84 protein-coding genes and 8 pseudogenes are annotated in these 84,197 nt (G+C 69.2%); 56 read left to right on the plus strand and 36 right to left on the minus strand.

What is annotated here, in order from left to right:
* Nucleotides 1–485: 485 nt before the first annotated feature.
* Nucleotides 486–662, plus strand: a pseudogene (locus DMP23_RS48155) (AMP-binding protein); the annotation flags it as partial.
* Between the two features lie 112 nt (nucleotides 663–774).
* Nucleotides 775–1,551 carry an AMP-binding protein gene (locus DMP23_RS42730; RefSeq protein ID WP_337824521.1) on the plus strand — a complete coding sequence of 259 codons (777 nt, stop codon included), beginning with the start codon at nucleotides 775–777 and terminating at the stop codon, nucleotides 1,549–1,551.
* On the opposite strand, the gene DMP23_RS42735 is transcribed toward DMP23_RS42730, so the two are convergent.
* Nucleotides 1,479–1,949, minus strand: a complete 471-nt coding sequence (locus DMP23_RS42735) for a hypothetical protein (protein WP_337824522.1) — start codon at nucleotides 1,947–1,949, stop codon at nucleotides 1,479–1,481. The two genes, DMP23_RS42730 and DMP23_RS42735, sit on opposite strands and share 73 nt — an antisense overlap.
* A gap of 25 nt (nucleotides 1,950–1,974) precedes the next feature.
* Between DMP23_RS42735 and DMP23_RS42740 the strand changes: the two genes are divergently transcribed.
* The 14 genes and pseudogenes from DMP23_RS42740 (at nucleotide 1,975) to DMP23_RS42795 (ending at nucleotide 14,509) form a co-directional block, all read left to right on the plus strand.
* A complete protein-coding gene (locus DMP23_RS42740) occupies nucleotides 1,975–2,160 on the plus strand; it encodes a hypothetical protein (RefSeq protein WP_337824523.1) in 186 nt (61 codons plus the stop codon).
* Between the two features lie 23 nt (nucleotides 2,161–2,183).
* A pseudogene (locus tag DMP23_RS48160) lies at nucleotides 2,184–3,437 on the plus strand (condensation domain-containing protein); the annotation flags it as partial.
* A gap of 148 nt (nucleotides 3,438–3,585) precedes the next feature.
* Nucleotides 3,586–4,182 carry an AMP-binding protein gene (locus tag DMP23_RS48165; RefSeq protein ID WP_443111370.1) on the plus strand — a complete coding sequence of 199 codons (597 nt, stop codon included), beginning with the start codon at nucleotides 3,586–3,588 and terminating at the stop codon, nucleotides 4,180–4,182.
* Nucleotides 4,183–4,315: 133 nt separating this feature from the next.
* Nucleotides 4,316–4,450: pseudogene (locus tag DMP23_RS48170) on the plus strand (hypothetical protein); the annotation flags it as partial.
* A 199-nt stretch (nucleotides 4,451–4,649) separates the two neighbouring features.
* Nucleotides 4,650–4,790, plus strand: coding sequence for a hypothetical protein (locus DMP23_RS42750; RefSeq protein ID WP_337824525.1), 141 nt, complete (start codon nucleotides 4,650–4,652; stop codon nucleotides 4,788–4,790).
* A gap of 16 nt (nucleotides 4,791–4,806) precedes the next feature.
* Nucleotides 4,807–4,962 (plus strand): hypothetical protein, encoded by a 156-nt coding sequence (locus DMP23_RS42755; RefSeq protein ID WP_337824526.1) that lies wholly within the window; start codon nucleotides 4,807–4,809, stop codon nucleotides 4,960–4,962.
* Between the two features lie 92 nt (nucleotides 4,963–5,054).
* Nucleotides 5,055–5,339 carry a phosphopantetheine-binding protein gene (locus tag DMP23_RS42760; RefSeq protein WP_443111369.1) on the plus strand — a complete coding sequence of 95 codons (285 nt, stop codon included), beginning with the start codon at nucleotides 5,055–5,057 and terminating at the stop codon, nucleotides 5,337–5,339.
* A 728-nt stretch (nucleotides 5,340–6,067) separates the two neighbouring features.
* On the plus strand, nucleotides 6,068–6,295 hold the full coding sequence (locus tag DMP23_RS42765) for a hypothetical protein (RefSeq protein ID WP_337824527.1): 228 nt from the start codon (nucleotides 6,068–6,070) through the stop codon (nucleotides 6,293–6,295).
* Nucleotides 6,296–6,332: 37 nt separating this feature from the next.
* Complete coding sequence (locus DMP23_RS42770; protein WP_337824528.1) at nucleotides 6,333–7,247, plus strand: condensation domain-containing protein; 915 nt, start codon at nucleotides 6,333–6,335, stop codon at nucleotides 7,245–7,247.
* A gap of 17 nt (nucleotides 7,248–7,264) precedes the next feature.
* Entirely contained in the window at nucleotides 7,265–10,822 is a 3,558-nt protein-coding gene (locus DMP23_RS42775) for an amino acid adenylation domain-containing protein (protein WP_337824529.1), read from the plus strand.
* A gap of 64 nt (nucleotides 10,823–10,886) precedes the next feature.
* A complete protein-coding gene (locus tag DMP23_RS42780) occupies nucleotides 10,887–11,861 on the plus strand; it encodes an ABC transporter substrate-binding protein (protein ID WP_337822021.1) in 975 nt (324 codons plus the stop codon).
* A 62-nt stretch (nucleotides 11,862–11,923) separates the two neighbouring features.
* Entirely contained in the window at nucleotides 11,924–13,807 is a 1,884-nt protein-coding gene (locus DMP23_RS42785; protein ID WP_337824530.1) for an ArnT family glycosyltransferase, read from the plus strand.
* A gap of 193 nt (nucleotides 13,808–14,000) precedes the next feature.
* On the plus strand, nucleotides 14,001–14,270 hold the full coding sequence (locus tag DMP23_RS42790) for a penicillin acylase family protein (protein WP_337824531.1): 270 nt from the start codon (nucleotides 14,001–14,003) through the stop codon (nucleotides 14,268–14,270).
* A complete protein-coding gene (locus DMP23_RS42795; protein WP_337824532.1) occupies nucleotides 14,171–14,509 on the plus strand; it encodes an FCD domain-containing protein in 339 nt (112 codons plus the stop codon). Before DMP23_RS42790 ends, DMP23_RS42795 begins: the two co-directional genes overlap by 100 nt.
* A 59-nt stretch (nucleotides 14,510–14,568) precedes the next feature.
* Here DMP23_RS42795 and DMP23_RS42800 read toward each other — a convergent pair whose 3' ends face one another.
* The 3 genes and pseudogenes from DMP23_RS42800 to DMP23_RS48175 all read right to left on the minus strand — a co-directional run.
* On the minus strand, nucleotides 14,569–14,916 hold the full coding sequence (locus tag DMP23_RS42800; RefSeq protein ID WP_337824533.1) for an IS110 family transposase: 348 nt from the start codon (nucleotides 14,914–14,916) through the stop codon (nucleotides 14,569–14,571).
* A gap of 305 nt (nucleotides 14,917–15,221) precedes the next feature.
* A pseudogene (locus DMP23_RS42805) lies at nucleotides 15,222–15,638 on the minus strand (IS110 family transposase); the annotation flags it as partial.
* Nucleotides 15,639–15,712: 74 nt separating this feature from the next.
* Nucleotides 15,713–16,249 (minus strand): annotated as a pseudogene (locus DMP23_RS48175) (LysR family transcriptional regulator); the annotation flags it as partial.
* Between the two features lie 291 nt (nucleotides 16,250–16,540).
* On the opposite strand from DMP23_RS48175, the gene DMP23_RS42815 reads away from it, so the two are divergent.
* Entirely contained in the window at nucleotides 16,541–16,828 is a 288-nt protein-coding gene (locus tag DMP23_RS42815; protein WP_337824535.1) for an IS110 family transposase, read from the plus strand.
* Between the two features lie 1,797 nt (nucleotides 16,829–18,625).
* Here DMP23_RS42815 and DMP23_RS42820 read toward each other — a convergent pair.
* The 5 genes from DMP23_RS42820 to DMP23_RS42840 form a co-directional block, all read right to left on the minus strand.
* Nucleotides 18,626–19,258 (minus strand): hypothetical protein, encoded by a 633-nt coding sequence (locus DMP23_RS42820; protein WP_337824536.1) that lies wholly within the window; start codon nucleotides 19,256–19,258, stop codon nucleotides 18,626–18,628.
* Nucleotides 19,259–20,391: 1,133 nt separating this feature from the next.
* Nucleotides 20,392–20,901 carry a hypothetical protein gene (locus tag DMP23_RS42825; protein WP_337824537.1) on the minus strand — a complete coding sequence of 170 codons (510 nt, stop codon included), beginning with the start codon at nucleotides 20,899–20,901 and terminating at the stop codon, nucleotides 20,392–20,394.
* On the minus strand, nucleotides 20,898–21,497 hold the full coding sequence (locus DMP23_RS42830) for a hypothetical protein (RefSeq protein ID WP_337824538.1): 600 nt from the start codon (nucleotides 21,495–21,497) through the stop codon (nucleotides 20,898–20,900). The genes DMP23_RS42825 and DMP23_RS42830 overlap by 4 nt, the downstream gene beginning before the upstream one ends.
* 22 nt (nucleotides 21,498–21,519) lie before the next feature.
* The gene (locus DMP23_RS42835) at nucleotides 21,520–22,470 is read right to left on the minus strand and encodes a recombinase family protein (RefSeq protein WP_337824539.1); all 951 of its coding nucleotides are present in this window, start codon (nucleotides 22,468–22,470) and stop codon (nucleotides 21,520–21,522) included.
* A complete protein-coding gene (locus DMP23_RS42840; protein ID WP_337824540.1) occupies nucleotides 22,467–22,745 on the minus strand; it encodes a hypothetical protein in 279 nt (92 codons plus the stop codon). Before DMP23_RS42840 ends, DMP23_RS42835 begins: the two co-directional genes overlap by 4 nt.
* 229 nt (nucleotides 22,746–22,974) lie before the next feature.
* Here DMP23_RS42840 and DMP23_RS42845 point away from each other — a divergent pair, with 229 nt between their 5' ends.
* A complete protein-coding gene (locus DMP23_RS42845) occupies nucleotides 22,975–23,406 on the plus strand; it encodes a hypothetical protein (protein WP_337824541.1) in 432 nt (143 codons plus the stop codon).
* A gap of 33 nt (nucleotides 23,407–23,439) precedes the next feature.
* A complete protein-coding gene (locus DMP23_RS42850; RefSeq protein WP_337824542.1) occupies nucleotides 23,440–23,907 on the plus strand; it encodes a hypothetical protein in 468 nt (155 codons plus the stop codon).
* Here the strand turns inward: DMP23_RS42850 and DMP23_RS42855 are convergent.
* Entirely contained in the window at nucleotides 23,886–24,365 is a 480-nt protein-coding gene (locus tag DMP23_RS42855; RefSeq protein ID WP_337824543.1) for a hypothetical protein, read from the minus strand. The genes DMP23_RS42850 and DMP23_RS42855 overlap by 22 nt on opposite strands.
* A gap of 194 nt (nucleotides 24,366–24,559) precedes the next feature.
* Between DMP23_RS42855 and DMP23_RS42860 the strand changes: the two genes are divergently transcribed.
* Nucleotides 24,560–25,183, plus strand: a complete 624-nt coding sequence (locus tag DMP23_RS42860) for a hypothetical protein (protein ID WP_337824544.1) — start codon at nucleotides 24,560–24,562, stop codon at nucleotides 25,181–25,183.
* Nucleotides 25,184–25,395: 212 nt separating this feature from the next.
* Nucleotides 25,396–25,758, plus strand: a complete 363-nt coding sequence (locus DMP23_RS42865; protein ID WP_337824545.1) for a hypothetical protein — start codon at nucleotides 25,396–25,398, stop codon at nucleotides 25,756–25,758.
* A 37-nt stretch (nucleotides 25,759–25,795) separates the two neighbouring features.
* On the opposite strand, the gene DMP23_RS42870 is transcribed toward DMP23_RS42865, so the two are convergent.
* Nucleotides 25,796–25,981, minus strand: a complete 186-nt coding sequence (locus DMP23_RS42870; protein ID WP_337824546.1) for a hypothetical protein — start codon at nucleotides 25,979–25,981, stop codon at nucleotides 25,796–25,798.
* Between the two features lie 281 nt (nucleotides 25,982–26,262).
* Here DMP23_RS42870 and DMP23_RS42875 point away from each other — a divergent pair, with 281 nt between their 5' ends.
* Nucleotides 26,263–26,787 carry a hypothetical protein gene (locus tag DMP23_RS42875; protein ID WP_337824547.1) on the plus strand — a complete coding sequence of 175 codons (525 nt, stop codon included), beginning with the start codon at nucleotides 26,263–26,265 and terminating at the stop codon, nucleotides 26,785–26,787.
* Between the two features lie 7 nt (nucleotides 26,788–26,794).
* On the opposite strand, the gene DMP23_RS42880 is transcribed toward DMP23_RS42875, so the two are convergent.
* Both DMP23_RS42880 and DMP23_RS42885 read right to left on the minus strand, forming a co-directional pair.
* Entirely contained in the window at nucleotides 26,795–29,917 is a 3,123-nt protein-coding gene (locus DMP23_RS42880; RefSeq protein ID WP_337824548.1) for a Tn3 family transposase, read from the minus strand.
* A gap of 334 nt (nucleotides 29,918–30,251) precedes the next feature.
* Nucleotides 30,252–31,216 (minus strand): annotated as a pseudogene (locus DMP23_RS42885) (IS5 family transposase).
* A gap of 158 nt (nucleotides 31,217–31,374) precedes the next feature.
* Between DMP23_RS42885 and DMP23_RS42890 the strand changes: the two are divergent.
* A complete protein-coding gene (locus DMP23_RS42890) occupies nucleotides 31,375–31,497 on the plus strand; it encodes a hypothetical protein (RefSeq protein ID WP_337824549.1) in 123 nt (40 codons plus the stop codon).
* 371 nt (nucleotides 31,498–31,868) lie between these two features.
* Here the strand turns inward: DMP23_RS42890 and DMP23_RS42895 are convergent, their stop codons facing one another.
* From DMP23_RS42895 to DMP23_RS42925, 7 genes are all read right to left on the minus strand, one after another.
* Nucleotides 31,869–33,269, minus strand: a complete 1,401-nt coding sequence (locus DMP23_RS42895) for an aldehyde dehydrogenase family protein (RefSeq protein ID WP_337824550.1) — start codon at nucleotides 33,267–33,269, stop codon at nucleotides 31,869–31,871.
* A 52-nt stretch (nucleotides 33,270–33,321) separates the two neighbouring features.
* Complete coding sequence (locus DMP23_RS42900) at nucleotides 33,322–33,939, minus strand: TetR/AcrR family transcriptional regulator (protein WP_337824551.1); 618 nt, start codon at nucleotides 33,937–33,939, stop codon at nucleotides 33,322–33,324.
* Nucleotides 33,940–34,002: 63 nt separating this feature from the next.
* Nucleotides 34,003–34,791: a FadR/GntR family transcriptional regulator gene (locus DMP23_RS42905; RefSeq protein ID WP_337824552.1), complete on the minus strand. Its 789-nt coding sequence runs from the start codon at nucleotides 34,789–34,791 to the stop codon at nucleotides 34,003–34,005.
* 82 nt (nucleotides 34,792–34,873) lie between these two features.
* The gene (locus DMP23_RS42910) at nucleotides 34,874–36,079 is read right to left on the minus strand and encodes an NAD(P)/FAD-dependent oxidoreductase (protein WP_337824553.1); all 1,206 of its coding nucleotides are present in this window, start codon (nucleotides 36,077–36,079) and stop codon (nucleotides 34,874–34,876) included.
* Nucleotides 36,080–36,104: 25 nt separating this feature from the next.
* On the minus strand, nucleotides 36,105–37,229 hold the full coding sequence (locus tag DMP23_RS42915; protein ID WP_337824554.1) for a 2-methylaconitate cis-trans isomerase PrpF family protein: 1,125 nt from the start codon (nucleotides 37,227–37,229) through the stop codon (nucleotides 36,105–36,107).
* 21 nt (nucleotides 37,230–37,250) lie between these two features.
* Entirely contained in the window at nucleotides 37,251–38,129 is an 879-nt protein-coding gene (locus DMP23_RS42920; protein ID WP_337824555.1) for a fumarylacetoacetate hydrolase family protein, read from the minus strand.
* Nucleotides 38,126–39,178, minus strand: coding sequence for a cupin domain-containing protein (locus DMP23_RS42925; RefSeq protein WP_337824556.1), 1,053 nt, complete (start codon nucleotides 39,176–39,178; stop codon nucleotides 38,126–38,128). Before DMP23_RS42925 ends, DMP23_RS42920 begins: the two co-directional genes overlap by 4 nt.
* 168 nt (nucleotides 39,179–39,346) lie before the next feature.
* Here DMP23_RS42925 and DMP23_RS42930 point away from each other — a divergent pair, with 168 nt between their 5' ends.
* The 15 genes from DMP23_RS42930 to DMP23_RS43000 all read left to right on the plus strand — a co-directional run bounded on the left by DMP23_RS42930 (nucleotide 39,347) and on the right by DMP23_RS43000 (nucleotide 54,555).
* Nucleotides 39,347–40,237 carry an isocitrate lyase/PEP mutase family protein gene (locus DMP23_RS42930; protein WP_337824557.1) on the plus strand — a complete coding sequence of 297 codons (891 nt, stop codon included), beginning with the start codon at nucleotides 39,347–39,349 and terminating at the stop codon, nucleotides 40,235–40,237.
* Nucleotides 40,237–41,895: an FAD-dependent oxidoreductase gene (locus DMP23_RS42935; protein ID WP_337824558.1), complete on the plus strand. Its 1,659-nt coding sequence runs from the start codon at nucleotides 40,237–40,239 to the stop codon at nucleotides 41,893–41,895. Before DMP23_RS42930 ends, DMP23_RS42935 begins: the two co-directional genes overlap by 1 nt.
* 165 nt (nucleotides 41,896–42,060) lie before the next feature.
* The gene (locus tag DMP23_RS42940; RefSeq protein WP_337824559.1) at nucleotides 42,061–42,831 is read left to right on the plus strand and encodes an ABC transporter ATP-binding protein; all 771 of its coding nucleotides are present in this window, start codon (nucleotides 42,061–42,063) and stop codon (nucleotides 42,829–42,831) included.
* Entirely contained in the window at nucleotides 42,828–43,658 is an 831-nt protein-coding gene (locus DMP23_RS42945) for an ABC transporter ATP-binding protein (protein WP_337824560.1), read from the plus strand. Before DMP23_RS42940 ends, DMP23_RS42945 begins: the two co-directional genes overlap by 4 nt.
* A gap of 2 nt (nucleotides 43,659–43,660) precedes the next feature.
* Nucleotides 43,661–44,545 carry a branched-chain amino acid ABC transporter permease gene (locus tag DMP23_RS42950; RefSeq protein ID WP_337824561.1) on the plus strand — a complete coding sequence of 295 codons (885 nt, stop codon included), beginning with the start codon at nucleotides 43,661–43,663 and terminating at the stop codon, nucleotides 44,543–44,545.
* A gap of 9 nt (nucleotides 44,546–44,554) precedes the next feature.
* Nucleotides 44,555–45,706: a branched-chain amino acid ABC transporter permease gene (locus tag DMP23_RS42955; RefSeq protein ID WP_337824562.1), complete on the plus strand. Its 1,152-nt coding sequence runs from the start codon at nucleotides 44,555–44,557 to the stop codon at nucleotides 45,704–45,706.
* Nucleotides 45,703–46,860, plus strand: a complete 1,158-nt coding sequence (locus DMP23_RS42960) for an acyl-CoA dehydrogenase family protein (RefSeq protein ID WP_337824563.1) — start codon at nucleotides 45,703–45,705, stop codon at nucleotides 46,858–46,860. The genes DMP23_RS42955 and DMP23_RS42960 overlap by 4 nt, the downstream gene beginning before the upstream one ends.
* Before the next feature lie 149 nt (nucleotides 46,861–47,009).
* Nucleotides 47,010–47,795, plus strand: coding sequence for an SDR family NAD(P)-dependent oxidoreductase (locus tag DMP23_RS42965; RefSeq protein ID WP_337824564.1), 786 nt, complete (start codon nucleotides 47,010–47,012; stop codon nucleotides 47,793–47,795).
* 23 nt (nucleotides 47,796–47,818) lie between these two features.
* A complete protein-coding gene (locus DMP23_RS42970; RefSeq protein WP_337824565.1) occupies nucleotides 47,819–49,015 on the plus strand; it encodes a cytochrome P450 in 1,197 nt (398 codons plus the stop codon).
* Nucleotides 49,016–49,061: 46 nt separating this feature from the next.
* Entirely contained in the window at nucleotides 49,062–49,259 is a 198-nt protein-coding gene (locus DMP23_RS42975) for a ferredoxin (protein WP_337824566.1), read from the plus strand.
* Nucleotides 49,260–50,495: a CaiB/BaiF CoA transferase family protein gene (locus DMP23_RS42980; protein WP_337824567.1), complete on the plus strand. Its 1,236-nt coding sequence runs from the start codon at nucleotides 49,260–49,262 to the stop codon at nucleotides 50,493–50,495. It begins immediately after the preceding gene.
* A gap of 46 nt (nucleotides 50,496–50,541) precedes the next feature.
* Nucleotides 50,542–51,771 (plus strand): ABC transporter substrate-binding protein, encoded by a 1,230-nt coding sequence (locus tag DMP23_RS42985; RefSeq protein ID WP_337824568.1) that lies wholly within the window; start codon nucleotides 50,542–50,544, stop codon nucleotides 51,769–51,771.
* 2 nt (nucleotides 51,772–51,773) lie between these two features.
* Entirely contained in the window at nucleotides 51,774–51,938 is a 165-nt protein-coding gene (locus DMP23_RS42990) for a hypothetical protein (protein ID WP_337824569.1), read from the plus strand.
* Entirely contained in the window at nucleotides 51,935–53,353 is a 1,419-nt protein-coding gene (locus tag DMP23_RS42995; RefSeq protein WP_337824570.1) for an amidase, read from the plus strand. The genes DMP23_RS42990 and DMP23_RS42995 overlap by 4 nt, the downstream gene beginning before the upstream one ends.
* Nucleotides 53,350–54,555 (plus strand): CoA transferase, encoded by a 1,206-nt coding sequence (locus DMP23_RS43000; protein ID WP_337824571.1) that lies wholly within the window; start codon nucleotides 53,350–53,352, stop codon nucleotides 54,553–54,555. The genes DMP23_RS42995 and DMP23_RS43000 overlap by 4 nt, the downstream gene beginning before the upstream one ends.
* A 20-nt stretch (nucleotides 54,556–54,575) precedes the next feature.
* On the opposite strand, the gene pcaD is transcribed toward DMP23_RS43000, so the two are convergent.
* Both pcaD and DMP23_RS43010 read right to left on the minus strand, forming a co-directional pair.
* Nucleotides 54,576–55,349 (minus strand): 3-oxoadipate enol-lactonase, encoded by a 774-nt coding sequence (gene pcaD / locus DMP23_RS43005; RefSeq protein ID WP_337824572.1) that lies wholly within the window; start codon nucleotides 55,347–55,349, stop codon nucleotides 54,576–54,578.
* A 5-nt stretch (nucleotides 55,350–55,354) separates the two neighbouring features.
* A complete protein-coding gene (locus DMP23_RS43010) occupies nucleotides 55,355–56,236 on the minus strand; it encodes an enoyl-CoA hydratase-related protein (RefSeq protein WP_337824573.1) in 882 nt (293 codons plus the stop codon).
* On the opposite strand from DMP23_RS43010, the gene DMP23_RS43015 reads away from it, so the two are divergent.
* Entirely contained in the window at nucleotides 56,216–57,508 is a 1,293-nt protein-coding gene (locus DMP23_RS43015) for an FAD-binding protein (protein ID WP_337824574.1), read from the plus strand. The genes DMP23_RS43010 and DMP23_RS43015 overlap by 21 nt on opposite strands.
* Before the next feature lie 21 nt (nucleotides 57,509–57,529).
* On the opposite strand, the gene DMP23_RS43020 is transcribed toward DMP23_RS43015, so the two are convergent.
* The 3 genes from DMP23_RS43020 to DMP23_RS43030 all read right to left on the minus strand — a co-directional run bounded on the left by DMP23_RS43020 (nucleotide 57,530) and on the right by DMP23_RS43030 (nucleotide 60,230).
* Nucleotides 57,530–58,957, minus strand: a complete 1,428-nt coding sequence (locus DMP23_RS43020) for a PHP domain-containing protein (RefSeq protein WP_337824575.1) — start codon at nucleotides 58,955–58,957, stop codon at nucleotides 57,530–57,532.
* A 416-nt stretch (nucleotides 58,958–59,373) separates the two neighbouring features.
* On the minus strand, nucleotides 59,374–59,880 hold the full coding sequence (locus DMP23_RS43025; RefSeq protein WP_337824576.1) for a hypothetical protein: 507 nt from the start codon (nucleotides 59,878–59,880) through the stop codon (nucleotides 59,374–59,376).
* On the minus strand, nucleotides 59,877–60,230 hold the full coding sequence (locus DMP23_RS43030; protein ID WP_337824577.1) for a DddA-like double-stranded DNA deaminase toxin: 354 nt from the start codon (nucleotides 60,228–60,230) through the stop codon (nucleotides 59,877–59,879). The genes DMP23_RS43025 and DMP23_RS43030 overlap by 4 nt, the downstream gene beginning before the upstream one ends.
* A gap of 330 nt (nucleotides 60,231–60,560) precedes the next feature.
* Between DMP23_RS43030 and DMP23_RS43035 the strand changes: the two genes are divergently transcribed.
* On the plus strand, nucleotides 60,561–61,037 hold the full coding sequence (locus DMP23_RS43035) for a hypothetical protein (protein WP_337824578.1): 477 nt from the start codon (nucleotides 60,561–60,563) through the stop codon (nucleotides 61,035–61,037).
* A 383-nt stretch (nucleotides 61,038–61,420) separates the two neighbouring features.
* Here the strand turns inward: DMP23_RS43035 and DMP23_RS43040 are convergent, their stop codons facing one another.
* On the minus strand, nucleotides 61,421–62,461 hold the full coding sequence (locus DMP23_RS43040) for a hypothetical protein (RefSeq protein ID WP_337824579.1): 1,041 nt from the start codon (nucleotides 62,459–62,461) through the stop codon (nucleotides 61,421–61,423).
* A gap of 33 nt (nucleotides 62,462–62,494) precedes the next feature.
* Nucleotides 62,495–62,956 (minus strand): hypothetical protein, encoded by a 462-nt coding sequence (locus tag DMP23_RS43045; protein ID WP_337824580.1) that lies wholly within the window; start codon nucleotides 62,954–62,956, stop codon nucleotides 62,495–62,497.
* Nucleotides 62,957–63,192: 236 nt separating this feature from the next.
* Between DMP23_RS43045 and DMP23_RS43050 the strand changes: the two genes are divergently transcribed.
* The 3 genes from DMP23_RS43050 (at nucleotide 63,193) to DMP23_RS43060 (ending at nucleotide 65,278) form a co-directional block, all read left to right on the plus strand.
* Nucleotides 63,193–63,468: a hypothetical protein gene (locus DMP23_RS43050; RefSeq protein ID WP_337824581.1), complete on the plus strand. Its 276-nt coding sequence runs from the start codon at nucleotides 63,193–63,195 to the stop codon at nucleotides 63,466–63,468.
* Nucleotides 63,465–64,196 carry a hypothetical protein gene (locus tag DMP23_RS43055; protein WP_337824582.1) on the plus strand — a complete coding sequence of 244 codons (732 nt, stop codon included), beginning with the start codon at nucleotides 63,465–63,467 and terminating at the stop codon, nucleotides 64,194–64,196. The genes DMP23_RS43050 and DMP23_RS43055 overlap by 4 nt, the downstream gene beginning before the upstream one ends.
* A gap of 137 nt (nucleotides 64,197–64,333) precedes the next feature.
* Nucleotides 64,334–65,278 (plus strand): phosphotransferase, encoded by a 945-nt coding sequence (locus tag DMP23_RS43060; RefSeq protein WP_337824583.1) that lies wholly within the window; start codon nucleotides 64,334–64,336, stop codon nucleotides 65,276–65,278.
* Here DMP23_RS43060 and DMP23_RS43065 read toward each other — a convergent pair.
* The 3 genes from DMP23_RS43065 to DMP23_RS43075 are packed head-to-tail and all read right to left on the minus strand — an operon-like array spanning nucleotide 65,271 to nucleotide 69,446.
* Nucleotides 65,271–66,233 carry a phosphotransferase gene (locus tag DMP23_RS43065; protein WP_337824584.1) on the minus strand — a complete coding sequence of 321 codons (963 nt, stop codon included), beginning with the start codon at nucleotides 66,231–66,233 and terminating at the stop codon, nucleotides 65,271–65,273. The genes DMP23_RS43060 and DMP23_RS43065 overlap by 8 nt on opposite strands.
* The gene (locus tag DMP23_RS43070; protein ID WP_337824585.1) at nucleotides 66,230–68,419 is read right to left on the minus strand and encodes an amino acid--tRNA ligase-related protein; all 2,190 of its coding nucleotides are present in this window, start codon (nucleotides 68,417–68,419) and stop codon (nucleotides 66,230–66,232) included. The genes DMP23_RS43065 and DMP23_RS43070 overlap by 4 nt, the downstream gene beginning before the upstream one ends.
* Nucleotides 68,420–68,471: 52 nt before the next feature.
* Nucleotides 68,472–69,446, minus strand: a complete 975-nt coding sequence (locus DMP23_RS43075) for a TauD/TfdA family dioxygenase (RefSeq protein WP_337824586.1) — start codon at nucleotides 69,444–69,446, stop codon at nucleotides 68,472–68,474.
* A gap of 45 nt (nucleotides 69,447–69,491) precedes the next feature.
* On the opposite strand from DMP23_RS43075, the gene DMP23_RS43080 reads away from it, so the two are divergent.
* Complete coding sequence (locus DMP23_RS43080) at nucleotides 69,492–69,797, plus strand: Tn3 family transposase (protein WP_337824587.1); 306 nt, start codon at nucleotides 69,492–69,494, stop codon at nucleotides 69,795–69,797.
* A gap of 7 nt (nucleotides 69,798–69,804) precedes the next feature.
* Here DMP23_RS43080 and DMP23_RS43085 read toward each other — a convergent pair whose 3' ends face one another.
* Nucleotides 69,805–70,329: a hypothetical protein gene (locus DMP23_RS43085; protein WP_337824547.1), complete on the minus strand. Its 525-nt coding sequence runs from the start codon at nucleotides 70,327–70,329 to the stop codon at nucleotides 69,805–69,807.
* Between the two features lie 335 nt (nucleotides 70,330–70,664).
* Here DMP23_RS43085 and DMP23_RS43090 point away from each other — a divergent pair, with 335 nt between their 5' ends.
* Nucleotides 70,665–70,835, plus strand: coding sequence for a hypothetical protein (locus DMP23_RS43090; RefSeq protein WP_337824588.1), 171 nt, complete (start codon nucleotides 70,665–70,667; stop codon nucleotides 70,833–70,835).
* 592 nt (nucleotides 70,836–71,427) lie between these two features.
* On the opposite strand, the gene DMP23_RS43095 is transcribed toward DMP23_RS43090, so the two are convergent.
* The 5 genes from DMP23_RS43095 to DMP23_RS43115 are packed head-to-tail and all read right to left on the minus strand — an operon-like array spanning nucleotide 71,428 to nucleotide 74,138.
* Nucleotides 71,428–71,748: a hypothetical protein gene (locus DMP23_RS43095; RefSeq protein WP_337824589.1), complete on the minus strand. Its 321-nt coding sequence runs from the start codon at nucleotides 71,746–71,748 to the stop codon at nucleotides 71,428–71,430.
* 10 nt (nucleotides 71,749–71,758) lie between these two features.
* Complete coding sequence (locus DMP23_RS43100; protein WP_337824590.1) at nucleotides 71,759–72,724, minus strand: recombinase family protein; 966 nt, start codon at nucleotides 72,722–72,724, stop codon at nucleotides 71,759–71,761.
* Nucleotides 72,721–73,443, minus strand: a complete 723-nt coding sequence (locus DMP23_RS43105) for a hypothetical protein (protein ID WP_337824591.1) — start codon at nucleotides 73,441–73,443, stop codon at nucleotides 72,721–72,723. Before DMP23_RS43105 ends, DMP23_RS43100 begins: the two co-directional genes overlap by 4 nt.
* A 2-nt stretch (nucleotides 73,444–73,445) precedes the next feature.
* Nucleotides 73,446–73,841 carry a hypothetical protein gene (locus DMP23_RS43110; RefSeq protein WP_337824592.1) on the minus strand — a complete coding sequence of 132 codons (396 nt, stop codon included), beginning with the start codon at nucleotides 73,839–73,841 and terminating at the stop codon, nucleotides 73,446–73,448.
* A 3-nt stretch (nucleotides 73,842–73,844) separates the two neighbouring features.
* The gene (locus DMP23_RS43115; RefSeq protein WP_337824593.1) at nucleotides 73,845–74,138 is read right to left on the minus strand and encodes a hypothetical protein; all 294 of its coding nucleotides are present in this window, start codon (nucleotides 74,136–74,138) and stop codon (nucleotides 73,845–73,847) included.
* Nucleotides 74,139–74,370: 232 nt separating this feature from the next.
* Here DMP23_RS43115 and DMP23_RS43120 point away from each other — a divergent pair, with 232 nt between their 5' ends.
* From DMP23_RS43120 to DMP23_RS43170, 11 genes and pseudogenes are all read left to right on the plus strand, one after another.
* Complete coding sequence (locus DMP23_RS43120) at nucleotides 74,371–75,432, plus strand: tyrosine-type recombinase/integrase (RefSeq protein ID WP_337824594.1); 1,062 nt, start codon at nucleotides 74,371–74,373, stop codon at nucleotides 75,430–75,432.
* On the plus strand, nucleotides 75,429–75,752 hold the full coding sequence (locus tag DMP23_RS43125; RefSeq protein WP_337824595.1) for a helix-turn-helix domain-containing protein: 324 nt from the start codon (nucleotides 75,429–75,431) through the stop codon (nucleotides 75,750–75,752). Before DMP23_RS43120 ends, DMP23_RS43125 begins: the two co-directional genes overlap by 4 nt.
* A gap of 251 nt (nucleotides 75,753–76,003) precedes the next feature.
* Entirely contained in the window at nucleotides 76,004–77,017 is a 1,014-nt protein-coding gene (locus DMP23_RS43130; RefSeq protein WP_337824596.1) for a hypothetical protein, read from the plus strand.
* A 201-nt stretch (nucleotides 77,018–77,218) separates the two neighbouring features.
* Complete coding sequence (locus DMP23_RS43135; protein ID WP_337824597.1) at nucleotides 77,219–77,524, plus strand: hypothetical protein; 306 nt, start codon at nucleotides 77,219–77,221, stop codon at nucleotides 77,522–77,524.
* Nucleotides 77,525–77,574: 50 nt separating this feature from the next.
* A pseudogene (locus tag DMP23_RS43140) lies at nucleotides 77,575–77,967 on the plus strand (DUF4158 domain-containing protein); the annotation flags it as partial.
* A 343-nt stretch (nucleotides 77,968–78,310) separates the two neighbouring features.
* On the plus strand, nucleotides 78,311–80,557 hold the full coding sequence (locus DMP23_RS43145) for a Tn3 family transposase (RefSeq protein WP_443111371.1): 2,247 nt from the start codon (nucleotides 78,311–78,313) through the stop codon (nucleotides 80,555–80,557).
* A gap of 388 nt (nucleotides 80,558–80,945) precedes the next feature.
* Nucleotides 80,946–81,878, plus strand: a complete 933-nt coding sequence (locus DMP23_RS43150) for a tyrosine-type recombinase/integrase (protein WP_337824603.1) — start codon at nucleotides 80,946–80,948, stop codon at nucleotides 81,876–81,878.
* Nucleotides 81,875–82,006 (plus strand): hypothetical protein, encoded by a 132-nt coding sequence (locus DMP23_RS43155; RefSeq protein ID WP_337824599.1) that lies wholly within the window; start codon nucleotides 81,875–81,877, stop codon nucleotides 82,004–82,006. Before DMP23_RS43150 ends, DMP23_RS43155 begins: the two co-directional genes overlap by 4 nt.
* Nucleotides 82,007–82,096: 90 nt before the next feature.
* Nucleotides 82,097–83,221, plus strand: a complete 1,125-nt coding sequence (locus DMP23_RS43160) for a hypothetical protein (RefSeq protein WP_337824600.1) — start codon at nucleotides 82,097–82,099, stop codon at nucleotides 83,219–83,221.
* On the plus strand, nucleotides 83,211–83,645 hold the full coding sequence (locus tag DMP23_RS43165) for a hypothetical protein (protein WP_337824601.1): 435 nt from the start codon (nucleotides 83,211–83,213) through the stop codon (nucleotides 83,643–83,645). The genes DMP23_RS43160 and DMP23_RS43165 overlap by 11 nt, the downstream gene beginning before the upstream one ends.
* A gap of 133 nt (nucleotides 83,646–83,778) precedes the next feature.
* Nucleotides 83,779–84,197: pseudogene (locus tag DMP23_RS43170) on the plus strand (tyrosine-type recombinase/integrase); the annotation flags it as partial.

The following is an 84,197-nucleotide window of genomic DNA, read 5'->3' on the forward strand; positions in this document are numbered from 1 at the left end:
GCCGCGGAGCCGTTCGCCGCGCTGGTGCGGCGGGTGGACGAGGAACAGATCCGGCTGCTGGACCACCAGCACGCCGGCCTCGCGGCTGTCCAGCGCTGGGCCGGCACCGGCGAACTGTTCGATACCCTGGTCGTGTTCGAGAGCTACCCGGTGGACGACGAGCGGCTCGCCGGAGCCGAGAAATCGGCCGGGCTGAGCGTCGAGGCCGTCGCGGGAACGGACGCCACCACTACCCGCTGGCCCTGGTCGTCGAACCGGGGGAGGCGCTCGTTCTCGGCCTGGACCACCGGCCCGGCGCGGTCGACGCCGACGCCGTCCTGGCGCGGCTCACCGGCGTCCTCGACGCGATCACGGCCGATCCGGCGGTGCTCGTCGGCCGGATTCCCCTTGCCGCCGAAGCGGAACCGCGAGGCGCGGAGGTCGCCCTGGAACCGGCGACCCTGCCGGAGCTGTTCGCCGCGCGGGCCGCCGCCGCCCCGGACGCGGTGGCCGTCGCCGCGGCCGGGCGGTCGCTGACCTACGCGGAGTTCGACGAGCTGGTCGCCCGGATCGCGGCGAGCCTCGACGCCGGTCCCGGCGACCTCGTCGGGGTGAGCCTGCCCCGGTCGATCGAGCTGGTCGCGGTGCTGCACGCGGTCCACCGGTGCGGTGCCGCGTACGTGCCGATCGACCCCGGCTACCCGCCCGCGCGCCGCGAGTTCCTCGCTGCGGACTCGGTCCCCGGCGTCGCTGATCACGGCTCTGCCCGAACTGGGCGCCGAGCGGCGGCCGCTGGTGAAGGTCCCCGATACCGCGCCCGCGTACGTGATCTACACGTCCGGTTCTACCGGCCGCCCCAAGGGCGTGGTGGTGGACCACCGAGCCGTCGTCAACCGGCTGCGGTGGATGGCCGACGAGTACGGCTTCGGCGCGGAGACCCGGACCCTGCAGAAGACGCCGATCTCCTTCGACGTCTCGGTGTGGGAACTGTTCCTGCCGCTGCTCACCGGGGGCACGCTGGTCATCGCGCCGCCGGACGCGCATCAGGACCCGGCGCGGCTGGCCGCGGTGATCCGGGAGGAACGCGTCGACACCGTCCACTTCGTCCCGTCGATGCTGCGGCCGTTCCTGGCCGAACCGTCGGCGGCGGACCTGCCGCTGCGCCGGATCTTCTGTTCCGGCGAAGCGCTGCCGGGCGACCTGGTGCTCGCCGCCCGGGAAGTGCTGCCCGAGGCGAGGGTGCACAACCTGTACGGGCCGACCGAGGCCGCGGTGGACGTCACCGCCTGGGACACGGCGGGGGGACGGCAGCGGGCCGGTCCCGCTCGGGCATCCGGTGTGGAACACCGGCACCACGTTCTCGACGCGGCGCTGCGGCCGGTGCCGCGCGGCTGCGCCGGCGAGCTGTACCTCTCCGGCGTCCAGTTGGCTCACGGTTACCTGCGGCGGCCCGGCCTCACCGCGACCCGGTTCGTCGCCGGGCCGGACGGCACCCGGCTCTACCGCACCGGAGATCTCGCCCGGCGCCGGCGGGCGTTCTCGAATACCTCGGCCGCGGCGACGACCAGGTGAAGATCCGCGGCGTGCGGATCGAACCCAGCGAGGTGGCGGCGGCGCTCTCGGCACTGCCCGGGATCACCGGGGCCGAGGTCGCGGTGCGAGACACCGGGCTGGTCGGCTACCTCACCGGTGCACCGCGCCCCGGAGCCGAGCTTCGCGCCGAATCGCGCGAGAGCCTGCCGGAACAGCTGGTGCCCTCGGCGTTCGTGTGGCTTGACGCGTTCCCGTTGACCCCCAACGGGAAACTGGACCGTGCCGCGCTGCCGGAACCCGACCGTCAGGCCGAAACCGGTTCCGCCGGACCGCGGACCGAGACCGAGCGCGTGCTCGCCGCGGCCGTGGCGGAAGTACTGGGGCTGGACCGGGTAGGGGTGTTCGACGATTTCTTCGCGCTCGGCGGGGGACAGCATCCGCTCGCTGCACCTGGTCGGCCGGGTGCGGCCGGACGGGTTGAAGATCAACCCGCGGCAGGTGTTCGAGCTGCGCACCGCGGCCGCGCTGGCGGAGGCCGCCGAATCCGTCGACCTCGCGGCGGAGTCGCTGCCGTCCGAGGCGGAACCGTTGATCGAACTGGACGAGGACGAGTTCGCCGAGTTCTCGGGTGATTGGAGCGTTTCGTGAGTGCCGCCCGCGGTGTCCAGGACGTGCTGCCGCTGTCCCCGTTGCAGGAGGGCTTGCTCTTCCTGTCCACTTGGGACAGCGCGGCCACCGACGTCTACACCATCCAGCAGGTGTTCGACCTGCGCGGGGCGCTCGACCTCGAACGGATGCGCGCGGCGGCGGCCGTGGTGCTGGAACGGCATCCGAACCTGCGCGCGGCCTTCCGGGCCCGCAAGAGCGGCGAGACCGTTCAGCTCATCCCCGAAGCTGTGCCGGTGCCGTGGCAGGCAGACGACGTCGCCGAGGCCGGCGTGCCCGCGCTGCTGGACGCCGACCGGGCGAGCCGGTTCGACCTCGCGAAGCCGCCGCTGATCCGGTTCCGGCTGCTGCGGCTGGCTCCCGAGCACCACAAGCTCGTGATCACCGCGCACCACCTGCTGCTCGACGGCTGGTCCGGTCCGCTGCTGGGGGAGGAACTGTTCACCGCCTACGGCCGCGAAGACCTGCCGCCCGCGCCGAAATACCGGGACTATCTGGCCTGGCTCGGCAGGCAAGACCGCGAGGCGGCCCGCACGGCTTGGCGCGAATCGCTGGCCGGGCTCGCCGATCCGACGCTGCTCGCCCCCGGAGCCACTCCCGCCGCGGAGTTCCCGCGCGAGCACGAAGTCCGGCTGTCCTCAACGGACACTGAACGGCTCGCGGCGTGGGCCCGCGAACAGCGCGTCACGCTCAACACCGTCCTGCAAGCGGCGTGGGCGGTCGTGCTCGGCAAGGTCACCGGCCGCCGGGACGTCGTGTTCGGCGCCACCGTGTCCGGCAGGCCCGCCGAACTGCCCGGCGTCGACCGGATGATCGGCCTGTTCATCAACACGCTCCCGGTCCGGGTCCGGCTCGACCCGGCGGAGACGCTCGCCGGTCTCGTCGCCCGGGTGCAAGCGGAGCAGGCCGCGCTGCTGGACCACCAGTACCTCGGGCTCGCCGAAATCCAGCGCGAAGCCGGGCACAGCGAACTGTTCGACGACACGCTCACCGTGTTCCAGAGCGCTCCTGCGGACGCCGAGGCGCTCCGCGCTGCCGACGAAGCTTCCGGGCTCGCGGTGCGAGCCGAGGAAACCCGAAGCGTCACGCACTATCCCTTGACCGCGGTCGCGCTGCCTGGCGACGAATTCGCCGTCGCGCTGGTGTACCGGGAAGATCTCGTCGACGCGACACTGGTCCGGCGAGCGGCCGCTCTGCTGCGGGAGCTGCTCACGGCGCCGCCCGAGCGGCGGATCGGATCGGTCGAGCTGACCACCGCCGACGAGCGGGAACTGGTGCTGCGCAAGTTCAACTCCGCGACGTTGCCGCGGGCGGGCGAGTCGCTGGTGGACCTGTTCGTCCAGCAGGCAAGCGAGACCGGAGGCGATCGCCGTCGAGGACGGCGGGGTCGCGGTCAGCTACGGCGAACTGCACGAGCGGGCCGCCCGGCTCGCCGGGGTCCTGATCGAACGCGGCGCCGGGCCGGAGCAGGTCGTCGGCGTGGCGATCAACCGCGGGCTCGGGTTCCTGACCGCGATGCTGGGCGTCCAGCTGGCCCGGGCGGCGTACCTGCCGCTGGACCCGGAGTATCCGGCCGACCGGATCGCGTACATGCTCTCCGACGCGCACCCGGCGCTGCTCGTCGCCGATCCGTCCACAGCGGACAAGATGGCGGAGCACGGCGTCCCGCTCGTCGTGCTGGACGGCGCCTTGCCCGAACCGCCCGCGCAGCTTCCGCTGCCGCATCCGGACAGCGCGGCGTACCTGATCTACACCTCGGGATCGACCGGGCGACCCAAGGGAGTGCTGGTGCCGCACCGCGGGGTGCCGGACCTGGTGGCGATGTTCGCCGATTCGGTCCGGAGCGGCCCCGGGAGCCGCGTGCTGCTGTTCGCCTCGCCCAGCTTCGACGTCTCGCTCGCCGAGCTGTCCCGCAACTGCTCGCCGGCGCGACCGCCGTGGTCGTCCCGGAGGAAAGCCGCCTGGGCGAACCTCTCGCGGAGTTCGTTGCCGCACAAGGGCTGACCCACATGTTTCGTGCCGCCCTCGGCACTGGCCACCCTCGCCGGGTCCGACCTGCCCGAAGGCGTCACGCTGATCGCGGGCACCGACGCGCTCACCCCGGAACTGGTTCGCCCGCTGGAGCCGCGGCCGCCGGATGTTCAACGCCTACGGCCCCACCGAATGCACGGTCAACTCCACGCTCTGGCGGTGCGAGGCCGGACAGCGCGTGGTGATCGGCCCGCCCGACCCGAACAAACAGGCTTACGTCCTCGACGCCGATCTGCGGCCGGTGCCGCCGGGCACGGCCGGCGAACTGTACGTCGCCGGAGGGCTGGCGCGCGGCTACTTCGGCCTGCCCGGCCTGACCTCCACGCGGTTCGTGGCCTGCCCGTTCGGCGCTCCCGGCGAACGGATGTACCGCACCGGCGACCTCGTCCGCTGGACCGCCGACGGCGCTCTCGACTTCCTCGGCCGAGTCGGACCACCAGGTGAAGATCCGGGGTTTCCGCGTCGAACTCGGCGAAGTCGAGACGGCGCTGTGCGACCGGCCCGGAGTCGCCGAGGCGGTCGCCGTCGTCCGGGAGGACCAGCCCGGCGTCCGCCGCATGATCGCCTACGTGACCGGCTGAGCCCGGAGCCGAGCCGGTGCCCGGGGACCTGCGTGCCGCGCTGGCGGCCCGGATGCCGGACTACTCGGTGCCGTCCGCGATCGTAGTGCTCGACCGGCTGCCGCTGAACGGTGAACGCGAAGGTGGACCGCGGCGCACTGGCCTCCGCCGGCGGGTTCGCGGCCGGACCTGAGCGGGCTGACCGGCGATGCCGCCCCGAGCACGCCCGGGGAAAAGGCGCTGGCCGACGCGTTCGCCGCGGTGCTGGGCCTGCCGTCGATTTCCGTGACGGACGACTTCTTCGGCTTCGGCGGCGACAGCATCCTGTCGCTGCAGGTGGTGAGCCGGGCGCGGCAGGCCGGGCTGCGGATCACCCCGCGGCAGGTGTTCGAGGCGAGGACGGTGGCGGCGCTCGCCGAACTGGCCGAGCCGGTGACCGCCGCCGGTCCGGCTGAAGTGCCCGCCGTCGGCGTCGTCGCGCAGATCCCGATGATCGCCGCCCTGCTCGAACGCGGCGGCGTGCCCCGGCGGTTCAGCCAGTCCGCCGTCGTGCGGACCCGCGCGGGCTGACCGAGCCGGAGCTGAACCGCGTGCTGCGAACGGTGCTGGACCGGCACGGCGCGCTGCGGGCCACCCTCGGCGCACGCTGCGCATCCGCCGCCAGGCGCGGCGATTCACCGTACGGCGCGTGCCAGGCGTGGCCGGACCAGGAACTGCTGCACCGCGAAGCAACGGCTGCCGAAGCCCGCTTTGGATCCCGCCGCCGGGGTCATGGTCCGGGCAGTGTGGTTCGGCCCCGAAGGCGCGCCGGGCCGGTTGCTGCTGGTGATCCACCACGCGGTGATCGACGGCGTGTCCTGGCGGATCCTGTTCGACGACCTCGCCGCCGCCCGCGGCCGGTCGCGAACTGCCCGCGGTGCCCGTTTCGTTGCGTGCTTGGCGGCGAGTCTGGCCCCGCGCATCGAAAAGCTGCGGGCGGGATCTGCCGTACTGGCGCGAAGTGCTGGGAAGCACCACTCCGGTGACCGGAACCGTCGGCGACGTCCGCGAGGTCCGTGTGACGCTTCCCGCGCGACATCACCGACACGCTTCTTTCCGGGTCCCGAAGTCGTTCCGGGCCGGGATCCAAGACGCCTTGCTCAGCACCCTCGCCACTGCCGTGACGCGCGTGCGGGGCACGATTCGGTGCTGATCGAAACCGAAGGGCACGGCCGCGACGAAGACCTCGACCTGTCGCGCACGGTCGGCTGGCTCACCTCGTCGGCGCCGCTGCGGATAAACCGCCGGACCCCGATCCCGTGCGCCAGCTCAAGCAGGCCAAGGACGCCCGGCTGCGGGTTCCCGCCGGGTACGCGTTGCTGCGGTACCTCACCGGAGACATGAAAGGGCATCCCGAGGTGCTGTTCAACTACCTCGGCCGCTTCGACGTCGAGGCGCCCGGTGAGGAAGCCGACTGGCGCCCGGAAGGCGGACTGGGCGGGCGACCTCGATCCCGGAACCCCCGGCGTCGCACGCCCTGGAAGTGAACTGGCTCGGTGACGTCCCGCCGGGCTGGAGGCGAGTTTGGCCGTCCTGCCCGGCACAGTGGACGCCGAGGCCGTCGGCGCCGAGTGGATGGCCGCCGCCCGCGGAACTGGCCAGCGGCTGACCCCGGACGGCATCGGCGGAGTCTCCGCAGCGGATTTCCCGTTGCTGGACTTGACTCTCGACGAAGTCGACGAGATCGGCGACGCCGGCCGACGTCTGGCCGCTCTCGCCGCTGCAGGAAGGAATGCTCTTCCTCGCGTCGTTCGACGAGGACAGCCTCGACGTCTACGTCCCCAGCAGATGCTGGACCTGCGCGACGCGGATCCGGGGAGGCTGCGCACCGCCGCCGCGCGCCTGCTGGAACGGCATCCGAACCTCGGCGCGGGCTTCCGCTACCTCGCCTCCGGCCGGGCCGTGCAGGTCGTTCCGCGCTCGGCCGGCCTCGACTGGCGGGAACTCGCCGGGGCCGACGCGGAGGCCGTCGCCGCAGAGGAACGGTTGCGGCCCTTCGCCTTGGCCGAGCCGCCGCTCATCCGGTTCACGCTCTTCGACACCGGCGACGGAGGCCACCGGCTCCTGATCACCAGCCACCACATCGTCCTCGACGGCTGGTCCGCGCCGCTGCTCGGCCAGGAACTGCTGGAGCTGTACCGCACCGGCGAGCCGCCGAAAGCCCGGCCGTACCGCGACTACCTGGACTGGCTCGGCCGCCAGGACCGCGAAACCGCCCGCGCGGCGTGGCGGAACGCGCTGTCCGGACTCGACGGAACGAGCCTGCTCGCCCCGCCCGGCGGTGAGCTTGTCGGCCGCGGCCAGAGCCCTGCCCGACAAACTCTCGGTCGGCCTGACCGAGGACCACACGACCCGGCTCGCCGCGTGGGCGCGGAAGAACGGCGTCACGCTCAACACTGTCGTGCAGGCGGTGTGGTCGCTGCTGCTGGGCGGGGCTGACCGGCCGCCGGGACGTCGTGTTCGGCGCGACCGTCTCCGGCCGTCCCGCCGACCTGCCCGGCGCCGACCGGATGATCGGGCTGTTCATCAACACCCTGCCGGTCCGCGTCCGCACCGCGGCGGCCGAAACGCTCGGCGCGCTGCTCGCGCGCGTGCAGGGGGAGCAGGCCGCGCTGCTGGACCACCAGTACCTCAGCCTCGCCGAAATCCAGCGCCAAGCCGGGTCCGGCGAACTGTTCGACACGCTGCTGGTCTTCCAGAGCTACCCGGTGGACGCCGAAGCGCTCGCCGAGAGCGAGCGGCAGGCAGGCGTCCAGGTCACCGGCGTCCAAGGCGAGGACGCCACGCACTATCCGCTCACGATCGTCGCCGCGCCCGGCCCGCGGCTCGAACTGATCCTCGAATACCGCACCGACGTTTTCACCGCCGAACGGATCGCCGAACTGGGACAGTCCCTTGCGGACTTGCTGGCCGGAGTACCCGAACAGCAGGACACCCCGGTCGGCCGGCTCGAAGTGCTTTCGCGGCGGCAGCGGGACCTGGTGCTGCGCCAGCGGAACGAGACCGCTCTCCCGGTACCGGAGTCCACTGTGGTCGATCTGTTCGACGACCAGGTCCGCCGCGGCCCGGACGCGGTCGCGCTCGCCTGCGAAGACCGGACGCTGACCTACCGTGAGCTGGACGCGCGAGCCAACCGCCTCGCCCGTGCGCTCATCGCCCGGGGAGCCGGGCCGGAGGAAATCGTCGCGATCCGCCTGCGCCGGACGGAACGGTTCTTCGTCGCGCTGCTGGCGGTCCTCAAGTCCGGGGCCGCGTACCTGCCGATCGACCCCGCCCAGCCGGAAGACCGGACGGCGGACCTCCTCGCCGACGCGAAACCGCTGCTCGTGCTCGCCGACGACTGGCCCGACGACACGGCTTTCGCCGCGGACCCGGTCACCGACGCCGACCGTCGCGTGCCGCTGCGGCCGCAGCACCCCGTCCACCTGATCTACACCTCCGGGTCGACCGGGAAGCCGAAGGGGGTGCTCGTCCCGCACCGCGGCATCGTCAACCTGGCGCACAGCCACGACCGCGACGTTTTCGGGCCCGCCCGGGAACGAACCGGGCGGGAGCGGCTGCGGATCGGGCACAACTGGTCGTTCTCCTTCGACGCCTCCTGGCAGCCCTCGCTCGGCCTGCTGCGCGGCCACGAACTGCACGTCGTCACCGAGGACGTCCGGGTCGACGCCGAGGCGCTGGCCCGGTTCCTGATCGAGCGGCGGATCGATTTCGTCGAGGTCACCCCGTCGCATTTCGTCCAGCTGGCGGCAGCGGGGCTCGTGCGCGACGGACAGTGCCCGCTTGCTGTGGTCGGGGTCGGCGGGGAAGCGGTGCCGCCGGGACTGTGGAACGAACTGCGCAGTCTGCCGGGAACCGAGGCGTACAACTTCTACGGTCCCACTGAGTGCACAGTGGACACTGTCATCGCGCGGTTGCGGGACACCGAAGGCCCGGTGATCGGCCGCGCGGTCGCCAACACCCGACTTCGCGTGCTGGACGACGCGCTTCGTCCGGTCGCGCCCGGCGTTGTCGGCGAGCTCTACCTCAGCGGTGCCCAGCTGGCCCGCGGATACCTCGGCGCGCCCGGTCTTACCGCGACCCGGTTCGTCGCCGACCCGTTCGACAGCGGCCGGATGTACCGCACTGGCGACCTCGCCCGCTGGACCGAGGACGGCCGCCTCGAATTCCGCGGCCGCGCCGACGACCAGGTCAAGGTCCGCGGCCACCGCGTCGAACCGGGCGAGATCGAGGCCCGGCTGTCCGCGCATCCGGCGGTCTCGGACGCGGTCGTCGTCGTCCGCGACGACCGCTTGATCGGCTACGCCGTCGCCGACGAGTCCACAGTGGACGGACCGGCGCTCCGTACCGCGCTCGCCGCTTCGTTGCCGGACTTCCTGGTGCCCTCGGCGGTGGTGCTGCTCGAAGCGCTCCCGGTCACCCCGAACGGCAAGGTCGACCGCGCCGCGCTGGCGACCGCGGACTGGGCCGCGCCCGACCTTTCCGCACTCAGCGGCGGAACCGCTCCGCGCACCCCGCGCGAGCACGTGCTGGCGGAGATCGTCGCCGAGGTGCTCGGCTTGCCGTCAGTAGGCGTCGAGGACGACTTCTTCGCACTGGGCGGCGACAGCATCCTGTCCATGCAGGTCGTCGGCAGGGCTCGCGCGGCCGGGCTGCGGATCACCCCGCGCACCGTCTTCGAGCGCCGCAGCGTGGCCGCGCTCGCCGAAGCCGCGACCGGACTCGGCGGCGCGCAGCGGACCGCGGTCCCGGCGACGGGCAGCTTCCCGGCGACGCCGATCATGCTCGCCCAGCGCGAGCGCGGCGGCCCGATCGGCAGGCTCAGCCAGTATTCGGTGCTGCGCGTCCCGACCGGAGCCGGCCTCGACCGGCTCAGCGAGGTGCTGACCGCCCTGCAGGACCGGCACCCGATCCTGCGGGCACGGCTCGGCGAAGACTGGACCGTGCACGTCGGCGAAGCGAACAAGCCGGTGCTGCGCCGCGTCGACCTCGGCGACCGCCCGGACGACGACCTGTTCACCACGGAGTTCCCGGAGTTCGAACGCACCGTCCGCGAGCTGAACCCGTTCACCGGCGACGTCCTCCGCGCGGTGTGGTTCGACGCGGGCGACCGGCCGGGCCGCCTGCTGCTGATGATCCACCACCTGGTGGTCGACGCGGTGTCGTGGCGCGCGCTGTCGGAAGACCTCGCCGCCCTCGGCCGCGGGCTCGACCTGCCGCCGGTGGAGGTTCCGTTCCGCGAGTGGGCGCTGCGGCTGTCCGAACTGGACCGGAGCGCGGAACTGCCGTACTGGCAAGGGATCTCGGGCACGGTGCCGGTGGCCGCCCGGCCGCTCGGCCCCGGCGACACGATCTCGCGAGGCCGCGACGACGTCGTGCACGTGTCCGCCGAGACGACGAAGGCGCTGCTCGGGCCGGTGCCCGCGGCGCTCGGCTGCGGGGTGCAGGACCTCCTGCTGGCAGCGCTGGCTTCGGCGGTCGCGGAACACCGGGGCGGCGACGCGCTGCTAGTCGACCTCGAAAGCCACGGACGCGCGGAAAACCTGCTCGGCGACGCCGATCTGTCCCGCACAGTGGGGTGGTTCACGTCGCTGTACCCGGTGCGCGTCGCGCTGGACAAGGACTTGGCCGCCGCTGCCCGCCGGTTGTCCGACGAGCAGAAAGCCGTGCCCGACAACGGAATCGGATACGGGGTGTTGCGCTACGGCGCGGGGGAGCACCTCCCCTCGGCCGAGGTGCTGTTCAACTACATCGGACAGAACGACCCCGGCCGGGCGCGGGACGAGGACTGGCTCGTCGCGCCCGGCAAGAACGTCATCGGCGGCGACGTCGACCCGGAAGCCCGCGCCACGCACGCGTTGTCGATCAACGCCTCGGTCGGGCAAGGGGTGCTGACCGCGCACTGGTCGTACCTGCCGGAGGCGGTCCCGGCCGGGCTGGTGGCCAGGATCACGCGGTCCTGGACGGCCAACCTTGACCGGTTGGTGACCTCTCCCGGGCGAAAAGATGATTAGGATAGCCTGCCCTAATTAGACGGACATGACCAAGACCAGCGGGTTTGGCAGAGAGGTAGGCGTCGTGAGGACGCAGTTCCAGAAGTGGCGCACGACAGTGGCCGGGATTTCGGCCGCAGTGCTGGCGTTCGGCGCCGCAGCCTGTGGCTCGACCGACGAGAACGCCGGCGCGGAGGGCGCCACGCGGCCGTTCGACACCCCGAGCGGGCAGGCGCAGATCCCGGTCGCGCCGAAATCGGTGGTGGCGCTCGACCAGTACACCTACTTCGGCCTGCTGGACGTCGGCGTGCACCCCAAGGCCACCGCGTCCGGCTACACCGACAGCTTCGCGGTGTACCCGCCCTACGCCGCCGAGTACGCCAAGGCCCCGAAGGTCGGCGGTTCGATGGAGATCGACATCGAGCAGGTCGGCGCCCAGGCCCCGGATCTCATCCTCGGCAACAAGTTCCTCTCCCTGGAAAAGCACAAGATCGAGGACTACCAGAAGCTCGCCCCGACGGTGATCCTCGGCGGGGCGCCCGGCGAACCCGGCGTCGCCTGGCCGCAGTGGGTCGTCCAGGCCGCCGACGCGGTGGGCAAGAAGCCCGAGGCCGAGGCGCTGAAGAAGCAGTACGAGGACCGCGCGGCGCAGATCAAGTCGACGTACAAGGACAAGCTGTCGAAGCTGAAGTTCGCGCTGATCAACGGCGGCGGCGGGAAGTGGTACCTGAACCTCGACGAATCGTGGGGCGGCACCATCCTCAAAGACCTCGGCGTCCAGTTCGCCCGGGCCGGCGTCACCGACAAGAGCAACAACACGCCGGAGTTCTCCATCGAGAACCTGGACAAGCTCAACGAAGCCGACGTGATCCTGTACCAGGCCGACTACCAGGGCAAGGCCGGGCCGGACACGCAGCAGATCATCGACCTGCCCGCGTACCAGGGGCTGCGGGCGGTCAAGGCGGGCAAGTCGTTCCCGACCGGCAACTTCTACGCCCTGCACTACAAGGCCGCGATGGCGTTCCAGGACGAGATCGAAAAGATCCTCAAGGAGTACTGACCGGATCCGGGGCTCGGCGGTCCGCCGCGGACCGCCGAGCCCCGTCGCGTGAGGGGGAACCATTGGACAGCACCTCGGTCGCGCCCGCCCCGGCCAGGTCCTGGCGGCCGCGCGCCGGGCTCGCCGCGGTCCTGGTCCTCTCGGCCGTCGCGTACGGCTGGGGGAGCTGGGACCTCGGATTCGGGTACCCGTACTACAGCGCCGCCGTCAGCTCGATGTCCCGCGACTGGACGGCTTTCGCGTTCGGCTCGCTCGACCCGCTCGGCGTGGTGACCGTCGACAAGCCGCCGATGGCGCTGTGGGTGCAGGTGCTTTCCGTGCGGCTGCTGGGTTTCCACGGCTGGGCGCTGATCCTGCCCCAGGTGCTGGAAGGCGTCGCGGCAGTCTGGCTGCTGTACCTTGCGGTCCGCCGCTGGCAAGGGGAACGGGTCGCCCTGCTCGCCGCCGCGATTCTCGCCGCGACTCCGGTCGTCGTCGCGCTCGACCGCGACAACCTGCCCGACCCGCTGATGCTCCTGCTGCTCGTCGCCGCCGCGTACGCGCTGACCCGCGCGCTCGACGGCCCGGCGGGGGAGCGGCGGTGGATGGTCTTCGCCGCGGTGCTCCTCGGGTGCGCGTTCACCACGAAAATGGTGCAGGCGTGGCTGGTGTTGCCCGCGATCGGCGCGGCCTACCTGATCGGCTCTTCTTCCCCGGCGCGCGCGAAGACGCGGACCACGGCGCTTTTCGCAGCGGTGCTGGCGGTGGCTTCGTTCTGGTGGGTCGTGCTGGTCGACCTCTGGCCGTCGCCGAAACCCTTCATCGGCAGCAGCGTCGACGGCACCGCACGCGACCTCGTGTTCGGCTACAACGGCTTCGGCCGGATCTTCGGCCAGGATTTCGCCGCGGCCGCCAGCTACGCGGAGAACCACGGGAAATCCTTCTACCAAAGCGATCCCGGTGCCGGACGGCTTTTCGGGACGTCCTTGGGCGGCCAAGCCTCCTGGCTGCTGCCGCTCGCGCTGGCGGCGGTCGCCGCCGTGCTGGCGCTGACCCTCGCCGGACGCCGTCCGCCCCGGAAGACGCTGGCCGGCTGGGTGCTCTGGGGCGGCTGGCTGCTGGTCTGCGCAGCGGTGTTCAGCTTCATGCGCGGAATCTGGCTGCTGTACTACACCGCACAGCTCGCTCCCGCCGTCGCCGCGCTGTCGGCTGCCGCTTTCGCCGCCCTGTGGCGGCTTTACCGGGCCGGCGGGCGCTGGTGGCCGTTGCTGCCGGCGACAGTCGCGGCCCTGAGCGCGTGGGCGTGGGTGCTGGTTCGCCGCGACCCGGACTGGAACGGCTGGGTCGCCTGGGCCGTCGCCGCGGCGGCCCTGCTTTCGGTCGCCCTGCTCGTGTCGGGGCGGATCTCCCCGCGCCTGCGCACGGCCGGGCTCGCGACCGGACTGGCCGCCACGCTGGCGGCCCCGCTGACCTGGTCCGCCGCGACCACGATCGGCTACTCGGCGGGCTTGCCGATGCTGCCCGCGGCGGGTCCGGTGTCCCTGCAGACGGACTACCTGCCCCCGGACGTCCGAGACGACTTCCGGCAGCTGCTCGGCGGATGGGGCGCCCGCGACTTCCGCGCGGCGGCAGGAAAACTCGACGAACCGTCGGCGGCCTTGCTGTCCTATGCGGAACGCCGGGCCGGCTCCGCGAAGGTGACGCTCGCGGTGGAAACAGCCGACGCGGCCGCCCCGTTCCTCCTCGCGACCCGCCGGGGAGTGGTCGGCATGGCCGGATTCACCGGCCGCGACCCGGCCCCGTCCCCGGACCGCCTCCGAGAGTGGATCGACCGCGGCGACGCGGCCTTCGTCCTGCTCCTACCGGAACGCAGCCACTACGAGTTCGTCCGCTCCCGGTGCCGCTCGGTGCCGCCTGCGGAATCCGGTGCGTCTCGAGGCGTCGGCGACCTTTACCGGTGCGGCTAGCCGCGGAAACCCGTCGGAGAGCCCGACAGGGGAGCTAACGAACGCCCGAACGAATCCGCGGCTTCGGCCGGGCGCGGCGGCTAACCAGGATCACATTAGGGAAGCCTGCCTGAGTTGGGTTGCTCTGCAATGGTCTGGCCGGTGACGGCACGTTGCCCAGGCGCGGCATCCGCTCGCCGCGCTGCTGCCCGGCGTGCCCGATGACCAGCTGGTCGCCGGACCGGCTCCGCGCGGCGGCAGCGGCGACACGGTCGGCAACACCGCCTACGGTCCCAATTTTGTGCAGAGCGCCGGGGCGACGTTCCGGCTGGTCGTCGACGTCGGCGACTGGGACGCGTCGCTGGCGATGAATGCGTCCGGCCAGTGCAGGAACTGTTCGCACCCGGCCCGCTCGACGAGGCCGCCGAAACCGGTGACCTCGAAACATTCCTCGCCGCCATCGACTCCTACCGCGACACGGTGATCCGATTGGCGGACCAGGATTTTCTCGCCGAAACGCTGGCCGGCATCCAGGATCAGGCACACCTGCTGCGCCGCCGCATCCTCATGACGCCCGGCCGGATGGCCGAAAGCTTGGCCGAGCACCGTCGGATCATCGCCGCCCTCGCCGAAGGCGATGCCGAGAGTGCCGAAAAACTGGAGCGCCACAACATGAAAACTGCACGCATGCGACTACGTCGCTACCGCGATTTCCTCGTCTGAATCGCTCGTCCGAATCGAAGGAACTGTGCCGGCTGCATCGAATTCGCGCCGGAAAACACTCAAGTCCCTCCTCTCTCAACCGGGGCCGCTGGTGCGAGCGCGTCGATCGGGTCGGACTTGCCCGATGCCCGCAGGCGCTTGCGGAAATCGGAGCTCATCTGGGTCGGCACCCACACCACCTGTTCGCCCGCAGCGAGCAGGAACCGGACGAGCCCGCCGGCGACGTGGCGCACGTCCTCCACCGCCCATGCCCGCTGCTCGAACCGGCCGGCCCACGACAGGAGGGTCTTGAAGCCTCGTGGCCGGGCGGCGGTTTCGCGCACCGCGATCTGGCGTCCGTTGCCGTCGACGGCCACAGCGGCCAGGACGTTCTTGTGCGGGCCGACTCCGATATGACCATGCAGCACTCCACTTCTGTGCTCAGCGGGAATGTGAAGGCCGGGCCGGTGGACATGCCTCAATCAGGGGTAGGACCCACGCTCCAATCAAGCCACACCGGTTGGCCGGACACGGCGGCGGGCGACATGACAGGACCTCGTCAACCTCGCGGCGACAGCATGGATGCGAGTCAACCCACCACCGGCCGATCATCGACCACGGCACTGAACGACCCGCTCCCGGCCGCGCCACTCGGCGACAACACGGGAACGAGCCAGCCCACCGCCGCGCCGTTAGTCACCACGAAGGCGACTCACTGACTCTGACATTGGAGCGACAGGACCCCGGCGAGAGGGTGCGCATCGAGTATCCCCTCGACCTCGGTGGCGAGCTGTTTGCGTTGCTGGAGAACGGTTTTGAGGCTGTCAGCCAGTCGGGGCAGCACGGTGTCTGCTGCGGCGGTGCCCGGGGCGGTGACGGTCTGCTCGTCTAGCGCGGTCATGATCGCGGCGACGAGTTTGTCGCCCATCCTCGGGGCATGGGCAGTCGCGATCGCGGTGAGCTTGCGGCGTCCCGCCTTTCGGATTCCGGCTGGTCCGCCGCAGCGGGAGAGGATCTCCAGCACCGCCGGGTGGCTGATCCGGGTGCCGATCGCGCGTTCCAGGGCCGGGTGGATACCGGTGAGCAGGTCGCGGATGCGGTTGCCGATCCGGGTCGCTTCGCCGGCCAGGTCGTCGTCGAACCCGACCAGGCCTCCTGGAGATAGACGAAGTATCGCGGATTCTGCTCCCGTGGCCACAGCAGCAGGGGCAATTCGTGCAGGTCGGCAAGCCTGATTCGGGGCAGGTGGGCGCACGGGTGATCGCGGCTGAGGGCGGCGAACACCGGCTCGTGCGCGATGATCTGATGGCTGTATCCGTCGAGCGGGTCGAGGAAACGACCGAGCCCGATGTCGCCGCGCTCGGCCCGTAGACGCGCCGGTACAGCGCCGGTGTCGACAGAGATGTCCTCGATGGTGACGTCTGCCAGTTCCTTCTCGGCGCGGTTTATGATCGTCGGTAGCAGTTGGTTGACGACGCTCGGTGAGGCCACCACTTTGATCGTTCTCAACCGGCATTCCTCGAAGAGGCGGACCTCTCGGACTAGCCTGTCGGCGTGTGTGAGTAGGCGCTGGCCTTGTTCGACCATGGCCTCTCCCGCGGGTGTGAGAGACACCGAACGGCCCGTCCTGTCGCAGAGCGCGAGACCCAGAGCGCGTTCCAGTCGGGCGATCTCCTGGCTGACCGTGGGCTGGGAAATGTGCAGTGCCTCGGCAGCTCGTCCGAAGTGCAGGTGCTCGGCAGCGCTGGCGAAGATCTCCACCTGTCGCAACGTGACACTCTGTGAGTGTGTCGGTCAGCGGTTCCGGCCTGGTCCGATGCCAGGATCGGTGACCGGTGACACGGCGTGGGCCCACGCAAACTCTGGCCGCTTCGGCGTGCCCTTCGTTTGACCTGCCCGTCGTGGTCGCCGGCACCGGCCTGGCCCACCGGTTGGCCTGATCAGAAGCCTGTCCGCCATCGGCGTGACCCGTCACAGAGCTGCCGCTTGGTGATCCCGCCCAGGCCGGTGCCGACCCGTCGACCCGATCCTGGGAGGACCTGGCCTATGCCCATGCTCGCAGACACCATCGATGCCGTCATCGGCGTCGACACCCACCGCGACACCCACCAAGTCGAAATCGCCCTGCCTGCCAGCACGCCGATCGCGACCCGGGCGATCCCGAACACCAGCACCGGCTTCGCCCAACTGCTGGCCTGGATCGGTGAACACAGCCCAGGACCTCGAGTCGTAGCTTCTGTCGAAGGCACCCGCAGCTACGGGGCCGGGCTCGCACGAACCCTCAGCAACGCTGGACTGTTGGTTATCGAGTGCGAACAACCCAGCCGGACCACCCGCTGATGGCGCTACGAGCGCGATCGCGATCGTGTCGGCTTGCCGTTAACGATGGTGTCATGAGCCGCCATTCGCGGTTCCTCAAACGCCCTATCGCTCGAAGCCTCCGCTGCACTCGAGACGACCACTCGCAGTCACAACCACCACAAACACGCGCTAGTTGAACACGCGATCTCACCAGTCTCAAACGCCGGTTTGCACTGCCGCGACCGCACAGCGGTTGTCTCGCCACCTTGATCCGGCGGGCACTGGCCGAGGGCACTTTTCTCTTCTCCGAGATGGTTCAGAGCACGTTCCGCGTGTAAGAGTGTGCGCTGCATGCAGCAGACCGACGCCTCGCTGTCGAGGTAGGGCCCGAACCTGGGGACCACGTCGAAGCCGCGCCTGCTCCGCGGCCGCGGAGACCGGGCGCCACGTAGAACCGCTTGAGCCCGGCGAATCCGCCGTCCTGAAGCTCGATGCCGACCCGCCGGTCCCCCAACGCGACCGCCGACTAGGTGCACAGACCCGGCCTCCAACTCGTGCGCCGAGTACCCGAAGCTCTCGCCCTCGGCGTACGCGGATGCGGCCAGGTCATCGTCGAGTGCGTCGACCAGCGCTAGGACCTCCGGATCGCGGACGGTCACCGGACAGGTGTCGGCTGTTGGTTACGGCCTGAAGCATCCGGGCAGCGAGTACCGGACGGATGCGGCGACCGTCGTCCTGTGGTGTCTGCTCGCCGTGGCAGGCGGCACGGTCTTGGGAGCTGCTTTCGCCCGGATCGGCGCAGCAGGCTGGCCCGCGGCGGCCGCGACCGCGCTGGCTGGGGGATTACTGGTCGCGGACACTTTCGCATCCTTTCGAGCAGCTGACGGAGTTGCACTGACCGCAGTCGCCGTGGCGGCTCTGGCAGTCGTGGTGTCCGCAGCTGAGCGCACCGTAACGCAGTGGCGGCGTGTGGGCGCGCTGCTGGTTCCGGCAGCTATCATTGGGTGCCTGGTGATCAGAACCCCCGATCTTCTCGAGGCCGTGATCCACGGCCTCGCGTGACGGACCAGCCCTCCGCAGGCGCACCGGGTTTGCTGTGCCCAGGCCAACGCTTCGGTACGCGGAGGGTGCCGAAGCCCTCCCACACAGCAGATCGCCAGCCTGGCCGCCAGGATGCGGGGTTTTCCCTTCGGCAACTGGACGGGCTTGCCGCGGGTTCGGCGTTTGAGGAACATCGGAACCGAAACCAGCGCTAAGGATGGAAACCGCTGGCCACAGCGTTCTGAGTCCGTGCGTGTCAACGGCCAGCCGGAATTCCCCGTGGACGGCCACTTGCGGACGGCCAGGTCGATTCCCCGCTGGCGGCCAGTTGCACGGCCAGTGAGCGCAGCAGGTTCGTTGGCCGCGGGGCCGTGCTGGTCATGCCGCGAGGTTGATCGCGCCTCGACCGCCAGCACGGCGCGGCGCGGTGGCACGGGGATCGGTCAGCTGCCAAGGTCGTTGCGGCTCGGCGTCGTTGCAAGAACACGTTCTCGAATACGGTGCCTGCGCGTCAGTCTCCTCCTGCTGCGAACGCCCGCTTCTGCCGCTGAGCAAAGCCTGGCATGGGTTGAGAGCCCGCATCGCTACCACCACGCGGCCTCGCGGGGACGATCACGAGCGGGCGACGTCCCAGGGTGTCGATTGTCAGCGGCCAGTGCGGGACGGCTTGTGCCATCGACAGCCGCGATGTTCACCGGTCGGGTGCGCGGAGGTCTGGACTCGCGGGCAGGTCGTGGTGAGGAACTCGCCTCGTCCCGGCGTGGTTCCCGGACGACTCGATCGCACAGCGCTCTCTCACTCGTTTTCGGCGGCGGCCGGCTCGAGTTTGGCGTCGATGTCGGGGATCCAAAAGCAGAGTTCCGTCGTCTTCAAACGGCACCAGTGGCGTGCCCGCCGCCCCTCCCGCACGATGCCCAGCAGCGCCGCGACCAGCCGGGCCGCAGCGCACCCGGCCGCCAACCGATGCGGGCCAACGGCCAGTTCCACCAGCGTGACGACCGCCGCCAACGCGAGCGCGAAGGCGATGTTGCGCAGCATCAGAGACATCGCCTCCAGCCTCGTTATCTCGCCAGACGCCGTTTTGTCGTGCAGTTCGGCCGCCGCCATCAGCAGTTTGTGATCGGCGCACACGAAAGCCCGCTCCTTGGCCTGCGGGACCCGGTCGAGGAAGGCACGCCGAGCGTCGTCCGGCGCCCAATGCCGGCGAGGCGCGATCCTGTCGATCAGCACGCTCAGCGGGGCGGTGAGGTGCCCCAGCACATAGCTGCCGACCACAGCCCCCACCACCAACAGCGCCGACGGCACGCTCTGCAGCCCGGCGAGAGAGAATAAATCCAGGCGGGTGAGCACGTAGATGAGAAGCGCGAGGTGCAGCCCCCCAGGGATCGCGAGGCTGAACAGGTCGAGAACCCCGACGGCGAAGGTCACAGCAATCCTCCCGGACGGTCGCAGAGTTGATCTCCAGCCGACGGAGTCTGCCACGCGAGTGCGAGCCCCAGCGCTCGAACTGGACAAGTCGTCCCGCTCGAGCGCCCGAGGACTCGTCCCTGCCGAGACGACGGACTCGGTGCGTCCGCCAACGCACTGCCCGGCGGACGTGATCAACACCAACGTCCTCTTCTGCCGCTGAGCTGTCGTTCGGGAACGCGGCGGCGGCCCAACCGGCCGCGCAATAACCCGTTCCACTTCTGCACTGGTGTCGGTGGTTCCACGACTGGCGACATGATGGTCCCTCGGCCTTGGCAACGACAGATCGATCTGCTCCAGCCGACGGGCGGGCAGCTCTCGACGGGCTAAGGCCACGGCTGCCGAGAGCTACGCTACGTAACCGGGTGCGCGGCCAGATGGCTCCCCGCTAACTGGCCGCCAGCGGGGAGTTCAAACTGGCCACCAACACGTGCGTAGCCTATCAGTTTGTGATATGCGCCACGTCTGATGGCGGTGAAGCAGGTTCGAGGCGTTCGGGTCCGTCAGCCGCGCCTGAACGCCCTCGGTGTCTGGTCAGGCGCGGTCTCGGGAACACCCTGGCGGGGTCGGGCGTTGAATATGGGCTGGTTTCATTCCCTGGTCGAGGATCCATGGCAAACGGCCAAGCACCGTGGTTCGAACATGGCATCTTGGCGTCGAGTGCCCCGGGGCGACAATGTCGGCGAGAGCAATTTCACGTAACGTGACATGGCGGATGCGCCATGAATATGACCTGCGTCACAAACATGTTAATACTTGGAAGGTGTCGCGGAGGGTCACTCTCCGGGTTCAGTCGGTTACGCAGCCGACTCGCGTCAGGAGGGGTGCGAATGAAGCCGAGGCTTCTGCTTTTGGGGGCCGGAGATCCGGATTATCGAGGATATTCGCTCGAAGCATTGGCTAATAGTTTTCGGGTGGTCCTTTTTGACGCTTCTGCCAATGAATGGCAGGCGTTTGAGGAACATCGGAACGGAAAACGGCGCTAAGCGCCAAAGTTGCTGGTCGGTGGCGTTCGGAGACCCCGCGCAGAAGCAGGTATGTGATCTGGGCCACTAATTCGGCCTGTTCGTCGGACCTGTCGGTCGTTCTGCTTGTCAGCGGGGGTTGTTCAGTGCCCGTTTCAGCTGGGCGTGCAGGTCGGTGAGTTCGGCGGCGGTGGTGTCCATGGCTCCGGTGCGCTCGTTGAAGTCGAGCAGTTCGCCGGCTTCTTCCCATGTCCTTTCAGGACTGGTGTCGTTGAGGGCGACGTGCATCCGCATGATCGGGGGCGGCATGGGCCGCCACATGCTGCCGAGGTGGTAGCTGGTGATGATCGCGTCCGGGACGGCATCGGTGGCGGGGTCGGTGACCTCGAGGTCGCTCACCGCGACTTCGAGCATCGTGTGGTGGCGGTCGACGCCGAGGTACTGCCCGGTTTCGGGGTCGTGGAACAGCTTCCGGGTCGGTGCTTTCCGGGCCAGCTTCCACAGGTCGCGGATCGCGGCTCGCTGCGCGGTCTCCTCGGCGCTGCGGCCTTGCTTCTGCCTCCACGTCGACCACGCGATCCCGGCGGCGAACGCGGCGAGTACCGCTGCGGCGAGCGGCCACCAGCCGGTCGCGTTCACGACTGCGCCGCATGGTCGGCGAGGGCGCGTTCGTGCCGGTTCGCCACGGCCCGGAGCTGGTCGGCGAGCGCTGCGAGCTGTACGGTCGCGTCGGCCGGGTAGCGCAGTTCGGCGGCTGGACGCACGGCCTCGGCGAGCTGCTTCGCGATGCGGGTGAGGTAGTCGGGGCTGGGCAGCAGCCGTTCGGAGCGTTCCCGGATCCGTAGTGGCGTGTTCCAGTCCGGCAGCGCCGCGGCCGCGACAGCTTCCGCGCGTTCGACGGCCCGTTCGGACAGCGCGTCGAGTTCGTCCGGTGCAAGGGGGTTGATCTTGCCGATGCGTGCGAATTCCTCCGGCGGGGCACTGTTTTCGGTGAGGCGGGCGTGTTCCAGCGCGAGGGAGGCTTGGCGGGCGAGCGGCCGGAGCTGGCGGAGGATTTCGGCACAGATGTAGAGGTCGCGATCGCGGCCGTAGTCGAGCAGCGTCGGGTTGGTCTCGACGGCGGCAGACGCGATCGCCGCCGCCCGTGCCGCGCGGGCCCGTGCGCGGTCGAGCACCGGCTCCCCGCCCGGGATCCTGGCGGCCAGCTCGTTCAGGCGCTTCACGTCGTCGTCCATCGGGTCCTCGCTTCGTGCCTGGTCAGGCGTCGGGTGCCAGGGCGGCGAAGTCGGCGCGGGCCTGCTCGACCGCATCGGGGAACTTCTGCCGTTTCTCGTATTCGGCGAGTGCCCGGTAGATGCTGGCGAGGCTGGGGTTTTTCCCCCGGCGTTTGCCGGTGGGTATGTAGAGGTCGGGGCGGATGTCCTCGACGGACTCGCCGTTCGCGCGGCGGCGGAGCACGGTGTGGAGCATGTCGTCGGTGATGACCGGGGGCCTGCCGCCGTGGTTTCCCTTGCGGGCAGCGGCGTTCAGACCCTCCAATGTGGACTCGCGGATGGTCTCGCGGTCGGTCTCGGCCATCGCGGCGAAGAACCCGAACAGCATCCGGCCGGTGCCCGAGGGGTCGTAGATGCCGGGGATCGGCCCGGCGAGCATCTCCAGCAGGATCCCGTGCGCGGTCAGGTGATCCGCGAGCGCGGTGAGTTCCGCGGAGTCGCGGCCGAGGCGTTTCATCTCGTACACGGTGAACAGGACCCGGCAGTGCGGGGCGTGCGCCTTGATCTGCCGAGCCGCCTCCAGCGCGGCCTCGAACTTCGGCCGGACGCGGATGCGGGTGGAGATCTTCTCGGCGAAGATCTTCTCTCGCGGGATGCCGTGCGCGGCCAGCGCGTCGAGCTGGGACTGCAGTTCCTGGGTCAGGTGCGAGCAGCGGACGTAGCCGATCCGGATGTCCGCAGCCGGAGCGTCCGCGGCGATCGGCGCGGGCGGCGGAGTGCCCGGTCGCCACGGCTGTCCCGGGCCGCGGTCGGCGGAGGTGGGGACGCGCAGGTTTTTCGCCAGCCGAGGAACTTTGGCGAACCGGCCGGTGTGGTAGGTCCCGGCGACCGCCCCGGAGCGGGACCTGCACGGAGAGCCCGGTTCGGCCAGGCAGCGCGGGCACGAATGCCGCTCGACCTCGTCGGCGTCCGACAGCTCCGCGGCCGCCGTCATCGCCGCCACCCGGCCCGGAACCGGCGCCGCCAGGCACCGGCGGTGCGCACCAGCGGCCACACCACGCGCCGCGTCGCGCCGGCGGGCAGCCGGATGACCGGCCAGCGCGCCGGAAGCGCCGCCTGGCGGCGCATCCGCTGCTCGAATTCCGGCCACGAGGAGGCCTCGCCCATCCGCAGCGACCGCCGCGGCGCCCACGCCGCGAACCGCCGCGCCGTGGCGCGCTCGCCGTCCCCGACGCTGCGCAACCGCCGACCCGCTCCGTCACTGTCCATGCCCGGAATTTTCTCACAAACATTTCCCAGAACCACCTCGGCGCGCTGTTTGAGTGAGAACGAGTTCTGAGACGGATTCCGCCGGGCCGGGTGTTCGTGCGCCGGGCTTCCGGACCTTCTTTCGGAAACGACCGTTTATGAGAACGCGACGCGATAGCGTTCACCGCATCTAGTTTTACTCAACGCTTCTTGTTGCGATTACTGAAACATGCGGCGTATCGTGAAACACATGGCGAAACGAGACATGATCGACGACCTGGTGGACATCCTGTACCCGTGGCCCGAAGCCGACGACCTCGTCGACGGCGACGAAGATGCCCTCGACGCCTGGCGCGACGACGTCGCCGGCCAGCGCAGGGAATTCGAGCAGACCCTCCGGCTCACCGAAGAGCACGCGGACGGCGACTACGACCCGGTGCTGACCGAGATCAACGCCGCCCAGCGGGAGATCCGCGCCGCCGAGGCCCGCAAGCGGATGCTGGTCGCCTACGGCCGCGAGTTCATCAAGCCCCAGCCCTACCAGCTCAAAGACCTCGCCGCCGCGGCCGGGATGTCGATCTCCGGCACCCGCAGCTCCTACACCGTCGAGGACATCGCCGCCGTCGCCCGCCGCATCGGCCGCCAGCCCCGGTTCCGTGCCGAGGACACCAGCACCGACTGACCCTGTTCCCGCCCCGTGAAAGGACTCCCTGCCATGGCGAAGAAACCCCGCACCACCGCCGGCCGCGCGGACAAGCTGCGCCGACGGGCGGCCCGCGCCGCCAAACAGCATGACCGCGCGCACGGCCGCCGCCCTGGCCACGGCGGCCTGGTGCACTTCGGCCCGGACATCGACCCCGCGCGCCTGGATACCGCCGGGTGGCACGTCATGGGACCCGGCGACGACTTCGACGACCTCGACGAGGCGGCCTTCGCCGGCCCGGACACAGCACTGCTCGACACCGGCGGCTGCCCGGTCGCCGATGCGTGCGCCGGCTGCGGCGGCACCGCCGGTCTGCACGCGGTCACCTCCGCGTTCAGCAAGCCCGGCGGATTCGACGTCGGCTGCGCCACCCTGTGCCACGGTTGCGACGACGGCACCTCGTTCCTGCACCGCTTCGGCCTCGACGGCATCGAGACGGCCTTCGACCGCCACGCCGATCACGCGGCGGTCGGCCGGTGATCGCCGACGACCGCGTGGCGCTGCCGGCCGCCGAACGCGCCCTGGGTATCGCTCCAGAGCACGTCGGCCATGCCCATCATTTTGCGGTCGGGGTCGTCGAAGTCGACGCCGCCGACGACCACCGGCAGGTCGTCGGCGAGGTCGGGGCGGCAGGCCAGAAACGCCCGCATCGCCCCGATCGTCAGCGGGACCGGATCCGGCTGCGGCTCCTCGGATGCGGCCGGCGCGCGATCGGGGATCGAGATCTTGCGGTCGGCCAGGTGGGCGGCCTCCAGCTGCTGTTTCACCGTGTTCGCGTTGTCGGATATGCCCATGAGATAGCCGCCGAGCACCATCTTGTCGTCGCGGGCCTTCTCCAGGTGCTTCCGTTCGACCTCGCTGAACTGCTGGTCCGAACATGCTCCGCTGATCCCGTCGAGCCACTGGGCCAGCGACACCTTCGCCGTCGAGACGACCACGTGAACCTCCTTCTGCCCACAGGCCGGACGGCCCGGGGCGGCGATTGTCGGGACCGCAGGATTGCCGCTTCCGCGCGGCCTCGCCCGTGATTCGGTCGGAGCGTCACCCGAAAGAAAACGCCTGGTCCCTCCGCTACCATCAGGCCCCGCACCGGCGGCTGGCACCGGGGCGGGCGCGAAGGAGACACGGGCACGTGGGACGGCGCGGATCGTTGTGCGAGTGCCACACGCCAGGCGCATCGCTGTTCGGCGAGGGCCTGGGCATCGGCGGGTACCTCGCGGCCGCGGAATGCGCGCAGCTGCCGCCCGCGCGGCACCGCGACGAAAGGGACGTCGTACGCGGCTGGGCCGTCGGCATCGGCCAGTGGTTCTTCTTCTCCGCGCCGGAACCGGCGGCAGCGTTCGGCCGGGCCGCGCGGATGTCGTCCGAGTGCAGCGGCTACGGCGTGTACGAAGCGGCCCGCGAAACCCGGTTCTGCGAGACCCACGGCACCGATGAAGCCGTGCTGCTGGTCAACCCGCAGGCCTCGTTGCTCACCCGCGGCGACGAGCACCAGCTCGCCCTGCTGGCCCGGTTCGTCCAGGGCATCGAGCAGCGCCCCGCCTCGGCCCACTGGCACCACCCCGCCGACCCCAGCGAACCGACGGGAGGCGGGTGCCACGCCACGCTCGACAACGGCCGCCCGTGCCCGAAAAACCCCCGGGCCTCCGGGCTCTGCCACATCCACGACCCCGCCTTTCGATGCGGCGCGCCGACACTCACCGGCGGCCGCTGCACCATGCCCACCGGCGGCGGAGCCTGCTACCACCACGCCTGACCGATCACGCAGTTGTCCACGTCCGCGGCGGGCACGTACGTCACCGGACTGATCACCTGAGCTGCCGGTTTTTCCGTTGCAGCGCAACGCGAAACGGGAAGAACGACACGCCGGACACCGGTTCCGTCGCGGCACGCCGAGCGCGGGTGGCGCCGACCCGCGCGCTGAGGCACAGTGACGGCTCCCGACCCTGGAGAGAGGAGCCACCCGGCATGACCGACTCCGTCGTGGTGCCCGTTCCCGGCCCGCAGCAGTGGACATGGGGACCGTCGCGCACTGGGCTCGGCGGCTACGGCGGGACCTGCGCCGTCGGCCCGCTGGCCTTCGCCGTCAGCGCGACCCGCCGCCACGGCGACAGCTGGGACCTCAAGGCCACCAGCACCGTCGTCGGGGCCGCGATGGCCTCCAGCTCCTGGGAATCCGACGACCTGGCCTGCACTCCCGACGGCATCGTCGCCGAACTCGCCGCCCGCGACGTCCTGCGCCAGCTCGTCGCGACCACGCGCCGGCGCGTCGCCGAGGCAGCCCGGTTCCTCGAGGAATTCGACGCACTCGCGCAGCAGTCCTCGCCGTGACCCGTTCGGCTCCCCGGCCTCGCAGGACCGGGGGCGGTCAGGCGCTGAGCCGACCCGGGCCGCACCGCGCTCCGGACACGTCCCCGTCGCGACGGCCTGACCACCTGAGGCGCATCGACCGCACGTCCAGGCCCGGCGCGAACGGTTCGCTCTCGACGTCGCCGCGCCAGTCCTGCAGCAGCCCGTCGAGGCCAAGGTCGGCGAAGTCGTCGAAAACAGTCACGAATCTTGCATCGGAATCGAACACCAGTTCGTAACGCGCAGGCCGGGTCCGCGACGAAGACGTGACCCGACGACGACGTGAACGGCTCGCCCGGTCCCGAGGGGGAGGGAGATCGGGCGAGCCGCCTCTGACCGCACGGAACGGATATCCCGGCGGGCAGCGTGTCCGCACAACCGTAGCGAAAGCAGACCTCGCGCACACCTGGAGCCAAGGACGGGTCGCGGATTCCCCCGCAACGGCGGATCATCACCGGACATGGACAGCGCGCCGACCGCCCCGCGATGACCGCCGGGATGCTCGACCCGTTCCAGCGGCACCTGCTCGCGTGGCTGGAGGACAACGCCGCCCCGTACCGCGCGGCGGGCGCGCGGCGTGGCTGGCGTTATCCGACTCAGTTCGACCTGCTGCTAGACGAGGGCCGCTGGTTCGCCCCGCCCACACACGGCGACGCCGACCCCAATGCCGCGCAAATCTGCTACGCCGCGTCCACCCGCCTCGCCCGCCGCCGGGGTCTCGCCTACGTCGAGGGCTACGCGCTGGCCGAAGTGGGCGAGAGTCTCCAGGTGATGGAGCACGCGTGGTGCTCCACCACCGAGGGTGTCGCGGTCGACCCGGCCTGGGGAGCCGGTGGCGGGAAGGCCTATCTCGGGATCGCGATCACCGAGGCGTTCCGGGCTTTGGTGACGCGCCGGGCCCGCTGTGCGGCCGCGATCCACGCCTGCGAAGCCGACCGCTTCCGCCTGCTCGAGCATGGCCTGCCGCCGGACGCGGTGCTGGACCTCGGAATCCCCGCCGTGTCGCGGTGACGGCGGGTCAGTCGAGGTCGTCGTCTTCGTCGGCGTCGTCCAGGACGGTGTCGGGGTCGCTCAGCGGGCGCAGGCCGTCGGCGAGGTCGGCGGGCAGCAGGAACGTGTACTTGCCGAGCAGGTTGATGTGGCGGTGGCGGAACGGGGAGAGCCGGGCGGCGTCCTCGTCGCGGACCTCGGCACCGTCGGCGCGCAGCTTCCCGAGCACGGCATCGAGGTAGCGGGTGTTGAACAGCACCACCGCGTTGAGCACCAGGCCCAGGGCGCTGAGCTGGTCCTCCATGCCCTCGTAGTAGCGCTGGCGCAGTTCGCCGCGGCGGCCGTGGAAGATGTCGCGGCCCAGCTCGTGGCGGCCTTCCTGGAGGTTGCCCTGGGCTTTCATGGTGCGCCGGTAGCCGGGTTCGTCGGCCATCCGCAGCACGTGCAGGGACTTGTGGATCCGGCCGTAGTGCGCGATCGCCTCGCCGAGCTGGGTGGGGTTGCCGTCGCGGGAGAGCATCCGGATCACGTCGTGCGCGCGGACCGCGCCGGTGTGGATCGAGGCGATCACCCGCAGGATGTCCTCCCAGTGCCGGGCGATCCGCTCCAGGTCGACCTTGCCGCGCGCGGCCTGGTTGAACGGCCCGTAGTCGGCTTTCGCCTCGACCCGCCACAGCTTCTGATCCGGCAGGTCGGCCAGCTGCGGGGCGTAGGTCCACCCCGCCAAAGAGAGAAGTCCGAACACGATGTCGCTGTAGGAGGCGGTGTCGGTGACGATCGTCTGCGGCCGCACGCCGCCGTCGCGTTCGTAGAGCACGTAGAGCACGTCGAGCACGTAGAGCGAGTCGCGCGGGGTGCCGGCCACGACCTTCGCGCCCAGCCCGGCGGCCTGGTCGTTGACCATGTTCAGCCAGGTTGCGCCCTTTTTCCTGGTGCCGAAATATCGGGGGTTGTAGCCCGCGTGCACCGTCTTGACCGGCACGACGAACCGCATCCCGTCCACCGACGCGACGTGCCCGCCGCCCCACAGCTGCGCCAGCCCGATCCCGGCCTGCGCCTCGATCAGCGCCGCGTTCGCCGCGCGGATGGTGTCCAGCCGCAGGTAGTTCGCGTTCACGTGCGCGAGCCGGTCCCGGGTGAGCGCGGGCATCCCCGGTTTGAGCACCGGCCGCCAGCCGATGTTGCACGCCTCGGCGACCAGCAGCGCGGCGATCGTGACGTTCAGGTCCGCCAGCCGGGCCTCGCCGCCGGTGACCGAGGCGAACGCCTGGTCGACGCCGGTCCAGGAGAACACCTCCAGCAGCACCTCGGGCAGGTCCACGCGCGGCATCATCAGGTGCGTGAGGCCGCGCAGGTTGGCCAGGCTCGGCGGGTCCGCCTCGGCGTGCAGCGCTTTGAGGTGCAGGCGGCCGTCGTCGCCGACGCTCGCCGCGGCGTTCGCGGGCAGCCGCGAGGCGACCTCGCGGTAGGTGTCGTGCAGCAGCCGCGCCCGCTCGGCCAGGTGCTCGCGCGGGTCCTCCGGCAGCCCGAGACTGGCCAGCACCATCGGTTTCGTGGCCGCCCAGGCGCCCCCGGCGAGCAGCTTCGCGCGCGGGTCTCCCCATTTGGAGGAGTTCGCGGCGAAGATGTCGCGGCGTTTGAGGCAGCGGTGGAACTGCTCCAGCACGCAGAACGTCCAGGCCCGCCAGTCGATCGTGCCCGGTTCCAGGTCCGGGGCCGCCAGCACCAGCCGCCGCCACGACCCGGCCAGCAGGCTCTGGTCGATCTCGGCGGCGCCGACCTTGTTGCGGCCCCCGCCCCACAACCCGGGCAGCGCCTTCAGCGCCCGCAGCACCGCCTCGCCGTCCGGGGCCGCGCCGAACCGGATCACTTTGCACAGCAACGGAAGGAACGGCCGCACCGTCGGATACCGCTTCACCCGCTCGCCCCGCCACGCGGCGTCGGCGTCCTCGTCCGCCGGGCCGGCCAGCGCGACGATGTCCTCCAGGGCCTGGGAGATCTGCGCGCGCGGCACCACCGCCTCGATCTGCTCCCACACCTGCGACAGGCTCACCGGCTCGAAGGCGACGTCCACCTCGTAGGCGACGCCCTCGGCGACCTCCTTGGTCGCGGAGGTGGCCTCCAGCAGCACCCCGACCACCGCGGCCAGCCGGATCGAGGCCTTACCGAGCTTGGGCCAGGTCTTGACCTTCTGCTTGGCCGATTCCCGCTCCGCCCGCGCCAGCAGCTTGCTGGTGATCAGCACGTCCAGCAGGTCCAGCGCGTCGTCGACCGCGCGGGTCTGCAAATACACCACCGTGGCCAGCAGCGTCGCCAGCCGCCGGCGGTCAGGGTGCCGGCGCAGCAGCGGAGCCTTGCCCTCCATCCCGTACCGCGACAGCTCCGCCAGCCGCCGCGGCGGCACCAGCGACGCGTCCACCTCCCCGAACCCCAGTCCGAGGATCTCGCCCGCGCGCTCGAGCGCGGCGACCATCGCCGGGCCCGACACCCGCGTCGGCGGCCGCCGCATCGTGTCCAAAGTGGAATGCCGGCCGCCCTCGGCGACCTCCAACAGTCCGTCCAGCAACGCTTTCTGCTCGTCGGTCAGCAGCGTGTGCAGCGTCTCCCACAACCGCTGCGTGGCCGCGTCCCGCCGCGACGCCACCAGCCGCACCAGCGTCGACACCCCCGGCAGCAGCACCCGCCGCTCCCGCAGCCACCCCACCGCCGCGTCGAACAACGCCTTCGGCCCGTCCCCGGTCGTCCACGACCAGCCCTCGACCCACTCGCCCAGCTCCGCCTCGACCTCGGAGAACTCACGCCAGCCGTCGGCCCCGCGGATCTCCCAGACATGCTCCAGGCGGGTCTTGTCCCGCTCGCCGTAGGACTTCACGCACGACGGGTCGGCGATCTCCAGCTGCTCGGCCAGGTACTCCACCAGCCCGGCCGGAACCCCCTCCAGCGGATCGTCCAGGAACCTGCCCGCGTACCGGACCGTGGACAGCTGGACCGCGAACCCCAGCTTGTTGTGATCACGCCGCTTCGGCTCGATCAACCCCCGGTCCACGTCGTCGAGGAAGAAGTACCGCTCCAACTCCGCACGCGAGAACCCCTCGCCCGGGAAACTGCCGTACGCCGACGCCTGATCGTCGGACAGGAACTCAACCGGCAACGCATCTCTCCTGCTGCTGCAACCCGCCCACCGCGGCGGAACCGCGAGCACCCCACCAGCACCACCAGCAACGCGTCAACCCACACAACCCCAGGTCAAACCATGATCAGCGCTTAGCGCCGTTTTCCGTTCCGATGTTCCTCAAACGCCGAACCGCCTTCACCGCAGCTGCGCCAGTTGTGCAACGTCGGCCACGCACCCGTCTGTCAATGGTCAGTTTGTTCTCCCCGTAGGCGGCCAGTTGTTTTCCCCGCTGGCGGCCAGGTGGATGTCCCCGACGGCGGTCAGTTAATTCCCCGCCTTGGTTGGGGTTGATCAGGGCGTGTCCTGTGGATCATGGGACGGGGTCGCGGAGCCAGATTCTGATGGTGGCGACGTCGATGGTGCCGCGGAAGACGTAGTCGCGTTTGTCGGTGCGCATGGCGACCGCCCAGTTGGCCTTGAGTTTGTTGATGGCGCGTTCGACGACGTTGCGGTGCTTGTAAGCCTCGGTGTCGAACGCGGTCGGTCGGCCGCCTTTTACTGCCGCGCTTGAGGCGGTTGGCTTTCTGGTTGGAGGGCTCGGGAATGACCGCCTTGATATCGCGTGTGCGCAGGTGGGAGCGGATCGCGCGGCTGGAATAGGCTTTGTCGCCCAAGACCCGGGCGGGGCGGGTACGGGGCCGTCCACGACCGCGGTGCCGGATCCGGATTCGGGCCATGACCGCGTCGAACGCCTGCGAGTCGTGCCGGTTCCCGCCGGTGGTGACCCGGGAAACCAGCCGGCAACGGCTGTCCGCGGCAAGGTGGATCTTGCTGGTCAGGCCGCCCCGCGAGCGCCCAAGCGCTTCCCGGGGTGGTGGCTTATCCGCCGACTTCTTCGTGGATTTCGCCGGTTTCTTGGGATTCGACCGCGCCCCCTGTGTTCACCGTGATCGTCGCGACCACCTCCGCAGGGATATCAGCCGGCGGCGCATGGCGGGCGCCGGCGGCATGCTGATGCGCCCGCACCATCCCGGCATCCACCCCGACCGTCCATTCGCGACCCTCGCCCACATCGGCGTCGCGGCGCAGCTCATCCAGGATCTTTTCCCACGTGCCGTCACCCGACCAGCGGCGATGCCGGTTGTACACGGTCTTCCAATTCCCGTACTCCCCAGACAGATCCCGCCACGGCGCACCCGTCCGGGTCCGCCAGAACACCGCATTCAGCACCGTCCGGTGATCCATCCACCGGCCACCCCGACGCGGACTCCGATCCGGCAACAACGGCTCCAACCGAGCCCACTGCTCATCCGTCAGATCATGCCGATCAAACACCCACCCGGCTTACCGCATCCCAACATCAAGATCTACGAGACACGCCCCAGTGCAATGGCCTCACCCCTTGACCTGAGGTGGCTTGTGCGAGCCGGAAGCTGTCACCTTGGGTGACAACGACGTGGGCGTGGTGGAGGAGCCGGTCGACTGTGGCGGCGATGCTGGACCGGCTCCTGCACCGCGCGACCGTCGTCGGCGTCGACGGCCCCTCCTACCGACTCCGCTCACATCAGTCCACTTCGGACACGTTGTGGAAGGCGGTGGACGCGCATGTCTCCTGACCCCCGCGACCCGAACTGGAACGCGACCCGCAAAACCTGCCCGATCTGCTGGGAAGCGTTCCTCGCCACCGGCCGGCAAGCCAAGACCCGTCTCTACTGCTCACCCCAATGCAAACGCACCGCGGCCGCCCGCCGGGAGGTCGAGCGCACCACGCCCGCAAGCAGCAATGCCAGTCCCTTCGGGACACCGCCTCAGGCGGCAGCCCCGCCGGCGCCCGCGCCGCCGCTGCCGCACATCGCGGCCCAGCGCGACTGCCCGCACTGCGGCGGCCCCGTCACCATCGTCGCGCTGCTCACGACACCCGAAGCCGCCCGACCACAGATGCCCATCGCAGCACCCGACGGCGCGAAGGCCGGAGCCCCGCGCCGTGCTAGCCGATTCCGTAGGTCTTGGTGTTGGCGAACTGGTCCATCCCGGACCGCCCGAGCTCCCGGCCGATACCCGAGCGTTTGGTGCCACCGAACGGCACTTCGGTGGGCGCGGCGAGCCACTTGTTGATCCCCACCCCACCGGTGTCCAACAGTCCGGCGACGCGCCGGGCCTCGTCCAGATCTTCGCTGAACACCGTCCCACCGAGACCGTAAGGTGTGTCGTTCGCCAGCCGCACGGCCGAGTCGGCGTCCGGAACCCGGTAGATCATCGCGAGTGGGCCGAAAGCTTCCTCTTCGTACACCCGCATTTCCGTGGTGATCCCGGTGATCGCCGCGGGTTTGAAGAACGCGCCAGGACCGCCGACGCGACCCCCGGGAACGAGCACGGTCGCGCCCTTGCCGACGGCGTCCGCGTATTGCTCCTGCAGTAGGTCTGCTGCCGCCTCGCTCGACAGCGGGCCGATAGCCGTGTTCGCGTCGAATGGATCGCCGACCTGTTGTCCCGCAAACGATTCGCTGAACCGCGTGAGGAATTCCTCGGCCACGGCTTCGGTCAGGATGATGCGCTTGGGCGAAACACAGGCCTGCCCGCCCAGGGCGAGGCGGCAGGAAACGGCGGTACTGACGGCTTTTTCCACGTCCGCGGAGTTGAGCACGATGAAGGCATCGGATCCGCCGAGTTCCAGCACCACGGGCTTGATGTGCCTGCCGGCCTGTTCCCCGATGGCCGAGCCGGCGCGGTCGGATCCGGTGAGCGTCACGCCCCGGACGCGGTCATCGGAGAGATAGCGCGAGGCTTGTTCCGGCGCGATCAGCGCGGTCTGGTACGCCCCGGCCGGGAGCCCGGCCGCATCCGCGAGCTCGCCGAGGCGGAGAGTCGAGGCAGCGCACAATTCCGATGGCTTGAGCAACACCGTGTTGCCGAGCACCAGATTGGGGGCGGTCGCGCGCATCGCCTGGGTCAGCGGGGCGTTCCAAGGTTCGATCCCGAGGATCACGCCGACCGGCTCGCGGCGCGTGATGGCCCGGCTGAACCCTGGTACCTCGGTCTCCTCGTCGGCCAGCAAACTCTCGGCGTTCTCCGCGTAGTACCGCAGCATCGCGGCCGCCTTGCCCGCCTCGGACTTCGTCTGGGCAAAGGTCTTGCCCATTTCGACGGTCACGAGCCGGCCGAGCTCGTCCGCATGGGACTCGACGAGCTCCGCGAACCTCAGTACCAGGCGGCACCGTTCCCCGAGTGGAACCGTTCGCCATTGACCGTACGCATCGTGCGCCCTGGCGAGCAGCGACTCGGCTTCTTCATCGCTCAGGGGCGGGAATTCCCGGACGAGTTCACCAGTTGCCGGATTCACCGTCCGGTAAACTCTGGTTGCGGGCATGGTTGTTCCGTTGTTCGCCATGCGCACTCCTTCTTGTCGTGACGTCGACCGCCCGGTGTTTTCCCGCGCCGGGTCATCCTCCGGCCGGCGCTACCAGCCACTCCGGCATGACGGCGAGCACCGTCCGCACGTAGACCTGTGGGTCGCGGGGAACCGGTAGTTCGAGCCAGGTTTCGACCGCGCCCAACAGTCCGTGGCCGATGAACCGCGAATACGTGGTGATCGCGACCGGATCCCGCGGGTATTCGGCCGGGATGACTCCGGGCCTGCTCGTCAGCACGTCCGCCACCGCGGCCGCGAAGTGCTGGGCCACCAAGTGCCGCAAGGCAGGGCTGTGGCCGCCGACGAGTCCGGTGGTGTAGACACCTTCGAACCGCCGGAGGTATTCGGCGAACCCGGCGAGGGACTGTTCCCACACCCGAGCGAGCGAGAGGTTTACATCGCGGGCGGTGTGCACGAGTTCATCGCGGCGTTCGTCGAGGGTGTCGTACAGTGCCTGTTGAAGCGCTTCACCGGGGCTGCTCGCGTGCTTGTAGAACGTGGACCGGTTGATCCGGGCCGTGCGAGTCAGGTCCGCGACCGTGACGGATTCGATCGGCTGCTTCGCCGCCAGCGCGAGGGCCGCCTCGTGGAGCTTCCGCCGAGTGCGTGCGATCCGGGCGTCGTGCACGGGAGGCTCGATCGGTTCCACATGACCAGTTTAGCCGCCATCCGGAGATAAGCAACAGGTGTTGTTTATCTCCGGATGGCGGGACTAGAACGGCTTGCCGGCGATTTGCCGGTCTGCGAGGAGGTTGATGGGCACCGTCTGAATCGCACTGCCGTCGTCGGACTTCAACCACCGTTTGTGCAGTCGCACCAGGTACTTGTCGAGTTCGGCCGCGGCGGCCTCGATCTCGCCCCTGCGCAATAGTGTTAGCAACCGGCGCCGGGCACGGATGACGAACGTGTGATCAGGGGTCTCCAGGCGGGGTACCAGGGCGCGGACCACGGATGTCAGCGACTCGACCAAAACCGTCAGCACCGGGTTGTCGGCCGCCTGTGCGAGCAGGGTGTAGAACTCGGTGAGAATGAGGGCTCGCTCAACGCGATCGTCAGCGTCCTGCATTTCCGCGCCCGCGTCGGTATTGGCGGCCAGGCGGGCGAAGTCCTTCTCGGTCAGGAGCGGCCCTGCGATCCGGATCACCATCCCGCAGAGCCAGCGCATGCAGTCAGTGAGGTCTTTCAGGGAGAAGTCCGTGAGGGACAAGCTATGGCTGATCGTGGAGGCAATCGCCTGTGAGCCGGGTTCGGTGATGAACGCCCCGCCCTGGCGGCCCCTGCGCAGCGTGATCACACCGCTTATCTCGAGCATCCGCAATGCTTCCCGTATCGTGTTGCGGCTGACCATGAACTGCTCCACCAGCACTCGTTCAGGTGGCAGCCGGTCACCCGGTCCGAGTTGCCCGCTGCTGATCAGTTCTTGGATCTGCTCGATGATCTCGTCGAAGACGCGCCGGGGCCGAGCTGGTCGGAACAGCTCGGGCGTTGGTTCGGAGGTCACCTGATGTACCCCGCTTTCTCGGTCCGGGCGACGGGCGCGCCGGTTGGCGTCAGCACTGCGCAATGGTAGCGCCTTTGAACATCTACTTGCGGGTGGCCGCTGTGCACGCGTCGTCGAACGAGGTATCACCCGCTGCGAGCACAGGACGGTAGCGCATGACCCGTGCGGCGGCGCTGCATCCCGCCACGGCGGTGAGGATCCCGCTGCGGCCATACAGGGCGAGCCAAGAACCGCGCTGTGGATCGTGATCGACCACCTTGACGGTGTCAGCGCCTGCCGGGCGGCCCAGCACCTGGATTCGTTTGCCGTATTGATCGGACCAGACGTAGGGGACGGATTTCGGAAGCGCGTCCGTGGCTGTCCCGCTGATCCGCGCGGCGACGAGGTCGGCCTGCTCACGCGCACTGGTCCAGTGCTCGTGGCGGTGCGCGGCTCCGTCTCGGGCGTTCGTCCAGGTCGCGACGTCGCCAATGGCGTATATGCCCTCAGCGGCGGTACGTCCGGCCGAGTCGCAGCGCACTGCACCGTCGACGACGAGCCCGGTCCCCGCCAGCCATCCCACCGCGGGGGCCGCGCCGAGGCCAGCCACCACGACGTCGGCGTCCTCGTAGGTGCCGTCGGCAAGGTGCACGCGCTGGCCGGGCCCGACTTGCGCGACGCGATCCACGGCCGTTCCGCACCGGAGCCGAGTACCCGCGTCGACGTGCAACTCGGCCAGGAGTGAGGCGACGTCGGAGCCGAGTAGAGCCTCGAAAGGCTTTGCCGCGGCTTCGATGACGACGACGGACCGGCCAAGAGTTCGTGCGCTGGAAGCGACCTCGGCACCGATGAACCCGCCACCGATGACCACCACCTGCTCAGCGCGTGACAAGGCGTCGCCGAGTTCGATCGCGTCGGTGAGTTCGCGGATCGTGTGGATCGGGCCGCCGGTCCTGTCGGCGGGGAACCGGCGAGCCTGCGCGCCGGACGCGATGACGATGTTCGAGGCCGTGAGCGCCTGGCCATCGTCGAGTTCGACCCGTTTGCCGAGGGCATCGAGTTTCACCGCACGGGCCGACAGACGAACGTCGATACCGAGCGAGGCGTAGTGCTCCGCGGTGTGGAACGCGATGTCCTCGGCCTTGTCCTTGCCGGTCAGGATGCCCTTGGACAGGGGAGGGCGGTCGTAAGGTAGGGCTGCCTGCGCCTCGAGGACGACGAGCGGATCCTCGTAGCCGAGGCGGCGCAGTTCGGTCGCGGCGCGGACGCCGGCGACCGAGCCGCCGATGATGACGGTTCCGGTGGACACGGGTGACTCCTTGGAAAGGTCGGGATCAGACGAAGACCTGGCCGGTGAACAAGCGACGGCAGGTGCGGAAGGACGTCGCCGACACGGCGTGCCACCCGCTGTCCGACGCTCGGACGTCGGCTTCGACCGGAACCACGCCGGCGGGGGTGCCGACGCGCAACGTGGAGCCGGAAGTGCTGCTCAGTTCGGCCACGAGTGTGCCGGGTATCCGCGCGGCGACGGCGAGGCACAACGCGCCGGTGCCGGGAACAGCACGATGGGGCTGGCCATTCGAGACGAAACGGGCGGAGAGTTCGTAGTCGTGTCGACCGACGCTCTGTCCGTCCGAAGTGGAATAACCGCCCGGTGCCCCGACCACGGCGATGAACGGGGTGAGCGGACGGTCCCGCGCCTCCTCGATCGTCCGCGTCAGGCCCATCGCGACCGAGGCCTGCGCCCTGATGGTGGCGATGGTGGCGAGAGCGTCGGCATCTCCATCGAGCTGTTCCGGCGTTTCAGTCCCGGTGAGACCGAGATCGTGCGCCCGGACGAAGACACACACGTTGCCGGCGTCCATCACCGAGATGCTGAAAGTGCCGGCCGGAGTCGCCAGGTCGAAGGTGGGGGAGCCGGTCGGCAGCAGCGCTCCGGTCGTCGATCCGCCTGGTTCGAGGAAGTCGAGCCGGATCGGCGCGCCTGTACCGCCGACGCCGGGGATCGGGAAAACCCCGTCTTCGACGGCCTCCCCGTCTTTCACCGTGAATCCGGCGCGCATCAGCTTGGCCGTATTCGTGTTGTGCACGACCACGGACGCGTCGCCGTCGGCCCGTTCGAGCAATCCGGAATGCAATGCGAACGGGCCGATCGCCGCGCTCATGTTGCCGCAGTTGCCGGAATAGTCGACCAGGCTACGGCCGATCTGCACCTGCGCGAAGGTGAAGTCCACGTCGGCGTCGGCCCTGTTCGACGGCCCTACCACGCAGACCTTGGACAGGGAGGACAACCCACCTCCCATTCCGTTGAGCTGACGTCCGTACGGGTCCGGACTTCCCATCGCGGTAAGGAAAAGCCGGTCCCAGTCGCCACGGTCGGCGGGGAGGTCGTCCCGGCGGAACATCAGCGCCTTGCTCGTTCCGCCGCGCATGAACGTCGCGGCCAGCCTAGCTGTCACAAAACACCGTCCGTTGCGAGATCAGAAGGTTCGGGGTGAAACGCGTGCTCGTTCGACGACCGGAAGAGTCATGCTCCCGATGCGGTCGATCGCTATCTCGAGCTTGTCGCCGGGGGAGAGGGGGCTCACGCCGGATGGGGTGCCAGCCAAAACGAGGTCGCCCGGCTGCAGGGTCACGACCGAGGAGATGATCTCGATCGCGTGCCAGACATCGACGATCATCTGTCCAGTGTGGACTGATTGGCGCACCTCGCCGTTGACGGACAGGCGGCTGTTGAGGTCGTGGGGGTCGCCGACCTCGTCCGCGGTCACCAGATACGGGCCCACCGGGGTGAACGTCTGGAAGGACTTCCGCATCGAGCGATCTTCCTGCCTGCCCTCCGGGTCGATGCGCATCGTGGCATCCACGGCGCAGGTGTAGCCGAAGACCACGGACTCCGCTTCCTCGGCCGGCACGTCGAACGCTGTCGCACCGATGACGGCGGCCAGTTCGCATTCGTGGTCGAAACGGCGCTGTGAGCCGCGCGGCAGCTCGATCGCGTCCCCCGGGCCGGCGAGGCTCCCGGGTGCCTTCAGGAAGAAGCCCATCTCGTTCGCTGTGCGCTTGCCGCTGATCGTCATTGCACCGATCTCGCCGAGGTGCTCACGGTAGTTGCCAGGCAACGCGAATATGTGGCGTGGCGACGGGGAGCAGGCACGCAACCGGACCGAGGACAGCGGGCGCCAGGGACCATCGGTCGCGCGGAGCCTGTCTACGACTTCGGCCCAGTGCGCGAGCAGCCAGTTGACGCGCTCATAGGGAACGAGGTCCAGTTCCGCGGGGAGAGAATCCGTGACGTCGCGGATCTCGTCGTCTTCGACGATGCCGACGCGGTAGTCGTCGTAGCAGGCGAGTTTCATTTCGTCCCGGTCTCCTCGCGGTAGAGCCCCAGCTTGTCCAGCGCGGGCAGGTCGTCGACGCGGAACAATGACGCTTCGCTCTCGTAGGGGTTTTCGTGGTGGTGTTCGGCCCACGGCGGAATGCTGAAGAAGTCGCCCGCGCTCCACTCGAAACGCTCATCGCCCACGACGGTGACACCGGAGCCTGCGATCACCCAGTACACCTTGCTGCCGGTGTGTCGCTGCGCGGCGCCCCGGAATCCGGGACGGAGGATCTGCCGCTTGGTGCCCAGCGATACCAGCGCCGGGCCACCGGTGGTCGGGTTCACGTACTCGGTGATCACGTCGTCGACCGGGTCGGCGGGCAGGCCCTTGGCGAGTTCGAGCGCCTCGAGCGCCTTTGCCTGCGGGTAGGCAAGCAGCGGGTTCACTGGCTGTGGGGGCTGCCGCCGCCCCGCGCGGAGTAGACCGCTGCCCAGGGTCCGGAACGACGGGTCCGGTACCGGGAGGGTGTCCTGCACGTCGCGGTCGTACTGCTCGAAGAAGATCGCGTGCATCGAGCGGACCAGGGAGATGTCCAGGACGTCGATCCAGACCATCGGCTCGTCGCCGCGGTGCACGTGGTCGTGCCACGTCCAGCTCGGGGTGAGCACGAGGTCGCCCTCGTTCATCTCGTAGGTTTCACCGTCCACTGTGGTCCAGCATCCGTTGCCGCGCATGATGAAACGGAACGCCGTCGGGGTGTGCCGGTGCGCGGTCGCGACCTCGCCCGGCAGGATGTACTGAATCGACACCCAGAACGTGGGCGTGGTCCCGAACTCGAGGCCCGGGTTGGCGAGCTTGAGCGTGCGCCGTCCGCCGCCCTTGGCGAGTGCGAGGTGCTGGTCGAGTTCGCCGACGACCTTCTCCAGTTCACTCCAGCGCCAGTGCACCGGCCGCATGGGGGAGGACGGCGTCGGGGTGAACAGCGGACGATCGCCCGGGGTCTGGACGCGAACGTTGAGCGCTTCCAGGGATGCCAGGTACGCGGGGTCCGGACCGGCCGCGTCCGCGCCGACTGGTTTGGTCATGCCTACTCCTCGCCAATAAATGGTTGAACCTTAGGTAGATCTACGCGGTATTTCGCCCAGTGTCAACACATTGGCCTGTTTGACAGGTCATTGGTTGGACCTTATCGTCTGGCGGTGTCGCGGCCGGGTCCGGCTCGCGTTCGACAACGATCCCGACGAGGTGATGACGTGGGTGCTACGGCGGCAATTCTCCGGCGACGTTTGGAAAGCGGCCCTCAGTTGGTCGTGCCCGGTGCCGCGAACGCCCTTACGGCGCGTGTCATCGAGGAGGCAGGTTTCGACGCCGTCTACGTGACCGGAGCCGGGATCGCGAACACGTTCCTCGGCGCGCCGGACATCGGCCTGGTGACGCTGTCCGAAGTGCGGCAGCACGTCGAGGCGATGGCCGATGCGGTCGGCCTGCCGTTGATCGTGGACGCCGACACTGGATTCGGGAATCCGCTCAACGTCGCGCGCACGGTGCGCACTCTGGAAAAGGCCGGCGCCGCGGCGATTCAGCTCGAGGACCAGGTGAGCCCGAAGAAGTGCGGACACTTCGCGGGCAAGCGGGTCATCCCGGCCGGCGAGATGGTGCAGAAGATCCACGCCGCGGTCGACGCCCGCGTCGACGAGTCGGTCTGCATCATCGCCCGGACAGACGCCCGCGTCGTCGAAGGATTCGACAGTGCGCTGGAACGGGCGGCCGCGTACCGCGAGGCGGGTGCCGACGTGCTGTTCGTCGAGGCCCCGCAGTCCCTGGACGAACTGCGCACTGTGCCTTCGAAGGTTCCCGGACCCCACATCGCCAATCTCGTCGAGGGCGGCAAAACACCGCTCCGCTCGGCCGATGAGCTGTCCGAATTCGCCATCGTGCTCTTCGCGAACATCGCGTTGCAGGCAGCGGTCAAGGGGATGCAGAGCGTGCTCGCCGACGTGCGGCGGACCGGGTCGATCGCGGACCTGGGCGAACGGATCGCGCCGTGGGCCGAACGCCAGCGCATGGTCCGAAAACCGGCCTTCGACGAGGCCGAACAACGCTACAGCGCTGTTTCCGACGAGAACACTGTTGAGGTGAGGTAATGACCGACCAGGTCGTCGAGGTACCTGTTCTGATCGCCGGGGCGGGGCCGGTCGGGCTCGCGTTGGCGGGCGATCTCGGGTGGCGGGGAGTGTCCTCGCTGCTGGTGGAGAAGCGATCGGGCCGGATCAGCCAGCCCAAAATGGACATGGTCGGCGTCCGGACCATGGAGTTCTGCCGTCGGTGGGGGATTGTCGATTGGGTGGAGACGGCCGGGTACAACCGCGCCTATCCGCAGGACTGCGCTTGGGTCACCAATCTCAACGGCTACGAGTTCGGCCGTGAACCGTTCCGGGCACCGCAGGACGAGGCACTGCCCCCGCAGAGTCCCCAGAAGCGTGAGCGCTGCCCTCAGAACTTCTTCGACCCGGTGCTCACCCGCTTCGCTCGTCGCAGCGAGCGCACCGAGATCCAGTACAACACCGAACTCGTGTCCTTCCGGGATGAGGGTGACAAGGTGGTCGCGACCCTGCGATCTGCTGCTACCGGCGAAGAAACGACTGTGCACGCCCAGTACCTCGTGGGATGCGACGGCAGTGAGAGCCAGGTCCGTTCGGAGCTCGGTATCGAGATGTCCGGCAAGGGTGTGCTCAGTTACACCACCAATGCGATCTTCCGGTGCGACGGCTTCGAACAACTGCACCATCTCGAACCGGCGTACCGCTACATCTTCATCGGTCCGGAAGGAACCTGGGCGACTCTTGTCGCGATCAACGGACGGGACCAGTGGCGGTTCTCGCTGATCGGTGACGACACGCAGAAAGAGGCGACCGAAGCCGACCTTCGGGCCGCGATCGTGCGGGCATTGGGGAAGAACTTCGACTTCGAGGTGCTCTCGATCCTGCCCTGGGTGCGCCGCCAGCTGGTGGCTGACCGCTACCGCGACGGCCGGGTGTTCATCGCGGGCGACGCGGCACACCTCACATCGCCCACCGGTGGTTTCGGGATGAACACGGGCGTGCTGGACGCGGTGAACCTGTCGTGGAAGCTCGCCGCGGTCGTGCAGGGCTGGGGTGGCCCCGCGCTGCTCGACAGCTACGAGATCGAACAGCGCCCGGTCGCGATCCGCAACGTGAACGAGGCCGGCGGGAACCTTGAGCGCATGCTCTCCCCTCGCATCGCCACACCGGATCTCTTGATCTTCAACGGCGAGGGTGAGACCGCCGAACGTGCACGGCGCGAGTATGGCGATCACTACACCGAGATGATGAAGCGCGAATGGTTCAGCATCGGTATCCACCTCGGCTACGCCTACGAAGGCTCACCGGTCGTGGTGCCGGACGGGACGCCTGCCCCGGAGATGACCGTATCAAGCTACACACAGACCGCGAGGCCTGGTTCGCGCGCACCGCACGTGTGGTTGGGCGAGGGGTACAGCACCCTCGACGAGTACGGCCGCGAGTTCGTGCTCGTGAGTTTTGCCGGTACGGCGGGTACGGACGGCATCGTGGCGGCTGCGGACCAGCTCGGCGTGCCGTTGCGTGTCCTGGCGGTTGACAGTGCCGAGGCGGCCGCCTTGTACGCCGCGGCTTACGTACTCGTCCGGCCGGACGGCTCGGTCGCCTGGCGTGGCGATGGCCTGCCCGCGGACGCGAGCGAGGTGCTCGACGTGGCACGCGGCGCGCGAGCGCTGGCGACAGCCCTTCCGGTAACCAGGTAATGACACCCTGTTGTCTATTAGTTGGGCCTTAAATCAACGTTTAATCCCAACGATATTGCCATCATGGTCTTGAAAATCTAAAAATAGTTCAATGGCCCAACCATGGGCCTCGTATTGGCCGATGCGCGGCGTGCGCGCATTGCGTAGTGACAAGGGAGTCCTATCGTGCCAATCACTGACGCGCTGCTCGACGTGGCGAACCTCGGTGTCGGCTACGGCCGGGGAACGACCGCTCTGCGCGGCGTGAGCCTCAGCGTCCCCGAAGGCACCGTCGTTTCGTTGCTGGGCAGCAACGGGGCTGGCAAGTCCACTTTGCTGCGAGCGATCTGCGGAACTCTTCCGTTGCACGGAGGGATGGTGCGCAGCGGCCACGTCGCCTTCGACGGTCTGCGGACGGACAGCTGGAGTCCGGCCCGGATCGTCGAAGCCGGTGTGCGTCTCGTCCCGGAGGGACGACGGATCTTCGCGGGCATGACCGTCGAGGAGAACCTGCTGATCGGTGGTCTGCGCGGCGCCGGGCGCAGGTCGCGCCGGAAACGGATCGCCGAGCTCTACAGCACGTTCCCTGTGCTCGAGCGCAAGCGGCAGCAGCGCGCGGTGCTGCTGTCCGGGGGAGAACAGCAGATGCTGGCGATCGGTCGCGGGCTGATGAGCGGGCCCCGGTTGCTGCTGCTCGACGAGCCTTCGCTCGGGCTTGCGCCGACGATGATCGCCCAGGTCGCGGACGTCATCGGCAGGATAGCCGAACAGGGAATGGCTATCCTGCTGGTCGAGCAGAATGCCTCGATGGCGCTCCGTCTCGCGGAACGGGTCATCGTGCTGCGGACCGGGGAAGCTGTTTTCACCGGGACCGCGGACGAACTACGGACCGACGACGCGCTGCACCGTGCCTACTTCGGTGCGGCGCAGGCTGCCGTGAGCGGGGCGAGCGCATGACCGCGGCCGTACCCGCGCAACGACGCGGTGAGCTGCTCGAAGTCCGGGACGCCGTCGTTGGGTTCGCGGGTGTACTGGCAGTCGATCACGTCTCGCTGACGGCGCAGCCCGGCAAGATACACACCGTGCTGGGCCCGAACGGGGCGGGCAAATCGACCTTGTTCAACCTCGTTTCCGGCTTCTACACACCGGCCGAGGGCGAAATTCGCTACGGCGGGCATGTGCTGACCGGCAGGCGACCGCACCAGATCGCCAGGCTTGGCGTCGCACGCACCTTCCAAAACCTCGAACTGTCGGCCGGCGAGTCCGTTTTGGACAACATCCAGCTTGGATGCCACCTGAACGAGTCTCCGGGGGTGCTGCGAGCGTGTGTCGGCTGGGCTGGTGCCGCGCGCAGCGAACGACGGTCCCGCGAACATGCCCGTGCCATGGCCGAACTGGTCGGCCTGGCCGATTTCGTGGCCGAACCGTGCGGGCGTCTTCCTTACGGGGTGCGGAAACGGGTGGAGATCGCCCGCGCACTCGCTTCGTCTCCCGGGTTGCTCCTGCTGGACGAACCGGTGGCGGGCATGACGGCGGACGAGGTCGCGGCCATGCAGGAGGTCCTCGCACAGGTGCACGACGCCACCGGCCTGACCATCCTGCTCATCGAGCATGACGTCGAATTCGCACTGGGCCTGGCCGACGAGGTCACCGTCATCGACTTCGGCAAGGTCATCGCCTGCGGTTCGGCGGAAGAGATCCGTGCACACCCGGCGGTCATCGAGGCCTACCTCGGCACCGGCCCGGCCGACGACGAACTGGCGACCACGACGGGCGGGAACTAGACATGGACTTCCTTGGGAACCTGATCAACGGCGCCTCGCTCGGGCTGATTTTTGGCGTGATCGGGATGGGCTTCGTGGTCATCTACCGCTCCACCAACGTCATCAGCTTCGCGCACGGCTCCTTGCTGGTCTTCGGTGTGTACGTCATGGCGAAGGTGCAGGACGTGACCGGTTTCGGTCTTGCCGTTGTGATTGGCATCGTGTCCGCCGCGGTCTCGGCGGGCCTGCTGCATCTGCTTTTCCTGCATCCCGTCCGGCTTGCGCCACCGGACATCGCGGCCACGATCACGATCGCCGCCAATGTCGCGATGGCCGCCGCGCTCACTCAGCAGATCGGTCCGGACGTGCTTTCCGTGCACGCCCCGTGGGCCAGCGGTGTGGTCGACCTCGGCGGGATCCGGATCGCGGTCTCCCGGCTGTGCGCCCTTGCCGTCGCGGCGATCATCATCGCCGCGGTCACGCTCGCGAACCGCTACACGATGTTCGGCCTGGTTTCGCGGGCCGTGGCGGAAGACAAGAAAACGGCGAGCTTGATGGGCGCGCGGATTCCGCGTGTGGCGTTGAGCGCCTGGCTACTGGGTGGCGCGATGGCGGCCGTCGCCGGCCTGTTCATCACCGCCTATCCCAGCGTCGGACTGGTGGCCGGGACCTCGGACATCGCGTTGCTGGCGTTCCCAGCGGTCGTGATCGGTGGCCTCGACTCGATCGGTGGAGCCGTCGTGGGAGGCCTGCTCGTCGGGATCGCGCAATCACTGGTCGTCGACTACCAGCACGCGCTCACCTTCCTCGCCGGGTTCGACACCGCGGTGCCCTGGCTGGTGATGGTGGTCGTCTTGCTCATCCGTCCGACCGGGCTCTTCGGCAAGAAGCCCCTCTACCGGATCTAGGGGACAACGATGACGAACATCAACGTACGGATTCCCGAATCCACTCCGGTCCAGGTTGCCGCGCCGAAATCGGCACAGCGCGACGGCAAATCGTGGCGTCGGCCACGTGCTCTGCTGCTCGGCGCTCTGCTCGCCGCGCTGGTTGTGGTCGCCCCGTTCCTGCTCGGGTCTTTCTGGCTGCAGCTACTACTGCTCAGCGGTGCTGCCGGCGTGGGAGCGCTCGGTCTGCGTTTCCTCGTCGGCGTCAGTGGTCAACTGTCGCTGGCGCATGCGTTTTTCATCGGTATCGGTGCCTATGGGTACGCGAAGCTCGGCCCGGGAGTTTCCGGGGCGACGGTGAGCAGTGTGGGTCTGCCATCCGCTGTCGCGGCGTTGTGCGCGATCCTGTTGGCGGGGCTCGTCGGTTTGCTGTTTAGTCCGATCGCCGCCCGGCTTCGCGGAATCTATCTCGGCCTTGCCACGTTGTCGCTCGCCGTGTTCGGTACCGACTTGTTGCGCAACGCCAATTCGCTGGGCGGCGCGTACGGTCTCGACACCGCACCGCTGAGCATCGGCGGGCTGCGCTTCTCGGTCGACGATCCGACGGTCGCCGTATTCGGCACCCCGTTCGGCACGGAACAAGCCCTGTGGTTCCTGGTCGCTGTGGTGCTCGGGTTGTGCTTCTGGTTCATGCGGAGGATGGAGCGAACCCGGGCGGGCCGGGCGCTCAAGGCGGTCCGGGACAGCCCGGCCGCGGCCGCGAGCGCCGGGATCCACGTGCAGACCTACCGCAGCCTCGCCTTCGTGGTGTCGTCACTGGCGGCAGGGGTGACCGGGGTTTTGCTGGCGCTGATCTACGAACACATCGTTCCCGAGAATTTCGGGTTCACGTTGTCGGTGCTGTATCTGGCGATGGTGGTGCTCGGCGGAACCGGTTCGGCAGTGGGCTCGCTTTTCGGTGCGCTGGTCGTCACGGGCCTGCCGCTCATTCTCTCCGAGTATTCGTCGGCGATTCCGTTCCTCACTCAGCCAGGACAGTCCGGCGGTCTCGATCCCGGCACGCTGTCGCAGTATGTCTTCGGCATCGTCCTGATCGTCGTATTGCTGGTCCGGTCGACGCCGATCAGTACGAAAATCGCCGGCACACTGCGCCGCCGCAGGGTCGAGGAGGTGAACTCGTGAAACGCCATACGCTGACTGATACCCACGAAGAATTCCGCGCGAGCGTCCGCGATTTCATCAAGCGCGAGGTTGTTCCGGATTTCCACGAGTGGGAGCAGCAGGGACATCCGCCCCGGGATTTCTACCGGAGGCTCGGCGAACTGGGAATCCTGGGGCTCTGGGTCCCGGAGGAGTACGGCGGCGGCGGCGCGACTAGCTACGCGTATGCGGCTGTGCTCATGGAGGAAATCGCCGCCGCCGGCGTCGGTTTCGGTTGCGCGATTCCACATTCGACGCTGATCCTCGCGTATCTGACAGCCTTCGCCTCCCCGGAGCAAAAGGCGCGATGGCTGCCGGGAGTGGCTTCCGGTGAGACGCTCCTCGCCATCGCCATGACCGAACCGGGCACCGGATCCGATCTCGCCAACATCTCTACGACGGCGCGCCTCGCCGGCGATGGGTCGCACTACGTTCTCAATGGCGCCAAGACATTCATCAGCGGCGGTAGCGTCGCCGACCTGGTGCTCGTCGTGTGCCGGACGGCGCCGCGCGATCCGGACAACCGCCGGGCCGGCTTGTCGATCCTTGCCGTCGACACGACCACACCGGGTTTTTCGGTCGGTCGCCGGCTGGAGAAGATCGGCCTGCACGCCAACGATCTCGTGGAGCTCGCCTTCGATGACGTAGTCGTGCCGGTAGACAACCTACTGGGGGACGAAGGGCGCGCGTTCGAGTACCTGAGTCACAATCTCGCGCAGGAAAGACTGTCGATCGCACTGACCGCGAGCGCCGCGGCCCAGGCCGCGGTGAGACAGACGGTCGAGTATGTCTCCGGGCGCACCGTGTTCGGGAAGCACCTGTCAAGCTTCCAGAACACCAAGTTTTCTCTCGCGGCAAGTGCCGCGACCGTCGAGGCCATGGTCACGATGACCGATCGCGCACTCGAACTGTTCGATGCCGGGGACCTGGCGCCCACCGACGCGGCGAAGGCGAAACTGTTCTGCACCGAGCAGGCAGGCGCGGTCATCGACCAATGCCTGCAGCTGCACGGCGGTTATGGCTATATCACCGAATACCCGATCGCCCGGCTTTATGCCGACATCAGGGTCGCGCGCATCTACGGCGGCACGAGTGAGGTCATGAAGCTGATCATCGCCAAGTCGCTGGGACTCTGAGCGGCCGGTCGTCCACGTGTTCCTCTTGGCCGGACGACTCTGTGATTTTAAAGGTCCAACCTTGAGCCACTTTGCTGGACTGTAGGTCTTGACAAGTAATTTTAAAGGTTGAACCATTGATGAAACGGTTCCGCGGGGAAGGAAAGCTCGTGCCTCATTCATTCAGCCCTGCTGACAGCGTGGTCGTGGTGACCGGCGGTGGCAGCGGGATCGGCCGCGCGCTCGCCGTGCACGCTGGTGCCGAGGGCGCCCGTGCCGTGGTCGTCGTCGACCGGGACGAGGGCGAAGCCCGGGCCACGGCCGACCGGTTGACTCGTGCCGCCACGGCGGTCTTCGCCGCGGACGTCACGGACGGGGCGGCCATTGCCGGAATCGTCGAACACGTCGAGGAGGAGATCGGACCCATCGACCTGTGGTGCTCGAACGCCGGGGTGCACCGCGGGGAGGGGTTGGGGCAGCCAGCGGACTGGGAGATTTCGGTAGGCGTGCATGTGCGTGCCCACGTGCACGCGGCGCGATATGTCGTCCCGCGCATGGTGGCGCGCGGCCGGGGCACTTTGCTGGTGACGGCGTCCGCCGCGGGCTTGCTCAGCGACGTCGAATCGGCGCCCTACGCGGTGACGAAGCACGCGGCCGTCGCCCTTGCCGAGTGGTTGTCGATCCGGCACGACGACGATGGCATCGGCGTGTCGTGCCTGGCGCCACAGGGTGTCAAGACCGCGATGAACAGTGCTCGCCGTGACGGCCGGACCGGGTTCGGTACCGACTACCTCGAGCCGGATGCGGTGGCGGCCAAGACTTTCGAAGCGTTGGCTGCGGGCACTTTCCTGATTCTGCCGCACCCGGAAGTCGCTTCGTACGAGCAGCGGCGCGCAGGCAACCGTGAACGGTGGCTGGCCGGCATGCGTCGGCTGGCAGCGCGGGTGTCCGCATGACGAACCACCATGGAGGAGGATCGATGACCGACGTCGAACTGCACTACCCGATGAGCCGGACCTGCCCGTTCGACCCGCCACCGGCCTACGCCGAGTTGCGCAAGTCAGATCCGTTCACGCGTGTCCGGCTTTGGGATGGCACGGCACCGTGGCTGCTCACGCGTTACGACGACATGCGCGTGGTGCTCGGGCATCCGCAGTTCAGCGCGGAGCCGTTGCGCGAGGGCTATCCCCACGTCTTCGAAGGGCGCATGGTCGCCGACAAGGCTGACAAGTCGTTCCTCCGGCTGGACGCGCCCGAACACGACCGGTTGCGCCGGATGGTCACGCGCGAGTTCACCGTCAAGCAAGTCGAGGCTCTCCGGCCCTTCATCCAGGGAATCGTCGACAAGCTGATCGACCAGATGCTCGAAGGTCCGCGGCCGATGGAGTTCGTCGAGCAGTTCGCGCAGCCGTTGCCGACTGAGGTGATCACTCACATGCTCGGCGTGCCGTACGAGGATCACGATGTCTTCCACCGGGCGACGCGGACGCAGTTCGGCTCGAAGTCCACACCGGACGAGGTCCGTGCTTCGCTGAAGGAGCTGATGGCCTACCTCGACGACCTGATCTCCCGCAAGCAGCGCGAGCCGCAGAACGACATTTTGAGCCGCCTGGTCAAGGAACAGCTCGAGCCCGGTCATCTCGATCGTGGCGCGATGCTCAACATCACCCGGCTGCTGCTCAGTGCCGGCCACCAGACGACCCAGAACATGACAGCTCTCGGGGTGCTGACCATGCTTCAGCATCCGGATCAGCTCGCGGCGATCAGCCACGATCCGGGCCTGATCCGCGGCGCGGTGGAGGAGCTGCTGCGCTACTCCAGTGTTCTACACACCGGGGCCCGACGTGTCGCGCTGGAGGACATCGACGTCAACGGGCACCTGGTGGGCAAGGGTGAAGGCGTCATCTGCGCGATCCCGTCGGCCAACCGCGACGAAAACCTCTTCCCGGACCCGGACCGGTTCGACGTCACCCGGGACGCCGGACCGCACGTCGCGTTCGGTTACGGCATTCATCAGTGCCTCGGCCAGGTTCTCGCCCGCGCCGAGCTGCAGATCGTGCTGCGCACGCTGTTCACCAGGATTCCCGGCCTGCGGCTCGCGGTCCCCTTCGAGGAGCTGCGATTCCGGCACGACATGTTCGTGTACGGCGTCTACGAGCTCCCGCTGACCTGGTGAGCCTGCCCGGAATTCCCAACCACTCCAGCAAGTCAGGAGACCACCCATGCACGTGAAGATCGACGACAAGCGGTGCATCGCCGCGGGGCAGTGCGTGCTCAACGCGCCTCAGGTCTTCGACCAGCGCGACGAGGACGGGATCGTCGAGCTGCTCGACGAGAACCCGCCGCCCGACCAGCACAACGCGACCAGGCTGGCAGCACGGCTCTGCCCGGCCGAAGTGATTCTTCTCGGGGAGGAATGAGTGACCACCGAAACCGCCCGCGCCCTCGACGGCGTGCGTGTCCTCGATCTCACGCAGTGGGAGGCCGGGTCGATGTGCGTGCAGTCGCTCGCCTTCCTCGGCGCGGACGTGATCAAGGTCGAACGGCCGGGTGTCGGTGACTCCGCCCGGATCGCTTCGGCCGACAGTGCCGACGTTGACTCGTTGTTCTTCCTGGTGCTCAACTCCAACAAGCGTTCGGTGACGTTGAACCTGCGGACCGAACGCGGCAAGGAGTTGCTGGCCGAGCTGGTCAAGCAGGCCGACGTGTTCGTCGAGAACTTCGCCCCGGGCACGATCGAGCGGCTCGGCTTCGGCTACGACCGCCTTCGTGAGCTCAACCCCAGGATCATTTTCGCTTCTGTCAAAGGATTCTCGAAGTTCAGTCCCTACCGCGACTTCAGGTCCTTCGACGCCATCGCGCAGTCGGTCGGCGGCGCGGTCGCGTTCACGGGTGAGCCGGGCGGCCCGCCGCTCAAGCCCGGTCCGACCTTCGCCGACACCGGGGCCGGCCTGCATCTGGCGGTCGGTGTGTGCGCGGCCCTTTACCAGCGGCAGGTCACCGGGCAGGGGCAGCAGATCGAAGTGGCCATGCAGGACGCGGTCATGAACTTCTGCCGCATGACTTACGGCCGCCACCAGATGACCGGCAAGCCGGCCGAACGAGTCGGCAACGGCTCACCCAGCAGCACCTCGGCGCCGTCCGGGCTCTACCCGTGCCTGGGCGGGGGGCCCAACGACTATCTGTTCATCTACACCGCCCGCGACGAGATCAGCGGCAACCAGCAATGGCGGCGGCTGCTGGACACCATCGAACGGACCGATCTCTACGACGACGCGAGGTTCGCCACCCCGGAGAAGCGCTTCGCGAACCGGGAGGACGTCGACCGAATCCTCGGGGAATGGACGGTTCAGCACGAAAAGCGTGAGGCCATGGAGTTTCTGAACAAGGCGGGCGTTCCGGCCGGCGCGGTTCTGGACAGCGGCGACCTGATCGACGACGCGGCCTTCTACGACAGCGGGATGCTCAACGTCGTCGAACACCCGGTGCGTGGTCCGGTCGTCCTGCCCGGCTGGCCGGTCCGGATGAGTGCGTCGCCGAGCCCGGTGATCACTTCGCCGCCGCTGCTGGGCGAGCACACCGACGACGTCCTGTCCGAAGTGCTGGGCATGACACCCGAATCCGTTGCCCCGCTGCGCGCGGACGGAACGGTCTGACAATTCACCCCGATGTGATTCCACCATCAAAGGAGATGAGGAGCACATGAACAGGACGAGATCCGTCGCGGCCGCCGGTCTGGCGGTTGCCCTGCTGTCTGCCGGTTGCAGCACGATCGACAAGTCGTCGGCGGAGACCGCGGGCCCCGGCGTGACCAAGGACAGCATCACGCTGGGATATCTGACCGACCTCTCCGGTCCGGCCAGCGCTTCCGGGAAGGTCAACTACCACGGTGCCGAGCTGTACATCAACCAGCTCAACAAGAACGGTGGCGTGTGCGGCCGGCAGGTCAAGCTGACCGCGCAGGACCACCAGTACGACCCGCAGAAGGCGCTGAGCCTGTACCGGGAGTCCGAACCGGACGTCCTCGGGTACGTCTCGACCCTGGGGACGCCGGTGCTGTCCTCGCTGTCCTCGAGGTTCAAGAGCGACCAAGTGCTGACCACGACACTGGCGTGGGACTACAGCCTGCTGGCGAACAACTCGTTCATCACGGTGCCGTCTACGTCCGATATGGACATGGTCGCGGGACTGGGATACCTGAACGAGAACGGGTTGCTGCACAAGGGCGACGCGGTCGGCGAGATCTACATCCAGGGCTTGGGCGTGTCCCAGGTGCCGGGTGTCGACTACGCCGCCCAGCAGCTCGGGCTGACCGTGCAGAAGGTCGAAGTCGCGCCGACCAGCAGCGACATGACCAGTCAGATCCAGCGTTTCAAGGACGCCGGGGTCAAGGTGATCGCCGCCGAGGGATTGCCGACCCAGACCGCGGCCATCGCCACCGCCGCCACTTCGGCGGGGCTCAACGTCCCGATCCTGACGGGCACCGCCGGTTTCGTCTCGCAGCTGATGACGACCGGGGCCGCGTCCGCGTTGCAGCAGCATCTGTACGTCCCACTTGGGTGGTCTCCGTATTCCGCGGACAATGCGGCGATCAACGAGCTCCGGGCCGCATACCAGGCGGATCCGGGTGGCGTGGAGGCGGATGCCGGGCTCGTTAACGGCTGGAGCCAGGCCAAGGTGTACACCGATATCATCGCGAAGTCGTGTGATCAGCTCACCCGTGCGGGGCTGGAGAAGGCGTATCGGTCCATCTCGGATCTGAAGGTCACCGGGCTCCTGCCCGACCTCGACTTCTCGCATCCGGGCAAACCCGCGGCGCGGGCCTACAACATCACGAGGCCCGACAGCACGGTGCAGGGCGGGCTGAAGATGGTGTCCCAGCCGTTCATCACCCCGAGCCTGCTGGCGGGCTACCAGCCGCCTGAGGGTTGATGATGGATTCCACTCTGGAGGACCACGTCCGCGAGGCGCTGCTCAGGTACGACATCGCACCACCGGCAGAGGAGCTGGAGCTGGCCGTCGAGTCCTACCGCGACACCCTGGCCGGCATCGGGCACATTCGTGAAGCGCTGCAAGCGAATCCGGATGTGTATCGATGATGGAGTTCAAGTCCATAGTGGATGCTCTTGCCGCGCTGGAATCCGGTCTGGTTTCAAGCGTCGAGCTCGTCGAAGCGGCGCTCGCGACCGCGGACGCCGTTGACGGAAAACTCGGTGCGTTCGTGACCCGCTTCGACGAGAAGGCGCTCCGCGCTGCCAAGAAGGCAGACAGGGCAAGGAGCGCGGGTGTTGCGGTCGGGAGCCTGCACGGGATTCCGGTCGGGGTGAAGGACATCCTCACCACCGAAGACGGACCGACAACGGCCCAGAGCCTTGTCCCTGATCCGAACGGTGCGAGCGGAAGGCTGGCCGACGCTACGGCTGTGCAGCGGCTGCGGTCAGCGGGAGCGATCGTGCTCGGGAAACTGTCCACAATGGAATATGCAGTCGGGATGCCAGATCCCGCGTCGTCCTTCCCGATGCCGCGGAATCCGTGGGAGCCGGCTCGGTGGGCCGGCGGATCCAGTTCGGGGTCGGGTAGTGCCGTGTCCGTCGGGGCCGTGCTGGGTGCGCTCGGTACGGACACCGCGGCCAGCATTCGCATGCCGGCCGCGTTCTGCGGCGTCACCGGGCTGAAACCGACCTTCGGGCTGGTCCCGCGCACCGGATGCATCCCGCTTGCGCGAACTCTGGACCACGTCGGCCCACTTGCCCGGAGCGCGCGAGACTGCGACCTGATGCTGGACGTGCTGGCCGGTCACGACGGGGCGGACGTCGATTCCGTGCGCTCGCCCCGTTGGCACGGCGAGATCTCGCGCACGGGACGGCTGGACGGCGTCCGTATCGGGCTCGACCCATTGGACCGGTACGGAACCGCACGGCGGGACAGCGCGCTCGACGGGGCGGTCGACCAGGCGATGCGCAGTCTCGAAGATCTCGGAGCCGAAATCGTGCCCGTGGAGCTTCCCTGGTATACGGAAGTTTCGGCTGCCGCCAAGGTGATCCTGCTCGCCGAGGCGTTCGGATACCACCAGGACGCTCTCCGGGAACACTGGGATTCCTATTCGCTCAGCACCCGGTTGAGGGTGAGTACCGGCGCGTCGCTGTCCGCCGGGGACTACATCGACGCTCAGCGGGTGCGCCGAATGGCGGGAAGTGCGATGGCGGGAGTCTTCCGTGAGGTCGACCTCATCGTCACCCCGACGGCCGGCCGTGGTGCACCGTTGATCGCCGACATGCACTACGCGAACGGCGCGATGGATCTCGCCTTTCCGCTTTACACGGCCTACTGGAACATGCTGGGCAATCCTGCGGTCTCAGTACCGATCGGGTTGTCCGTATCAGGTGTGCCGCTGGCGATGCAGATCATCGGCGAACCCTTTCGCGACAAGGACGTTCTGACCGCGGCAGACGCGTACCAGTCCGTGACGGACTGGCATCGAACGCTGCCCGCGATGGCCGGAGGAGAACTATGACCGGAGAACAAGCACTGTCCGGAATCAAGGTACTGGACCTGTCCCAGTGGGAGTCCGGTTCGATCGCCGCGCTCTCGCTCGCGTTCATGGGCGCCGACGTGATCAAAATCGAGAGCCCGGCCGGCGACTCGTCGCGGGTCGTCGCCGCGGACACGCCCGACGCGGACTCGATCTACTTCCTCGTTCTCAACACCAACAAGCGGTCGGTCACTCTCGATCTCAAGTCCGCAGACGGACGGCAGGCCCTGGAACGGTTGATCGAGCGCTGCGACGTGCTGATCGAGAACTTCGGTCCGGGCACCATCGAACGGCTGGGGTTCGGCTACGACCGGGTGCACGAGCTCAACCCCAGGATGGTCTACGCGTCGATCAAGGGATTCGGGCCACACAGCCGATACCGCGACTCGCTGTGCTTTGACGCCATCGCGCAGTCGATGGGCGGTTCGGTGTCGTTCACCGGTGACGCCGACGGACCGCCGATGAAGCCCGGCCCGACCTTCGCGGACACGGGCTCTGGACTGCACCTGGCCATCGCGATCTGCGGTGCTCTGCTGCAACGCCACAACACCGGGCGGGGACAGCGCGTGGACGTCGCGATGCAGGAAGCGCTCCTGAACTTCTGCCGGGTGCCGATCGCGCGCCACCAGGTGGAGGGACAGCCGGCACGGCGGGCGGGAAATGGCTCACCGACCGGGTCGGCCGCGCCGGTCGGCATGTACCCGTGCAAGGGCGGCGGTCCGAACGACTACGTAACCTTGTTCACCCCGCGCGATCCGGTGAGCGGGAACCGTCAGTGGGCGGCGGTCCTCGACGCGATGGGCCGCACGGACCTGTTGAACGATCCGCGTTTCGCCACTCCGCTTTCGCGCTATCAGCACCGCGCCGAGGTCGACGAGATCGTCTCCGCCTGGACGATGCGGCACACCAAGCACGATGCTTCCGACAGACTCAACGAGATCGGGGTTCCGGCCGGTCCCGTGCTCGACACCGGGGATCTGCTGGCCGACGAATCGATGTTCGCCAGCGGATTCCTCGCCGAGGTCGAACATCCGACGCGAGGTCAGGTGGTCCTGCTGGCCTGGCCGGTTGCGATGAGTTCTTCACCGCGGCCGGAGGTCACCGCACCACCGCTGCTGGGCCAGCATACCCAGGAGGTCCTGGATGAGTTGTCCGGCGGCGACGAGGGCGCGCTCGCACGGTGACGGCACCCTCGTCGCCATGGTCAGGGGGCGATCCGGGTCAGCAAACCCAGGATCGCCCCGCTGACCGGCTCCGGCTGTTCGACGTTGACGAGGTGCGCCCCCGGATCGACGAGCGAAAGCGTCGCGCCGGGGATCGTCGCGGCGATGAGCTCCGAATGCTCGGGCGGCGTTCCTGGGTCCTGCTTGCCGACGACCACCGCTGTCGGCACGTCGATCCGGTCCAGCCCCGAAAGCAGATCCATGCCGGCGATCGCTTCGCACCCACCTGCGAAACCTTCCGGTGACGTCTCGAGAATCTGGTCGCGCACCCATTTCACGGTATCGGGATGGGCCACGGAGAATTCCGCCCCGAGCCAGCGGGGGAGAAACGCATCGGCGATTTCCGTCGTGGACCCGGCCGCGCGCACCTTCGCCGCGCGTTCACTCCACGCCGAGGCCGGCGCCAATGCCGCTGAGGTCGCACACAGAACGAGTCCGGTCACCCGCGCGTGCGTGCGCTCCGCCAGCCACATCGCGACCATGCCGCCCAGGGAAAGGCCTACGTGCGCTGCTTCGGCGATGCCCAGGGAATCCATCAGTTCGAGCACATCCGTGCCGAGATCGTCCAATGTGTACGGTCCGGGAGCCGGAAGGGAGCTGCCATGTCCCCGGTAGTCGTAGCGGACGACCCGAAACCCCGCCGCGGTGAGGGCCCGGATCTGCGGGTCCCACATCCTGAGGGCGCACCCCAATGAGGTGTGCAGGACGACGGCAGGGCCGTCCTTGGCTCCTTCAACCCTGTGGTTCACCTGCATGGCGGTTATCGGCCGCTCCACTTGGGGGCACGGCGTTCCTTGAACGCGAGTGCGCCTTCGGCGGCATCCTCGGTCGTCAGGAGGCGGGCCTGGATCGCGTCGGCGAGCGCGTAGTAACCCGCGGGCGGGGGAGTGACGAGGTTACGCAGGAGGGAAAGCGTCGCCGCGACTGCCTGCGGGGCACCGTCGCAGATCCGGGTCGCGTACTCGTGCGCCAGCGACAGCACGTCCGCCCCGACGGCGTTGACCAAACCGAGCTGAACCGCTTCCTCGGCGCCGATTTGCCGCCCGGTGAGCGCCAGGTCCGCGGCGATGGCCGGCGGCAACGCCCGTGCGGCGAAGGGAAGACAGTCCCCGCCGCCAATGAGCCCGCGCTTGACTTCCGGGAGCGAGAACGTGGCGTTCGGCGCGGCGACGACGAGCTCGCAGGACAACGCGATCTCCAGCCCGCCACCGACGGCATAGCCGTTGACCGCGGCGATGAAGGGCTTCGTCCGTGGCTTGCGCACGAAACCGCCGAAGCCGAAGGGCTCGATGACCGCTCGCGGTTCCCCACGCTGGCGGGCACCGAGGTCCGCACCGGCACTGAACGCGACGGAACCGCCGCCCGTGACGATTCCGACCCAGATCTCCGGGTCGTTCTCGATCTGGTCGACGGCGGCGGTCAGCTGCCTGGCGGAGTCGAGGTCAAGCGCGTTCCGGACTTTCGGCCGGTCGATCGTGATCGTCGCGACGTGACCGTCGCGATCGACCCGGACGGGGTTCTCCGCGGGGGCGTCGGTCTTGGTCAAGGGCTTCTCCTCACCAGCGCTGTTCTTGTTCGGATACACCCATCGTATAAATGGTTGGTCCTTAAAATCAACCTCATGACAACGGAAAGTGGGCATAGGTCAATGGTTGGTCCTAAAAATTCGAGTCGCTTCGATGTTGTTGTGCTGGGCGGTGGCATGGCCGGCCTGTGCGCGGCGGCTGCTGCGACCAGTTCGGGCGCTGTGACAGCTGTGCTGGAACATGCTCCGGTGATCGGCGGTTCCGCGGCGCTGTCCCACGGCACCGTCTGGACCGTGCGAGACAACGAGGTGCTCCGAGCCGAGGACCCCGGTCCGCTCCAGTCGCACGGTGGGACCGTCGTGGCAGGCTTCGTCGCGGCCGTCGGCTGCCTCGCCCGGTTCGGGACGGCGCTGGGCGACCCTGTGGAGACCCGGAGCCGGCGTGCGCGGCGGTTCGACCTGCCGCTGACGTTTCTGCGTATGGCGCAGGAGGTGCAGCGCGCGGGTGGCGCGGTATACACGTCCGCCTCGGTCGACGAGATCACCCGGGACGGTGCAGGATTCCGGATCAGGATGAACGGGGGAGCCGATCTGCTCGAAGGGCAGGCGATCGTGTTCGCCACTGGTGGCCGGCAAGCCGATCCCGCCGTACGCGCCGACCTGGCCGGCGCTGCCGCTGTTCTCCGCGCCAACCAATACTCCGATGGAGGTGGCATCACACTGGCCCGGTCGCTCGGCGCCGAGGTCAACTTCGCGAACCGGGGGTTCTACGGGCACCTCTTCCCCCATGGGATCGCCCCGCTGTCAGGCTATGACTACCGGGCTCTCGCGCTGTACCACAGCACGCACAGCGTGCTGCTGGATCGCGCTGGCCACAGGTTCACCGACGAGACCGCCGGAGATCCACGCAATACGATCGCACTCGCCGGCCGAGGCGGCGACGGGGTGCTGTTGTGGTCGGCAAAGGTTCAGGCGCGCGCCGAGTCCGAACCCGCGCCCGTGGACCTCGCCATCGACAGGTGGGCCTACGCGCGTGACCGTGGGGGTCAAGTCGCGCGCGCGGAGTCCGCCGAGGATGCGGGGCGGGTGCTGCGTTCCTGGGGGTTCGCCGAGTTCGCGGACAGCCGGTCCGCCAGGGATCTTGGCGACGGAGCCGTTTTCCTCACCCGCGTGGCCCCCGCGGTCACCTACACCTACGGCGGGATACGCGCCACATCCCGGGGTGAGGTGCTCGATTCCAGCGGGGACGTCGTGCCCGGCCTGTTCGCAGCAGGCGCAGATATGTCCGATATCTACCACGAAGGCTATTGCGGTGGCCTCAGCGCGGCGACGGTCACCGGCATGACAGCCGGAATGGCCGCGGCCGCCCTGGTGTCGCGACCCAGGTAACGGATGGAGCCGGATCGCCTATCAGCCGCGGCTGCCGGGTTCGAGTTCGAGGACTGGGCGGATGCGACTGAGGTCAAGTTCGGTAAAGACGTCGATGTCGGGGGGTTCGCGGCGTTCGGTGTTGAGGAACCGCTCGAACAGCAGCTGGTGTTTCACGGCGTCCACGTTGGAGATCCGCAGGGCGTAGCAGACGGCGGAGGTGGCGGCGGATCCCCGGCCCTGGGCGAGGATCCCGGATTCGCGGGCGAAGCGCACGATGTCCCAGACGGTCAGGAAATAGCCGGGAAAGCCCAGCTCTTCGATGACGGCGAGTTCGCGGTCGATGACCGCGTAGGCGTCGGGGTTGTGGTCGCGGGGGCCGTAGCGGTCGGCGGCTCCGGCGTAGGCGAGGTGGCGCAGGTAGTCGGCTTCGTCCGGGAATCCGTCGGGGACGGGGAACGGGGGCAGCGCGGGAGCGAGCAGCCGCAGGTCGAACGCGACCTCGCGGCCGAGGCGGGCGGACGTGGCGACCGCGCCGGGGTAGCGGGCGAACATGTCGTGCATCTCGGCTCCGGAGCGCAGGAACGCGGTGCCGGGGCCGAGCCAGGGCTGCATGTCGTCGAGGGTGCGGTGCGCGCGGATCGCGTCGACCAGGTTCGCGTGCGGGGCTTGGTCCGGGGCGGCGTAGCGGGCGTTGGTCGTGGCCGCGACCGGCAGGCCGTGCTCGGCGGCGAGTCCGGCGAGGACGTCGTTGTGCTCGGAGTCGAGCGGGTGCTGGTGGTCGGTGAGCTCGACGACGACGTGGTCGGCCCCGAACCAGTCGACCAGGTCGCGCAGCGCGTCGGCGGCGGCCGCGGTGCCGCGCTCGACCAGTGCCCGGCGGACGTGGCCGCGGCGGCCGCCGGTCGGGACGAGCACGTGCCCGCGCAGGTCCTCGACGGTCGCGTCCAGGTCGTAGACGGGAGCGTTCTTGCCGCCGGCGAGCGCGGCGCGCGAGATCGCCCCGCACAGCCGCCGGTAGCCGGTGAGGTCGCGGGCGATCGCGAGCAGGCTGGTTCCGGCGGGGTCGGGCACGCCGGCCTGCTCGCCGGGCAGGTCCAGCGACAGCTCGGCGCCGTGGCCGACGGGCAGGCCGTGCGCGCGGGCGGCCTGGGCCAGGCGGACCGCGCCGTGCATGCCGTCGCGGTCGGCGAGCACGAGCGCGTCCAGGCCGAGCCGGACGGCTTCGCCGACGAGTTCCTCGGGGTGGCTGACGCCGTCGAGGAAGCTGAAGTTGGACCGGCAGTGCAGTTCGGCGTAGGGCACGCGGCGCCCGTCCGGGCCGAGCGCGGGATCGGCGCCATCGGCGGGGCCCCGGGGTTCGCGGCTCCAGGGCGAGGCGTCCCCGTCGTGGCGGCGGGGCGGGGGCTGCTTGGCCGCCAGGCGGCGCAGCTGTTCCGCGAACGTCGACCGACCGGACAACCCGGGCACGCACGGCTCTCCATCTCGCCGCACGCCGAGGGGAAGTCAGCGCGACACGCATCAGAAATCGAACACTTGTACCCATGCGGGCACGACAGGGATCGTGTGCGTGACATGCGCTGATCGCAACATGGCAGGTCTGACAGTAGCCCGTATGGAGTATCCGGTGGGGTGGCTGGGGTTGGGCGGCGGTGCGCGCTGACGGCACATCCGGCTCGGCGAGGTTGACACCCACGCAGTGCGCAGCGCTTCCCCGGGAGCTGGTCGGCCTGTTGTGAGCGATGCAGGCTGCATCGCTCCCCACCCGGCGTGTGTGCGTTCTGCACGAGGGCAGACTTCGTCCTCGTTCTGGGCTGCCTGGTCGGCCTGGTCCTTCTTCCGCGGCCGGCCACTTCGAGGTCTGCAGGTGCCGGTGCTGCGGCCAGCTACCCGGCGGCTTGCCGCCAGGCCAGGAACGCCGCGTCTTGCTCGATCGGCTCGGGCTGGCGGTGATCGGGCATCGCGGAGGCGGGTTGCCAGCGGACGACGGTGGGGCGGTCGCCGGTGCCGATGAACTCGCCGAGGGCGAGGCTCGCGTAGATGACTGCGAGTTCCTCGCCTTCGGTGCACCCGACTGGCTGGCCTCCGGTCCAGTATTCGCGCGCTTCGCCGCCGAGGAAGGTGCCGACTGGCACGAATCGGTTGTTTTCGCCGTCCTCGTACCAGGCGAGAGTGCCGCGGTCGCCGCGGAGCCCGACCAGCAGGCAGGGGCCGCCGTCTTCGGGCCGACCGCGCCACACTGTCCAGAGGGTGCCGGTCGTCTCGCCGCGGAGGCTCCGGTGGGTGCCGGACTCGAGGAAGGGCACGAGGCCGGCGCCGAGCTCGGCGAGCTGGGCGCGGCTGGCGATGTTGTATCGCCGCGCGTTCTCCAGGTCGAGCGGTGTGATAGTCACCGGGGCCTCCCGTAGCGCTTCGTGTATGGCCGATTGTCCTGGTAGGAGCCGTAGATCGTCAAACTCTGCGAACCGACGGCGGGCAGGAGCCTGTCGAGCGCTTTGGTGCACACGGTGGTGAAGTCCGCGAATTCTTCGACTCCGCACGGGGTGTTGTTGATAGCGATCTCGACGTCGCCGATCGCGGGGTTCATCCGCATGAGGGCAACGACTTTGATCTCCGCGTGGTATTTCAGAAAGTCGGCCTGGCGGTCGGTGTAGCCGTGCTCGCGCAGGAGGTCCTTCGCTCTGTGCGTGAGCGGGTCGTTGGCGCCGCCGCTCGTCACCGCGGGCAGCACACGGCCGTTCACCCGCGCGATGGCGAATGTGCGGCCGCCGTCGTTCGCTCCGTGGATGACGCGTTTGGGCAATGCTGCGGCGAGCTGGGAGGCTCGCTCGTCGTAGCAGTCGCCGTAGGAGTTCGTGTAGGCGCGGCGGGGTTCGTCTCCGGTGTTCGCGTCGTCGTTGATCTAGGCTCCCCGCGCAGCAGGCTCGAGGCCGGTTCGCTCGAATCCATGTCGTGTGGCTCAAACTTACCGACCCGGGCGGTTGAGGTGCGATGCACGCTGCATCGTGTTGTTTCCGTGCTGCCCGCGCCGCAGGGACGACAAAGCCCACCGGTGCGCGCGTAGGCTGCGAGCATGGCGGCGAGAGTGCCAGCGGACTTCTGGGATCGGTGGGACATCTGCCCCACGATGTTCAGCGCGAGCTGCGGGCCCGCAGTCGGCCTCCGACAGCTCGGCCAGCTCATCGCCGACGCGGTGCCTGCCGCCGAGTGGCCGATCGGCGCGGTCATCACCCGGCTTGAACCGCAGCCGGACGAGATGCTCGCGGTCCACCGGTTCGCCTGGCGGACGGGTCAGGTGCCGATCGAGCGAGCCGCCCTGTACCTCGCAGCCCTTTACGCCGCTCCCGGAGAGGGGCGTAAAGGCGCGGCCGAGCTGCAGCTGATGGCTTTCGAGGCTGCCGCCGCAGCCGTGGCGACCGCGTTCGGATCCCAGGTCAGCATGTCCTGCGTGCCCGTGGTGACCCTGGACATGCTGCAATCGCTGTGGATGACCGGACGCGACTACTTCTGCACCGCAGTCCCGACAAGCGCCGGTCCCGCAGCGTTCTGAGTCCTCGCAGGAGCAGCAACCGATGCCTCGGCGGGAGATTCGACCTCGCGACGGATCGCGGCCGCGAGACAGCACTGGACTACGTGGCGGGCACGTTCGCAGGAGCGGTCGCGCGGAAGACCGGCTCGGCCGCGCGCACCACCGGCAGGTCGGTGACTAGCACCAACCGCCCGCCTCCAGCACTCCGCCGGCCCACCGCCGACACCGTAGAACCAGCACCCCGCCATCGCCAGCGCAAACGACACCGATTGCCACAGAAATCCCTACACCACAACGGCTCTGACGATTAGGGGCAGGCACTAAGGTCGAGCCCAGCGCATTCCCGGCTCGCCGAGCAGCGCCTCAGGGACGCGGGGGCCGTTGCCGGGTTGTCCTCGTCCATGTCAGCGGGCCTCCTGGGCGACGCGGACGGTGCCGACGAGGAACGCGCTGGACTCGACCAGATCGACGGCGTGGTCGGCGGTGAGGTGTGCGCATCCGCACCGCTCGTCGTTCTCGTTGAGAAGTTCGGCGATCTCGTCGACTGTGTCCTCGGGCACGGGGGCGTGGTCCCAGTGGCGGGTGCACGGGCCGACGACGAGGTCGACACAGCCGTCGCGCCGGGCGGTCTCGGCCCAGCCCTCGGGAAGGTCGAGTTGGCACAGCAGCAAGTGGTCTGGTGTGCCGTCGGCTGCGTCGCGGGCGGTCCGGATCGCGATCCACGGCGGTCGATCTTCGGTGGCGTGTTCGGCGGCGATCCGCAACGTCCAGTCGGTTTCGTCTTCGAGGTCGTGGACGCGGCCGACGCCTTCGCCGCTGAGGTAAAGCTCGAGTTCGGTCAGCCACGCGAACGAGCCCTGGCCGTGATCCCGCACGACGTGGGCAGTCAGCAGCAGCATCGCGTGCCGGGTGTCGTCGTCGGGGTCGGTGTCGAGCAGAGCGCGGGGTTCGAGCGCGAACTCGCCGGCCATCGAGGGTTTCTGGCTGGAAGGCAGGTAAAGGGGCTGCGGTACGGAGGAGACGGTCGGAGGAGCCTGCCAGGCGATCGACGACGGCCGGCAGGCGGCGTGGTACTTCTTCGTGGCCAGGTGCCGGGTGGCGGGGGAGAGGTCGGGATCGTAGGCGGTGACGATCAGCGAGATGCTGCAGTCGGTGTCGCGAGCGTTTCCGGGCTCGCCGCACCGGTCGCAGACGAAGTCCGGGGACACCTCGTTGTCGAGCCAGGCGTAGAGGTCGCCGTAGCCGATGCCGCGCCAGCTCTCGCCGGACAGCCAGGCCCGCACGTCGTCGGTCAGTGCCCACCGGTGCCGAGGCTGCCAACGCTCGGCAGCGCGGAGGACGTGGCGCAGGGCGGCGGAGCGGGCCATGCCGGTCCGCGCGGCGAGGCGGCAGGCCTGCGCCTTGCGGGCGTTCGGCTGGTCGGGGTTTGCGGAGGTCGTGGCCATGGCCGGGATCCTTACGCTGCGGGCGGGAACGGGTCAGTCGGTGCTGGTGTCCTCGGCGCGGAACCGGGGCTGGCGGCCGATGCGGCGGGCGACGGCGGCGATGTCCTCGACGGTGTAGGAGCTGCGGGTGCCGGAGATCGACATCCCGGCCGCGGCGGCGAGGTCTTTGAGCTGGTAGGGCTGGGGCTTGATGAACTCGCGGCCGTAGGCGACCAGCATCCGCATTCTCGCCTCGGCGTCGAGCCTCTCCCGCCGGGCGGCGCCGATCTCGGCCAGCAGCGCGTCGTACCGCGGGTCCTCGATGCGCTCGAACCGCTCGGCCATCCGCAGGTTCTGCTCGAACCGCTCGCGCTGCTCGACCACCTCGTCCAGCCACGCCCCGTAGCCGTCCCGCTCGTGCTCGTCCGCATCCGCCCCCGGCGAATCCGGCAGCGGGTACACGATGTCCACCAGATCGTCGATCATGTCGCGCTTGCTCATGTCATTCTCCGTCATGAGTTTCACTATAAGTACTGCGTTTCAGCTTCCGCAACACAGAACTGAAAGTGAACCGTGCTGTCACCCGTCTCGGTTTGTCCAGCAAGCGGTAGACAAAGCCTGTCAGTTGTCTACCATGTAGTAGACAAATTTTCCCGCATGAGGGGGAGAGCAAGGTGAACACAGCAGGCTCAGGGCCAGCAGGCACCGTCTATGCCGAGATCGGCGAACCGGGTTCGGTTCCACTGGCTGCCATGACCGACGACCAGCTGCGCATGGTGGTTCGCGCGTTTGGCTGGAGCAGCCCGTGGGACGCGGCGGACGGCACACCCGAGGCAGAGGTCCGACGTCGGTACCCGTTCCTGGCGGGACTGCACTGGGGATGGCGCACAGCGTTCGACAGCGACTGCGCTGGCTCCGACGCCCTGACCGGCTACGTCGAGCAGTCGCCTGCGACAGAAGCGGTGCGCGGGCAGTACGAGTCGACGCTCGCGGAATGGCTGGCCGGGTCGTTCGGACGGTCAGCATGAGCGCGGCCGACGGCGGCGCGGAACCAGAGGCATTGACGTCGCTGACGACCGACGAACTGGAGTTGATGTCCGAGACGGAGTTCCGGCGGCTGACCGGAGCGAGCACCGAGCCAGCCGACATCGCGCTCGACCAGATCGAAGGCGTCCTGTTCGCGCGCATCCCCGATGCGGTCGAACGGTGGGAGGCCGTCGCGAAGGTCGCGCGCGGCGTCACCCCAGCGCTGGAGCACGTCCGCGCCGTCTGTGTCGCGCAGCTGCTGGCCGAGGGGCTGTCGGTCGCTGAGGCCGGGCAGCGCCTGCACATCAACCGGCAGCGCGCGCACGCGCTGCTGGCCGCGCACGAGCAGCCGACACCGCGCGAACTCCGCGCCAACCCCATCCGCGACGAGGTGGGCTACCGGCTCGGCGAGTTCGTCGGCGTCGTCACCGCCATGGCCGAGGATCTCGCCGACCGGCGCGAGGTCTCCCGAGCACTCGATCAGGTCGAGAAACTCCAGCGCATGATCTCCGGTTCACCTGCCGTGATCGTGGCCCGGATGCGCCAGCTGGTCACCGACTGGACGCGACACGGCGCCAGCCGAAGCCTGGTGGCAGAGCTGGACCGCTTCGCCGGACGCCTCACCGACCTTCCCCCCCAGCTGCCCCCGAAGCAGGAAGGCCACATGTGGATCGCCGTCGGCGCAACCACCACCCGAATCCGGCAATCCGCAGAGCCGCCAGCACCCTGAACACTGGCTGACTTCCGACGTCTCGGTGCTGGCGCAGGACCGCAGGGACCCCGGAGCCGGGCATGGCCGAGTCGGCTGGCCAGCCGGCCGGGCGGCGAGAGACGATGACCCCGACAACCGCTACAGGAGGTGCCCCGGTGGCAGACGTGGCGGCGATGGCGCCGACGAGGCTGCGCTGGATCGACCTGCCCGAGACCGTACGCGCGGCGGCGGAGTCCGCGCTGGGCGCCGCGGTCGCGAGCGACCTCACGCAGGTCGGCGGGTTCTCGCCGGGCCTGGCCTCGCGGCTCGTGCTCGACGACGGGCGACGGGTGTTCGCCAAGGCGATCAACACCGCCCGCAACCCGCGCTCCCCGGGCTTGTACCGGCGCGAGATTGAAGTGATGGCCGCGCTGCCGGAGTCGGCGCCGGCGCCGCGGCTGCGGTGGAGCTACGACGACGGCGACTGGGTGATGCTCGTCCTCGACGACGTCGACGGTGCCATGCCCGGCCAGCCGTGGAACCCTGCGGAGTTCGGGCGGGTGCTTGCCGCGCTGGAACAGCTCTCCGACACGCTCACCCCGGCCCCGATCGCCGCGATGTCCATTGTGGACGATCTGGCGGAGAATTTCCGGTCCTGGCACACGATCGCCGCCGACCCGGTGCTGCTCGGGCAGCTGGATCCGTGGGCGCGGGCGAACCTGGAGCGGCTGGTCGAGCTGGAGTCCGGCTGGGCCGCGGCCGCCGATGGCGACACTCTCGTGCACGCGGACCTGCGGGCGGACAACCTGTTGCTCACCGCCGACGCTGTCATGGTGGTGGACTGGCCTTATGCCGTTGCAGCAGCCCGTTGGATCGACGCGCTGCTGTTCCTCCCGTCGGTGGCCGCGAGCAGCAGCATCGACCCCGAGCAGGCGTGGAGGTCGTTCCGGCCGGCGCGCGGCGCGGATCCGGACGGGGTGAACGCGGTGCTCGCCGCGGTGGCCGGTGACTTCCTGTGCCAGTCGCTGCTCCCGGCGCCGGCGAACCTGCCGACGCTGCGGGCGCACCAGCACGAGAAGGGCACCGCCGCGCTGAACTGGCTGCGGGCCCGGATCAGCTGACGCCGGTGTAGTCGCGCAGCCCGGCCAGCCCGAGCCCGATCAGGTATTCCGTCTCCGGGCTGTGGTTGCCGCGGTGGTGCCATTCGGCGAGGGCGCCGAGCAGTTCCATCGCCGCGGCGGCGCGGGTGAACACCCGCAGCGCAACCCGCTCGGCCGGTGTCAGCGGAACAGCGGCGGCGGCCGAGTACAGCTCGGCGATCGTTTCCGCGCGCACCGGCAGCGGCGCGGGTGCACCGTGAGTGAGGTTGGCCGCGATCACGGCGAGCTCCTGCACCCGCGGGAAACGGTTGGCCACGGCGAAGTCCAGCACAGTTACTGCGCCGTCGTCGCCGAGCAGCACGTTGCCCTTGGTCAGGTCGGCGTGGATCAGCGCCTCAGGCAGCGCGTCCCGGTCGACGCCGGCGATCCCGGCGAGGGCCTGGCCGACGAGGCGGGACTGCTCGGCGTCGAGCACGTCGCGCAGCTGCCCGGCCAGCGGCGCGAGGTTGGTGACGGCCCACGGATCGAACACGCGCTCCGGGTGCGCGTCGACGGTGTGGATCTTCGCCGCCTGTTCCACGATCCCGGCCAGCTCGCCCGGGGTCGGCGCGCGGTCGAGATCGTAGAGGGTGCGGCCGGGCACGAAGTCCATCACCAGCACCTGATGCCCGAGGCAGGAATGCACCAGTCGGCCGTGGCGATCGCGGTGCAGCCGGGGATGACGGACGCCGGCGGCCTGGGCGGCGGCGATGAGTTCGGCGGTGCGCGCGGCGATCCCGGCGTCGCGGCCGGCGGCGAACACCTTCGCCACGACACGGGCTCGTGTCGTGGCGAGGTCGACGTTGCAGTCCTCGTAGCCGGTGGTCAACACCTCCCAGCCCGTCACGTCCCCCAGCGCGTAGGCGTCGGCGACGCGCTCGAGCAGCGCCGTGAGATCGGCGTGGACCCGGGCAGCCGGTCCGGCCGCCGCGGTCACGAGGTCTCCGGCAGTGCGAACGGGATCACCTCGCGCAGCGCGGTCGCGCCGGTCAGGGTGAGCAGGAGCCGCTCGAGGCCGATGCACAGCCCTCCGGCCTCCGGCATGGTCCCGGCGAACACCTCCAGCCACTCGTCGTCCATCGTCGCGGCTTCCGAGGACAGGATCCGGTCGCCGTCCGGGGCGAGGCGGCGGCGCAGTTCCGCAATGTCGGCGAGTTCGGTGTAGGCGGTGGCGATCTCCCGGCCGCCGATGACCAGGTCCCATTTCTGCGCCAGCCGCGGGTCGTGGTCGCAGGCCGCCGCGAGCGGGGACGGCCCGGCCGGGAAGTCGACGTAGAAGGTCGGTGTCGCGGTGGCGGCCTCCACGAGACGGTCGTAGAGCTCCAGGGCGATCTCCTCGGCCCCCGCGCTCGCCCGGACGGAGACCCGGTGGTGCCGGGCGAGCCGGGCCAGCTCGGCGGCCGGGGTGCCGGGGCCGACCGGACGGTCCAGCGCCGTGCCCAGGGCGGTGTAGAACGGCACGACCGCCCACGGTGCGCCGAGGTCGACGGCCGCGCCATCCCGGGTGCGGATCTCGGTGCCGCCGGTCGCCGCGCGGGCCGCCGCGATGATCAGGTCGCGGGCGGTGTCCCGCAAGCTCGTGCAGTCCGCGCCCGCCTGGTACAGCTCGACCAGGCTGTACTCCGGGCTGTGCGTCGGGTCGACCGGTTCGTCGCGGAACGAACGGCCGATCTCGCAGACGCGATCGAAGCCGGTGGTCAGCATCGCCCGCAGGTGCAGCGGCGACGAGCGCAAGTAGATGTGCGGGTCCAGCGACTGCGTCTCGGTTCGGAACGAGCGCCCGGGAGCGGGCCGGCTGCGCTGCAGCAGCGGCGTGTCCACCTCCACGTGCCCGGAATCGTGCAGCGACCGGCGCAGCACGTCCACCACCCGCGACCGGGCCACCAGCTTCTCCCTCGCTGCCGGGTCGGTGCGCAGCTGGCCGTAGCGTGCCGCGAGCGGCCCCGCAGGGCGGGCGTCCGGACGGTCGTGGCCGGTGCGGTCGGTCATCAGGCTCTCCCTGCTCGATGGGGCATCGGGGCCGGCGGGCGGTTCGCGGCGGAGGTCGAGGGTGACGCAGTGGAACCCGCCGCCCAGTGCCCGCGCGTGCCGCAGCGTGTGCGGCACGACGTCGACCCCGCGGCGCTCGAGCGCCGCGATCAGCCGGTCCTGCGCAGCGTCCACGATCGCGAGGTCGGGACGGACCATCAGCAGGTTCATCCCGATCCACTCCGACGACAGCGGCGGGTTCACCCCGGTGACGGGAGTGGCGGTCATCGGCGGGCACCACAGGTGCTCCCACGACGCCAGCGGCTCGGGCAGCACCGCGGGGTCGGTGATCCGGGCGGGGTTGAGCAGCACCAGGCCCTCGCGGATCAGGCTGATCGTCGAGTCGATGTGGGTGTGCGGGTAGACACCGCGGATCGGGTGCACCCGGTAGTCCCCGAGCGCCGACAGAGTCGTCTGCAGCCAGCGGGCGCCGAGTTCGTTGCCCGACCCGGACACGAGGTAGTAGAGGTCCCGCCCGGCGCGCAGCACGTTCGCGGCGTCGAACACCGGCTCGATCTCCCCCAGCACCGGCCGGCCGGTGTCGTCGAGCGGGTACAGCTCGTCGCGCAACTGCGGGACCGGGGCGGCGATCCACGCCGACCCGGCCAGCATCCGCTCCTGGAACAGGTCGCGCAGCCCGGCCAGTTCGAACATCCGCGCCCGCATCGGGCCCGGCGCCTGGATGATCGCCGACCCGACCACCAGCGCCAGATCCCGCGGGCAGTAGGAGTAGAAACCGCGGCTGCGCCAGTGCGGCGTCGCGAACTCCGCCTCGTGCGCCACCGATGCCGGCCGATGCACCTCGACCCCGAGCCCGGTCAGGATGTCCGCCAGCGCGTCGAGATCCTCCTCCGCCTCGGCGAGCACCCGCGCCGGGAAGACGCCGGTGGCGATCCCGCCCAGCTCGTCCGCCGCCAGATCCGGGTAGAGGTTCAGCCACGCCGACCGGTCCTCGAGCGCGGGGACGCGGGCGCCGGCGGCGGTGCCGACGACCACCTCGGCCAGCGGGCTGTACTCATCGGCCGACCACGCGGCCCGAGGACGGAGTCCTTGCGCGGCAACGGATTCGACGGCGGCAGCGGGGGCGTTGGACAACGACACGACCTTCCACGAGAGGGCGACCGGACGGGTTGTGCGGAACGAGTTCTCAGTACAGGGCGCGGGACGCGCCGCGGCGGCGGTGCGCCCGCTTCGAGGCGCAGACCATCGTGCGCAGCAGCCACCGGTCGGTGCCGTCGTAGCGGGGCCGGAACACCGTGCGCCCGTGCACGACCCGCCGGTTGTCCGCGATCAGCAGCTCGCCCGGTTCGAGCACGTGCGCCACCGCCGCGGCATCGACCTCCTCCGCCAGAACCTTCAACGCGGCCGCCGCGGCCGCGGCGGCCGGGTCCGCAGGCCGCTGGTAGACCGCGTCGAAGCAGATTTCCGGATCGCCCGGCGGTCCGGACAGCACCGCGACGGCCGGCAGGTCCGGAGTGAGGTCGGCGCCGTGGGCGATGTCGGGTTCGATGACGAACCGCGGCTCGCGCAGTACCCGCTCGACCTCGCCCGGCAGATCCAGCGACCGCACCGACGCGACCAGAGTGCGTGCGGCAGGCTGGCCGCGCAGGCACAGCAGCCCGAAAAAGTCGCACCGCTGCTTGGTGAAGGCGTCCTCCACGTGCCAGGCCAGCACCGTGTCGCTGCCCTCGCTGGTCTGCGCGTCCTCCCGGCCTCGCACCGGCGTGACGTGCTGGACCAGCCTCCCTTCGTAGAGCGAGGCGAACGTGAACGGCTCGCCCAGCAGCGACAACACCCCGAGCAGTGTCAGCCCGGCGGCGTCCACCACCGGACCGAGCGCGGGCGGGGTCGTCGTTCCCGGCGACGGCGGCAGACCGGCGAGGTCGGGCAGCAGGTCGCGCACCAGCAGCGTGTTGTGCGTCGACCCGTGGCCCGCATAGCGGTGCAGCGCCCGCACCAGGCCGGGCGGCAACGCTGTCACCAGCCCGGCCGCACGCTCCGCCAGCTCGGCGGCGCCATCGCCGGGTTCGGCGACGGCCAGCAGCGCCGCGGTGCGGATCCGCGCGGCGTCCCCGCCGGTCAGGTCGACAATCTCGTCCACGTCGAGCACGTTGTGCGACACCAGACCACGATAAGCACCCGCACCGACACTCTGGGCTCACATCCGGTGGGCCATCCCGGTGATCCTCAGATCGCGGACCAGCCCGAGGTCGGCGCCCTGGGCCTGGTGCTCAACGCGGTGGTGCTGTTCAACACCCGCTACCTCGATGCCGTGCTCGGGAAGCTGCGCGCCGACGGTGCCGAGGTCCGCGACGAGGACGCCGCCCGGCTCTCCCCGTTCCGCCACCGCCACATCAACCTGCTCGGCAAGTACACGTTCCTGCTGCCCGCCGACCTCGCCGACGGCCTGCGCCCGCTGAGCGACCCCGACACCGTCCTGGACGACGCCGACGAAGACGACGACCTCGACTGACCCGCCGTCACCGCGACACGGCGGGGATTCCGAGGTCCAGCACCGCGTCCGGCGGCAGGCCATGCTCGAGCAGGCGGAAGCGGTCGGCTTCGCAGGCGTGGATCGCGGCCGCACAGCGGGCCCGGCGCGTCACCAAAGCCCGGAACGCCTCGGTGATCGCGATCCCGAGATAGGCCTTCCCGCCACCGGCTCCCCAGGCCGGGTCGACCGCGACACCCTCGGTGGTGGAGCACCACGCGTGCTCCATCACCTGGAGACTCTCGCCCACTTCGGCCAGCGCGTAGCCCTCGACGTAGGCCAGGCCCCGGCGGCGGGCGAGGCGGGTGGACGCGGCGTAGCAGATTTGCGCGGCATTGGGGTCGGCGTCGCCGTGTGTGGGCGGGGCGAACCAGCGGCCCTCGTCTAGCAGCAGGTCGAACTGAGTCGGATAACGCCAGCCACGCCGCGCGCCCGCCGCGCGGTACGGGGCGGCGTTGTCCTCCAGCCACGCGAGCAGGTGCCGCTGGAACGGGTCGAGCATCCCGGCGGTCATCGCGGGGCGGTCGGCGCGCTGTCCATGTCCGGTGATGATCCGCCGTTGCGGGGGAATCCGCGACCCGCCCCTGGCTCCAGGTCTGCACGGGGTCTTCCCAGCCGGTCTTGTTGCCGGACATGTTGGTGTAGCGGTGGATGTAGCCGCGGATGCGGTCGTGTTGGAGCAGCCACCATCGGTCGGAGTCGGTGTACTGGACCAGCTGCCAGCCCTCTCCGAGATCGGCGAGGTCCGCCGCGACCGCGGGTGTCTCCGGACCGACCTTGTCGGACTCGTCGGTGCGAGGCGGCGGCGGAGCCGGCGGTTCTTCGAGCGTGAGGCCGTGGCGTTCGGCGATGCGGCGCAGGTGGGTCATGCAGCGCGGGCAGTCCGGCGGCGCGACGGTCACCGGTCCGAGCGGCATCGGGGCCGGACGGGACGCCGACTCGCACAAGGCTCGGCCGCCGCGGTGGGGACGGCTTCCGCGCGTGTCCGTGTCCGGGGCCGCGTGGCGGGCCTGGCCGTGAGTGCCGCCGTGCCGGCTCAGCTCCGGCCGGACTCGCACGGCGACCGGAAGCACGGCGCGGTTGCGGTCCCACCGTTCCTGCTCGCCGGGGTCGACCAGTTCCCACATCTCGGCGTCCCGCTCGCGCAGCTGCTCGCGAATTCCGGCGATCACCGCCTGCATCCCCGGGTGCGCCCACATCCCGCTGGCGTGGTCGTTGGCGTCGAGGTAGCGGAGTTCGGTCTGGCGGCCGAGGTGGTAGTGCGCTTCGGCCGCGACAGCGTCGGCGAGCACCCGGGCGCTGTCCGCGTCGCGGTCCGGCCCGGCGAACGCGGCCCGGAAATCGACGTCGGACAGCACCTCGAACAGTGGTTTTCCCGACCGAGGGTGGACGACGAACCAGTGTCCGCGCGGGACCCGGGTCGCGTCTTTTCCTTCTCCGAGCAGGATTTCCCGGTCCGGCAGGTTGCGGCCGCCGGAGAATCGGGTGTAGTCGAACGGCACGTGCGGCTTCAGCCCGAGCGAGCGGGCAAGGCCGCGGATCTCTACCTCGCGCACCTCGTCCGGTTCTGTCGGATACTGCACCGCCAGCACGCTCTCCCGCGCCGCGAATTTCACCGCTCACCACCGCCCGGGCCGTCGGCGACCGCGACAGTTCCGGCCCGGAGGGCCTGCTCACCGGCTGAAGTGAGGGTGACGACGTGGTAGTCGGCGAACCGTTCCTCGGGTTTCTTCGGCCGACCGTGCTTCATCGCCACGCCGTACGGGTCGATCAGCCCGAGCTGGTCCAGCCGGCGAACGCGTTCGACGAGCCGACCGTAACCGCGGCCGTCGATGCTGCCGTAGTACATCGCGCCGCCCCGGTTCTCGATCCTGCCCTCGGCGACGGCACGCAGGAGCGCGACCTGCGCGGGAGTCAGTTTCGGTGCGCTCATCGCGGCTTCCTTACAACGCAACGTATTCGCGGATCTTGCCCTTGACGTGCGGGCGCGGGTCGCCGAGCGTCAGGCCGAGGGTCGGCAGCCGCTCGGCGATCTGCAGCTCGGTCAGTGGCTTGGTGACGGGGACGTCGGCGTAACCGCGATGATCCTCACCCCACTTATCCAGGTCCGGGTCCACGCCGCGGACGCGGGCGACGACGCCGTTGACGACGTAGACGATCGCCTTGAGCCGCGGCCGGCGGGCCGGGGCGATCGGGAACCACTTGCGGTCGGCCTCCAGCTGCACTTCCTCGCCGGCGGCGGTTTCGCCGTAGGGGCGGTTGGTGTCCGGGTCGACCTTGCCGGGCCGGGTGTTGCGGTAGACGACCAGCGCGCAGTCCCGGCCGTCCTGGTGCGCGGAGAGCTGCTTGTAGAGGGTGGAGCGGGCGACGCCGAACATCCCGGCGATCTCCTCGGCGGTGTAGTTGCCCGCGTCGTACATCCGCTGGGCCTCGTTGAGCTGGCGCTGGGCCTCGTTGAGCTGGCGCTGGGTCAGCTTGGCCGGGCGGCCGCCGACCCGACCGCGCGCCCGCGCGGAGGCCAGCCCTTCGAGGGTGCCTTCCACGACGGCTTCCCGGTCGAACTCGTCCAGCGCGGCCATGAACCGGAAGTACGACCGGCCGATCGGGGTGGAGGTGTCGATGCCCTGCTCCAGGACCTGGAAGTCGACCTCGTGCTCTTCGAACCACTTGGACAGGCCGCGCAGGTGCTGGTGGTTGCGGCCGATGCGTCGCAGCCGGGTCACCGTCACCTGGTCGCCGGCCTGGAGCGTCGCGAGCAGCTTGTCGAGCTTGGGGCGGGAGACGAGCTCTCCGGAGATCTTCTCGATGACGACGTTCTCCGGCGCGACGCCTGCCTGGGTCAGCGCGTCGAACTGGCTTTCCGGGTTCTGCTCGCGGGCGGACACCCGCGCGTAGCCGTAGCGGGTCACCGTCGCCCGAACTGCCCGGGAACGGCCCTGGGGCCGCGCGATTGCCCTGCGGCCAGGGTGCGCAGGCGCGTGAGCGCGGTCTGTTTGTCGTGGCCGTCCCATCGGGCGCGCGGGTCGCCAGGGTCGACGACCGGCACCGCGGCGAACAGCGGAAGGTCCTCGGGGTTGATGTGCCAGCTGATCTGCCCGGCGTCGGTGTCGGCATAGAGCACCGGCAGGCGGGGCTCGTCCGGGTCGTTGTACGCGATCACCGCGTCCCGCCCGACGTCGAGCACCGCCGCCCGCACGAGCGCCGCGACCAGGTGCGCGCGTTCGCGGTACAACGCCCGCACCTGGTCGCTGTCGCCGGCCGGGCCGGTCCCGGCCACTTCCGCAGTGTTCTGGTCGAAAAGCTCGTTCATCGCCTCGTCGGTCTCGTTGTCGACGCGCTGCCAGTACACGCATCGGTGGTCAGGGATCCGGATGCGTTGCACCAGGCCGAGTTTCGCCATCGCGCGCAGCTGCGGGTACACCGGCTGGTGCCAGCACCAGGCCAGGCACGACCCGCGCGGGTCGCCGGCGAACCGGCAGACCGGTGCCGACTCCGGAACGTTGCAGCCCGCGCGGCGGGAGATGGCCACCAGCACGTCGGGCGTCGACATCGACTCGTCGACGTCGGCGAGGATTGCCAGCAGGTGCCGCCGCACCTGCACGGTGCCGGGCTGCGGTTGCCGCCCCATCGTCAGCGTCCTTCCGCAGCCGACACCAGGTCGAACGCCAGCTGGGCGGCGTCCCCGTCGAGGTAGCGCCACTGGATCCGGGTCACGACCGTGTCCGGCGCGATTCCTTGCGCCTGAACGAAAAACCGGTCGACAGATTCGGCCGGGGTCAGCTCGGGGAAGCCTTCGCGGGCGACGTCTTCGGCGGTGATGTCCCGGAGGGGTTCGCGGCGAACGTCCACGACTTCGACGTCGACGATCCGCACCAGCGGCACGCCCGTTTTCCGGCCCATCACCTTGCGGCACAGCGTGATCCGCTCACCAGAGCGCAGATACGCCCACCCGGTTCGGCGGGTGACGGTCTTCGTGCGGGCGCGCACAGCGTCTTCGGTGAAGGCGACCGACATCAGGCGCGGCACGGTTCACACCGCCCCGGCGTCGCGGCACCGCGTGCCGTCGCAGCCCGGCACGCGGCAGCGGACCCGTTCGTAGCGTTCGTCGGCGAGCAGCGCCAGGTCCAGGCACGGCTGGCTGCCGCCGGGCAGCGGCGCGCACACGATGTAGACCAGGTCCCCGTCGCGGTTGTCCTTGCCGTACACCGCGTGCGCGACCTCGTGCGGCACCGGATGCCGCATCGCGGCGGTGACCGTTTCGACCGGAGCCCCGCATCCGTCGCAGACGATCGGCTGCCCGCCGGGCGTCGTCGCGATCGACATCGCACCCACCTCCCACATGAGTCCGCTAAAGGGCAGCGCAACAGTCGATGGGTTCGTGAGTTCGGTCAGCGCTGTCGGCTGCATTGATCGTGCCTGGACCAGGGCTTGTGGGCATGGTCGGCTGTTCTCGACCCCAATTGAATCTGTGTCATCCAGAGTGACATGATCGCCTCTTCAATGAGTGATCTTCACTGAGGATGAAGGCGAGGGGTGTGGGTTGGCACTGGCTGTGGTGCGTGACCTACGTGATCTGCGTGCGCCGGAAACTCCGGAGGACCTCGCCGACTTCGAGACGGACGTGCTGGCCGGGTTCGTGCTGGCACGTGCGTCAGCCGGGTTGGTGGACAGCACGATCCGCAACGACACCAACCACCTGGAGCTGATCAGGGACTGGTTCGGCCGTCCGCTGTGGGAAATGCAGCCTCCGGACGCCGATGTCTACTTCGGCAAAGAACTGCGCGACGCGAGGCCGTCGACGCGGACCGGCCGCGCCGGGGCGCTGGCGGTGTACTTCGAGTACCTCGAATTGCGCCACAAGGTCGAACTGCACAACCTCACCGGCCGGGTTGTCGAGTGTCCGCTCGACGAGATGAACCGGCCTCGCCAGTCGGTCGAGCCGCAGTTGCGGATCCCGCCCACCGAGGCCGAGATCGAGCAGCTGTTCTCCGGATGGCGCCAGGAATTGGTCACCTGCCGCAAGTTCTCGCCGATGGCCCGCAACTACGCGGTCGCTCGCCTCGCGGCCGATGTGGGCGTGCGGATCAACGAGGCCCGGATGCTCGACCTGGACGACGTCCGGTGGGAGCTGGGCCGGTACGGCAAGCTCAACGTCCGGCACGGCAAAGGCTCGCGCCGCAAAGGCCCGAAACCACGCCTCGTGCCGTTGATCAACGGTGCGGACCGCAATCTGCACTGGTTCATCGAGGACATCTGGGGCCAGTTCGGCGACGATCACACGCGTCAGGGCGCCCCGTTGTTCCCCTCCGAACGCAAGAACCAGGACGGCTCCTGCTCACGAGCGACCGCCGATGTGTTCCGGCGAGCGCTGACCGCGGCCACCGCCGCACACCTGCCGACCTGGGCGGGGAAGCTCACGCCCCATGTCCTGAGGCACTTTTGCGCCAGCCAGCTCTATCTCGGGGGCATGAGCCTGTTCGCCATCCAGGAGCTGCTCGGTCACGCCTGGACCGGCACCACGGCCCGGTACATCCACGTTCACGGCAGTCACGTCGAAGACGCATGGATCACCGGGCAGCAACGCGCCGCCGACCGATGGAAGGGACTTGCACGATGAAGTGGAATCTGCGCCTGGCCGCAGCTAATCGCGGCATCTGGAAGGCCAGCGAGTTCCAGCGGATGCTCGCCGACCGAGGCCTGGTGATCAGCGCAGGCAAGATGTCCGGGCTGTGGTCGGGCACGCCGAACGTCGTCAAGCTCGACGAGCTGGACGTCATGTGCGCGGTGCTTGGCTGCGGGGTGGAGGAACTGCTGCTGCCCGAGCCGGGCAAGGTGTCGCAGCCAGATGCCACCACGGACGAGACCACCGCCGTGGTGGGCGAGGCTCGTGCCGTCACGCCGCGTCGCCGCGCTGGGAGATCCCTTCCGCCGCGGTGAAATGTGTCCACTGTGGAACGCCGCTTCCTGCTGGGAGTCGCCGGGATCGTGCTTACTGCGACAACAGATGCCGAGGGTTGGCGTCGTACTACCGCCGCAAGGACGGCGTCCCGACGCCGTCGCGGTGGCAGCATCCGGCACTGAGATCGAGCGATTCGGTGGTGCGGGCCGCTGCGGTCCAGGCCGAGCAACTCGGTGCCGCCCACGGCTGGGACCGCTCGACAACACGGCAGGTTCTGGACGGCCTAGTCGTGCTGCTCGACGGCCGGCCCGTCGACGACAGAGTCCTCGTGACCGAGATCCGCGAACGTCGGCTGCGCAACTCCCGCCGGATCGCCGAGGCCCTCGCCAAGCTCGATCTCCTCCAGGACGACACCACACCCGCGATCCGGCGATGGATCGAGCGCTGTGTCGGCGAGCTGCCGGCCGGCTTCGCTGCCCCGGTCCGGGCCTGGCTGCTGGTCCTGTTGGAGGGAGACGCCCGGACCCGGAGCCGATCACAGCCGACCGTCTACCGGTACTTCGGCGCCCTCCGGCCGACCCTCAACCGCTGGGCAACGAAGTACGACCACCTCCGCGAAGTGACCGTCGCCGACGTCAACGAGGTACTGGACCCGCTGCGCGGCCACCAGCGGCGCACCGCGGTCCCTGCGCTACGGTCTCTGTTTCTCTACGCCAAGAAGCGCGGCCTCGTCTTCACCAATCCCACGACCCGGCTTAAGGCCAGCCGCGTCGACTTGAGCCTGCAGTCGATGACCGACACCGAGATCCGCGCCGTCGAGAAGCTCGCCGACGATCCAGCGCAACGGCTGATCATCGCCCTGGCCGCCATCCACGCCGCCCGAACCGGCGCGATCAGGCGACTCACACTCGACGACCTCGACATCCCGAACCGACGGATCACCATCGGCGGACACCGACGCCGGCTCGACGAGCTGACCCACAAAGCGCTGCAGGCATGGCTCGATCATCGCCGCACCACCTGGCCGCGCACCCCGAACCGGCACGTGCTGATCGCCGGTCGGACCGCACTCGGCACCGAGCCCGTCAGCCACGTCCATCTCACCAACCGTCTGAGCCAACACGGGTTCACCATCGACCGCATCCGCAGCGACCGGATCCTTCACGAAGCACTGGCCTCCGGTGCGGATCCGCTGCACCTGGCGCTAGTTTTCAACTTGTCCCACGCCACCGCCAGCCGATACACCGTGCTCGCCGAGCATCTGCTTGACAACCAGCTCGAGCGCGGCACCGAACAGCAGTAACCGCTACGCTCACAGCCACGAACCCACCGGGATTCCCCGCTTCGGCGGCGGCGAGGCCGTCAGTTCCCGACGAAGCGCGTTCACTCGCGCTGAACTCACCGGGGAATTCGGACTCTATTAGCTGGCCCGAGCCGCAAAGTAAGGGTGGAGTGCCTGGTCAGGGGATACCGGCGCGTCGGCGGTGGGGGTTCACTGGGTGGCGTGCCTGGACCGCGCAACGAGTTCGAGGAGCACCTGGTGGAGCTGGCCGATGGTGATCCGGGGTTTCTGGCTGATGTTTCCGAGGTGATCGGCTACGACTTGGAGGAGCCGCGCGCCGCGGTGGTGTGTCCGCGGTGCGGCAGGACGCTGGACGAGGAGGGGGAAGACCGGATGACGGGCTCGAACGCGGCCGGGGCGAGGCGTGTGCTGGTCTGCTTCGACTGCGAGTGCGCGGAGGAGGCCCGGATGCTGCGCGGCCGCAGGCTGCCGCCGCCGTCCGAGTGGCCGGTCCCGCGAGGGCGCTGACCCGGGCGGCGTTACAGGGATTAACTGCTGGTCCGATCAGTGTTGGCTCTATGGTTGCGTTCGTGCGCCGTGAGTGGTCGTCGGAGGATCTGGTCGGGTCGTGGACTTTGGTCGGCGAGGACTGGAAGCTGGTGGGCAACAAGTCGGGCGCGACCCGGCTGGGGTTCGTTGTGCTGTTGAAGTTCTTCGAGATCGAGGCGCGGTTCCCGCGCTCGGCGTCGGAGGTGCCTGCGGCGGCGGTGGCGTATCTGGCCGAGCAGGTGAAGGTCGACCCGGCAGGTTTCGCGGAGTACTCGTTCACGGGCCGGACGATCGAGTACCACCGGGCGCAGGTGCGGGCGGCGTTCGGGTTCCGGGAGTTCTCCCGGGACGACGAGGACAAGCTGGCGGGGTGGCTGGCGGCCGAGGTGTGCCCGGTGGAGTTGCGGGACGAGCAGCTGCGCGAGGCGCTGCTGGTCCGGTGCCGCAGCGGACGCCTGGAGCCGCCGGGCCGGGTGGAGCGGATCGTCGGCTCGGCGCGGTCGTCGTTCGAGAAGCAGTTCTGCGAACGCGTGGCCGCGCGGCTGGGCGACGGCTGCGTCGCGCGGCTGGAGGCGCTGGTCGCGGACGAGATCGAGCCGGGCTCGCGGGGGCTGCCCTCGGAGCTGAAGGCCGATCCGGGGCAGGTGGGGCTGGAGACGCTGCTGCGGGAGATCGGGAAACTCACCGCGATCGGGCGATCGGGCGCCGGCGGGGCTGTTCGCGGACACCTCGGAGAAGCTGGTGGAGTCGTGGCGGTCGCGGGCGATGCGGTCGTATCCCTCGGACCTGCGGGAGGCGTCGCCTGCGGTGCGGTGGACGCTGCTGGCGGCGTTGTGCTGGCTGCGGGCCTCGGAGATCACCGACGCGTTGGTGGACCTGCTGATCGCGCTGATCCTGAAGGTGAACACGCGCGCGGACAAACGGGTGGAGCGGGAGCTGACCGCGGACCTGCGGCGGGTACGGGGCAAGGAAGGCATCCTTTTCCGGCTCGCGGAGGCGGCGGTGGCGCATCCGGACGCGAAGGTCCGCACCGCGCTGTATCCGGTGGTGGGCGAGAAAACGCTGCGGGAGCTGGTGCGGGAGGCCCGCGCGAACGAGGTGGTGTTCCAGGCGCGGGTGCGCACGGTGCTGCGCTCGTCGTACTCGAATCACTACCGGCGGATGCTGCCGACGTTGCTGGCTGCGCTGGATTTCCGGTGCAACAACACCGCCTACCGGCCGGTGATGGCCGCGCTCGAGCTGCTGGACCGCCACGCGAGCGTGGACGGGAAGACCCGCTTCTACGCCGAGGGCACCCCGGTGCCGGTCGAGGGCGTGGTCCCGAAGGCGTGGCGGGAGGCGGTGGTCGACGACCGCGGCCGGATCGAGCGGATCCCGTACGAGCTGTGCGTGCTGGTCGCGCTGCGCGACGCGGTGCGCCGCCGGGAGATCTGGGTGGCGGGCGCGAACCGGTGGCGCAATCCCGAGGACGACCTGCCCGGCGATTTCGAGGCCTCCCGGGAAGTGCATTACGCGGCGCTGCGGCAGCCGACCGACCCGACCGCGTTCATCGCCGGGCTGCAGCAGCGGATGCGCGACGCCCTGACCGGGCTGGACACGGCGCTGGCCGGCGGTTCGGCGGGCGGGGTGCGGATCACCCGCCGCCGCGGCGAGCCGTGGATCACCGTGCCGAAGCTGGAACCGCTGCCCGAACCCGCGCGATTGCAGGCGATCAAGGACGAGGTGGTGCGCCGCTGGGGCACTCTGGACCTGCTGGACGTCCTGAAGGACTCCGATTTCCTGGCCGACTTCACCGCCGAGTTCACCTCGGTCGCATCGAGGGAGAACCTCGACCGGGACACGCTGCGCCGGCGGCTGCTGCTGTGCTTGTTCGCGCTGGGCACGAACATGGGGATCAAGGCGATCGTGGACACCGGCGAGCACGGCGAGACCGAGGCTGCGCTGCGGCACGTGCGCCGGCACTTCATCACCCGCGACAACCTGCGCCGCGCGATCGCGAAGCTGGTCAACGCCACCTTCGAGGCCCGCGACCCGCACTGGTGGGGCACCGCGACCGCGTGCGCGTCGGATTCGAAGAAGTTCGGGTCGTGGGAGTCGAACCTGATGACCGAGTGGCACAACCGCTACGGCGGGCCGGGCGTGATGATCTACTGGCACGTCGAGCGGCGCAACGTGTGCATCTACTCCCAGCTCAAGAGCTGTTACAGCTCCGAGGTGGCGGCGATGATCGAGGGCCTGCTGCGGCACTGCACCGACGCGGAGATCGAGGCCAACTACGTCGACACCCACGGCGCCAGCGTCGTCGGGTTCGCCTTCACCGAACTGCTCGGGTTCCGGCTGCTGCCCCGGCTGAAGAACATCGGCTCGATCCGCCTCTACCGGCCCGACGACGCCGGCGCCTACGCTTCGCTCGGGCAGGTGCTGATGCGGCCGATCCGGTGGGAGCTGATCGCCCAGCAGTACGATCAGATGGTCAAGTACGCCACCGCGCTCCGCCTCGGCACGGCGGAATCGGAGTCGATCCTGCGGCGTTTCACCCGCGGCGGCCCGAAACACCCCACCTACCAAGCGCTGGAGGAACTCGGGCGGGCGGTGCGCACGATCTTCGCCTGCGACTACCTCGCCTCCCCGGAGCTGCGCCGGGAGATCCACGGCGGGCTGCAGGTGGTGGAGAACTGGAACTCCGGCAACACCGTCATCTTCTACGGCAAGGACGGAGACCTCACCGGCCCCGACCGCGAGCACGCCGAGGTCTCCATGCTCGCGCTGCACCTGCTGCAGTCCGCGCTCGTGCACATCAACACCCTGCTGCTGCAAGCGGTTCTCGAAGTTCCGCGCTTCCACGACAGCGTCGGCCCCGACGAACGCCGGGCCCTGACCCCGCTGTTCTGGACTCACGTCAACCCCTACGGCCGGTTCCGGCTGAACATGGACACCCGCCTCGACCTCGACGGCACCGCCCCCGCCGCACCGGCCGAGAATGTTGCACCTGCCGTGGAATCCGTGCTGTGACAACGGATCCGGGCGCGAGCGGCCCCGACGACGGGTCTGCGCGGGCGCGGGCGCGGCGGGAAATCCGGCTCACCGCGGGAATGCTGGCCGAGATCGTGCGCCGGCCGTCGCCGGAACCGGTGCTGTACCTGCGCTGCGACGGCGGCGGCTACGTCACGCCGGGAGGAGTCCGTGTGCCCGCTGCGCGGGGCCGCCAGCCCCCGCGTGGTCGGCGACCAGCTCGGCCCCGCGAACCCGGCTGCGGGGAAGACCTCTGCTTCGAGGTGCTGATCGACGACGTCGAATGGCGGGTATCCCAGCTCGTTCTGCTATCAGTTACGTGGAATCAGAGGGTCGGCGATGATCTTCGCCGTCCGGTTCCGCGAGCTGAGGAGGTCCGTTGGGGACTGTGGTCCTGGCGGAGAAATGGCCCATCCTGCTTCGGCATGAGCAGGCGGCTGAGTGGCTGCAGGTCTGGTCGGACCTCGGGCGGGCCCCGCGGACCATCGACGCGTACGCCCGCGGACTGACCGAATATCTGACGATGTGCGAGCGGGCCGCCGTTGACCCGGCGTCCGCGAAACGTGCGCACGTCGCCGCCTACGTCCGGGAGCTCACGGAGCGGCCGAGCCGCCGCGGCGCGAACGTCGTGGTCCTGGACTCCGGTGCCGGTCTGTCCAACGCCACGATCCAGCAGCGGCTCGTGCCGGTGCGGCTGTACTACGACTTCCTCATCGAAGACGGTGTGCGCGAGTCCAACCCCGTCGGCCGGGGCCGTTACACCCCGCGCCGCAAGCTCGCTGGTCACGAACGCGGCCTGGTGTCGCGGGTCAAGAAGCTGCCGTGGATCCCGACCGAGGACGAGTGGCTGCGGCTGCTGGAGGCCGCGCTCGGCGAGCCGATCCGCAACCGGCTGATGCTGGCCCTGGCCTACGACGCCGCCTTGCGCCGCGAAGAGCTGTGTTCCCTGCGCACCGATGACATCGACCCCGCCCACCGCACGCTGCGGATCCGCGCCGAGACAACCAAGTCCCGGAAGGAACGGATCGTGCCGTATTCGGCGTCGACGGGCGTGCTGTTGTCGCTTTACCTGGCCTGGCGTTCATCCATCACCCGGGCCCGCGGCCCCTTGTTCCTGTCGGAGTCCCGCCGCAACTTCGGACAGCCGCTGTCGATCTGGAGCTGGTCGAAGATCGTGCGCAGGATCGCGCTCGCGGCCGACGTCCCCCGGTTCTCCACGCACACCACGCGACACCTGTGCCTGACCGACCTCGCACGGATGGGCTGGAACTGCATGCCATCGCCGCGCTGGCCGGACACGCCAACCCGGAAACGACCATGATCTACATCCATCTGTCAGGTCGTGACCTGGCCAAGAAGCTCAACGCCGGGATGAAGCACATCCACTCCTGGCGGCTGGACAAGCTCGCGGCTCTCCCGCCCGGCGAGGCGAAGGAACTCGAGCGATGAGCAGCGAGCCTGCCGGCGCTTCGGATCGTCCGGGCTCCGCCCTGACGTGGTCGTGGCCTATCGATGCAGCCCGCCTACGATTGCCGTCCTTTGCGCGATGCCGAACTCGCCGCCCTTCGCGCGCTTGACATCGACGAGATTCGCCGCTGCGGCTTGGTCGGCCACGCCCCGGTCCTTCGGCCGGTCGCCCGGCTGGTCCGCCCCCTCGCGGACGCGCAGGACGCTCTGCACCGGCTCCGCGGGGAAGCGGACCGCCGCAGGCACGCGCGGGACGCAGCCGGGTTGCTGCTGCTCCGGTCCGGCGAGCTACACCGAACCTTCTGGGCATGGTCGACGCAGGACTGGATCGACCTGATCCAGGTCGAAGGCGCTGAGTTCAGGCGCTCGTGGGGCGGGCAGATCGGTCCCAACGCACGCCCGTTCATCATCGCCTACGCCTACCTGCTCGCCGGCTTCACCGCTTTCGATCGGATCGGCCGATTCCACCGGCCCGGCCTCGCCCAGCGGGTGTTCGGCCCGGATCCGGTCGACGAAGCCGTCGGGCAGGTCTGCGGGCAGCTCAGCGACTGGGGATACCGGAGCCGCCCCGAGAAACTGACCGCTGCGACCTGCCACGTCCTGCTGCTGAACCGCAGCCCTCTGCTGCGCGACCTGTCCGGAGACATCCTGGACACCGCGTGCACGACCGCGGGCTACCTGGGCAAAGTGCTCCACGGAATCCATCGAGCTGCTGCCGCGCTGGGCCACGTCGATCCGCCGAGCCCGCCGCAACACGGCGGCCTCGCGGAGATGGAAGGAGTGGCGGGCACTTGGCAAGCATCGGTCGAACGGTGGTACGCGACTTCCACGTTGACGCCGAAGATCCGCACGAGCTATCGCCGCGTGCTTGCGAAAATCGGTCGTTGGCTGGCTGCCGAGCATCCCGATATCACCGAACCCGCACACTGGACGAGGCAGACCTGCGCGTGCTGGGTCGCAGCGCTCGACCGGATGCGGATCGGTGACTACAACCAGTGGAACAAGGGCCTCGGCGGCAGGCAAGGGCAGCCCTTTCTCCGCCGAGACCAAGTCCGGATATCTTGCCGCGACCAGGACTTTCTTCCGCGACCTGCACGAATGGGAATGGATCCCGCGGCGGTTCGACCCTGCGCTGGCGCTGAGGACACCCCGCAGCGTCCTCGCGCTCCTGGGCCCGGACCCGCGCGTGATCGCTGACGACATCTGGGCCAAGCTGCTCTGGGCGGGCTTGAACCTCGATCCGACCGACCTGCCGACCTCAGACAACCGCACATACCCTGTCGAACTGATCCGCGCGATCACCCTGGCCTGGCTGTTCGCCGGTCAACGCAGTGACGAGATCGCCCGGTTCCGGATCGGCTGCATCCGTTGGCAGCACGAGGGAATCCCGATCCCCAGCGACTCCGACGACGTCCTCGCCCAAGACGCCGTCTGCCTGCTGGAAGTTCCGACTCACAAGACCGGGACCATGTTCACCAAGCCCGTCGATCCCCTTGTGGGCAAAGCGATCGAGGCATGGCAAGCCGTCCGCCCTGAGCAACCGCCCATCCTCGATTCCAAGACCAACGACTACGTCCATTTCCTGTTCGCCTACCGAGCCCGGCGAGTCTCGAAGCAGTAATCAACGACACCATCATCCCGATGCTCTGCCGCAAGGCCGGCGTCCCGACCGCCGACCTCCGCGGCAACATCACCAGCCACCGCACCGCGCCCGGTCCACGATCGCAACCCAGCTCTACAACGCCAAAGAACCGATGACGCTGTTCGAGTTGCAGGAATGGCTCGGACACCTCGACCCCTCGTCGACGCAGCACTACGCCAAGATCACCCCGAAGACCCTCAGCAAGGCCTATCAGGACGCCGGATACTTCTCCCGCAACGTCCGCACCATCGAAGTCCTGGTCGACCGCGACGCCGTCACCTCCGGCGAGGCCGCGAACGGCCAGCCCTGGCAGTACTACGACCTCGGCCACGGCTTCTGCACCTACACTTTCTTCGAGCAGTGCCCGCACCGCATGGCCTGCGCCCGCTGCGACTTCTACACCCCGAAGAACTCGAGCAAGGGCCAGCTGCTCGAAGCCAAGGAGAACCTCCAGCGCATGCTCGCCAACGTGCCGCTGACCGAGGACGAGCAGGCCGCAGTCGACGACGGCCAAGCCGCGCTCGACCGGCT

The organism is Amycolatopsis sp. A1MSW2902 (genome assembly GCF_017312175.1).
GTDB lineage: Bacteria > Actinomycetota > Actinomycetes > Mycobacteriales > Pseudonocardiaceae > Amycolatopsis > Amycolatopsis nivea.

What these genes read in the sequence shown, in the direction of transcription:
- DMP23_RS42735 (WP_337824522.1), bottom strand. Translation starts at nt 1,949, where the DNA reads ATGCTGTCCCCCGCCGAGCGCGAAGAAATCGTCGAACACCCCTACCCG.
- DMP23_RS42815 (WP_337824535.1), top strand. Translation starts at nt 16,541, where the DNA reads ATGCTCGCAGACACCATCGATGCCGTCATCGGCGTCGACACCCACCGC.
- DMP23_RS42830 (WP_337824538.1), bottom strand. Translation starts at nt 21,497, where the DNA reads ATGGACGACGACGTGAAGCGCCTGAACGAGCTGGCCGCCAGGATCCCG.
- DMP23_RS42835 (WP_337824539.1), bottom strand. Translation starts at nt 22,470, where the DNA reads ATGACGGCGGCCGCGGAGCTGTCGGACGCCGACGAGGTCGAGCGGCAT.
- DMP23_RS42840 (WP_337824540.1), bottom strand. Translation starts at nt 22,745, where the DNA reads ATGGACAGTGACGGAGCGGGTCGGCGGTTGCGCAGCGTCGGGGACGGC.
- DMP23_RS42845 (WP_337824541.1), top strand. Translation starts at nt 22,975, where the DNA reads ATGGCGAAACGAGACATGATCGACGACCTGGTGGACATCCTGTACCCG.
- DMP23_RS42850 (WP_337824542.1), top strand. Translation starts at nt 23,440, where the DNA reads ATGGCGAAGAAACCCCGCACCACCGCCGGCCGCGCGGACAAGCTGCGC.
- DMP23_RS42865 (WP_337824545.1), top strand. Translation starts at nt 25,396, where the DNA reads ATGACCGACTCCGTCGTGGTGCCCGTTCCCGGCCCGCAGCAGTGGACA.
- DMP23_RS42875 (WP_337824547.1), top strand. Translation starts at nt 26,263, where the DNA reads ATGACCGCCGGGATGCTCGACCCGTTCCAGCGGCACCTGCTCGCGTGG.
- DMP23_RS42890 (WP_337824549.1), top strand. Translation starts at nt 31,375, where the DNA reads ATGCTGGACCGGCTCCTGCACCGCGCGACCGTCGTCGGCGTCGACGGC.
- DMP23_RS42895 (WP_337824550.1), bottom strand. Translation starts at nt 33,269, where the DNA reads ATGGCGAACAACGGAACAACCATGCCCGCAACCAGAGTTTACCGGACG.
- DMP23_RS42920 (WP_337824555.1), bottom strand. Translation starts at nt 38,129, where the DNA reads ATGAAACTCGCCTGCTACGACGACTACCGCGTCGGCATCGTCGAAGAC.
- DMP23_RS42925 (WP_337824556.1), bottom strand. Translation starts at nt 39,178, where the DNA reads ATGACCAAACCAGTCGGCGCGGACGCGGCCGGTCCGGACCCCGCGTAC.
- DMP23_RS42935 (WP_337824558.1), top strand. Translation starts at nt 40,237, where the DNA reads ATGACCGACCAGGTCGTCGAGGTACCTGTTCTGATCGCCGGGGCGGGG.
- DMP23_RS42945 (WP_337824560.1), top strand. Translation starts at nt 42,828, where the DNA reads ATGACCGCGGCCGTACCCGCGCAACGACGCGGTGAGCTGCTCGAAGTC.
- DMP23_RS42950 (WP_337824561.1), top strand. Translation starts at nt 43,661, where the DNA reads ATGGACTTCCTTGGGAACCTGATCAACGGCGCCTCGCTCGGGCTGATT.
- DMP23_RS42955 (WP_337824562.1), top strand. Translation starts at nt 44,555, where the DNA reads ATGACGAACATCAACGTACGGATTCCCGAATCCACTCCGGTCCAGGTT.
- DMP23_RS42970 (WP_337824565.1), top strand. Translation starts at nt 47,819, where the DNA reads ATGACCGACGTCGAACTGCACTACCCGATGAGCCGGACCTGCCCGTTC.
- DMP23_RS42975 (WP_337824566.1), top strand. Translation starts at nt 49,062, where the DNA reads ATGCACGTGAAGATCGACGACAAGCGGTGCATCGCCGCGGGGCAGTGC.
- DMP23_RS42985 (WP_337824568.1), top strand. Translation starts at nt 50,542, where the DNA reads ATGAACAGGACGAGATCCGTCGCGGCCGCCGGTCTGGCGGTTGCCCTG.
- DMP23_RS42990 (WP_337824569.1), top strand. Translation starts at nt 51,774, where the DNA reads ATGGATTCCACTCTGGAGGACCACGTCCGCGAGGCGCTGCTCAGGTAC.
- DMP23_RS42995 (WP_337824570.1), top strand. Translation starts at nt 51,935, where the DNA reads ATGATGGAGTTCAAGTCCATAGTGGATGCTCTTGCCGCGCTGGAATCC.
- DMP23_RS43000 (WP_337824571.1), top strand. Translation starts at nt 53,350, where the DNA reads ATGACCGGAGAACAAGCACTGTCCGGAATCAAGGTACTGGACCTGTCC.
- pcaD (WP_337824572.1), bottom strand. Translation starts at nt 55,349, where the DNA reads ATGCAGGTGAACCACAGGGTTGAAGGAGCCAAGGACGGCCCTGCCGTC.
- DMP23_RS43015 (WP_337824574.1), top strand. Translation starts at nt 56,216, where the DNA reads ATGACAACGGAAAGTGGGCATAGGTCAATGGTTGGTCCTAAAAATTCG.
- DMP23_RS43010 (WP_337824573.1), bottom strand. Translation starts at nt 56,236, where the DNA reads ATGCCCACTTTCCGTTGTCATGAGGTTGATTTTAAGGACCAACCATTT.
- DMP23_RS43035 (WP_337824578.1), top strand. Translation starts at nt 60,561, where the DNA reads ATGGCGGCGAGAGTGCCAGCGGACTTCTGGGATCGGTGGGACATCTGC.
- DMP23_RS43040 (WP_337824579.1), bottom strand. Translation starts at nt 62,461, where the DNA reads ATGGCCACGACCTCCGCAAACCCCGACCAGCCGAACGCCCGCAAGGCG.
- DMP23_RS43045 (WP_337824580.1), bottom strand. Translation starts at nt 62,956, where the DNA reads ATGACGGAGAATGACATGAGCAAGCGCGACATGATCGACGATCTGGTG.
- DMP23_RS43050 (WP_337824581.1), top strand. Translation starts at nt 63,193, where the DNA reads ATGACCGACGACCAGCTGCGCATGGTGGTTCGCGCGTTTGGCTGGAGC.
- DMP23_RS43055 (WP_337824582.1), top strand. Translation starts at nt 63,465, where the DNA reads ATGAGCGCGGCCGACGGCGGCGCGGAACCAGAGGCATTGACGTCGCTG.
- DMP23_RS43085 (WP_337824547.1), bottom strand. Translation starts at nt 70,329, where the DNA reads ATGACCGCCGGGATGCTCGACCCGTTCCAGCGGCACCTGCTCGCGTGG.
- DMP23_RS43090 (WP_337824588.1), top strand. Translation starts at nt 70,665, where the DNA reads ATGCGGCGCAGGTGGGTCATGCAGCGCGGGCAGTCCGGCGGCGCGACG.
- DMP23_RS43095 (WP_337824589.1), bottom strand. Translation starts at nt 71,748, where the DNA reads ATGAGCGCACCGAAACTGACTCCCGCGCAGGTCGCGCTCCTGCGTGCC.
- DMP23_RS43105 (WP_337824591.1), bottom strand. Translation starts at nt 73,443, where the DNA reads ATGGGGCGGCAACCGCAGCCCGGCACCGTGCAGGTGCGGCGGCACCTG.
- DMP23_RS43115 (WP_337824593.1), bottom strand. Translation starts at nt 74,138, where the DNA reads ATGTCGATCGCGACGACGCCCGGCGGGCAGCCGATCGTCTGCGACGGA.
- DMP23_RS43125 (WP_337824595.1), top strand. Translation starts at nt 75,429, where the DNA reads ATGAAGTGGAATCTGCGCCTGGCCGCAGCTAATCGCGGCATCTGGAAG.
- DMP23_RS43145 (WP_443111371.1), top strand. Translation starts at nt 78,311, where the DNA reads ATGCGGTCGTATCCCTCGGACCTGCGGGAGGCGTCGCCTGCGGTGCGG.
- DMP23_RS43155 (WP_337824599.1), top strand. Translation starts at nt 81,875, where the DNA reads ATGATCTACATCCATCTGTCAGGTCGTGACCTGGCCAAGAAGCTCAAC.